The sequence below is a fragment of the Streptomyces sp. NPDC058697 genome (assembly GCF_042715345.1).
GTDB lineage: Bacteria > Actinomycetota > Actinomycetes > Streptomycetales > Streptomycetaceae > Streptomyces > Streptomyces liliifuscus.
The window spans coordinates 454,102-566,593 of the sequence record NZ_JBHXSU010000001.1 but is presented as its reverse complement, the minus strand read 5'-3'; the positions used below and the strand labels follow the sequence as shown (position 1 = coordinate 566,593).

The 112,492-nt window shown below is 71.1% G+C and carries 100 protein-coding genes and 2 pseudogenes (2 of these 102 running past the window's edge); 50 read left to right on the top strand and 52 right to left on the bottom strand.

All coding sequences use genetic code 11. The features are described 5' to 3' along the window. Both ACFWXQ_RS02495 and ACFWXQ_RS02490 read left to right on the top strand, forming a co-directional pair. Nucleotides 1-492: the 3' end of an ROK family protein gene (locus ACFWXQ_RS02495; protein WP_383951662.1), read on the top strand. 801 nt of this gene lie to the left of the window's left edge; only the last 492 of its 1,293 coding nucleotides appear in the window; its start codon lies beyond the left edge, outside the window; the stop codon is at nt 490-492. Nucleotides 493-655: 163 nt separating this feature from the next. Beyond that, entirely contained in the window at nt 656-922 is a 267-nt protein-coding gene (locus ACFWXQ_RS02490; protein WP_383951658.1) for a hypothetical protein, read from the top strand. 40 nt (nt 923-962) lie between these two features. On the opposite strand, the gene ACFWXQ_RS02485 is transcribed toward ACFWXQ_RS02490, so the two are convergent. Together ACFWXQ_RS02485 and ACFWXQ_RS02480 are read right to left on the bottom strand one after the other, a co-directional pair. Beyond that, nucleotides 963-1,925 carry an SDR family NAD(P)-dependent oxidoreductase gene (locus tag ACFWXQ_RS02485; RefSeq protein WP_383951655.1) on the bottom strand — a complete coding sequence of 321 codons (963 nt, stop codon included), beginning with the start codon at nt 1,923-1,925 and terminating at the stop codon, nt 963-965. A 306-nt stretch (nt 1,926-2,231) separates the two neighbouring features. Continuing rightward, a complete protein-coding gene (locus tag ACFWXQ_RS02480) occupies nt 2,232-3,260 on the bottom strand; it encodes a PHP domain-containing protein (protein ID WP_383951682.1) in 1,029 nt (342 codons plus the stop codon). Nucleotides 3,261-3,439: 179 nt separating this feature from the next. On the opposite strand from ACFWXQ_RS02480, the gene ACFWXQ_RS02475 reads away from it, so the two are divergent. The 5 genes from ACFWXQ_RS02475 (at nt 3,440) to ACFWXQ_RS02455 (ending at nt 6,232) form a co-directional block, all read left to right on the top strand. Continuing rightward, on the top strand, nt 3,440-3,676 hold the full coding sequence (locus tag ACFWXQ_RS02475; protein ID WP_383951653.1) for a hypothetical protein: 237 nt from the start codon (nt 3,440-3,442) through the stop codon (nt 3,674-3,676). Nucleotides 3,677-4,008: 332 nt separating this feature from the next. After that, the gene (locus ACFWXQ_RS02470; protein WP_055617311.1) at nt 4,009-4,374 is read left to right on the top strand and encodes a hypothetical protein; all 366 of its coding nucleotides are present in this window, start codon (nt 4,009-4,011) and stop codon (nt 4,372-4,374) included. A gap of 3 nt (nt 4,375-4,377) precedes the next feature. Further along, a complete protein-coding gene (locus ACFWXQ_RS02465) occupies nt 4,378-5,121 on the top strand; it encodes a hypothetical protein (protein WP_383951650.1) in 744 nt (247 codons plus the stop codon). A 2-nt stretch (nt 5,122-5,123) separates the two neighbouring features. Continuing rightward, nucleotides 5,124-5,495 (top strand): peptidase inhibitor family I36 protein, encoded by a 372-nt coding sequence (locus ACFWXQ_RS02460; RefSeq protein WP_383951679.1) that lies wholly within the window; start codon nt 5,124-5,126, stop codon nt 5,493-5,495. Nucleotides 5,496-5,761: 266 nt separating this feature from the next. After that, the gene (locus ACFWXQ_RS02455; protein ID WP_383951647.1) at nt 5,762-6,232 is read left to right on the top strand and encodes a hypothetical protein; all 471 of its coding nucleotides are present in this window, start codon (nt 5,762-5,764) and stop codon (nt 6,230-6,232) included. A 144-nt stretch (nt 6,233-6,376) separates the two neighbouring features. Here ACFWXQ_RS02455 and ACFWXQ_RS02450 read toward each other — a convergent pair whose 3' ends face one another. The 4 genes from ACFWXQ_RS02450 to ACFWXQ_RS02435 form a co-directional block, all read right to left on the bottom strand. Then, on the bottom strand, nt 6,377-7,648 hold the full coding sequence (locus ACFWXQ_RS02450; protein WP_383951644.1) for a ricin-type beta-trefoil lectin domain protein: 1,272 nt from the start codon (nt 7,646-7,648) through the stop codon (nt 6,377-6,379). Nucleotides 7,649-7,874: 226 nt separating this feature from the next. After that, entirely contained in the window at nt 7,875-8,498 is a 624-nt protein-coding gene (locus tag ACFWXQ_RS02445; RefSeq protein WP_383951641.1) for a VanZ family protein, read from the bottom strand. Between the two features lie 213 nt (nt 8,499-8,711). Further along, nucleotides 8,712-9,362 (bottom strand): DUF4230 domain-containing protein, encoded by a 651-nt coding sequence (locus ACFWXQ_RS02440; protein WP_383951639.1) that lies wholly within the window; start codon nt 9,360-9,362, stop codon nt 8,712-8,714. Then, nucleotides 9,247-9,675, bottom strand: a complete 429-nt coding sequence (locus tag ACFWXQ_RS02435; RefSeq protein ID WP_383951676.1) for a GMC oxidoreductase — start codon at nt 9,673-9,675, stop codon at nt 9,247-9,249. Before ACFWXQ_RS02435 ends, ACFWXQ_RS02440 begins: the two co-directional genes overlap by 116 nt. Between ACFWXQ_RS02435 and ACFWXQ_RS02430 the strand changes: the two genes are divergently transcribed. Next, the gene (locus ACFWXQ_RS02430; RefSeq protein ID WP_383951688.1) at nt 9,662-9,943 is read left to right on the top strand and encodes a hypothetical protein; all 282 of its coding nucleotides are present in this window, start codon (nt 9,662-9,664) and stop codon (nt 9,941-9,943) included. The two genes, ACFWXQ_RS02435 and ACFWXQ_RS02430, sit on opposite strands and share 14 nt — an antisense overlap. Before the next feature lie 11 nt (nt 9,944-9,954). Further along, a complete protein-coding gene (locus ACFWXQ_RS02425; RefSeq protein ID WP_383951637.1) occupies nt 9,955-10,593 on the top strand; it encodes a hypothetical protein in 639 nt (212 codons plus the stop codon). 44 nt (nt 10,594-10,637) lie between these two features. Here ACFWXQ_RS02425 and ACFWXQ_RS02420 read toward each other — a convergent pair whose 3' ends face one another. Next, nucleotides 10,638-11,246, bottom strand: coding sequence for a TetR/AcrR family transcriptional regulator (locus ACFWXQ_RS02420; RefSeq protein ID WP_383951634.1), 609 nt, complete (start codon nt 11,244-11,246; stop codon nt 10,638-10,640). A gap of 100 nt (nt 11,247-11,346) precedes the next feature. On the opposite strand from ACFWXQ_RS02420, the gene ACFWXQ_RS02415 reads away from it, so the two are divergent. Then, nucleotides 11,347-12,276 carry an oxidoreductase gene (locus tag ACFWXQ_RS02415; protein WP_386267347.1) on the top strand — a complete coding sequence of 310 codons (930 nt, stop codon included), beginning with the start codon at nt 11,347-11,349 and terminating at the stop codon, nt 12,274-12,276. 105 nt (nt 12,277-12,381) lie between these two features. After that, nucleotides 12,382-14,643, top strand: coding sequence for an MMPL family transporter (locus ACFWXQ_RS02410; RefSeq protein WP_383955460.1), 2,262 nt, complete (start codon nt 12,382-12,384; stop codon nt 14,641-14,643). Nucleotides 14,644-14,910: 267 nt separating this feature from the next. On the opposite strand, the gene ACFWXQ_RS02405 is transcribed toward ACFWXQ_RS02410, so the two are convergent. Both ACFWXQ_RS02405 and ACFWXQ_RS02400 read right to left on the bottom strand, forming a co-directional pair. Then, nucleotides 14,911-15,291, bottom strand: coding sequence for an anti-sigma factor antagonist (locus ACFWXQ_RS02405; RefSeq protein ID WP_383955463.1), 381 nt, complete (start codon nt 15,289-15,291; stop codon nt 14,911-14,913). A 186-nt stretch (nt 15,292-15,477) separates the two neighbouring features. After that, a complete protein-coding gene (locus ACFWXQ_RS02400) occupies nt 15,478-15,906 on the bottom strand; it encodes a MarR family transcriptional regulator (protein WP_362076027.1) in 429 nt (142 codons plus the stop codon). A 105-nt stretch (nt 15,907-16,011) separates the two neighbouring features. Here ACFWXQ_RS02400 and ACFWXQ_RS02395 point away from each other — a divergent pair, with 105 nt between their 5' ends. Beyond that, complete coding sequence (locus ACFWXQ_RS02395) at nt 16,012-17,469, top strand: aldehyde dehydrogenase family protein (RefSeq protein WP_383955466.1); 1,458 nt, start codon at nt 16,012-16,014, stop codon at nt 17,467-17,469. A gap of 57 nt (nt 17,470-17,526) precedes the next feature. Then, nucleotides 17,527-18,636, top strand: a complete 1,110-nt coding sequence (locus ACFWXQ_RS02390) for an NAD(P)-dependent alcohol dehydrogenase (protein ID WP_383955469.1) — start codon at nt 17,527-17,529, stop codon at nt 18,634-18,636. 93 nt (nt 18,637-18,729) lie between these two features. On the opposite strand, the gene ACFWXQ_RS02385 is transcribed toward ACFWXQ_RS02390, so the two are convergent. After that, complete coding sequence (locus ACFWXQ_RS02385; RefSeq protein ID WP_386267344.1) at nt 18,730-19,680, bottom strand: NADP-dependent oxidoreductase; 951 nt, start codon at nt 19,678-19,680, stop codon at nt 18,730-18,732. A gap of 70 nt (nt 19,681-19,750) precedes the next feature. Between ACFWXQ_RS02385 and ACFWXQ_RS02380 the strand changes: the two genes are divergently transcribed. Both ACFWXQ_RS02380 and ACFWXQ_RS02375 read left to right on the top strand, forming a co-directional pair. Next, nucleotides 19,751-20,767, top strand: a complete 1,017-nt coding sequence (locus tag ACFWXQ_RS02380; protein ID WP_383940859.1) for a GlxA family transcriptional regulator — start codon at nt 19,751-19,753, stop codon at nt 20,765-20,767. 80 nt (nt 20,768-20,847) lie between these two features. Continuing rightward, nucleotides 20,848-21,726 (top strand): hypothetical protein, encoded by an 879-nt coding sequence (locus ACFWXQ_RS02375; RefSeq protein ID WP_383940861.1) that lies wholly within the window; start codon nt 20,848-20,850, stop codon nt 21,724-21,726. A gap of 19 nt (nt 21,727-21,745) precedes the next feature. On the opposite strand, the gene ACFWXQ_RS02370 is transcribed toward ACFWXQ_RS02375, so the two are convergent. Together ACFWXQ_RS02370 and ACFWXQ_RS02365 are read right to left on the bottom strand one after the other, a co-directional pair. Then, nucleotides 21,746-22,333 carry a TetR/AcrR family transcriptional regulator gene (locus tag ACFWXQ_RS02370; protein ID WP_383940863.1) on the bottom strand — a complete coding sequence of 196 codons (588 nt, stop codon included), beginning with the start codon at nt 22,331-22,333 and terminating at the stop codon, nt 21,746-21,748. Further along, nucleotides 22,330-22,692, bottom strand: coding sequence for a DUF1304 domain-containing protein (locus tag ACFWXQ_RS02365; protein WP_307519149.1), 363 nt, complete (start codon nt 22,690-22,692; stop codon nt 22,330-22,332). Before ACFWXQ_RS02365 ends, ACFWXQ_RS02370 begins: the two co-directional genes overlap by 4 nt. A gap of 167 nt (nt 22,693-22,859) precedes the next feature. Here ACFWXQ_RS02365 and ACFWXQ_RS02360 point away from each other — a divergent pair, with 167 nt between their 5' ends. Further along, entirely contained in the window at nt 22,860-23,342 is a 483-nt protein-coding gene (locus ACFWXQ_RS02360) for a GNAT family N-acetyltransferase (RefSeq protein ID WP_383940866.1), read from the top strand. Between the two features lie 17 nt (nt 23,343-23,359). On the opposite strand, the gene ACFWXQ_RS02355 is transcribed toward ACFWXQ_RS02360, so the two are convergent. Further along, complete coding sequence (locus ACFWXQ_RS02355) at nt 23,360-24,613, bottom strand: PucR family transcriptional regulator (protein WP_383940869.1); 1,254 nt, start codon at nt 24,611-24,613, stop codon at nt 23,360-23,362. Nucleotides 24,614-24,715: 102 nt separating this feature from the next. After that, complete coding sequence (locus ACFWXQ_RS02350; RefSeq protein WP_383940872.1) at nt 24,716-26,170, bottom strand: MFS transporter; 1,455 nt, start codon at nt 26,168-26,170, stop codon at nt 24,716-24,718. 244 nt (nt 26,171-26,414) lie between these two features. Between ACFWXQ_RS02350 and ACFWXQ_RS02345 the strand changes: the two genes are divergently transcribed. The 4 genes from ACFWXQ_RS02345 (at nt 26,415) to ccrA (ending at nt 34,722) form a co-directional block, all read left to right on the top strand. Then, nucleotides 26,415-28,148 (top strand): fatty acyl-AMP ligase, encoded by a 1,734-nt coding sequence (locus ACFWXQ_RS02345; RefSeq protein WP_383940875.1) that lies wholly within the window; start codon nt 26,415-26,417, stop codon nt 28,146-28,148. Next, nucleotides 28,145-32,290 (top strand): beta-ketoacyl synthase N-terminal-like domain-containing protein, encoded by a 4,146-nt coding sequence (locus ACFWXQ_RS02340; RefSeq protein ID WP_383940878.1) that lies wholly within the window; start codon nt 28,145-28,147, stop codon nt 32,288-32,290. Before ACFWXQ_RS02345 ends, ACFWXQ_RS02340 begins: the two co-directional genes overlap by 4 nt. Nucleotides 32,291-32,303: 13 nt before the next feature. Next, nucleotides 32,304-33,332: an alpha/beta hydrolase gene (locus ACFWXQ_RS02335; protein ID WP_383940881.1), complete on the top strand. Its 1,029-nt coding sequence runs from the start codon at nt 32,304-32,306 to the stop codon at nt 33,330-33,332. A gap of 88 nt (nt 33,333-33,420) precedes the next feature. Then, on the top strand, nt 33,421-34,722 hold the full coding sequence (gene ccrA / locus ACFWXQ_RS02330; RefSeq protein ID WP_383940884.1) for a crotonyl-CoA carboxylase/reductase: 1,302 nt from the start codon (nt 33,421-33,423) through the stop codon (nt 34,720-34,722). A gap of 6 nt (nt 34,723-34,728) precedes the next feature. Here ccrA and ACFWXQ_RS02325 read toward each other — a convergent pair whose 3' ends face one another. Further along, nucleotides 34,729-36,192 (bottom strand): cytochrome P450, encoded by a 1,464-nt coding sequence (locus ACFWXQ_RS02325; RefSeq protein ID WP_383940887.1) that lies wholly within the window; start codon nt 36,190-36,192, stop codon nt 34,729-34,731. 359 nt (nt 36,193-36,551) lie between these two features. Here ACFWXQ_RS02325 and ACFWXQ_RS02320 point away from each other — a divergent pair, with 359 nt between their 5' ends. The 5 genes from ACFWXQ_RS02320 to ACFWXQ_RS02300 are packed head-to-tail and all read left to right on the top strand — an operon-like array spanning nt 36,552 to nt 40,821. Next, the gene (locus ACFWXQ_RS02320; RefSeq protein WP_383940890.1) at nt 36,552-38,186 is read left to right on the top strand and encodes a sensor histidine kinase; all 1,635 of its coding nucleotides are present in this window, start codon (nt 36,552-36,554) and stop codon (nt 38,184-38,186) included. Nucleotides 38,187-38,191: 5 nt separating this feature from the next. After that, nucleotides 38,192-38,602 (top strand): roadblock/LC7 domain-containing protein, encoded by a 411-nt coding sequence (locus ACFWXQ_RS02315; RefSeq protein ID WP_055611716.1) that lies wholly within the window; start codon nt 38,192-38,194, stop codon nt 38,600-38,602. After that, entirely contained in the window at nt 38,599-38,970 is a 372-nt protein-coding gene (locus tag ACFWXQ_RS02310; protein ID WP_189844169.1) for a DUF742 domain-containing protein, read from the top strand. The genes ACFWXQ_RS02315 and ACFWXQ_RS02310 overlap by 4 nt, the downstream gene beginning before the upstream one ends. Continuing rightward, nucleotides 38,951-39,571, top strand: coding sequence for an ATP/GTP-binding protein (locus ACFWXQ_RS02305; RefSeq protein WP_383940894.1), 621 nt, complete (start codon nt 38,951-38,953; stop codon nt 39,569-39,571). The genes ACFWXQ_RS02310 and ACFWXQ_RS02305 overlap by 20 nt, the downstream gene beginning before the upstream one ends. Beyond that, a complete protein-coding gene (locus tag ACFWXQ_RS02300; RefSeq protein WP_383940897.1) occupies nt 39,568-40,821 on the top strand; it encodes a cytochrome P450 in 1,254 nt (417 codons plus the stop codon). Before ACFWXQ_RS02305 ends, ACFWXQ_RS02300 begins: the two co-directional genes overlap by 4 nt. Before the next feature lie 112 nt (nt 40,822-40,933). Here ACFWXQ_RS02300 and ACFWXQ_RS02295 read toward each other — a convergent pair whose 3' ends face one another. Next, nucleotides 40,934-41,965 carry a 7-epi-alpha-eudesmol synthase gene (locus tag ACFWXQ_RS02295; RefSeq protein ID WP_383940899.1) on the bottom strand — a complete coding sequence of 344 codons (1,032 nt, stop codon included), beginning with the start codon at nt 41,963-41,965 and terminating at the stop codon, nt 40,934-40,936. A 357-nt stretch (nt 41,966-42,322) separates the two neighbouring features. On the opposite strand from ACFWXQ_RS02295, the gene ACFWXQ_RS02290 reads away from it, so the two are divergent. Then, on the top strand, nt 42,323-42,715 hold the full coding sequence (locus tag ACFWXQ_RS02290) for a VOC family protein (RefSeq protein ID WP_383940902.1): 393 nt from the start codon (nt 42,323-42,325) through the stop codon (nt 42,713-42,715). A gap of 19 nt (nt 42,716-42,734) precedes the next feature. On the opposite strand, the gene ACFWXQ_RS02285 is transcribed toward ACFWXQ_RS02290, so the two are convergent. From ACFWXQ_RS02285 to ACFWXQ_RS02275, 3 genes are all read right to left on the bottom strand, one after another. After that, nucleotides 42,735-43,202 (bottom strand): peroxiredoxin, encoded by a 468-nt coding sequence (locus ACFWXQ_RS02285; RefSeq protein ID WP_383940904.1) that lies wholly within the window; start codon nt 43,200-43,202, stop codon nt 42,735-42,737. 72 nt (nt 43,203-43,274) lie between these two features. After that, nucleotides 43,275-43,568 (bottom strand): DUF4235 domain-containing protein, encoded by a 294-nt coding sequence (locus tag ACFWXQ_RS02280; protein ID WP_383940907.1) that lies wholly within the window; start codon nt 43,566-43,568, stop codon nt 43,275-43,277. 82 nt (nt 43,569-43,650) lie between these two features. Further along, nucleotides 43,651-44,667, bottom strand: coding sequence for a glutathione S-transferase family protein (locus tag ACFWXQ_RS02275; RefSeq protein ID WP_383940909.1), 1,017 nt, complete (start codon nt 44,665-44,667; stop codon nt 43,651-43,653). A gap of 93 nt (nt 44,668-44,760) precedes the next feature. On the opposite strand from ACFWXQ_RS02275, the gene ACFWXQ_RS02270 reads away from it, so the two are divergent. Then, complete coding sequence (locus ACFWXQ_RS02270; protein WP_383940911.1) at nt 44,761-45,771, top strand: cation diffusion facilitator family transporter; 1,011 nt, start codon at nt 44,761-44,763, stop codon at nt 45,769-45,771. Between the two features lie 165 nt (nt 45,772-45,936). Here ACFWXQ_RS02270 and ACFWXQ_RS02265 read toward each other — a convergent pair whose 3' ends face one another. From ACFWXQ_RS02265 to ACFWXQ_RS02250, 4 genes are all read right to left on the bottom strand, one after another. Then, nucleotides 45,937-46,386, bottom strand: a complete 450-nt coding sequence (locus ACFWXQ_RS02265; protein ID WP_383940967.1) for a nitroreductase family deazaflavin-dependent oxidoreductase — start codon at nt 46,384-46,386, stop codon at nt 45,937-45,939. A 73-nt stretch (nt 46,387-46,459) separates the two neighbouring features. Continuing rightward, nucleotides 46,460-47,083: a LysE family transporter gene (locus ACFWXQ_RS02260; RefSeq protein ID WP_383940914.1), complete on the bottom strand. Its 624-nt coding sequence runs from the start codon at nt 47,081-47,083 to the stop codon at nt 46,460-46,462. A 157-nt stretch (nt 47,084-47,240) separates the two neighbouring features. Beyond that, nucleotides 47,241-48,701, bottom strand: coding sequence for an aldehyde dehydrogenase family protein (locus ACFWXQ_RS02255; RefSeq protein WP_383940916.1), 1,461 nt, complete (start codon nt 48,699-48,701; stop codon nt 47,241-47,243). Between the two features lie 124 nt (nt 48,702-48,825). Further along, complete coding sequence (locus ACFWXQ_RS02250; RefSeq protein WP_383940919.1) at nt 48,826-49,398, bottom strand: TetR/AcrR family transcriptional regulator; 573 nt, start codon at nt 49,396-49,398, stop codon at nt 48,826-48,828. Between the two features lie 116 nt (nt 49,399-49,514). Here ACFWXQ_RS02250 and ACFWXQ_RS02245 point away from each other — a divergent pair, with 116 nt between their 5' ends. Both ACFWXQ_RS02245 and ACFWXQ_RS02240 read left to right on the top strand, forming a co-directional pair. Continuing rightward, nucleotides 49,515-49,973: a DUF1348 family protein gene (locus tag ACFWXQ_RS02245; RefSeq protein ID WP_383940922.1), complete on the top strand. Its 459-nt coding sequence runs from the start codon at nt 49,515-49,517 to the stop codon at nt 49,971-49,973. Between the two features lie 9 nt (nt 49,974-49,982). Continuing rightward, nucleotides 49,983-50,498 (top strand): flavoprotein, encoded by a 516-nt coding sequence (locus ACFWXQ_RS02240; protein WP_383940925.1) that lies wholly within the window; start codon nt 49,983-49,985, stop codon nt 50,496-50,498. 19 nt (nt 50,499-50,517) lie between these two features. On the opposite strand, the gene ACFWXQ_RS02235 is transcribed toward ACFWXQ_RS02240, so the two are convergent. From ACFWXQ_RS02235 to ACFWXQ_RS02210, 6 genes are all read right to left on the bottom strand, one after another. Further along, entirely contained in the window at nt 50,518-51,828 is a 1,311-nt protein-coding gene (locus ACFWXQ_RS02235; protein WP_383940928.1) for an alpha-glucosidase/alpha-galactosidase, read from the bottom strand. After that, entirely contained in the window at nt 51,825-52,772 is a 948-nt protein-coding gene (locus ACFWXQ_RS02230; protein ID WP_383940931.1) for a carbohydrate kinase family protein, read from the bottom strand. The genes ACFWXQ_RS02235 and ACFWXQ_RS02230 overlap by 4 nt, the downstream gene beginning before the upstream one ends. A gap of 5 nt (nt 52,773-52,777) precedes the next feature. After that, nucleotides 52,778-53,641 (bottom strand): carbohydrate ABC transporter permease, encoded by an 864-nt coding sequence (locus tag ACFWXQ_RS02225; protein ID WP_383940970.1) that lies wholly within the window; start codon nt 53,639-53,641, stop codon nt 52,778-52,780. A gap of 29 nt (nt 53,642-53,670) precedes the next feature. Further along, nucleotides 53,671-54,639 (bottom strand): carbohydrate ABC transporter permease, encoded by a 969-nt coding sequence (locus tag ACFWXQ_RS02220; RefSeq protein ID WP_383940936.1) that lies wholly within the window; start codon nt 54,637-54,639, stop codon nt 53,671-53,673. 129 nt (nt 54,640-54,768) lie between these two features. After that, nucleotides 54,769-56,091, bottom strand: coding sequence for an ABC transporter substrate-binding protein (locus ACFWXQ_RS02215; protein WP_383940940.1), 1,323 nt, complete (start codon nt 56,089-56,091; stop codon nt 54,769-54,771). A 12-nt stretch (nt 56,092-56,103) separates the two neighbouring features. After that, nucleotides 56,104-56,949 carry an endo alpha-1,4 polygalactosaminidase gene (locus ACFWXQ_RS02210; protein WP_383940943.1) on the bottom strand — a complete coding sequence of 282 codons (846 nt, stop codon included), beginning with the start codon at nt 56,947-56,949 and terminating at the stop codon, nt 56,104-56,106. A 623-nt stretch (nt 56,950-57,572) separates the two neighbouring features. On the opposite strand from ACFWXQ_RS02210, the gene ACFWXQ_RS02205 reads away from it, so the two are divergent. The 3 genes from ACFWXQ_RS02205 to ACFWXQ_RS02195 all read left to right on the top strand — a co-directional run bounded on the left by ACFWXQ_RS02205 (nt 57,573) and on the right by ACFWXQ_RS02195 (nt 60,306). Next, the gene (locus ACFWXQ_RS02205; RefSeq protein WP_383940946.1) at nt 57,573-58,481 is read left to right on the top strand and encodes an alpha/beta fold hydrolase; all 909 of its coding nucleotides are present in this window, start codon (nt 57,573-57,575) and stop codon (nt 58,479-58,481) included. A 149-nt stretch (nt 58,482-58,630) separates the two neighbouring features. Then, nucleotides 58,631-59,662: an NAD(P)-dependent oxidoreductase gene (locus ACFWXQ_RS02200; protein ID WP_383940949.1), complete on the top strand. Its 1,032-nt coding sequence runs from the start codon at nt 58,631-58,633 to the stop codon at nt 59,660-59,662. Next, nucleotides 59,659-60,306, top strand: coding sequence for an HAD-IA family hydrolase (locus tag ACFWXQ_RS02195; RefSeq protein ID WP_383940952.1), 648 nt, complete (start codon nt 59,659-59,661; stop codon nt 60,304-60,306). The genes ACFWXQ_RS02200 and ACFWXQ_RS02195 overlap by 4 nt, the downstream gene beginning before the upstream one ends. Nucleotides 60,307-60,327: 21 nt before the next feature. Here the strand turns inward: ACFWXQ_RS02195 and ACFWXQ_RS02190 are convergent, their stop codons facing one another. Continuing rightward, a complete protein-coding gene (locus tag ACFWXQ_RS02190; protein WP_383940955.1) occupies nt 60,328-61,167 on the bottom strand; it encodes a phytanoyl-CoA dioxygenase family protein in 840 nt (279 codons plus the stop codon). A gap of 64 nt (nt 61,168-61,231) precedes the next feature. On the opposite strand from ACFWXQ_RS02190, the gene ACFWXQ_RS02185 reads away from it, so the two are divergent. Next, nucleotides 61,232-62,158, top strand: a complete 927-nt coding sequence (locus ACFWXQ_RS02185) for a helix-turn-helix domain-containing protein (protein WP_383940958.1) — start codon at nt 61,232-61,234, stop codon at nt 62,156-62,158. A 13-nt stretch (nt 62,159-62,171) separates the two neighbouring features. Here the strand turns inward: ACFWXQ_RS02185 and ACFWXQ_RS02180 are convergent, their stop codons facing one another. Together ACFWXQ_RS02180 and ACFWXQ_RS02175 are read right to left on the bottom strand one after the other, a co-directional pair. Beyond that, nucleotides 62,172-64,070 (bottom strand): glycoside hydrolase family 9 protein, encoded by a 1,899-nt coding sequence (locus ACFWXQ_RS02180; protein ID WP_383940961.1) that lies wholly within the window; start codon nt 64,068-64,070, stop codon nt 62,172-62,174. 178 nt (nt 64,071-64,248) lie between these two features. Beyond that, on the bottom strand, nt 64,249-65,526 hold the full coding sequence (locus tag ACFWXQ_RS02175; protein WP_383940973.1) for an SLC13 family permease: 1,278 nt from the start codon (nt 65,524-65,526) through the stop codon (nt 64,249-64,251). Nucleotides 65,527-65,903: 377 nt separating this feature from the next. On the opposite strand from ACFWXQ_RS02175, the gene ACFWXQ_RS02170 reads away from it, so the two are divergent. Next, the gene (locus ACFWXQ_RS02170) at nt 65,904-68,240 is read left to right on the top strand and encodes a ricin-type beta-trefoil lectin domain protein (protein WP_386267332.1); all 2,337 of its coding nucleotides are present in this window, start codon (nt 65,904-65,906) and stop codon (nt 68,238-68,240) included. A 38-nt stretch (nt 68,241-68,278) separates the two neighbouring features. Here ACFWXQ_RS02170 and ACFWXQ_RS02165 read toward each other — a convergent pair whose 3' ends face one another. Next, nucleotides 68,279-70,687, bottom strand: coding sequence for a SpoIIE family protein phosphatase (locus tag ACFWXQ_RS02165; RefSeq protein ID WP_386267330.1), 2,409 nt, complete (start codon nt 70,685-70,687; stop codon nt 68,279-68,281). Between the two features lie 424 nt (nt 70,688-71,111). Between ACFWXQ_RS02165 and ACFWXQ_RS02160 the strand changes: the two are divergent. After that, nucleotides 71,112-71,705, top strand: a pseudogene (locus ACFWXQ_RS02160) (discoidin domain-containing protein); the annotation flags it as partial. On the opposite strand, the gene ACFWXQ_RS02155 reads toward ACFWXQ_RS02160, so the two are convergent. Continuing rightward, nucleotides 71,677-73,458, bottom strand: coding sequence for a cytochrome bc complex cytochrome b subunit (locus ACFWXQ_RS02155; RefSeq protein ID WP_383949612.1), 1,782 nt, complete (start codon nt 73,456-73,458; stop codon nt 71,677-71,679). The pseudogene ACFWXQ_RS02160 and the gene ACFWXQ_RS02155 overlap by 29 nt on opposite strands. Beyond that, complete coding sequence (sigJ, locus tag ACFWXQ_RS02150; RefSeq protein ID WP_386267328.1) at nt 73,455-74,423, bottom strand: RNA polymerase sigma factor SigJ; 969 nt, start codon at nt 74,421-74,423, stop codon at nt 73,455-73,457. The genes ACFWXQ_RS02155 and sigJ overlap by 4 nt, the downstream gene beginning before the upstream one ends. A 198-nt stretch (nt 74,424-74,621) precedes the next feature. Between sigJ and ACFWXQ_RS02145 the strand changes: the two genes are divergently transcribed. The 3 genes from ACFWXQ_RS02145 (at nt 74,622) to ACFWXQ_RS02135 (ending at nt 77,702) form a co-directional block, all read left to right on the top strand. Next, nucleotides 74,622-74,867, top strand: a complete 246-nt coding sequence (locus ACFWXQ_RS02145; RefSeq protein WP_143634966.1) for a hypothetical protein — start codon at nt 74,622-74,624, stop codon at nt 74,865-74,867. A gap of 3 nt (nt 74,868-74,870) precedes the next feature. Continuing rightward, on the top strand, nt 74,871-75,248 hold the full coding sequence (locus tag ACFWXQ_RS02140) for a toxin Doc (RefSeq protein ID WP_200394322.1): 378 nt from the start codon (nt 74,871-74,873) through the stop codon (nt 75,246-75,248). 582 nt (nt 75,249-75,830) lie between these two features. Beyond that, nucleotides 75,831-77,702: an RICIN domain-containing protein gene (locus ACFWXQ_RS02135; RefSeq protein WP_383949605.1), complete on the top strand. Its 1,872-nt coding sequence runs from the start codon at nt 75,831-75,833 to the stop codon at nt 77,700-77,702. 71 nt (nt 77,703-77,773) lie between these two features. On the opposite strand, the gene ACFWXQ_RS02130 is transcribed toward ACFWXQ_RS02135, so the two are convergent. The 5 genes from ACFWXQ_RS02130 to ACFWXQ_RS02110 all read right to left on the bottom strand — a co-directional run bounded on the left by ACFWXQ_RS02130 (nt 77,774) and on the right by ACFWXQ_RS02110 (nt 83,855). Next, complete coding sequence (locus ACFWXQ_RS02130; protein ID WP_383949603.1) at nt 77,774-78,772, bottom strand: 2-hydroxyacid dehydrogenase; 999 nt, start codon at nt 78,770-78,772, stop codon at nt 77,774-77,776. Continuing rightward, nucleotides 78,769-79,938, bottom strand: coding sequence for a lactate 2-monooxygenase (locus ACFWXQ_RS02125; RefSeq protein ID WP_383949600.1), 1,170 nt, complete (start codon nt 79,936-79,938; stop codon nt 78,769-78,771). Before ACFWXQ_RS02125 ends, ACFWXQ_RS02130 begins: the two co-directional genes overlap by 4 nt. A 187-nt stretch (nt 79,939-80,125) precedes the next feature. Further along, entirely contained in the window at nt 80,126-81,124 is a 999-nt protein-coding gene (locus ACFWXQ_RS02120) for a hypothetical protein (RefSeq protein WP_383949597.1), read from the bottom strand. A 99-nt stretch (nt 81,125-81,223) separates the two neighbouring features. Then, on the bottom strand, nt 81,224-82,807 hold the full coding sequence (locus ACFWXQ_RS02115) for a purine-cytosine permease family protein (RefSeq protein ID WP_383949594.1): 1,584 nt from the start codon (nt 82,805-82,807) through the stop codon (nt 81,224-81,226). Between the two features lie 475 nt (nt 82,808-83,282). After that, complete coding sequence (locus tag ACFWXQ_RS02110; RefSeq protein ID WP_386267324.1) at nt 83,283-83,855, bottom strand: hypothetical protein; 573 nt, start codon at nt 83,853-83,855, stop codon at nt 83,283-83,285. A 307-nt stretch (nt 83,856-84,162) separates the two neighbouring features. Between ACFWXQ_RS02110 and ACFWXQ_RS02105 the strand changes: the two genes are divergently transcribed. Then, complete coding sequence (locus ACFWXQ_RS02105; protein ID WP_383949588.1) at nt 84,163-84,594, top strand: protease inhibitor; 432 nt, start codon at nt 84,163-84,165, stop codon at nt 84,592-84,594. 195 nt (nt 84,595-84,789) lie between these two features. Here ACFWXQ_RS02105 and ACFWXQ_RS02100 read toward each other — a convergent pair whose 3' ends face one another. Beyond that, nucleotides 84,790-85,038, bottom strand: coding sequence for a hypothetical protein (locus tag ACFWXQ_RS02100; RefSeq protein ID WP_383949585.1), 249 nt, complete (start codon nt 85,036-85,038; stop codon nt 84,790-84,792). 102 nt (nt 85,039-85,140) lie between these two features. Here ACFWXQ_RS02100 and ACFWXQ_RS02095 point away from each other — a divergent pair, with 102 nt between their 5' ends. After that, nucleotides 85,141-85,848, top strand: coding sequence for a MerR family transcriptional regulator (locus ACFWXQ_RS02095; RefSeq protein ID WP_383949582.1), 708 nt, complete (start codon nt 85,141-85,143; stop codon nt 85,846-85,848). Nucleotides 85,849-85,942: 94 nt separating this feature from the next. On the opposite strand, the gene ACFWXQ_RS02090 is transcribed toward ACFWXQ_RS02095, so the two are convergent. Further along, entirely contained in the window at nt 85,943-86,380 is a 438-nt protein-coding gene (locus tag ACFWXQ_RS02090) for an STAS domain-containing protein (protein WP_383949579.1), read from the bottom strand. 327 nt (nt 86,381-86,707) lie between these two features. Between ACFWXQ_RS02090 and ACFWXQ_RS02085 the strand changes: the two genes are divergently transcribed. The 5 genes from ACFWXQ_RS02085 (at nt 86,708) to ACFWXQ_RS02065 (ending at nt 92,657) form a co-directional block, all read left to right on the top strand. Next, entirely contained in the window at nt 86,708-87,205 is a 498-nt protein-coding gene (locus ACFWXQ_RS02085) for a hypothetical protein (protein ID WP_383949577.1), read from the top strand. Between the two features lie 16 nt (nt 87,206-87,221). Beyond that, nucleotides 87,222-87,755, top strand: coding sequence for a GNAT family N-acetyltransferase (locus ACFWXQ_RS02080; protein ID WP_383949574.1), 534 nt, complete (start codon nt 87,222-87,224; stop codon nt 87,753-87,755). Nucleotides 87,756-87,905: 150 nt separating this feature from the next. Then, nucleotides 87,906-89,405 carry an ABC transporter substrate-binding protein gene (locus tag ACFWXQ_RS02075; RefSeq protein WP_383949571.1) on the top strand — a complete coding sequence of 500 codons (1,500 nt, stop codon included), beginning with the start codon at nt 87,906-87,908 and terminating at the stop codon, nt 89,403-89,405. A 16-nt stretch (nt 89,406-89,421) separates the two neighbouring features. Next, nucleotides 89,422-91,362, top strand: coding sequence for an ABC transporter permease subunit (locus ACFWXQ_RS02070; RefSeq protein WP_383949568.1), 1,941 nt, complete (start codon nt 89,422-89,424; stop codon nt 91,360-91,362). Next, a complete protein-coding gene (locus ACFWXQ_RS02065; protein ID WP_386267319.1) occupies nt 91,362-92,657 on the top strand; it encodes an MDR family MFS transporter in 1,296 nt (431 codons plus the stop codon). The genes ACFWXQ_RS02070 and ACFWXQ_RS02065 overlap by 1 nt, the downstream gene beginning before the upstream one ends. 85 nt (nt 92,658-92,742) lie before the next feature. On the opposite strand, the gene ACFWXQ_RS02060 is transcribed toward ACFWXQ_RS02065, so the two are convergent. Continuing rightward, nucleotides 92,743-94,251, bottom strand: coding sequence for an MFS transporter (locus tag ACFWXQ_RS02060; protein WP_386267317.1), 1,509 nt, complete (start codon nt 94,249-94,251; stop codon nt 92,743-92,745). 125 nt (nt 94,252-94,376) lie between these two features. Between ACFWXQ_RS02060 and ACFWXQ_RS02055 the strand changes: the two genes are divergently transcribed. The 3 genes from ACFWXQ_RS02055 to ACFWXQ_RS02045 all read left to right on the top strand — a co-directional run bounded on the left by ACFWXQ_RS02055 (nt 94,377) and on the right by ACFWXQ_RS02045 (nt 96,193). Beyond that, complete coding sequence (locus ACFWXQ_RS02055) at nt 94,377-95,210, top strand: alpha/beta hydrolase (RefSeq protein ID WP_383954074.1); 834 nt, start codon at nt 94,377-94,379, stop codon at nt 95,208-95,210. 74 nt (nt 95,211-95,284) lie between these two features. Beyond that, entirely contained in the window at nt 95,285-95,656 is a 372-nt protein-coding gene (locus tag ACFWXQ_RS02050; protein WP_383954072.1) for an ArsR/SmtB family transcription factor, read from the top strand. Nucleotides 95,657-95,662: 6 nt separating this feature from the next. Continuing rightward, on the top strand, nt 95,663-96,193 hold the full coding sequence (locus ACFWXQ_RS02045) for an SRPBCC family protein (protein WP_383954070.1): 531 nt from the start codon (nt 95,663-95,665) through the stop codon (nt 96,191-96,193). A 21-nt stretch (nt 96,194-96,214) separates the two neighbouring features. Here ACFWXQ_RS02045 and ACFWXQ_RS02040 read toward each other — a convergent pair whose 3' ends face one another. The 6 genes from ACFWXQ_RS02040 to ACFWXQ_RS02015 form a co-directional block, all read right to left on the bottom strand. Next, nucleotides 96,215-98,983, bottom strand: a complete 2,769-nt coding sequence (locus ACFWXQ_RS02040) for an NHLP bacteriocin export ABC transporter permease/ATPase subunit (protein WP_383954078.1) — start codon at nt 98,981-98,983, stop codon at nt 96,215-96,217. Between the two features lie 115 nt (nt 98,984-99,098). Then, nucleotides 99,099-101,315: an NHLP family bacteriocin export ABC transporter peptidase/permease/ATPase subunit gene (locus ACFWXQ_RS02035; protein ID WP_383954076.1), complete on the bottom strand. Its 2,217-nt coding sequence runs from the start codon at nt 101,313-101,315 to the stop codon at nt 99,099-99,101. Nucleotides 101,316-101,359: 44 nt separating this feature from the next. Further along, a complete protein-coding gene (locus ACFWXQ_RS02030; protein ID WP_383954068.1) occupies nt 101,360-102,166 on the bottom strand; it encodes an HlyD family efflux transporter periplasmic adaptor subunit in 807 nt (268 codons plus the stop codon). A gap of 107 nt (nt 102,167-102,273) precedes the next feature. Beyond that, complete coding sequence (locus ACFWXQ_RS02025; protein WP_055617627.1) at nt 102,274-102,489, bottom strand: hypothetical protein; 216 nt, start codon at nt 102,487-102,489, stop codon at nt 102,274-102,276. Nucleotides 102,490-102,995: 506 nt separating this feature from the next. Further along, entirely contained in the window at nt 102,996-103,691 is a 696-nt protein-coding gene (locus tag ACFWXQ_RS02020; RefSeq protein WP_383954067.1) for a type 1 glutamine amidotransferase domain-containing protein, read from the bottom strand. A gap of 218 nt (nt 103,692-103,909) precedes the next feature. Continuing rightward, nucleotides 103,910-104,323, bottom strand: a complete 414-nt coding sequence (locus ACFWXQ_RS02015) for a PaaI family thioesterase (RefSeq protein WP_383954065.1) — start codon at nt 104,321-104,323, stop codon at nt 103,910-103,912. 185 nt (nt 104,324-104,508) lie between these two features. Here ACFWXQ_RS02015 and ACFWXQ_RS02010 point away from each other — a divergent pair, with 185 nt between their 5' ends. Next, nucleotides 104,509-105,867, top strand: coding sequence for a S1 family peptidase (locus ACFWXQ_RS02010; RefSeq protein ID WP_383954063.1), 1,359 nt, complete (start codon nt 104,509-104,511; stop codon nt 105,865-105,867). A gap of 168 nt (nt 105,868-106,035) precedes the next feature. Here ACFWXQ_RS02010 and ACFWXQ_RS02005 read toward each other — a convergent pair whose 3' ends face one another. Then, the gene (locus ACFWXQ_RS02005; RefSeq protein ID WP_383955872.1) at nt 106,036-108,207 is read right to left on the bottom strand and encodes a SpoIIE family protein phosphatase; all 2,172 of its coding nucleotides are present in this window, start codon (nt 108,205-108,207) and stop codon (nt 106,036-106,038) included. A gap of 102 nt (nt 108,208-108,309) precedes the next feature. Here ACFWXQ_RS02005 and ACFWXQ_RS02000 point away from each other — a divergent pair. Beyond that, nucleotides 108,310-108,996 (top strand): annotated as a pseudogene (locus tag ACFWXQ_RS02000) (LuxR C-terminal-related transcriptional regulator); the annotation flags it as partial. Here ACFWXQ_RS02000 and ACFWXQ_RS01995 read toward each other — a convergent pair. After that, nucleotides 108,922-110,934 (bottom strand): ATP-binding cassette domain-containing protein, encoded by a 2,013-nt coding sequence (locus ACFWXQ_RS01995; protein WP_383955877.1) that lies wholly within the window; start codon nt 110,932-110,934, stop codon nt 108,922-108,924. The pseudogene ACFWXQ_RS02000 and the gene ACFWXQ_RS01995 sit on opposite strands and share 75 nt — an antisense overlap. Nucleotides 110,935-110,987: 53 nt before the next feature. Further along, on the bottom strand, nt 110,988-112,492 hold the 3' portion of the coding sequence (locus ACFWXQ_RS01990; protein ID WP_386267312.1) for an ABC transporter ATP-binding protein. It continues 217 nt past the right edge of the window; 1,505 of the gene's 1,722 nt are visible here — the last part of the coding sequence; its start codon lies beyond the right edge, outside the window — the gene reads right to left on this strand; the stop codon is at nt 110,988-110,990.

Below are 112,492 nucleotides of genomic sequence, written 5' to 3'. Positions count from 1 at the left end.
GCCTACGCGGGCGCCGAAGCCCTTCTGGAGCGCTGGGAGGAGGCGGGCGGACAACCGCCGAAGCGGGTCGACGAGGAGACCGCCCTCACCGCGATGCTCGCCGCCGCCTATCCGGCCGACGGCTCGGCGGCCGACCCCATGGCACTCGCCGTGCTGGAGGAGACGGCCGAGTACCTGGGCGCGGGCCTCTCCGACCTGATCAACCTGTTCCAGCCCGAGCGCATCCTGATCGGCGGCTGGGCCGGACTCCAGCTCGGCTCCCGCTTCCTGCCCGCCGTCCGCGAACACGCCGTCTCGTACGCACTGCGGTATCCCGCCGAGCGGGTCACCATCGAGCTCGGCGCCCTCGGCCCCGACGCGGTCACGGTCGGCGCCGCGATCCTCCCGCTCGCCGACTTCTTCGCACGCGGCGGACGACGCCCGGGCCCCGACCCGGGCGACGACCAGCTCCCGGCATGGCGCGCGGCCATGGAGGAACGCGCTCCGCACTGACGCCTTCGGGGGGTTTCACCGGTCACGTCGGCAGGTACCCGTACCAGGGCCGACACGGAGGTCCGGCGGAGTTCCGTCCGACGACGAAATTCCGACGACGAATTCCGTACGCCAAGGAGTTCCGCCCGGCCAGGAGTCACACCGACGAGGAGGGGAGCGCGCCGTGAGCGACGACCGGACGAAGAGGCCCGGGGAGGACGCAGGCCCCGTCCCCCGGGACATGCCCGACCAGCAGGCCCAGGAGGGCGGGGACCGCTGGGACGTCACGCCCGCCGACCCCACGCGGAGCGAGGGCTCCGACGAGGACACGCCGGAGCCGCACACCGACATCCCCGACACCGACGAGGCGGGCACGCGCCGGCGGGGCGACGAGCACTCCAGCAGCACCGTGCACCCCGAACACCCAGGACCGGAGGAGTCCCCGGCCTGAGACCCTCAGTTCACGGGCCCGCGCAGCCGCGTTGAAGTGCTCAGGCGAAGGCGTTCACGCCGGTGAGCTCCGCGGAGAGCGTCCACAGGCGGGCCGCCGACGCCGGGTCGACGGCGTAGTCGCGTACGCCGATGCGTTCGCCGTCGGCCGGGGTGGGCTCGGAGATGTCGCAGTCCTCGCAGTAGACACCGCCCATGCCGGACAGCTGGGGCGAGGTCGCCGCCCACACCTGGGTGGCCGCACCCTGTTCGGGGGTCTTGAAGCCCGCCGGGTTCAGCGGGGTGCCGTTCTCGTCGATCCAGCCGCGCTCGACCATCTCCTCCTTGGCGAGGTGCCGCTGGAGCGGGGTGAGGATGCCGCCGGGGTGCAGCGAGAAGGCCCGTACGCCGGAGTCCTTGCCGAGGGCGTCGAGCTGCACGGCGAACAGGACGTTGGCGGTCTTCGCCTGCCCGTACGCCTGCCACTTGTCGTAGTCCTGCCGCTCCCAGTGCGGGTCGTCCCAGCGGATGCCGGAGTTGTGGTGGCCGGCCGAGGACACGGAGACGACGCGGGCGCCGCCCTGGGCGAGCGCCGGCCAGAGCCGGTTCGCGAGGGCGAAGTGGCCCAGGTGGTTGGTCGCGAACTGGGCCTCCCAGCCGGGGCCGACGCGGGTCTCCGGGCAGGCCATGACCCCGGCGTTGTCGATGAGGATGTCGATGGAGCGGTCCGAGGCGAGGAACCGCTCGGCGAAGGCGCGGACGCTGTCCAGGTCGCCGAGGTCGAGCTCGTCCACCTCGACACCGTCCAGGCCGGCGACCGCCTCCTCGGCGGCCGCCCTGCGCCGCGCCGGGACGACGACCCGGGCACCTGCCTTGGTGAGCGCGCGCGTCGTCTCCAGGCCGAGCCCCGAGTAACCGCCGGTGACGATCGCCAGCTTCCCCGTGAGGTCGATGCCGTCGAGCACGTCGTCCGCGGTGCTCCGGAGGTCGAATCCCGAACCGATCTTGTGCTGTGCAGTGGTCATACGGCCGACGCTACGAACTGGAGCGCTCTCGAAGTCAAGCTCGGCCCGGCGTGGCGCAAGGGAAGCGTGCGAAGACATGGGAAAGGCCCCGACCGGACGGGGGAATCACGGTCGGGGCCGTCTGTGGGTGGCCGCGGATGGCGGTCGCCTCTCGGCGGAGTGCTCCACAGGGCTTCAGCCGAACGATCTTCCCTGTGGGCGGAAGGTGAGGCCCGGGGACACTGTTCCATCCGCACCCACAGCTGATTTAACGGGAAACTACTGGCGAGTGTTCCCAGGTCCCCACGGCGTTTCGCGTGACGTGTGTCACGACGGGGTTTCACGGCGTCCTGTCCACGCCAGCAGCTCCTCCGCGGCCCAGGTGTTGACCACGCGCTCCGGAGGCACCCCGCACTCCTCGGCCCGCGCGCACCCGTACACCTGCCAGTCGAGCTGTCCGGGAGCGTGGGCGTCGGTGTCCACGGAGAACAGCACACCCGCCTCGACCGCCCGGCGCAGCAGCCTGCGCGGCGGGTCGAGCCGCTCCGGGCGGCTGTTGATCTCGACCGCCGTGCCCGTCTCGGCACAGGCGGCGAAGACCTCGTCCGCGTCGAACTCCGACTCGGGCCGACCGCGCCCGGTGACCAGCCGCCCCGTGCAGTGCCCCAGCACATCGGAGTGCGGATCGCGTACGGCGGCGACCATCCGGCGCGTCATCGCGGCCGCGTTCATCCGCAGCTTGGAGTGCACGGACACGACCACCAGATCGAGCTGGTCGAGCAGTTCGGACTCCTGGTCGAGGGACCCGTCGTCGAGGATGTCGCACTCGATACCGGTGAGCAGCCGGAAGGGAGCCCAGCGCTCGTTGAGCTCCGCGACGAGGGCGAGCTGTTCCCGCAGCCGCTCGGGGGACAGCCCGCGCGCCACCGTGAGCCGCGGGGAGTGGTCGGTGAGCACCGCCCACTCGTGCCCGAGCCGCGCCGCCGTACGGCCCATCTCCTCGATGGGGCTGCCGCCGTCCGACCAGTCCGAGTGCAGATGACAGTCGCCGCGCAGCAGCGCCCGCAGCTCCTCACCGCCCCGCACGAGAGGGCCCGCGGCCTCCTGTTCCTGCTCCAGCTTCGCCAGATAGCCCGGCGTCTGACCGTCCAGCGCCTCGCGCACCACCTGCGCGGTCTTCGGCCCGATGCCCTTCAGCGACTCCAGCGACCCCTCGGCGGACCGCCGGGCCACCTCGTCGGCGGGCAGCCCCCTGACCACGCCCTCCGCCGTGCGGAACGCCTGTACGCGATAGGTGGGGGCCAGGGACCGCTCCAGCAGGAACGCGATCCGGTCCAGGGCCTCGGCCGGGTCCATACCCCCAGCCTCGCGCAGCCCGCCGCCGCCCGCACGGCAGCCGTCATGGCCTCCTTGTGCCACCATGAACTGCGACCTCGTACGGACGCCGGCCACGCCGACGCCGCCGAGTGCCACGACGACCGACAGTGCCGCCCGGGCAGGCTTATCGGCGGCACGCGTGTGGAACCGGTGGGATCATGACTGAAATCTCAAGCCCCCACATCTCGTACCCGCGGATCACGGTCCTGGGCGTCCAGCCCGGCGATCCCCCTTTCCGCATCGTGGAGATCGACGGCGCTGTCATCGGCGAGGCCAGGAGCTTCACGGACGTCCTGATGGCCGCCGCGGCTTACGGCATTCCGGTGCATGACGCCGATGACCCTGCGGTGGTGCGGTGGGTCGGTGGAGACAAGCTCACCTGGCATCTTCGGTAGGGATTCGCGGTGGCGCTCCGCGGTAGCGCTCCGCTGAGGGGAGTGGGGATACCGCGGGCCGGTGGGGGTTGATCGCGCAGTTCCCCGCGCCCCTTCGGGGGCGCGCTGTGGTTGGCGTGCGCTGTTCGGGTGAATGCTCGGGGAGCGCGTGGACCTGGGGTTTTCGCGCCGTGGTGAGCCGTCGTGGACTGGACGGCTTCGTGCATCGGGAGGCGAGTGCGGCCGTGCATGGGCGCGGTTCCACGAGGGCACTTTGATCTTGGCGGTCACCGTGATCACGATCCGGCCCGGTTGCCCTGCGCGTATCCCTCCCTCGTACGACTGGAGTCGTCATGTTCCGTCGCCTCGCCCTGCCCGCGGCCCTGCTCGCCGCCGTCGCCGTCCTGGGCGCCGCTCCCGCGACGACGGCCGCGCCCACGGCACCCGCCGCGGGCTCCGTGTGCTTCTGGACCGGGGCAGGACAGCACGGCACGTCCTGGTGCTACACACCACCGGGCTATACGGACGTGCCGGAGTCCCTCCACGACAAGGCGGCCTCATTCCGCTCGGACGCGGACACCGCCGTGTACGCCATCGACTGGGCCCGCGGCACCTGCTACTACCGGCTGATCCGGGCGCACGACCTGGCCGACAACTGGCCCTGGGGCGCCCGGCTCGACGGGGTGTCCGACACCACGATGGGTTGCGAGGTCGGCTGAGACGTGCGACTGCTGCGTGCGCTCGGCGTTGCCGCCCTGGTCGTACTGGCGCCGGCAGCACTGGGCGGGTGCGCCGCGCCGACCGGTGCGGGGCGGGACGCGCCTGCGCTGCCCAGGACCGAGCGGGAGCGTGACGACCTCATCAAGGCCGCTCAGCAGGTTCTCGTCGAACGCTGCCTGGCCGGGCGGGGGCTGTCCTCGAAAGGAGCCGCCGGCGAACGGCGGGCGGACGGAACCGATGACACCGCGGACCGGCGGCTGCAGGGTGCCCTCTTCGGCCGCGGCCGTCCCGAGCTGTCCATCACCCTCGCCACCGGATACACCGTCAAGGCGCACACCGACGGCTGCCTCGCCGCCGCGCAGCGCGAGCTGTACGGGGACGAGCGGCGCTGGTTCCGCGCCCAGGTCGTCGTGAACAACCTCCGCGCGGAGGCCGGGCTGCGGTTGAAGGACGACCCCGACTACCGGGCGGCGCAGGGCCGTTGGACCCACTGCGCTACTCCGGACTCCGGACCCAGGCCCGAGCGGCCCGCCCCGGCCGTCGCCGCCCGCTGCGGACGCGAGAGCGGCCTCGACGAGGTGCGCGCCCGGCTGGAACCGGCCCTGCTGGACCAGGTCCGCGCCGAGCGGCGCGACCAGTTGACCACCTACCGGCAGCTGCGCACCCGCGCACTGCACCGCGCGGCGGATCTGTACGCCGAGCGGACCGTTCCGGAGAACCGAGAGAAAGGCAGTACCCCTTCGTGATCATCAAGCGCTTCGCCCTCTCCGCCGCCGCGGCCGTCCTCGCCCTGAGCGGCGGTCTGGCCCTGGCCTCGCCGGCCGGTGCCGCCAGCTGTCCGAGCGGCGAGTTCTGCGTCTGGGAGAACGCGAACTTCGCCGGTCAGCGGGCCAACTGGTCGGGCGACGACGGCTGGTGGGAGAGCTGGATCGCCGACACCGACTCCTCCTGGGCCAACCACGGCATCTCCGGACCCGGCATCAAGGACCACGTCCGGGTGTACGAGGACGCCTATCGGGGCGGCGACATGACGATCTGCCTCTCACCCGGACAGGAGGTCGGCTACAACGGCGTGGCCAACGACCGCGGCGACTCGCACACGTGGGCCATGAACTGCTGACAGCCACCGGCCGCGCGCCCGGCGGGTGACCTCAGGAGGGGAGTGGCACGCCCGGGAGATCGGGCGTGCCACGTCACGCACGGGTCGCACGACGAACGGGCCGCACGACGAACGGGCCGCGCGACGGAGTGCGTGACGAATGTGCGGCAGATGTCCGGGATCGGCAACAGCGACGGAGGAGAGCACAACGCCTGCCGGAGGTGGCGGGTCTGCTCCTGTGACCAGCCCAACCCATGGGCACAGCAAGGAAAAACGGGGTACCTCACATGTTCCGCACCGCCACGACCGTCACGCGCCCGACCAAGCGCGTAGCCCTCGCCCTCGGTTGCGCGGCCGTCCTCGGTCTCGGACTCGCCTCCACCGCACCGGCCTCCGCCGCACCCGCAGTGGACCCGAACGACCGCTACACCGCCGAGGAGATCCACACCTTCCTCGGGGACTTCTACGGCGAACACGGGCCCGGCGACTTCGCCCGGAAGTACGGCATCTCCGAGCACCTGAAGGAGAAGGTCGAGCAGAGCGAGGGCGTCGACATCCTGCTCTGCGCGCAGAACGAGCCGCGGTCCATCGACATCGGCCCGGTCACCACGGCCCAGTCCGCCGGCGTCGGCTACGCCACGGTGACCACGCACTGGGGCGACCAGGGCCAGGACACGGCGACCTTCACGGCGTACGTCGGCCTGGACGCCACGCGGCCGATCCAGCTGCAGGACACCGACTGCGAGGCGACCGACTGACATGCCGGTGCGGGCGTACGGCCGACCCCCCCCGCGTCGGTCGGCCGTACGCCCGCACCTGCTGCGGGTGGTGCTCCCGCACCGGCGGGTGGTGCTCGCGCACCGGCGGATAGCGGTTCCGCGTCCGTCAGTTGTTCCGTCCGGTCAGCCGACGGTCCACTTCTGGTTGGCTCCGCCCGAGCACGTCCAGATCTGGAGCCGTGTGCCGTTGGCGGAGTTGTTGCCCGTCACGTCCAGGCACTTGTTGGCCTGTGGATTCACGATGTCGCCTGCCGCGCTGACCACCCAGCGTTGATTGGCCCCGCCCCCGCAGTCCCAGAGCTGCACGGTCGAACCGTCGGCCGTGCCGTTGCCCGTGATGTCCAGGCACTTGCCCAGCGCCCGGATCGAGCCGTCGGAGGCCACGGTCCACTGCTGGGCGGCTGAGCTGTTGCAGTCGTAGAGCTGAACGGGCGTGCCGTTGGCGGAACTGGCGCCCGCCACATCGACGCACTTGCCCGCGAGCCCCCTGATGGGCGCACCGCCACCGGAGCCATCGCTGGTCGTCACCTTCACCTCGTCCACGACGAGTTGCTGCGGGAACGAGGTCGAGCCGTCCGGGTCGCCCGGCCAGTAGCCGCCCACCGCGAGGTTGAGGATCAGGAAGAACGGCTTGTTGAACACCCACTGCCTGCCGCCCAGATCGGCCGGGGTGCGCCGCTGGTAGACATTGCCGTCGACGGACCAGGTGACCGCGTCGGGGCTCCAGTCGATGGCGAAGGTGTGGAAGGCGTCCGCGAAGGCCTGGCCGCCGGGCAGCGAGTAGGCGGCGCCGATGCCGCCCGAGCCGGAGTAGCCGGGGCCGTGCAGGGTGCCGTGGACCGTCGAGGGCTCGAAGCCGACGTTCTCCATGATGTCGATCTCGCCCGAGTTGGGCCAGCCGACCTGTCCGATGTCGTTGCCGAGCATCCAGAAGGCGGGCCACATGCCCTGCCCGCGCGGGACCTTCAGCCGGGCCTCGACCCGGCCGTACGTCGTCGTGAACTTGCCCGCCGTGTTGAGGCGGGCCGAGGTGTACTCACAACGCCCGTACCAGCACTGGTAGTTGTTCGGGTTCTCGCGGCGGGCCGTGATCACCAGGTGGCCCTGGCCGTCCAGGGCCGCGTTGTTGGCGCCGGCTGTGTAGTACTGCCGCTCGTGATTGTTGACGTTGTCGCCGGTCTCGATCTGCCATTTCGAGGAGTTGACGGCCGAACCGGCGGCTCCGTCGAAGGTGTCCGAGAACGTCACGGCCGCGGCGGCCTTCGGCTCGGGGGCCGCCTGCCCGGAGGCAGCCTGCCCCGCATCCGCGTGCGCGGGCAGAACCGCGGCGGATGCGAGGAGTACGGCGGACAGGGCGGCGAGGAGGCATCTGCGGAGCAGGCGTGGGGAGTCCACGACTCTCCCTTCCGTACGGCGATCCCTGTGGGGGATGGGTGCCGACTGAGGTGGGGGGTGCGCGCTTCGACTCTTGATTTAAGAGGTGAGGTAAGGGGACGTCAAGACTTTGGTACGTACCATTCCTTCACAACTTGACGTTCACTCCCACGACTTCACGCCTTCAAGCTCCCGTGCCGCCTCGCACCGGGCTCCCGTGCGTTCACACCTTCAAGGCTGCGGGCCTTCACGCCTCCGAGTTCTTGCGGCGGCGCTTGCGCGGATGCACCGCGCGGTTCAGCCGGCGGCCGAGGAGCAGGTAACCGACGAGCGCCCCGCTGGTGTTGAGGATGACGTCGTCGACGTCGAAGGCGCGTCCGGTGATCACCGCCCCCTGTACCAGCTCGACCATCATCATCACGGCCGCCGTCAGGAGGAGTACTCGCAGGATCCCGCGCGCCTTGGGGACCAGGACGGGCAGCAGCACCCCGAAGGGGATGCCGAGGACGAGGTTGCCGCCGATCTGCTTGAAGGCGTCGCGCAGTTCGGGCTGGTCAAGATAGGCGCGAAGGGAACGGCCCGGATGCAGGTTGCTGTGTGTCAGCGCCTCGGAGGCCGGCGACGGCTGCAATGTGATCTGGGCCAGCGCGGCGGCGAAGGCCACCATGGCCGCGAAGGCGATGAGCATGACCAGGAACCGTACGACAAAGGGAAGTGGTCGTCGTTCGCCCGGAGCCGTCGACGAGCGGGGGTCGGACTTGGCGTCGGCAGGGCGCGACTTCTTGGTACGAGGGCTGGTCTTCTTGGCGCCGGAATGAGATGTGGAACGAAGGCGTAGTGCGATGCGCGGGCGTGACACTGCGCGGGCCATTCAACCCTCCAGTTTTCAACTGTCGTCCGATGACAGGCGAGTACCCCCGCAGGGGCCGAAGATGCCGACGACATGTGTGCCGGGCCTGAACCGCCGATCGCCCCGGCTGCACTGTGCTGCCGGGGCGATCGGTGTGCTCGGGCCGGAGGGGCGACGGTGGCGTCGACGAGCGTGCGCGGGCCGAGGTCACGGGCCCAGGTCATGGGCCGAGGCTCATGACCCGTACGTCACCTTCACCTCCTTGAAGCCCAGGGAGCCGAGCAGCCCCTTGAGCATTGCGGTGGTGTTCTCCTCGGCGCGGGCGGTCAGCTCGGTCTTCTTCGCGGCGTCACCGATGTGCCGGGCGGCGAGCCGCTGGACGGCCCGCTCGTCGTTCGGGTTGTCCGAGAAGACGTCGCCGAGCCGGTCGAGGAGACCGCGCTGCTTGGAGACGGCGTAGGACTGGTCGGGGTCGAGCGCGGGCTTGCCCAGGGCTGCGTGGGGGAGCCTGAGCGTGGCCGACGTGCGGTCCTTGTTGACCTTCACGTCTTGGTCGCGGATCTTTCCGAGGTCGACATAGGCGTCCACGGTGCCCGCGCCCACATACAGGGTGCGGGTGCCTCGGACCGCGTCCGGCAGGTACTTGGTGTCCTTCTCCAGATCCACCACCACCTGGAAGTTGCCCGAGGCGGCGTCGTAACGGCTCATGTCCTGAATGGACTTGAGGAGTGTGGGTCCTGTCCGGTCGTGGGTTTCCTCGCGGAAAACGTCACGCAGCCCGGGCAGCAGGCTCAGCTGCAGCCCGGCACCGAGTATCACCAGAACCAGCACGACCGCGCTCAGGATCTTGGCCCATCCGGGCATGCGCTTCAGGGACGTCGTCATGTGGCCGTCCTCCTTCCTCCTTCCTAGTGCCCCTCAAATCCCCGGCCAGACAGGCGTGTTGGCCGAATGGTTGACTGCGTAAGGACCTCGGTGAATTCCTGGTGCGAGGGCTGTTGCCCGGGACGCACCACGAGCTACGGACAGCCGCACAAGGAGTCTCCCGCCCGCCGGGACCGGGAGGCGGGTGCTGTCGACCGGCGCGACCCGCGGCCGGTGTCCGTTGCGGCCGGCCGGCGAGGACCTCGGGGACGATCGACGCGTCTGCGACCCGTAGCCCGCTGACTCCCTTGACCGCGCCGATGGAATCGACCACGGCCCACGGGTCCCCGGGCGAGCTGCGCAGTTCGGCCTTCCGCTCGTCCCACTCCACCCGGAGCGCGCGCAGGCCCCGCTGTGCGGCGTCGAAGGTGTCGCCGACCACCGCGATGCCCTCGTCGACCGGGACCACCGCCCTCGCACCCGATCAGCCTGTACCGGCCCGCATCCTTTGGACGTACGTCGTATCGACGACCGGCGAGCCGGTTTTCTACCAGCTGGTGGTGGGCCGTACCGGGGGCTTCCTGGTGTGTTGGCCCTGGTAGAACAGTGGTCGATGGGTGTCCGGGAGCGTGAGCGCAAGGTGTACAGGCCGCTGTGGCGGGCCGGCCTGGAGGTGATCCCGGACGCCGTGCCGGACGGCACGATGCCGTTCGTCCTCGGATACGGCGCCGAGGACGTGACCGGCGGCTTCTCCCACCGGTACGACACCCCGCGGCTCGTCGAGCGACTCAATGCGGACTGGTACGACCTCGCCGTCTCCTCCGGTCTTCTCGATCACCGGCGCGAGTTCCTCGTCCAGCTTCCGCAGGGCACCCGGACGCACCGGGCCGCCCTGCGGTACCTGCACGGCGGCGGCCACGCCGCGCCGGCGGTCTGGACCCGGGTCCGGCTCCTGGAGCGCTGGGACATCATGGGCCGGGGGGCGGCATCGGCGTTCCTCGGCGTGCACGCGGGCCACCCGGGCTTCGCCATGATGGCCCTCGACGCGAGCGTGTACGTTCGTGCCTCGACGGGCGAGACCGGTGTCGACGTGCTCGTGGTTCGCCACCCGGACCGCTCGGAGAACATCCTGCGGCACCTGGAGTGGATCACGCTTCACGACAGCCCCTACGCCCACCGCGAGTTCAAGGAACGGATCGCCGCTTGGCTCGCCGGGCGAGCAAGGAGCGCCGTCAGCCCTTCAGAGCGCTGACGACGCGGATCACGAACGTCGTACGGGGGAGTCCGGACGTCCGGTCAGGGTGGCCCGTCCGGTGCGCAGCCTCGCAGGATGAACGCGATCACCTCGTCCAGCCCGTCTTCCGCGAACCCCTGGGGGAGCATGCCGGTCGCGGCCAGGTCGGCGTAACCGTGCAAGGTCGCGAAGACCGGGACGCCGATGCGCTCGACGGGTCCCTCGCGCACCTCACCCCGGCGCTGCCCCTCCGCCACCAGCTGCTCGATGTGCTCCGACCAGCGCCCGGCGGCCTCCAGCAGGGCGTCGGACGCCTGCGGGTCGCACTCGATCGAGTACATCAGGCCGAGCAGCACGGGATTGTCCAACCCGAAGCACACATACGCGCGGACCACCGCCTCCAGCCGCTTGCGGCACGACTCCCCCGCGTCGGCCTGTGACGCCGTCATGGCCTCGGTCATCCGTTCGTAGCCGGTCAGTGCGAGCGCGTCCAGCAGTGCCTGCTTGTCCTTGAAGTGGCGGCTCGGCGCGGCATGGCTGACGCCGAGGTCGCGGGCGAGTTCGCGGAGCGACAGCGCGGCGGCCCCCTTCTCCCGGAGCGTCTCTTCGGCGCGGGCCAGCAGGGCGGCTCGCAGGTCGCCGTGGTGATAGGGGCGAGGGCGGGTCTCCATGGGGGGCAGTGTATCGGTCATGTTTGTCTCGCCTACATTGTTGACGGCGCCACCATTGTTGACATTGACAGCATTGTAGCCGCTGCCTACATTGACTGGCATGACTACTGCACTCAGCGCCGCACGCGGCACGTGGAACGCCACCGACCTCCCGGACCTGAGCGGTCGCACTGCCGTCGTTACCGGCGCCAACAGTGGTATCGGCATCGCCACCGTCGAGGCGCTGGCAGCCGCGGGCGCCCATGTGGTGCTCGCAGTGCGGGACCCCGAGCGCGGCGAGGCCGCCGCCGTGGGCGTGCCCGGCAGCGTGGAGGTGCGCCCGCTCGACCTGGCCGACCTCGCCTCCGTGCGCGAGTTCGCCGCCACCTGGAGGGGCGGTCTGGACCTGCTCGTCAACAACGCCGGCGTCATGAACACCCCGGAGTCCACCACCAAGGACGGCTTCGAGACGCAGTTGGGGACCAACCACCTGGGCCACTTCGCCCTGACCAACCTGCTGCTGCCGCACATCACCGACCGGGTGGTGACCGTGTCGTCCAGCGGGCACAAGATGCCGGGCACCCCGCGTATCCACTTCGACAACCTCAACCTCACCGGCGAGTACGACCCGGTGAAGGCATACAGCCAGTCCAAGCTGGCCAACCTGTTGTTCACGCTGGAACTCCAGCGCCGCCTCACCGCATCCCACTCGTCCGTACGCTCCCTGGCCGCGCACCCCGGCTGGGCCGCCACGAACCTGCAGAGCCAGGACGGCAGCGCGCTGCGCCGCGCCTTCATGTGGGTCCGCAACCGCACCCTGGCCCAGGACAACAGGGCCGGCGCTCTGCCGACCCTGTACGCCGCCGTCCAGGACCTCCCCGGCGCGAGCTATGTGGGCCCGGACGGCTTCGGCGAGATGCGCGGCGCCCCGACCCTGGTCGGCCGCTCCCCGGCGGCCGGCGACCCGGCGACGGCCAAGCGTCTGTGGACGGTCTCCGAGGACCTGACCGGCGTCACCTTCCCGCAGCCGGCTGCGGTCCCCGGACCGTAAGGGCACCGCGTCCCACGAACGTCGAATCCCGAACGTCGAATCCCGAACGTCGAACCCCGAACCTCGAACCCCGAACCCCGAACCCCGAAACGAAAGAGACCTGCCGTGGCGAAACACTTGTACGCGCTGGGACGTTGGGCGGCGCGCCGTCGGGGCCGGGTGCTCGCGGTGTGGGTGCTGCTTCTCGCGGTCGCCACCGGCCTGGGCACCGCCCTCAGCGGAAAGGTGACGACGCAGTTCTCGGTGCCGGGCATCGAGTCGCAGCAGGCCCAGGACCTGCTGAGGGAGAAGTTCCCGCAGGCTGCCGGCGGCACCGCCCGGGTCGTGTTCGCCGCACCCGAGGGCGCGAAGCTCACCGGCGGGACGGAGCAGCGCGCCATCACCGCCACCCTTGAGGAAGTCGCCGCGGTGCCGGGGGTGGTCAACGTCTCCGATCCGGCGAAGACCGGCGCCCTGTCGGAGGACCGTGCCATCGGCTACGCCGACGCGGTGTTCGACAAGCCGGCCGACAACGTGCCCCAGTCCGCCAAGGACCGGCTCGACGACGCCCTGGACCCGGCCAGGAAAGCCGGCCTCGACGTCGAGTTGGGCGGCACCGTGTCCACCCCGCCGTCCGAGGTCGGCGGCCCCGCCGAGGTCGTCGGCGTGGTCGTGGCCTTCGTGGTGCTCGCGCTGGCGCTCAGCTCACTCGTGGCGGCCGGGCTGCCCCTGCTGACGGCCCTCGTCGGCGTCGGGGTCGGTGTGATGACCGTCCAGTTCCTGTCCCGCTTCATCGAGATGACGAACACCGCGACCGTCCTCGCGCTGATGATCGGCCTGGCCGTCGGCATCGACTACGCCCTGTTCCTCGTCTCCCGCCACCGCGAACAGCTCGCCGATCCCGAGCAGGACGTGTCCGACTCGATCGCCCGCGCCACCGCGACGGCGGGCAGCGCCGTGACCTTCGCGGGCGTGACGGTCATCATCGCCCTCACCGCGCTCGCTACGACCGGCATCCCCTTCCTCACCGTGATGGGCCTGGCCGCCGCCGGGACCGTACTCCTCGCGGTCCTGGTGGCCCTGACCCTCGTACCGGCTCTGCTCGGCTTCCTCGGCGAGCGCCTGCGTCCCAAGAGCGGACTCAAGAGCGGCCCCAACAACGCACGGCCGGGGGCGAGTTCACCGCAGACCAGGACAGCCGGCCGCGAGCGCCGGCCCGGTGTCTGGGGTCTGGCCTGGGGCCGCCTCATGACGCGCTTCCCCGTCCCGGTCCTGGTCGTGAGCGTCCTCGGGCTGCTCGCCCTCGCCGTGCCCGCCGCCGGCCTGCGCCTGGGACTGCCGAGCAACGAGACCCAGCCCACCGCGAGCACCCAGCACCAGAGCTACGAACTGCTCACCAAGGGCTTCGGTCCGGGCTTCAACGCGACCCTCGTCGTTGTCGTGGACGGCACGCACGTACCGGCCGCGCAGCGCGAGACGGTCGTCAAGCAGGTCGCCGACACCGTCGGCGAGGACCCGGACATCGCGACCGTGGCCCCGCCCACGGCCACCGAGGACGGGGCGATCACCGTGCTCGGCCTTGTGCCGAAGACCGGCCCCGACGACCAGAGGACCACCGACCTGGTGCACCGGCTGCGCGACCACGCGGTGACTCCGGTGACCGACGCGGGCGGCAGGGCGTACGTCGCGGGCGCTACCGCCGCCGGGATCGACGTGTCGGCGAAGCTGGCCTCCGCGCTGCCGCTGTTCATTACGATCATCGTCGTGCTCGCGCTGCTCCTGCTGATGCTGGCCTTCCGCTCGATTCTGGTGCCCCTCAAGGCAGTTCTCGGCTTCCTGCTGTCCATCGCGGCCAGTCTGGGCGCCGTCGTGTGGGTCTTCCAGGACGGTCACCTCTCCGGACTGTTCCAGGTCGCGGCGGCGGCACCGGTCGCGAGCTTCGTTCCGGTCCTGCTGATCGGTGTCCTGTTCGGCCTCGCGATGGACTACGAGGTGTTCCTGGTCAGCCGGATGCGGGAGCACTTCCACCACCACCGGGACGCGCGGGCCGCGGTCGAGCACGGCGTGGAGCGCAGCGCCCGGGTCGTCACGGCGGCGGCCCTCATCATGGCGGCCGTCTTCGGCGGCTTCATCTTCAACCACGACCCGACGGTCAAGTCGATCGGCTTCGCGCTGACCATCGGCGTCCTCATCGACGCCTTCGTGGTCCGCCTCACGATCGTCCCCGCGGTGCTGAGCCTTCTCGGCCGCCACGCGTGGGCCCTGCCCAGGTGGCTGGACCGGGCCGTCCCGAACGTCGACATCGAGGGCGACTCCCTGCCACCGCGCCGCGCGGCCGGGCAAGCGGCTCCTGCCGCCCCCGAACCGGTGCCGGCCGAGAAGGGATGACCAGCCGCAGCGATACGTGAACGCCGGTGCGGGCCGTTCACGGAGAGCCGCCCGCACCGGCGTTCGTGACTCACGGGCCAGCTGTTGCCGGAAGCCTTGGGGCGGGGGCTCGACATCGCCGAGCGCTACTGGCAACTGCACACGCAGCCGCGTTACTTGTGGGACCGCGGGGCGCTGCACGTCGGCCGTTCCTGACGACCCGCTGCGACGTGGGCAGGACGGTCGGAGCCGGTCAGGTCACCAAGATTTTGAAGTGGCGGCGCGCTGTCATAAGGACTCCGAGGCGGCCTCGGGCTGCCCGAGGACCTCGTCCATGCTCGACAGCGGAGGCAGCACGTCGTCGAGCCCGGTCACGTGCAGGATGCGCAGGGTCAGCGGGTGGGTGCAGACCAGATGCAGCCGCCCGCCGCGGGCGAGGATCCGGCGCCGGGCCCGGTACAGCAGGCGCAGGCCCGAGCAGTCGAAGAACTCGATGTGCCGCAGGTCGAGCACGACCCGCGCGTCAGGGTGTCCCGTGGCCGCGTCCAGGGCCGGGACGATGTCCAGCGCCGCGATGATGTCGATCTCTCCGTGGAACTCCAGCACGGTGTGCCCGCGGTCCTGGTGGACACGCAGATGAGGAGTGAACGGCGCGGACTCGTTGCGCACGACGACATCACCTCCAACAGGGTCACCGGGGGCCAGGGTGACGTCGTTCCGTGAGCGTAGACGCGGCCATGTGCGGCTGGCGTCCGCCAAACCGTTCCCCACTCAGCAAGTTACCCTCGATGGGGTGAATTTCAGCATGTTCGATTGACATATGTCTTCGATTTAAAGGACGTGTCGCCGTCAGTTTCAGGACAGCGACTGCCACGCCTTCGACAGCGCCTGCCGGAACTGGTCCGTCTGGTGTGCCGTGAGATCCCGGACCATGCGCTCCTCCAGCTCCCGCACGGGCTCGGCATGCCGAGCGAGCACATCGCGGCCAGACTCGGTGAGGAGAATCAGCAGCTCGCGGCGGTTGCGGGGATTGCGCTCGCGCCGTACGAGACCGCGGGTCTCCAGCGACCGGATCACATCGGCCACGGACTGCGCGGTCACGAACGAGTCGCGTGCGAGCTGCGCCGCGGACAGGCCGTCGTGCCGCTCCAGGACGGTGAGCGAGGTGTACTGCAGTGCGGTGATCCCCGTGGGCTTCAGTAACTCGTCGAGGTGGGACCGCACGACGAGTTCCACCTGCTTGACCATGTACAGGAGCGATGGGGGTGCCTTGGTGACGACCATGCGTTCAGCCTAGGGCATTGACAGGAAACCTGTCTGTAAAGAGACTGCGAACCAACAGGAATCCTGTTGGTTGAAATCTTGGCGATCGAGGCTGAGGAGTGGGCAATGACGACCACCTTCGAGAGCGGGCCCGGGCAGCTGTTCATCGGTGGACAGTGGCGCGAGGCGGCCGACGGAGCGCGTACGGACGTGTTCGATCCGTCCACCGGCCAGGTGGTCACGACGGTGGCGGAGGCCTCGGCCACCGACGTCGACACGGCCGTACGCGCCGCGCGGAAGGCGTTCGACAGCGGACCGTGGGCCACGATGAGCGGTCGTGAGCGCGGCCGGGTGCTGCACCGCGTCGCCGAACTGATCCGGGAGAACGCGGACGAGATCGCGGCCCTGGAGAGCCTGGACGTCGGCAAGCCGATCACGCTGTGCCACGCGGTCGACGTGACGAACGCGGCCAACGACTACGAGTACTACGCCTCCCTCGCCTGGACCCTGGACGGCGCGACCCGGGACACCCCGCTCAACGGCCTCGCCTACACCAGGCCCGGCCCGATCGGTGTCGTCGCCGCGATCACACCCTTCAACTTCCCGCTGATCCTCGCGGGCTCGAAGATCGCCCCGGCGCTCGCGGCGGGCAACACGGTCGTGCACAAGCCCGCCGAGGAGACCCCGCTCAGCGCCCTCTACATGGCCGGTCTGCTCCAGAGGGCGGGCGTCCCGGACGGTGTCTACAACGTCGTCACCGGTACGGGACCGGTCGCGGGAGAGGCGCTCCTGCGCAACCCCGGCGTCGACAAGATCGCCTTCACCGGATCGACCGCGGTCGGCCGGCATGCCGCGAGCGTCGCGGGCGAGGGACTGAAGTCGGTCACCATGGAACTCGGCGGCAACGCGGCGCACATCGTCTTCGAGGACGCCGACGTCGAGAAGGCCATCGGCGCGGTCATCAAGGGCTTCGTCTTCAACACCGGCCAGTTCTGCATGGGCGGCCCGCGCCTGCTCGTCGCGCGCCCGCTCTACAACACCGTGGTCGGCATCCTCGCCGACGCCGTCCCCGGAGTACCGGTCGGCGACCCCCGGGAGCCCGAGACCGTCGTCGGGCCGATGGCGGGGGAGAAGCACCTGAAGAAGGTCGAGGAGTACGTCGAACTGGCCCGCAAGGAGGGCGGCCGCATCGTGTGCGGCGGTGAGCGCCTCGACCTGAACGGCGGCTTCTACTACAAGCCCACGGTCATCGCGGGCCTGTCCAACGACTCCCGGGTGGTCCAGGAGGAGATCTTCGGCCCGGTCCTCACGGTGCAGCCCTTCGACTCCGAGGACGAGGCCGTCGAGCTGGCCAACTCCACGCCGTACGGCCTGGCTTCGGGACTGCAGACCACCGACCTCGCCCGCGCGCACCGCGTCGCCGACCGGCTCCAGGCAGGCATCGTGTGGGTCAACGACTGGGCGATGCTCGACCCCGCGGTGCCCTTCGGAGGGGTCAAGGCCTCCGGCTTCGGCCGTGAGTACGGGCCCGAGGCGCTCGCCTCCTACACCAAGGTCAAGTCCGTCGTCATCTCGTTCGACTGAGCGCCCCGCAGCCGGGCTCACCCCTTCAACTCACCCTCATCCAAGGGAGTTCGCAGTATGTCCACCACCACCCGCGCAGCCGTGGTCGAGTCCGGGGGAGCGCCCTTCACCCTCGCCGACGTGGAGCTCGACGAGCCCCGCGCCCATGAGGTCCTGGTCCGCATCGTGGCCGCGGGCCTGTGCCACACGGACCTCGGGGTCGCGAGCGGCGGCCTGCCGTTCCCGCTGCCCGGCGTACTGGGCCACGAGGGCGCCGGGATCGTCGAGGCCGTCGGCCCGGACGTCGCGGGCGTCGAACCCGGCGACCACGTCGTGCTGTCCTTCACCTCCTGCGGCTCCTGCCGCAACTGCCGCGACGGCCACCCGGCGTACTGCGCCGCCTGGTTGCCGCTGAACCTCCTCGGCGGACGCCGCGCCGACGGCTCCGCCACCATCAGCCGTGACGGGGCCCCGCTCGGCGGCCACTTCTTCGGCCAGTCCTCCTTCGCCGAGCGGGCGTTGGTGGACGAGCGCAGCCTCGTCAAGGTCGACAGGGACATCCCGCTGGAGTCCCTGGCACCGCTGGGCTGCGGCGTACAGACAGGGGTGGGCGCGGTCTGGAACGTCCTTGAACCCCGTACGGGCGACACGGTCGTGATCCTGGGCGCCGGCGCGGTCGGTCTGTCGGCGGTGATGGCCGCGGCACTGACGCCCGCGACCACGGTGATCGCCATCGACAAGGTCGTCGAACGGCTCGAACTGGCAAGGGAGTTGGGCGCCACCCACACCGTGAACGCCAACGAGGCGGACATCGTCGAGGCGGTCCGGCTGATCACGGGCGGGGCGGGGGCCGACGGAGTCGTCGAGACCACCGGCAACGTCATCGTCCTGCGCAAGGGCGTGGAAGCGCTCGCCGCTCGCGGTACGGCGGTGATCGTCGGCGCCCCGCCCTTCGGTTCCGAGGTCGCCCTGGACGTCAACGGCATGCTCGGCGGCAAGCGACTGGTGGGCCTCACCCTCGGCGACCAGGAGACCCAGACCGCGATCCCTGCCCTGGTCAAACTGGTCCGCGAGGGCCGCCTGCCACTGGACCGGCTGATCAGCACCTACGCCTTCGAGGACATCGGCCAGGCGGTCCAGGACATGAGCGCGGGAAAGACGATCAAGCCGGTACTCACGTTCGCATAGGGGCGTGGCCCCGTCAGGGGCGCGGGGAACTGCGCGACCAGCCACAACCGGCCCGCAGGTCACATACGACCGTTCCCCGCCCCCTCCGGTGACCTACCGAACCTGAAGAACAAGCTTCCCCACGGTCCGCCCGGTGTCGCCCACAGCATGTGCCTTCGCGGCGTCGGCCAACGGAAACACCTCGGCAACCGCGGCACGCAGCCTCCCCGCAGCGACAAGCTCGGCAATCGCCCGCATCCCCGCCTGATCGGCCTCCACGAGCAGCTCGATCGCCCGCACACCGAGCCCCCGCGCCTCCTCGGCGAGCGCCGGCGACCCGGACGGCAGGATCGACACCAGCAGCCCGCCCGGCCGAAGGGTCCTGAGCGACCGCGACCGATAGTCGCCCCCGATCGTGTCCAGCACGACATCGACATCCCGCACGGCCTCGGCGAAGTCGGTCTCCCGATAGTCGACCGTCTCGTCGACGCCCAGCCCCCGCAGGAACTCGTGCTTGCCCGCACTGGCCGTACCGATGACGTACGCCCCGCGCTCCTTGGCGATCTGCACGGCCAGATGCCCCACTCCGCCGGCCGCCGCATGGATCAGCACCCGCTGCCCCGGCCGGACGTCCGCCGTGTCGACCAGTGCCTGCCAGGCGGTCAGCGCGGCCAGCGGAATCGCGCCCGCCTGGGTGTGGTCGACCTCGGCCGGCTTGTGCGCGAAGGCGCGCGCGGGACCGGTGACGTACTCGGCGTGCGCCCCGACGCCGTACGGGTACGGCAGCATGCCGAAGACCTCGTCGCCCGGCTTGTGGAGGGTGACGCCGAGGCCGACCGCCTCGACGACCCCGGAGACGTCCCAGCCGAGGACGAACGGCGGCTTCCCGAGGAAGTTGCCGTTCGCCCGGTGCTTCCAGTCGGTCGGGTTGAGACCCGCCGCGTGCACCCGGATCAGCACCTCGCTCGGCCCGGGCCTCGGGATCTCCAGCTCCACTTCCTTGAGGACCTCGGGACCGCCGAGGACGTCCTGACTGATCGCGCGCATCGTGTTCTCAGTGCTCATGCGCTCCAGCCTGCCGGGCCACGACGGCCGGGGAAATGGCATGATTGCCATTGTCCGATAAGATCGTGCCATGCTGCAGACGCATTGCGGGGAGCGCCCCGACCCCACCGAGAGCTCCCGGCACGGGGAGTACGACGGACCCGTGGAGCGGGTCGTCGTCCTGGCCCTGGACGGGGTCTACCCCTTCGAACTCGGCATCCCGAACCGGGTCTTCGGCTCGGCCGAGGGCAGGTACGAGATCCTGACCTGCACGGTCGACGGGCAGCCGGTGCGCAGCAGCTCGGACTTCTCGATCACCGTCGAACACGGTCCGGAGGCGCTGCGTACGGCCGGCACCGTCGTCATCCCGCCGTTCGCCCTGTCGCAGCTCAGTGAGGATCTCCCCGAGGCGGTGGCCGGCGCGCTGAGGGCCATCCGGCCGGATGCCCGGATCGTCTCCATCTGCACGGGGGCCTTCGTCCTGGCGGCGGCGGGGATGCTCGCCGGACGGCGGGCGACGACGCACTGGCAGCTGGCCCCGCTGTTCCGGAAGATGTTCCCGGACGTGGACCTGGACGCCGACGTGCTCTTCGTCGACGAGGACTCCCTCCTCACCTCGGCGGGGGCCGCGTCCGGTGTGGACGTCTGCCTGCACCTCGTGCGCAAGGACCACGGCAGCGAGCTGGCCAACCGGGTGGCACGGTCGTGTGTGGTCCCGCCGTGGCGGGACGGCGGTCAGGCCCAGTACATCGAGCAGCCCGTGCCCGAACCCTCGACCGCGGGCACCGCGGCCACCCGGCACTGGGCCCTGGAACGCCTCGGCGAACCGCTGACCCTGGCCGATCTCGCCGCCCACGCCCGGATGAGCCTGCGTACGTTCGCCCGCCGGTTCAACGACGAGGTCGGGATGAGCCCCGGCCGCTGGCTCATCCAGCAACGCGTCATCCGTGCACGGCAGTTGCTCGAAGCCAGCGATCTGCCGGTGGACCGGATCGCGGGCGAGGTCGGCTTCGCGACCGGCACCTCGCTCCGGCAGCATCTGCACGCGGCGATCGGCGTCTCACCTGGGGCCTACCGGCGTACGTTCCAGGCGGCCCGGCAGCGCTGAAGCGAACTCCGCCCGAACGTCCTGAGGGGCCCGTGCGTCGGAGGAGGGACACGGCGACACGGCAGGCAGGGGGCGGCGCCATGCGGGGAATCAAGGCGGGTGGACTGGCGGTGGCGGGAATCGCGACGGTCGCGACACTCGTGACAGTGGTCGTGGAGAGCAGGAAGGGGCACACGGACGGAGGCCTCATCGCGGGCGGGCCCGCTTCGACCACGCCCTACAGCGGACCGTTGCGCGTGCCGCACAAGGAGTACGACGAGGACAGCCGGCGGGCGACCGAGGCCGAGTCGGGCGCGGCGGGGCTGGCCCTGGAGTGCGAGGGGGACATCCACTCGGGCGGGTTCGGGGGCAACTGGAGCAAGGGGGACGGCGGTTCGACCCCGGCGGAGGGGCTTGAGGCCTACTTCGACATCGAGCAGCCGAACGTCCCGAGGTCCGGCTATCGCGTCGAGCGCGAGGACGGGGACCGGGTGCTGTTCTCGTATGACATCGGTGGCGAGACCAAGGTCGCCGTCATCGTTGCCAAGGACCAGCCGAACAGGCCCGGTTGGGGCCCGGAGACGACAGCCTCGTGCGACCCGGCGGAGTTCCCCGAGAGTTTCACCGAGGACCAGGGCCACGAGGTCTGGACCGACGCACGCGGCCGCCGCCTTCCGGTCACCACCATCAGTGGTTCCCAGGGCTCGGAGCACTGCGACTGGCAGTCGGCCCACTTCCTCGAACTCGGCCACGGCGCGAAGCGCGTGCTGTACGCCCGTGACCCCGAGGGCGTGCTGTCCGGGCTGCTCACCGCCCCGTACGACGGCGACGTCACCCTGCCCGACGGGGCCCGCGACACCGGCTACCGCCACGGCGAGCGGGAGTTGTGGCTGACGGCCGACAGGAAGAAGGCGTACGTCCGCACGCCGGACGGGGTGGAGGCGTGGCCGGCGGTGAAGAAGGGGACGGGCTGCGACTGACGTCCCGACCGGCGGTGTTCTATCGGCTCGCGTGCAGGGCCACGAGCAGGCGCCACACCTTGTGGGCGATCTCCTCCGCGGTGGCCTCGACGAGCCCGTGCAGCCAGTCGGCGAGAACGCCCGCGAAGGTCGCGGCGACGGCGGAGGCGATGAGAGGGGCCTCCGGCGCGCCGACGAGTTCACGCTCGGCGAGGCTGCGGGCCCGCAGGTCCTGGTGGAGTACGCGGCCGAGCGGTCCGCCGCCGCCCGGGCTCAACAGGGCGCGGTACAGCGGGGCATGAGGAGGCAGGCCCGCGAAGAACGTGAGCAGAGCGTCCGGCGCCGACCTGGGGTCGGGTCTGCCCCGCCAGGCGTGCAGGGCGTCCACGGCATCCCGTACGACATCGGCGCAGGCGTCGACGGCCAGCGCCTCCAGGTCGGCGTAGTGCAGATAGAACGTGGCCCTGCCGACCCCGGCCGCGCGCACCAGTGCGGCGACACTGACCTCCGCGAGCGGCCGTCGGGCGCACTCGTCGAGGAGGGCCCGGCGCAGCTTGGCCCGGGTGCGCTCGGCCCTGGGATCGGCCTTGGGATCGGCCCTGGGGTCGGCCCTGGCGTCGGAGGTCACCGGGCGACGAGGACGGCGGCCAGGGCGAGCGCGCCGGGCAGGGCCTGCGCGAAGAGGATGCGACGGTTCGCGGTGACCGTGCCGTACACACCCGCGACGATCACGCACGCCAGGAAGAAGACCTGTACGCGGAAGCCCGTGGGGTCGTCGGCGATCAGCCCCCAGACGAGCCCGGCCGCGAGAAAGCCGTTGTAGAGCCCCTGGTTGGCGGCGAGCGCGGCGGTGGCCTTCGCCATCTCGGGGTCGAACCCGTGCAGCCCGCGCCCCGGCTTCTTCTCCCACAGGAACATCTCCAGAACCAGGATGTACGCGTGCAGGGCGGCGACGAGACCGACCAGCACGTTGGCGAGTGTCTGCATGGGGGTGTGGGCTCCTTCAGAGGGTTCAGGGGTTCAGGGGTTCAGGGGTTCAGAGGGACTTTCCTGGACAGGTGTCCACTATATATGGACACCTGTCCAGGACATCCCGCGCATTGGCGAGCGCTGCCCGGTGGCACTGTCAGACCCGGCCGCTACCGTCCTGTCCCATGAGTGACCACCACGACCAGGCAGTCGTACGCCGGGCCCGCCCCGAGGACATCCCGGCGCTCGTCGCCTCCAGCGCTGCCCTGTTCGCCGAGGACGCGGGCACCCGGGACGCGACCGTCGACATCAACTGGCCCCTCGCGGAAGGTGCGGAGAGATTCGCCTCCGGCATCGACGATCCGGCCCGGCTGTCGCTCGTGGCCGAGCGCGACGGGGAGGTCATAGGACACCTCGTGGGCACGGTCGCGGACGGCTCGGCCATGCGCCCGGCGAAGATCGCCACCCTGCACAGCCTGTACGTGCGCCCGGCCCACCGCGGCACCCTGACGGGAGCGCGGCTCGTGACTGCCTTCCTGGACTGGGCGCGGGAACAGGGCGCCCAAGTGGCGGAGGTGACGGCCTACGCGGCCAACGCGGACGCGATCCGGTTCTACGAGCGCAACGGCTTCGGACCGCACACACTCACCCTCGGCCAATCACTGTGACGGTCACCTTCGGGCAGTCACCGCGCCCGGGCCGCTCTCCGGAGCTTGAGCGCCCGCAGCGCCAGCTGCATCTCGAACTGGGTGGTGGGGTCGTGGAGCCGGTCGCCGAACAACTCGTCGAGCTGGCGCATGCGGTAGCGGACCGTCTGCGGATGGACGGCGAGACGCGCGGCCACCTCGCTCGCGTTGTGGCCGCACTCCAGCCAGCTGAGAAGTGTCTCCGCCAGGCGCTCGCGCTGGGGCAGCCGGATGGTGTCCAGCGGGCGCAGATGCCGGTCGGCCATCGCCTCCACCAGCGCCTCGTCGCGGAACAGCATCAGCGTGGCCAGATGGTCCCGGCAGCGCACCATCTCCGTGTCCGGCAGCACGCCCCGCCGGGCCAGATCGAGTGCCTCGGCCGCCCACCGCAGCGACCGCGCCCCCTCCTGGAGTGCGACGCTCGGCCCCATGACGGCCCGTAGGCCATGGAGCGCTCCGGCGACGGCACGCGCCCTTCCCGGGCCCTCCGGATCGGGCACCACCAGCACGGCCGGGCGCACGTCGAACCGCGCCAGGAACTCCGGCGGCACGATGGGCGCTTGCGCCGCCCCGGCCTGTGCCCCCTGATCGATGACGACCACGGCCAGCGAACGCGGCACGGGCCACTGCGCGGTGTGCGCGAGATCCGTGATGGCCGCGACCGACGCGGGCGGGTCCACGATCAGCAGGTCGATCAGCCGCGTACGCCGCTGCTGCAGCTCACCGGCCGCGTGCAGCCGCGCCTCCGTGTACCCGGCCGTCGTCGCGGCCGCCATCTCGTCCAGGTGCAGGAACAGCGCCTCACCGAACGCGGCCAGCACATGACGAGGCAGCAGATCGGCGTCGACCAGCGCGTTGATCCGTCGCCATGTCACCCGCGCACCGAGCCGCAGCGCCGACTGGAACGCGTCGAGACTGCGCCCCTCGTCCGCCTCGCCCCGGCCGATGCGCTGGTACGTCGCCGTCACCGGTTCCCAGTCGGTGTCGGGCTTCGCCATCCGCTCCAGGAACCCCTGCAACGCGTGCTCGACACCCTGATGCACGACCTGCATGTACGTGTCGTCCGTCGGACGCGCGTACTCCGGGATCTCCGTTCTGATCGCCCGTACGACCTCTTCGGTGATGTCGTCGAAGAAGGGTCTGAGATGGTCGTGCAGACCCGAAGGGAACGCCTTGAACGGGCCCTGGGCCTCCTCGGCCCGCGCTGTGGCGTTCGTGGCCTCGATCTTCTCCAGAATGCGGAATCCGGTCACGCAGCGGCTCCTTCTGCGCACGGGAAGTGGGGCACACTGACGCTACCCGCACGGATTCTGCCGAGCCTCATCGGCGACTGACAGACATGCACCAGGTGCTTGTCACTTCATGACAAGGGGAATCCGGCTCCTGCTCCGGCTTCTGCCCCGGCTTATGCTCCGTGCCGCCACCCGCCGATGACGCCCACGACGGCGCAGCGTCACCAGCGTCACGAACGCACCCGCGAGTACGCAGCACGCCGCGAGCCGGAGACCGAGGTCGTAGCCCTCAAGGAACGCGCCGCGCGGATCGGCACCGGAACGCAGCTCGGCGCTTTCCCGACGGGTGAGGACCACGCCCACCAGGACCACTCCGAACACACCGGAGACCTCGCGTGCCGCGCTCACCAGACCGGTCGCCATGCCCATCCCGGCCTCCGGAACCCGGTCGAGACTGCGCACGGTCAGGGGAGTGGTGAACGCGGAACCCCAGCCGATCAGCAGCAGCCCCGGCTGCAGATCCCAGAAGCCGGCCCGCGCACCCGCTCCCGAGACGTACAGCAGACCGACCGCCACCATGCAGAGGCCGCCCGCGATCGAGACATGCGCGCCCAGCGCACGGGCCGCCCGCTCGGCCACCGGCGTTCCCAGCAGCAGCGCGCCCGCCAGCGGCAGAAACGCGAGCCCCGCCCCGGTCGGCGAGAAGCCGAGCACCCGCTGGAGATAGAGGGCCGTGAAGAAGAACACCCCGTTGACACCGATGCCCCACAGCACCTGCGCGACGATCCCGCCGGTGAGGAACCGGTCGCGCAGCAGGCGCAGTTCGACGAGCGGCCGTGCGGTCCGGGCCTCCACGACGACGAACAGACCGGCGGCGACCGCCGAAACGCCCAGGCACAGTGGTACGGGTGCGGTGCCGAACCCTTGCTCCTGACCGCGCACGAGACCGTAGGTGAGCAGATAGAGCGCGAGCACCGACAGCAGCACACCGGGCAGATCCAGGCCGCCGCGCCGGGGCGCGGACCGGCCGGGGACGGCCGGCATCAGCAGCAGCGCGATCAGCCCGAACGGGACGTTGAGCGCGAACACCCAGCCCCAGCCCCACCGTTGGGTGACGAAGCCGCCCACCACGGGTCCAAGTGCCAGCGCCAGGGCCAGCGCCGCCGTCCACAGGCCCACGGCCGTGGCGCGCAGCCGCGCGGGCAGGTCGACCGCGATGACGGCGAGCGAGGCGGGGATGACCAGCGCGGCCCCGACCCCCTGCACCGTACGGGCCGCGATGAGCGTGCCCCCGCTGTCCGCGAGGGCGGCCGCCGCCGACGCCGCCGTGAAGACCAGGATCCCGGCCGCCAGCACAGGTCTGCGCCCGAGCAGATCGGTCAGCCGTCCGCCGGGCAGCAGCAGCGCGCCGAAACTGAGCACGTAACTGGCCGCCACCCACTCCAAGTCGGGCACTGTCAGGCCCAGTTCGCGCTGCACGGTCGGCAGGGCCACATTGATGACCGTGTTGTCGAGCGTCGTGATGAACCCGGTCAGTGTGAGCAGGGAGAACAGCGCGAACAGCCGTGCACGTCCCACGAGACGCTCCTTCCGCCGTCGCACGGATTGTCGGCGGGAGAGCGCGGCCCGGGCTCTGGCCCACGGCATGGAATCGACGGCACGCCTTTGTCAGCGAACTGACAGATGGCGGAGGACGAACTGTCAGCACGTCGTCTAACCCACCCCTCGCCCGGAGGCGGAACCTGGGGCACCGCCCCAAGCGGACGCACTCTCCCCTCGCTCTCACTCAACTCGCGCTGCCGCCGACCCAGTTGGAGCCCCCATGACCTCCGTCCGGCCCGCCGCCGCATCCGCCTCACTCACGGACCACCTGAGGCACTGGGCCAGACACCGGCCGCAGCAACGAGCCTTCAGCCACGTCGACTTCCCCGAGAGCGCCCCCGCCGGAGTGCACCGGGCCCTCGGCTGGCGCGCCCTCGACGCCCGCGCCAGGGCCGTCGCCGACCGGCTCGTCCAGGTCGCCTCCCCCGGTGAACGCGCCGCCCTCGTGCTGCCCCAGGGGCTCGACTACGCGGCAGGCTTCCTCGGCTGCCTGTACGCCCGTGTCGTCGCCGTACCCCTCTTCGGTCCCCAACTCCCCGGCCACGAAGGGCGACTGGCGGCAGTCCTGGCCGACTGCGAACCGGCCTGTCTGCTCAGCGACTCCGAAACAGCTCGCGCGATGGGCGAGTTCATCCGCGAACGGGGCCTGCCGGAGGTCCCCGTCGTACCCGTGGACCAACTCCCCGTCCAGCGCGGCGGATTCATCGACTCGGGCGAACCGTCGGGCGCCCCCGAGCCGGACGACATCGCATACCTCCAGTACACCTCCGGCTCCACCCGCAGCCCGGCCGGCGTGATGATCAGCCACGCCAACGTCGTCGCCAACGCCCGCCAGGCCATCGACGCGTTCATCGCCGACCCGGACGCCGCCACCACGGTCGGCTGGCTGCCCCTCTTCCACGACATGGGCCTCGTCCTCAGCATCGCCGCACCCGTCGTGGGCGGCTTCCCCTCCGTCCTCATGGACCCCTCCGCGTTCCTCCAGGACCCCGCCCGCTGGCTGCGCCTCCTCGGCTCCTACGAGGGCACCGTCAGCGCCGCCCCGAACTTCGCGTACGACTACTGCGTGGCCCGCACCGACCCGGCGCTCGTCGACGAACTCCGCCTGGACCGCGTACGGGTGCTCATCAACGGCAGCGAACCGGTCCGCGCCGGGACGGTCGACCGCTTCCACACGACATTCGCGCCCGCCGGGCTCGACCCGGCCGCGCACTGTCCGGCGTACGGCCTCGCGGAGGCCACCGTGTTCGTCACCGCGAGCTCCCGGGACGAACCGTCCTCGGCCGTCGCCTGCGACGCCGACGCGCTCACGGAGGGGCGGATCGAGGAGACCTCGGACGAGACGGCGGCGGTGCTCGTCCCGTGCGGGGCACCAGTCGGGCAGGAGCTGCGGATCGTCGGCCGGGACGGTGCCGTGCTGCCGCAGGGGCGGGTCGGCGAGATCCAGTTGCGCGGCCCCAACATCGGGCGCGGCTACTGGAAGCGCGCCGGACTCACGGCCGAGACGTTCGGCTTCGGCGCGGCCGGGGACTGGCTGCGCACCGGCGACCTCGGCGCCCTGCACGACGGGCGGCTGCTTGTCACCGGCCGCCTCAAGGACGTACTCATCGTGGACGGGCGCAACCACTACCCCCAGGACATCGAGGAGACCGTACAGACGGCCGTGGCCCTGATCCGCCGGGACCACCTCGCCGCGTTCGGAGTGCCCCGGGCGGACGACGTGGGCGAGGATCTCATCGTGGTCGCGGAGCACCGGCGCGACACCGATCCGGCGCCGGAGGACACACAGAACGCCGAACGGGTCGTGCGCGCCGCGGTCTCCGGCCGTCACGGACTGCGCCTCGGCTCACTACTGCTCGTACCGCCGGGCTCCGTACCCCGCACGAGCAGCGGCAAGGTGTCCCGCGCGGCCACCCGGACGCGCTTCCTCAGCGGCGGGTTCGGGCCGCGATGAGCGTGTCGCGCAGGGCGATCCGTGAGCTGATCGCGGGGCGGCTCCAGGACTGGTACGGCGTCAGCTCGGTCCAACTCCCCGACGACAGGCCCCTGGCGGAAGCCGGACTCACCTCCCGGGACGCGGTGGCACTGACAGCCGACCTGAGCGAACTGGCCGGAAGACGCCTCCCGGACACACTGCTGTGGGAGGCCCCGACGATCGACACACTGGTGAGACGACTGAGGGAGACCGCGCCCCTTAAGGGGCGCGGGGAACTGCGCGATCAGCCACAGACGGCCGGCACCAACCGAACTACCGGACCGACCCCCATCGTTGCCGTCATCGGCGTCGGCTGCCGCTTCCCAGGCGGCATCACGTCCCCGGACGAATACTGGCAACTCCTCACCGAAGGCCGCGAAGCGGTAGGCACACTTCCGCCCGGCCGCTGGGACCCCTTCGTACGGGATCCGGAACGACTGCCGGACGACGTGACCCGGCACGGCGCCTTCCTCGGCGGCCTCGACGACATCGCCGGCTTCGACGCCGAGTTCTTCGGCATCCCGGCCCACGAGGCGACCGCCATGGACCCCCAGCACCGCATGCTCCTCGAAGTCGCCCAGGAGGCCCTCGACCACGCGGCCCTCCGCGCCCCCGCGCTCGCGGGCACCCGCACCGGCGTCTTCGTGGGCATCAGCGGCAACGAGTACGCGCACCTCACGACCGCCGACCTCCACGCCGTGGACGCCTGGACGGCCACCGGCGCGTCCATGAGCATCGCCGCGGGCCGCCTGTCGTACGCCCTCGACCTGCGCGGCCCCAGCCTGTCCGTCGACACGGCGTGCTCGTCGTCGCTGGTCGCGGTGCACCACGCCGTGCGCAGCCTGGTGACGGGCGAGAGCGACACGGCACTCGCCGCCGGGGTGAACCTGCTCCTGACCCCCGCCGTCACCCTCGGCTTCCAGCGCGCGGGCGCCCTGGCCCCGGACGGCCGCTGCAAGGCCTTCGACGCCGCGGCCGACGGGATCGTACGCGGCGAGGGCTGCGGAGTCGTCGTACTGAAACGCCTCCCGGACGCCGAACGCGACGGCGACCGCGTCCTGGCGTTGATCCGCGCGACGGCCGTCAACTCCGACGGCCGCTCCAACGGACTGACGGCCCCCAACTCCGAGGCCCAGTGCGCCCTCCTCGCCGAGGCGCACACCGCCCCGACGACCGTGGACTACGTGGAGGCGCACGGCACGGGCACCGCCCTCGGCGACCCCATCGAGGCGAGCGCCCTCGGCGCCGTACTCGGCCGCGACCGCTCCCTGGACCAGCCCCTACTGATCGGCTCGGCCAAGACGAACCTCGGCCACCTGGAGGCGGCCGCCGGTATCGCGGGCCTGATCAAGACCGTGCTCGCCCTGCACCACGGCGAGATCCCCGCCCACCTCCACTTCACCCGCCCGGGCCCGCACGCCGACCTCGACGCGCTCGGCCTGCGCGTGGTCGGCTCGCCCGAGCCCTGGCCCCGCTACTCGGGCACGGCCACCGCGGGCGTCTCGGCCTTCGGCTTCGGCGGTACGAACGCCCATGTCGTCCTCGCCGAACACCACTCGCCCGCCCGGGCGAAGGGTCCCGCAGGGCGTCCCGCGCTGCTCCTGCTCGACGGGCCGACCAAGGAGCGCGTACGCGCCTACGCCGGTGAGCTGGCCGCCTGGCTGGACACCCCCGACAGCCGGCGCGTACACGACGCCGACCTCGCCCGCACCCTCGCGGGGCGCTCCGGCCGCGGCCGCCATCGAGCCGCTCTCGTCACCCGCGACCGCAGCGAGACCCGCACCGCGCTCGGCCGCCTCGCGGCGGGCGACCCCTCCCCGCGGCTGGTCACCGGGGAAGGGCGGCCGGGCGGGCCCGGACCCATGGTGTGGGTCTTCTCCGGCTATGGCTCGCAGTGGCCCGGCATGGGCGGCCAACTCCTCGCCACGGAACCGGTGTTCGCGGCCGCCGTCGACCGACTGGAAGCCATCGTGCGCTACCACGCGGGGCTCTCCCTGCGCGCCGGACTCCAGCCCGACGCCGACCTCTCGACCCCCGCAACCGTCATGCCCGTGCTCTACGGCGTCCAGGTCGCCCTCGCCGAACTGTGGCGCTCCTACGGCCTCGAACCCGACGCCGTCATCGGCCACTCCCTGGGTGAGATCGCCGCGGCGGTCGTGTCGGGTGTGCTGGACGAGGCCACCGGCGCCCGGATCGTCGCCGTACGCTCCCGGCTGCTGGCCCGGCTGACCGGCGGAGCCATGGCGGTCGTCGAGCTGCCGGCAGCCGACATCCCGCTGCTGGCAAGGGAGTTCGGCACACTGGAAGTGGCCGTGCACTCCTCGCCCGCGCAGAGCGTGGTCACGGGCTCGGCCGAGGACGTGGCCGGGCTGGTCGCCCGGGTGACCGACAACGGCGGTTTCGCCCGCTCGCTGGGTGTGTCGGGAGCCGGCCACTCGCCCGAAGTCGATCCGCTGCTACCGGAGTTCGCGTGGGAACTGGGCGAGGTCCGGCACTCCGAGCCGCGTTGCCGTCGCTACTCCACCGCGCTCGGTGATCCCCGCGAGAGCGTGCCCTGCGACACGGAGTACTGGGCGGCCAACCTGCGCAACCCCGTCCGCTTCGCGCAGGCGGTACGGGCCGCCGCCGAGGACGGACACCGCGTCTTCGTCGAAGTCGCCCCGCACGCGACCCAGTTGCACCCGCTGACCGACACCTTGCGCGATGCCGGCGTCGACGACGCGCTGATCGTTCCCACGCTGCGGCGCGAGACCGACGACGCGCTCACCTTCCGCACCGCGCTGGCCACGCTGTTCGTCCACGGCGTACGGGTGGCCCAGCCGCGGGAGGGTCTGCATCCCGAGGGCCGCATCGTGGACGTCCCGCCGCCCCGCTGGCGGCACCGCCGCTTCTGGGCGGGGGAGGAGCCGTCCGGGGAACCGCCCAGCGCGGCGCCTGTCGACCCGGCCGCCGGTCCCCTCGAACGGCTTCGGCTGTGCGTGGCGGCAGTCATGGGTTACAGCCCCGAACGCCTCGACCCCGACACCCCGTTGACCGACCTCGGGCTGGACTCCCTCACGGCCGTGCGGATACGGGCCGCGCTGGAACGGGAGTTCGGCATCGAGGTGGAGCCGGGGGTGCTGCTCAGACGCGGGACGCTGAGGGCCGTGACCGAGCTGCTGGAGACCGGGGGAGAAGCGGAGACGGCCGGCTCCCAGGGACGGCAGGCGCCGCCCGGAGATCCGAAAGAGCGGGAGACGGCGGTGAGTTCGGCCGCCGACCTGCTCGTACGAGGAGGAGCCGACACGCCCCTACGAGGAGGAACCGCGACCCGGCCCGACGCCCCGACCCCTCTCCGCGCCTTCCCGGGAACCGGCCCCGGCACCCCCCTCTTCCTGGCCCACGCCGCAGGCGGATCCGCCGATGTGTACGCCCGGCTGGCCCGGCGCCTGGACGGCGACCGCCCGGTGTACGGCTTCGACCGGCAGCCAGACCCCGACGATGTGCCGGGCCGCGCCGAGGAGTTCGCCCGGAGGATACGGGAGGAGCAGGCCAAAGGCCCCTGGATCCTCGGCGGTTGGTCGTACGGCGGTCTGGTCGCGCAGGAGGCGGTCCGACTGCTGGCCCCGCACGGCAGAGTCCCCGCCCTCGTCCTGCTCGACTCGGTACTGCCCCTGCCCACCCGCCTCACCGCGACCGACCTGGCGCTGCGCCACTTCCGGGACTTCGCCGCGTACGTGGAACGCACCTACGGCACCGCGCTCGACCTGCCGTACGACGAACTCGCCGGGCTCGACGACGCGGGACGGATCGACCTCGTCATCAAGGTCCTGCAGGACAGCGTCGAACTGCCGGAAGCGGTCCTGGAACACCAGCGGACCTCCTACCTGGACCTGCGCAGCGGCGAGCGCCACCGGCCAGGCGGATACGCGGGCCGCACCCTGCTCTACCGGGCGAGTGAGCCCGCCCCGCACACCGTCCACGACCCCCGGTACGAACGCGACGATGCGACGCTCGGCTGGGACGCGCACTGCGCCGACCTGACCGTCGTCCCGTTGCCCGGCCACCATCTGTCGCTGCTCGACCCCCCGGTCGTCGACACGCTGGCCGCACTGCTGACACGCGATCTCCGGGACTCCTGAAGGGACTTGCCCCATGACTCGTACGACTCGTATGGCTCGCAGGCGGAGATGCGCCGCGCTCGCGGTGACGACGGCCCTGCTCGGCACGGGAGCGGTGCTCAACGCCCCACCCGTGACGGCCTCACCCGCGACGGCCTCACCCGCGGCTGTCGCTCCCGCCGCCGCGGTGGCCGCGGGTGCCACGGTCGTCGCCGAGAAGTGGCTCGACACCCGAACCGTCGACCTCACGGTCGCCTCCCCGGCGGTGGGCGCGTCGCTGCCGGTACGGGTGGTCCTGCCGACCAGGTACGCCGCACAGCCCGACCGCACCTGGCCCGTGCTCTACCTCCTCCAGGGAGCGCACGACGACTACACGTCCTGGACGAGGGAGACAGACGTCGTCGACTTCCTCGCCGGCCAGGACGTCATCACCGTGATGCCGTCGTCGGGCCCCACCGGCATCCCCACCGACTGGTGGAACTACGGCAGTGCCGGAGCGCCGGACTATGAGGCGTTTCAGGTAGACGAGTTGATGGGATTGCTGCAGCAGAAGTTCCGGGCGGGGACGAAACGTGTCGTCGCCGGTGTCTCCACCGGCGGCTACGGCGCCCTGGCCTTCGCCGCCCGGCACCCCGGGACCTTCACGGCGGCCGCCACGTACAGCGGGATCCTGGACACCACGGCCTTCGGCATGCCGACCGTGCTCAACGCGATCGTCGCCCGGGAACAGCTGCTGCCGTTGACGCTCTGGGGCAGCCCGCTGCTCAACCGGGACAACTGGAACCGGCACAACCCCTCCGCGCAGGCCGCCAACCTCAAGGGCACCAGCCTGTACATCTCCCAGGGCAGCGGTCTGGCGGGCGGCGACTTCGACAACCTCGAAGGCGCGGTGCTCGAAGGCGCGCTCTGGTCCCAGGCGCACCGGTTCACCGATCGGCTGGATGCCCTGGGCATCCCGGCCCAGGTGCACTTCTACAACGGTGGAGCACACGCGTGGCCGTACTGGCGACAGGAGTTCAAGGCGTCGTGGCCCATGCTCGCGGCGGGCCTCGGCCTGAGCTGACGCGGGCCCCGGCCCGAGCCGAGCCCTGATCGGGCCCCGGCCCGAGCCGACCCCTGACCCGAGTCGATCCCCTCAAGGAGGAACCACCATGGATGCCCTGGCCGAGGCAGTCGTCGCGGGAGCCGCCCGCACCGAACTGGAGCACCTGCCCCCACCCGACCGCTTCACCGCCGCCCACCTGCGCGCGGAGGACGTCGGCAGTTTCACCGGAGTCGCCGACAAGGACGTACGGAAGTCCATCCACATCGGCGCGGTGCCGATGCCCGAACTCGCCCCGAACGAGGTGCTGGTGGCCGTCATGGCCAGCGGCATCAACTACAACACCGTCTGGTCGGCGATGTTCGAACCCATCCCGACCTTCACCTTCCTGAAGCACTTCGGCCGCCAGGACCGCTGGGCGGCCCGGCACGACCAGCCCTTCCACGTCATCGGCTCGGACGCCTCCGGTGTCGTCGTGCGCACGGGTTCGGGTGTGCGCAGATGGCGGGTCGGCGACCATGTCGTGGTGAGCCCCGTGTACGTCGACGAGGAGGACCCGGCGACCCACGCCGACGGCATGCTGGGCACGGGCATGCTGGCGTGGGGCTTCGAGACGAACTACGGAGGACTGGCCCACTACGCCCTGGCCCGGACCAGTCAACTCCTGCCCAAACCGGCCCACTTGACATGGGAGGAGGCCGCCTCGAACCCGCTGTGCGCGGGCACGGCGTACCGCATGCTGGTCAGTGACCGGGGCGCCCGGATGACCCAGGGCGACGTGGTGCTGATCTGGGGAGCGGCGGGCGGCCTCGGCGCGTACGCGGTCCAACTCGTCCGCAACGGCGGGGGCATAGCCGTCGGCGTCGTCAGCAGCGAGCGGAAGGCGCAGTACGCCCGCCGGCTCGGCTGTCACCACGTGATCAACCGGGAGGAGATCGGCCTCAGCGGCAGCGAGCCGCCCGCCGATCCCGCCCTGGTCGGCAAACGGCTCGGCAAGCTGGTCCGGGCCGCGACCGGGGAGGACCCGCACATCGTCTTCGAGCATGTCGGCCGGGCCACCTTCGGCGTCTCGGTCTTCGTCGTGCGCCGGGGCGGTGCGGTGGTGACGTGCGGCTCCAGCACCGGCTACCAGCACGAGTTCGACAACCGGTACCTCTGGATGCGCCTCAAGCGCGTCATCGGCAGCCACGGCTCGAACCTCCACGAACAGGCCGCCGTCGGCCGCCTGCTCGACCTCGGCCACCTCACCCCCGCCCTCACCGAGACCTACCCCCTCACCGACACGGCCGAGGCGGCCCGCCTGGTCCAGAACAACGCCCACCTGGGCAAGGTGGGGGTGCTGGCGCTGGCTCCCGGGCCCGGGCTGGGGGTTGTGGACGCCGGGCGCCGGGAGCGCCTCACCGGGACGTGACAGTCATCAGGAGGGAGCGGTTTGTTCCTCGTGCTCCTGGGCTTTCGTAGGGACCCGCGGCCGCGGTGTCATCGAGAGCTTGTCGGGCTTGACCGTGACGATGGCCTGGGGGCGCGGGGGAGCGGACGTGAGGGTCAGCCGCCAGCGTTGGACGACGGTGGCCAGGACGATGAGGAGTTCGGTCCAGGCGAACTCCTCGCCGATGCACTTGCGCCGGCCGTCCCCGAAGGCGAGGAACGAGGAGCGGTTGATGCTCTTGGCACGCTCGGGCTCCCAACGGCCCGGGTCGAAGGCCGCCGGGTCCGCGTAGACCTCGGGGTCGTGCTGGTGGATGTACGGGCTGTATACGACATCCGCGCCCTCGGGGATCGGAACCCCGTCGAGGACGACCGGGCGCGTGGTGGTACGAGTGACGAGCCAGGCGGGTCCGTACATGCGCATGGCTTCCTTGAGGACGCTGCGCATGTACGGCAGGGAACTCAGGTCCTCCTGGCGCAGCGGGCGTTCGCCGCAGACGGCGTCGAGTTCGGCGTGCAGTCCGCGCTCGATCCGCGGGTTGCGGCTGATCTCGTACAGGGTCCACGCCAGGGTCGTGCCGGTGGTCTCGATCGCGCCCGTGAGGAGGGTGATCGCCTCGTCCTGGAGCTGTTGGCGGGAGAGAGGGCCCGTCTCGGGGTCGTCGGCCGTGAGGAGAGTGGAGAAGAGGCCGGTCTGCGACGCGGTGCCCTCGGCCTGCGCGCCGTCCTGATGGGCGGGGCAACCGGGTGGCGGCGCGGGCTGTTCCACGGACGCCAACTGGGCCCGGTGGTGGTCGATGGCCTGGTCGATCAGGGTCCGCAGCCGGGCGACCCGCCGCTCGTGCGCGCGGTTCGCGGGCAGGGGCAGTTTCGTCACCCAACCGGGCAGGATGGTCTGCCGGATCGTGCCGCGCATGATCTCCGGCATGAGTCCCTGGAACTCCTGCTCGACATGTCCCGGCAGGCCCGAACCGAAGAGCGCCACGAGGAACGTCGACAGAGTCAGGTCGTTCATGTCCTCGTACGTGTCACGCGCGACCCCCTCCGCCCATGCCTCGGTCGCCGTCCGTACGTGGCTGATCATGACGTCGCCACGGGTGGCGATGTGCGATTTGTTGAACATCGGCTGCATCAGCCGCCGGTGCTTCATGTGCAGGTCGCCGTCGGCGATCGTGGCGAGGCCGTCGCCGAAGAACACCCGCAGCGCGTCGATGATCTTGCCGCCCTTTGCGAACGCGTCGACCTCCGTCACCAGCACCCGGCGGGTGACGGCCGGGTCGGTGACCACATAGGCGGGGGTGGGGCCTATCAGGATCTTCACGACGCTGCCCTGTTCGCGCAGCGCGTTCATGAACTCCAGGGGACGTCGGGCCAGTTGGTGTCCGTGTCCGATCAAGGGCAGGCGGCCGGGCGCGGTCGGAGCCGCGGCGGGAGGACCTGATATGCCTCTCATCGGTGAGTCTCCTCAAGATCAACTCGGGTGCTGTGATCATGACATGCATGCCCACGCGTTCCGTGTCGTACCCGCCGTTTTCGTCACAGCGCCCTCTGGTCGTGCCGATGAGTAAAGGGATTTGTCGACTGATTCGAGCTGGTCGCGGGGTTGCCAAAGCTTCACAGAAGTGGGCCGGTGAGGTTGATCTGAGGTAGATCAAACCCGATAAGGTTCCCTGAGGCGCGGCGAGTTGACGCGACAGCAATCCGTTTGTCGCTCGCTGTCCACGCATGCCCGTCGCGGGGTGGATCACCGCGCGACGAGTGCTGCCCCGAGCTTCTCCCCCCTGTTCGATCGTGTTGCTTCGAAGGATGCAGATGGAACTTGCCACTCCGCCACCGGAGGCGCGGGCACCGGCCGCCTGGTACAGCTGGTGGCTGATGCCCCTGGCCTTAGGCGCTGGAACCGTCGCCGCCGCGGTCGCCGGACCCGACTCGACCCAGATACCCGCGATCGTCTCCGGGGTCGCGGCGACCGCCGCGAGCGCCATCTCCGTACGACTTCTCGTCCGCTCCCAGCTCCAGCTGCGCCGCAGCGCCGGCGAGTTCAGGAACGCGCAGGCCGAACACTCCCAGCAGTGGCAGCAGCACGTGGCGGGTCTGGAGCGCAAGTACGCCGCCGAACGATCCACGTACGACGCGCAGTTGGCCGAGCAGGCCCAGGCCTACGAGGCGCGGATCGCCGAGCAGACACAGGCCTGGCAGGAGCAGCTCGACCGGCAGCTCGCGGCCGTCGCCCAGCTCGCCGACCAGCAACTGCCCGAGGCGCTTGAGCGGCTGCGGGCCGGTGACTCCATCGACGACGTCCTGCCGTCCGTCAACCAGTGCGCCGAGGTCAGCGCCGACCTGCAGGCCCAGCTGCGCAAGGTGCTCAGGACTGCGCTCATCGGCGTGGAGCAGGAGTTCAACCGCTCCACCTCCGCCGAGCAGGCCGTCATCAGCATCGGCAGCCGTATCCACGTACTGACCAGCAAGCTGCGCGGCAGGCTCCACGAGATGCAGGGCGAGCACGGCAGGCTGCCCTCCGTCGCCCAGGGCCTGATGGAGCTCGACCAGCAGCTCGGCCCCGCCGACTCGCTGGCCGCGAGCATCGGCGTGCTCGGCGGCTCGGACCGGCCCGGCCGCCAGTGGCAGGAGCCTCAGCGCCTGCTCAGCGTGGTGCGCGGCGGCATCGGCCGGATCAAGGACTTCGACCGCGTCCAGGTCCAGCACCTGCCCGAACTCGGCGTCGACGGCGGCATGGTGGACCACCTCACGCTGATCTTCGCCCACCTCCTCGACAACGCGGCACGCTACTCGCCGCCCACCGAGCCGGTGATCGTCTCCGGCAAGGAGGTGCCCAACGGTGTCGGCATCGAGATCCAGGACTCCGGCAAGGGCCTGAACGAGGAGAAGAAGCAGGAGGCCCTCCAGTCGCTGGAGGGTGTGGCCCCCGGCCCCGGCCTCGGCGGGGTGTCCGAGGACGCCCACCTCGGTCTGCGCGTGGTGGGAGCCCTGGCCCGCCGGTACGGCATCAGGGTCACCTTCGCGGACTCGCCGTGGCTCGGCACCTCGGTGGTCATCGTGGTACCTCACAAGTACTTCAGCCAGTTGCCCGCCGCCGTCACGGCGCCGGCTCCTGCCGCTGAGGCTTCCGTCGCGCCGGACACCGGTTCGGCCCCGGCCGAGGAATCGGGCCTGGCCGAGGAGCCGGAGGAGACCGGGGACACCACCCCCGGCGGTCTGCCCCGGCGCCGCAGGCGAGCCGAGTCCGAGAGGCCCAAGCCGGTCGCACGGGAGGAAGAGTCCACCGCCACCGCCTCGCACGCGGTGCCGCCGGACGAGTCCTTCACCGGCCTGGCCGCCTTCGCCACGGCCGGACGTGAGCCGGCCGCCGGGCGCGAGCCGGCTGCCGGACACGAGCCGACCGCCGGACGTGAGTCCACAGAGCACCGCACTGAAGAGAGCGACTAGTCCACATGACGCAACAGGGAACCGACGTGAGCTGGGCGCTCCGCGATCTGGTGGAGAGCATCCAGGAGATCCGCTTCGCCCTCGTGGCCTCCAGCGACGGCAAGGCCATCACCTCCTACGGCGCCGACGACCCCGACGACGTGGACCGTTTCGCCGCTGTCGTGGCGGGCCTGCAGGCACTGGCCCAGCCCGTGGCAGAGCAGTTCCCCAAATACGCCGGGCAACTGCGCCTCGCGATGATCGAGGTCGACGGCGGTCACCTCTTCGTGGTGCGCGCCGGCGTGGAGACGTACCTCGGAGTACTCGCCAGGGAGGGGCTCGACCAGGGCCTGCTCGGCCACCAGATGAGGGACCTGGCCCGCAGGATGGGTGAGCTCCTCGGCACCACTCCGCGCCTGGAGGAGCACTCTGGATGAGTGGTCCCCGCCGACCCACGGACCCGTCCGGTCTGGAGCGCTACTACGTCCTCACGGGCGGTCGCAGCGGACCGGGCGGTTCGTCGTCGAGCCTTGACGTGGCGACCCTCATCACCTCCCGTGCCGCGGCCGTCCCCGGTCTGCAGCACGAGCACGAGGAGATCCTCCGGCGCTGCCGCGATCCGCTGTCGGTGGCCGAGCTCGGCGCCCATCTCGGATTGCCCTTCAACATTCTCGCGGTGCTCTTGGCCGATCTGCTGGACGCAGGACGCGTTGAAGCCCGTGACCCCATCCCGGCGTCGAACGCCGGTCGCGGGCCCGACCTCGCGCTCCTTGAGGAGGTACTCAGTGGACTTGAAAGGCTTTGACCATCCCGACCGGTACTCGGCCGACGGCACTCTGCCGGCCGGTGCCCGCTCGGTGAAGGTGATGATCGCCGGCGGATTCGGCACCGGCAAGACCACCATGGTCCGCTCGGTCAGCGACATCAAGCCGCTCACCACCGAGGAGACGCTGACCCAGGCCAGCGCGGACGTCGACAACCTGATCGGGGTGGCGGACAAGCAGGAGACCACCGTCAGCCTCGACTTCGGCAAGATCGGCATCAACGACGAGCTGGTGCTGTATCTGTTCGGCACGCCCGGCCAGGAGCGGTTCTGGTTCCTGTGGAACGGCCTGTTCAAGGGCGCGCTCGGGGCCGTGGTCCTGGTCGACACGCGTCGACTGGCCTCCAGCTTCCGGGCGATCGAGGAGATGGAGCGGCAGAACGTCCCGTTCGTGATCGCCCTCAACGTCTTCCCCGACTCCAAGGACCACCCGGTCGAGGAGATCCGCGACGCGCTGGACATCTCCCCGCACACCCCGATCGTGGCCTGCGACGCCCGCGACCGGGCCTCCAGCCGTGATGTGCTCATCGCGCTGATACGCCACCTCAAGGAACGCTCCGCAGTCGCTCTGGAGTCCCGATGACCGACCAGCCCTTAAACGGTCCCGACGCCCCGCGCGGCTGCCCGGTCGCACACGGCGGGGGAGACGGGCTCACCCGTCTCTACGGGCCCGACGCGGCGACCGACCCGATCGGTATCTACTCGCGCCTGCGAAAGCAGCACGGGCCGGTCGCGCCGGTGCTGCTGGAGGGCGACATCCCGGCGTGGCTGGTCCTCGGCTACCGGGAGAACCGGCGGGTGCTCGACAACCCCCGCCAGTTCAGCCGGGATTCGCGAATCTGGCGGGACTGGAAGGACGGGCGTGTCGAGAGCACCTCGCCACTGATTCCGATGCTCGGGTGGCGGCCCGACTGCGTCTCCCAGGACGGCGAACCGCACCGCCGGCTGCGGGGCGCGGTCACGGACAATCTGCAGGCCGTCTCCAGCCGCGGCATCCGCCGCCATGTCACGCACTTCGCGAACAAGCTGATCGACTCGTTCGCCGGGGCGGGCAGTGCGGACCTGGTGTCCGACTACTCCGAGTATCTGCCGATGCTCGTGCTGACCAGGGTGTTCGGGCTCGCGGAGAGCGAGGGGCGGCAGCTGGCCGAGTCCACGGCGCTGGTCATGAAGGGCGGTGCCGAAGCAGTCGTCCACAACGACCGCATCATGCAGATCCTCGGTGCACTCGCCGAGCGCAAGCGGGTGGAGCCGGGCTCCGACTTCACCACCGGGCTGCTGGAGCACCACGCCGACCTCGACGACGACGAGATACTCAACCATCTGCGTCTGGTGCTGATCACCGCCAACGCCACCACCAGCAATCTGCTGGCCCGGGTGCTCCAACTGGTGCTCACCGACACCAACCGGCTCTCCGGTCTGGTCAGCGGACAGCTCAACATCTCCGCCGTCGTCGAGGAGGTCATGTGGAACACCCCGCCACTGGCCGTCCTGCCGGGGCGGTTCGCCGCGGCCGACCTCGAACTGGGCGGGCACCGGATCCAGGAGGGCGACCTGCTCGTCCTCGGTCTGACCGCCGGCAACATCGACCCGGAGATCCGGCCCGACGTCGGCATCTCCGTGCACGGCAACCAGTCGCATCTCGCGTTCAGCGGGGGGCCGCACGAGTGCCCCGGGCAGAACATCGGGCAGGCCATCATCGAGACGGCCGTCGATGTGCTGCTGCACCGGCTGTCGGGGCTGCGGCTCGCGGTGACGCCGGACGAGCTCACGTCCACGGCTTCGACGTGGGAGGCGAAACTCGACCGGCTTCCGGTCGAGTTCTCGCCGTAGCGCTCCGCTGGGTGGTGGGGGGGCAACTGTTGTGTTTCGGCTGCCGGTTCGATGTGGCTGGGCGCGCAGTTCCCCGCGCCCCTGACGGGGCAGGGGCGCGGGGAACTGTCTTTCAGACCGCCAGTAGGTCGTCCAGGGAGCCCTGGCCCGCCAACTCGGCCCTGGCGGCCGGGGATTCCTTGTCCGCCGCGTAGCGGCCCGAGGTGAGGGCCCATTCGTAGTTGCCGTTTATCCAGTGCTGGATGGCCTCGACGCCCATCCGGACCTTCGCGCGGTCGTCCTCGTCAAGGCCGAGTTCGTCGCACATCTGCGGTACCTGCGCCTCGAGTTCGAGGTATTCGGCAAGGCTGTCCGTGGTCATCCTGACCGCCTCGTCGGCGGCCTCCTGCCAGCCGCAGCGGCGCTCGCGGTGCAGGACGGCTATCAGGTTGTGGCCGTCCCCTCGGCGTTTCTCGCGCTCGAAGGAGTGGATGTCGTTCATGAAGCCGATGGTGTCGGCGGCCAGGTCCCGCATTCTCTCCATCAGCGGATGTGCCTGCACCCCGGCGGGCACCTCGAAGCCGCGGCTGCGCTCACCGGCGTCGATGCTGTGGTGGATGCCGACCGTACGGCGGCGGAACTCGGCGTACTCCTGAAGGTCGAGCGTGCCGGCCAGGCCGCGGGCGGCCAGGTCGACCTCCTCGGTGTGTGCCACGAGGAAACGGCCCCAGGAGGCCGCGAATCGTGTACGCCATGTCAGAGACATGCCATCCGAAAGATGGGCCCAGACCTCCGCCCAGGCCACGGTGATCGGGCACGCCACACGAGGGGTGATGCCCGCCGGCCGCAAGGGGGTGGCGATGAGCTCCCGCGCGACCTCCGCTATACGGTCGGCGCGATCCGGCCTTCCTGAGTCGAACTGGTCGTCGAAAAGGAAGGCGAGCGAGAACCAGTTCATCAGGACGACCATGTCGTCAGCCGAAGCGTGGGGGTAGGTGCGGGCCGCCGCCTGGGGCAGATCCCAGGAGCGGTATTCCTCGAATCCGGCCTGGCTGCGCACCAGGCCCTTGTCCCATACCCAGCGCAGATGGCGGGCCCGGGCGTACTCGAGATGCTCGCTGACGGGGGTGGTGAAGGGGAGGTCGAACCTGACGTCCTGCGGCATTCGCGTCCTCTCTTGAGACGATGCACAGGGCCCCCCATCCCTGTGGGCGGACGTCGAAATTGACGCCCGCTGGCTCGAACTGCGTTTCCCGAGACGAAAGTTGACTCGATTTACGCTACGAGGCTGCCCTGATCGTAAATGATCTATGCCGCGAGCTCGGTGACTTGACCGTGACCTGCGTTACACCACTCCGTGACCTCGGGCATTCGTCGGACTCCGTGGCCGGATGAGCGCGTTCGCCTCCGGCGACGAAGGGCCGTGGGCGCGCGGCCGACTGATTTCCGCAGGCGGGGTACCCGGTCACCGTGGAGCCGTGGGCGGAGCGCCGCTCGTGGTCGGTCGGTGTACGGAGGAAGCATGGCACTGGTAGTGGCTGGCGTCGTGGTGTTGGACTGTGCCGAGCCCGAGAAACTCGCCGCGTTCTACAAGGAGTTCCTCGACGGGGAGGAGACGGAGGCGTCGGCGAACCGTGTGGAGATCAAGGGAGCCGACGGGTTCCGGATCGCGTTCCGGCGGGATGTGAACGCCATCCCGCCGAGCTGGCCGCGTCCCGAGAACTCCCTGCAGGCCCACCTGGACTTCCGCGTGGAGGACCTGGACGAGGCGGAGCGCATTGTCATCGGCCTCGGCGGCCGGCCGCTGGAGTCCAAGGACCCGTCCGGCCCGTTCGAGGAGCGGGGGTACGCCGATCCGGCCGGCCACTCGTTCACCGTACGCAGTAGCCGGGACACCGCTCCCAAGCAGGGCTGAGCGAACCGGGCCTCCGGGCTCAGCCGTTGTGCGTGCGCAGGGCCGCCAGGGCGCGGTCCGCGTGCGCGCTCATCTTGAGCTCGCTGCGCACCACCTCCAGTACCTTCCGGTCCTCGGAGATCACGAAGGTGACCCGCTTCGTGGGCGCCAGCGAGAAGCCCCGCTTCACCCCGAACTGCTCCCGGATAAGCCCCTCCGGGTCGGACAGCAGCGGAAACCCGAGGGTGTGCTTCCCGGCGAACTCCTGCTGGCGCTCGACCGTGTCACCGCTGATCCCCACCGGACGGGCCCCGGCGGCCGTGAACTCGGCGGCCAGATCGCGGAAGTGGCACGCCTCGGCGGTGCAGCCGGCACTCAGCGCCGCAGGATAGAAGAACAGCACGACCGGCCCCTCGCCCAGCAGCTCGGAGAGCTTGCGCGAGGTGCCGGTCTCGTCGAGAAGCTCGAAGTCCTCGACGGTGTCGCCGACCTCTGTCTGGTTCTTCACGATTGCTCCCCTGACTCCCGGCCGGCTCCGGGCCGACTGCGTGGAGGCCAACCGTACTGGACGGTAAGGGAGTTAGTCGCGGCCCCCCTTGTCGCCTGAGGGCCATACTCCGGTCGACCGCTCGATGGCCGTCGCCCCCGTACGGTCCACCGCGCTGCGGACGACCGCGAAGAGCGCGCCCTGGATCGCCGCGGCCAGCAGGATCTCGCCCCAGCCGCGGTCCTTGTCCAACGCGTCGGGCGCGTCCTCCTCGTGGCGTATCGCCTTCCAGGTCGCCTGGAACGCCATGCTCGCGAGGGCCCCGCTCGCCCAGCCGAGCACGAACCCGACCGGCTTGTAGACGAGAGGCAGCTTCTTCTTCTGCATCTGGATCTCCTTCGGCTCATACGTCCCGGCCTCATGGCGAGTGTCCGGTTCAGCGGCACATAAGCAAAGAGCCGGCGGATGTTCAGGGCCTGCCCGCCGCCGGTACCTCCTCGCCCTCGCGCACCGGCCCCGGCGGACTCCCGTCCCCGAAGGGGCGCCCGCCCAGCTCCTCGCGGCCGTGCGAGGTGAGCCAGCCGGACAGGTCCGGCCCGAGCGGCACGATGCCGGTCGGGTTGATGCCCGTGTGAACCTGGTAGTAGTGCCGCTTGATGTGGTCGAAGTCGACCGTGTCCCCGAATCCGGGCGTCTGGTAGAGGTCACGCGTGTACGCCCACAGCACCGCGTCCTCCGTCAGCTTCCGGCGGTTGCACTTGAAGTGGCCGTGATAGACGGCGTCGAAGCGGACCAGCGTGGTGAACAGCCGGATGTCCGCCTCCGTGATCGTGTCCCCGACCAGGTACCGCCGCCCCGCGAGCCGCTCCGACAGCAGCTCCAGCCGCCGGAACACGCCCTCGCAGGCCGCCGCGTACTCATTCTGACCGGTGGCGAACCCGGCCCGGTACACCCCGTTGTTGACGTCCTCGTACACCTCCGCCATGACCTCGTCGATCTCGTCGCGGAGGTCCGCCGGATAGAGATCGGGCGCGCCTTCCCGGTGCAGGGCCGTCCACTCGGTGGCGAGGTCCAGGGTGAGCCGCTGGTAGTCGTTGGTCACCAGACGGCCGGTCGGCACGTCCACGAGCGCGGGCACGCTGACGCCGCCCGGAGCGCCCGGCTCCCGGGCCTCGTACGCCTCGCCGAGATAGCGGATGCCGAGTACGGGGTCCCGGCCGCCGGGGTCCAGGGTGAACCGCCAGCTGCGGTCGTCCTGGATCGGGTCGGCGATCGCCATCGACAGGGCGTCCTCCAGCCCGAGCAGCCGCCGGGAGATCACCGCGCGGCTCGCCCAGGGGCACGCCCGGCTGACGACCAGACGGTAGCGCCCCGCCTCGACCGGCCAGCCGTCCCGGGCATCCGCCGTGACGCGGTCCGCGAAGTGGCTCCTGGACCGCTTGAAGGACTTCTTGCCGTACGCCCTGTTGCCCTCGGTGTCGCTCATGCCTCACTCCTTCCGTGCGTGCGCACTGGGGAGGGTTCCCCGAAAACCGCCGTCGCCCCGTGTGAGGGCCGGTGGGAGGGGCATTCGGCCGAGATGAGTCACAAGCCCTCCACACCGTCCGATCGCAGGACCCGGGTCACCGTGCTGGTGGCGCTGGCCGCGAACCTCGTGATCGCCGTGGCCAAGGCCGTGGGCGGGCTGATCGCGGGATCCCCCGCGCTGCTCTCGGAGGCCGCGCACTCGGTGGCCGACAGTCTGAACGAGGTCTTCCTCCTCGTCGCCCTGCGCCGCAGCCGGCGCCCCGCCGACAGCCGGCACCCGTTCGGCTACGGAAAGGAACGCTTCTTCTGGTCCCTGCTCGCCGCCGTCGGGATCTTCGTGATGGGCGGCTGCTTCTCCTTCCTCCAGGGCTTCGAGGCCCTCGGCAAGGGGAGCACGGAGAGCCACGACGGCTATGTGGTGGGACTGGTCGTCCTCGTCGTCGCCCTGTTCGTCGAGGGCGCGTCCCTGCTGCGGGCGCTCCACCAGGTGCGCAAACAGGGCGGCCTCGCCGCCGGAGTCAGCGACCCGGCCCTGCGAACCGTCATCGCCGAGGACGGCACCGCTGTGCTCGGTGTGACCCTCGCGATCGCCGGGATGGTCCTTCACATGATCACCGGCCGGATCGTCTGGGAGGCGTCGGCGTCGCTCGCCATCGGGGCGCTGCTCGTGTACGTGGCGTACCGGCTGGGCCGTGACGCACGCGACCAGCTGATCGGCCAGGCCACGGATCTGGAGTCGAGCAGCCGTATCCGCGCGCTGCTGGACGCCCAGCCCGAGATCGACTCGGTGGAGTCCCTGCTGACCATGCAGCTCGGCCCCGACTCGACGCTCGTCGCCGCCCGGATCGACCTGGTCCCCGGCCTGGACAGTGAGGAGGTCGAGCTGGTCGCCGAGCGCATCAAGCGGTCCGTCTCCCACACGGTTCCGGAGGCCGACCAGATCTTCCTCGACGTGACGGACGCCGCCATCGCGCGCCGCGCCGCACGGGCCGAGCACGTGGGCTCCGGCACCGGCGCACACGTCGGCGGCCCCGCCGCGACGGGGGAGCGCGGCGGGGCCTGAGCGTCGGGTGCCCGGCGGTCCGGGAATCATGCCAACTTTTTTCGCACGAGTTCCGGGAGCCGCCGCGGAGCCCCTGTCGGGACCAGGACGACGGGCCGTACCGGGACGGTGCCCTGTTACGGCCCACGGTCATGTGCCCGCGCCACGGTCATGTGCCGGCGCCGCTCACTCCCCGGCGGCCGGCTCCAGGACGAAGACCGGTATCTCGCGGTCGGTCTTCTTCTGGTAGTCGGCGTACGCCGGATAGGCCGCGACCGCCCGCTCCCACCACTGGGCCTTCTCCTCGCCGGTCACTTCGCGTGCCGTCATGTCCTGGCGCGTCCCGCCGTCCTGGAGTTCCACCCGGGGATCGGCGACGACGTTGTGGTACCAGACGGGGTGCTTGGGCGCGCCGCCCAGCGAGGCGACGGCGGCGTAGGTGCCGTCGTGCTCCACGCGCATGAGCGGCGTCTTGCGGATCTTCCCGCTCCTGGCGCCCAGGGTGGTCAGCACGATCACCGGCAACCCCGTGTCCAGCAACGTCGTTCCCTCGGTTCCGTTCGAGCTCTCGTACAACTCGACCTGATCACGTACCCACTTGGTGGGGCTGGGTTCGTACTCGCCCTTGAGAGGCATGGCGTCCATCCCATCGATCGTCGTTCGTGCGACTCGTTCCGACTCCCCGTTGAACACGGGGACCCCAGTGATTTCATCCCAGCATGCGTACGGCCAGGGCCAGGATCACGGTGCTGGACACCAGAGTTGTCACCAGCCGCCCCCGCCGGCCCGTCAGAATCCGGCCCAGCAGCGCACCGCCGCCCGCGAGCAGCAGTTGCCAGCCGGCCGACGCGGCGAAGGCGGCGAGGACGAACACCCCCTGTTCCAGGAGGCCGACGGCCTCACCGGCACTGCTGCCCAGCACCAGCGCCGCGAAGTACACGACGGTGGTGGGGTTCAGCATCGTGATGCCGAGCAGGGCCAGGTACGCGCGGCCGGGGCTCACCGGCGTCCGGTCGGAGTGGGTGGCGAGCCGCTCCTCGCGGTACTGGCGGAGCGCGGTGACTCCGCCTCGTACGGCCAGGGCGACGAGCACGAGTCCCGAGGCCCAGCGGAGCGGGACCAGTACGGGCTGGAGGGCGGCGGCGAGGGCGGAGCCGCCGAGCGCGGCCACCAGGGCGTAGAGCCCGTCGGCCGTCGCCACGCCGAGCGCGGCGCAGGCGCCGATCCGCAGTGACGTACGGGCGGTGAGGGAGACGAGGTAGGTCGCGACCGCTCCGACGGGGATGGCGATGCCAAAGCCCGCGAGAAGCCCCGCGACGAGCGCGGCGGTCACGACCGCGGAAGTGAGAGCCTCCGCGGTCGGCCGGACTGCTGCTGGACCCGCACCGGACGAGCGGTGGCGAAGGTCGGCGGCAGAAGGGCTTCGGTCGTGGTCATGGGCAGATGGTGGCGTCGGGACAGCCGCCCGGGCAACTCATTTGTCGGACTGCCTAGAACGGGAAGTGCGCCTGCTGTGTCGCCAGCGTCACCCAGCGCGTGTTGCTGAACGCCTCGATGCCCCAGCGCCCGCCGAAGCGGCCGTATCCGCTGGCCTTGAACCCTCCGAAGGGGGCGTTCGGTTCGTCGGCGACGGACTGGTCGTTGACGTGCACGATGCCGGTACGGATCCGGCGGGCGACCCTGAGCCCGTGGGTGCCGTTCTCGGTGATGATCCCGCAGGTCAGCCCGTGCTCCGTGGCGTTGGCGAAGGTGATCGCCTCGTCGTCGGTGCCGAAGGAGCTGATCACGGCGAGCGGGCCGAACGCCTCCCCGTGGTAGAGGTCGGCGTCCTCGGGCAGGTCGGTCAGCACGGTCGCCGGATGCACGGCGCCCTCGGGTGCGGCTCCGCCGGTCAGTACGGTGGCGCCCTTGGCGACGGCGTCCTCGACGAGCGCGGCGACCCGGCGGGCGGCGTCCGTCGTGACGAGCGGGCCGACGACTGTGTGCGGGTCGGCCGGGTCACCGGAAGCCAGCGACTCGGTCTTCGCGGTGAACTTGGCCGTGAACTCCTCGGCGAGGCTCTCGTGGACGAGGATCCGGTCGGCGGACATACAGATCTGCCCGGAGTTCATGAAGACGGAGAAGACGGCCGCGTCGACCGCGTAGTCGACATCGGCGTCGTCGAGCACGATCACCGAGTTCTTGCCGCCGAGCTCCAGGACCGCGGGCTTCAGATGCCGGGCCGCGTGCACGCCGATGATCCGGCCGACGTCCGTGGAACCGGTGAAGTTGACGGCCCGTACTCGCTCGTCGGCGATCAGGGCCTCGGCCACGGCGGCCGCGTCCTCCGGGGCGTTCGTGATCACGTTCAGGACGCCGTCGGGCAGGCCCGCGTCGCGCAGGACGTCCGCGACGAACAGCCCGCAGGCGATGGGCGCGTCCTCGCTCGGCTTCATCACCACGGTGTTGCCCGCGGCGAGCGGCGCGGCGACCGCCCGGACGCCCAGGATGACCGGGGCGTTCCACGGCGAGAAGGCGGCCACGACACCCACCGGTTCGCGGACCGCGAGCCCCAGCGCGCCCTCCTCCTGCGCGCTGAGCACCTCACCGCGCGGCGCGCTCACCGCGGCGGCGGCCTCGCGGAGGATGTTCGCGGCGAGACCGACGTTGAACATGGCCCAGGGCCGGGTCCCGCCGACCTCGCCCGCCATGATCCGTACGGCCTCGTCGGTGCGGGACTCCAGCAGGTCGGCCGCGGTGAGGAAGATCTTCCGCCGCTGGGCGGGCCCGAGCGCCGCCCAGTCGGCGAAGGCCGCCTCAGCGGCGTCCACGGCCCGGGTGACGTCCTCGACGCCGGCCGCGGCGACCGTGGCGTACACCTGTGAGCTGTAGGGATTCACGTCCTCGGCGGTGCGGCCGGAGGCCGCGGGCAGGTCCTTGCCGCCGATCAGCAGGTCACGATGGAGGGTCATGCGCGGCTCTTCCCGTCGTGCGAGGCGATCCGCCGGGCTCCGAACGGGAGCTGCGGCTTGTTCGCCTGGTGAACAATTCTCCGTTGAATCTTCAATTGGAGTCTGCAACTCGACGGGACGTGAGTCAATGGCCGACGGTCCCGCCGTGTCCCTCCACCAGCATCCGGGCCGCCCGCCCGGCCTGCTCGGCGGGCGTCGAGCCGCTCTGCTCGATACCGGCGGTGACCATGGCACCCTCCGCCAGCAGATACACCTGTTCGGCCAGGTCCGGGGGCAGTCCGGCGTCGCTCACGAGACCGGCCAGATAGTCCTTGAAGGCCCGCTTGTGGGTGCGGACCTGTTCGGTGACCCGATCCGACGTCGCACCGAGCTCCCCGTACGAGTTGATCCAGGCGCAGCCCCGGAAGTCGGGCTCCCGGAACCATTCGCCGAGCCACTCGAAGACCGCGAGGATGCGCCGCACGGGATCCTCGTGCCCGGCCACGTGGTCCGCCAGCCGCTGCCGCCAGCGGATGTCACGCCGCTCCAGATAGGCCACGACCAGCTGCTCCTTGGCGGGAAACAGCTGGTAGAGCCGCTTGAGCGAGACCCCCGACGCGCCACGGATGTCGTCCATGCCGACGGCCTGTATGCCCCGCCCGTAGAACAGGGTTTCCGCCGCGTCCAGGGCCTGACCCCTGGCGACCGCGCTGTCCATGTTTTCGGCCCACTCCTTGGCGTCTTGACGGGAGAACCACCGTTCTCTACGTTAGCAGCCACGCCGGAGAACGCACGTTCTCCCGCTCGTCGCACCGCCATCGAGAGGAAGCCGTCATGACCGACCGCCCGCCGCTGCCGCCCTTCACCCGTGAGACCGCGGCCCAGAAGGTCCAGGCGGCCGAGGACGCCTGGAACACCCGAGATCCCCACAAGGTCTCGCTCGCGTACTCGCAGGACTCGGTCTGGCGCAACCGCGACACCTTCGTCACCGGCCGCGCCCAGATCGTGGAACTGCTCACCGACAAGTGGGCGCGCGAGCAGGAGTACGCGCTGCGCAAGGACCTCTGGGCGTTCGACGGCAACCGCATCGCCGTCCGCTTCCAGTACGAGTGCCGCAACGCCGACGGCCAGTGGTGGCGCTCCTACGGCAACGAGCTGTGGGAGTTCGACGAGCACGGTCTGATGACGCGGCGCGAGGCCAGCATCAACGACGTACCGATCGAGGAGAAGGAACGCCGGATCCACGGCCCGCGTCCGGACGCGGAGCGAGGGGATTCCTTTCCCGTTCAGTAGGGTTCCCGGGTGACCGAACAGGCCCGGAAGCCCTTCCTCTACGTCGTCGTCTGCGCCGCCGGAGTCGCCGAGGGGGTCGAGGAGTTGATCACCCTGGCGCAGGAGCGGAACTGGGAGGTCGGGGTCATCGCGACCCCGACCGCGACGGGCTTCTTCGACATCGCGGCGGTCGAGTCGCGGACCGGCAGGCCGATCCGGTCTGCCTGGCGTGCTCCCGGCGACCCGCGCCCGTTCCCCGACCCGGACGCCGTCGCCGTGGCCCCCGCGACCTTCAACACCATCAACAAATGGGCCGCCGGGATCTCCGACACCCTCGCCCTCGGCACACTCTGCGAGGCGTACGGGATGGGGGTGCCGATCTCCGTACTCCCCTGTGTGAGCGAGGCGTTGACGGCCCACCCCGCGTACCAGGACAGCCTGAAGCGACTGCGCGGGATGGGCGTCCGGTTCGGCGAACACGCCTTCGGCGGCCCGGCGGACCGGGAGTTCCGCTGGGCACAGGCCCTGGACCTCCTGGAGCGCTGACCCGGTCTCGGTCCGGGCGTCAGTGCCCCAGCTCCTCCCGCAACTCCGGCTGCAGCAGCTCCCGATGGGCCCGTACGAGGTCGTCGCACAGGTCCCAGATCCGCTCCACCGGAAGGGCCGCCGCCGTCGCGGGGTCGGCCATCGCTGCGTGGCGGATGTGCCGCGGGTCGCCGTCCGTGGCCGCGCGGACGACCAGGTCGGTGACGGAGACGTACGCGCTGTTGAGCGCCGCGCACTGCGGGGGCAGTGACCCCACACGGGTCGGCTGGACGCCCAACGCGTCGGCCAGGCAAGGTACTTCGACCACGGAGTCGGCGGGCAGGTTGTCGATGAGGCCGCGGTTCGGGACGTTCCCGTAGATCGTGCGCGGAGTCCCCGTGACGACACTGTGGATGACCTGGGGCGCGTACTCCATCGTGCCCTCGACGGGCAGCGGAGCGTTCGCGAGCAGGGCCTGGCGAGTGCGCTCGTAGTCGGCGGTGTTCTCCTCGATGATCCCCAGGTACGCGCCCACCGGCAGCCGGAGACGGTCGATCTCGGTGTCGTGGTGCAGATACCAGGGGACGTACTCGGCGGAGTGCTCGCTCGTCTCGGTGGGGTAGTGGCCCAGCCTGCGGTACATGTCGACCCGTACGCGGCGCAGGAGCCCCGGATCCCTGGCGATCGCGGCGTCGAGGAGCGGGTGGAGGTCGCGGCCGTCGCGCTCGAAACGCAGCACCCAGGCCTGGTGGTTCACCCCGGCGGCCAGATAGGAGACCTCCTCGAAGGGGACGCCCACCAGCTGCGAGAGGTCGTGCATCGTCCAGTACACCGAGTGGCACAGGCCCGTCACCCGCAGGGCCGGTGCGATCCGCGACAGGTACAGGACGTTCATCGCCATCGGGTTGGTGTAGTTCAACAGCAGGGCGTCCGGGCAGAGTTGGGCCATGTCCTCGGCGAGTCCGCGCAGAACCGGGAAGGTGCGCAGGGCGCGGAAGATGCCGCCGATGCCGAGTGTGTCGCCGATGGTCTGGCGCACTCCGTGGCGGGCCGGGACGCCGAAGTCCGTGCGGGTGGCCTTGTTCATGCCGACCTGGACGGTGTTGACCACGAAGTCCGCGCCTTCGAGGGCCGCGCGCCGGTCGAGGTGCGCGGTGATCGCCGGTTTGGCGCCGCGCTCGTCCGCGATGTGGCGGGCGGCTCCCTCCGCGGTGGCCAGCCGTTCCTCGTCGATGTCGTGCAGGGCGATCCGGGCGTGCCCCAGCTCGGGGAAGGCGAACAGGTCGGCCAGGAGGCCCTGCGTGAACACCACGCTGCCGGCTCCCACGAAGGCGATCTTTACCTCGGTCATGTGCGGCTCTCCAGGTCGGTGTGGGCGAGGGCCTCGTGCCACGTCGGCTGCGCCGCCGTACCGCCGTGGCCGCGGGTCGAGAGCGAACCGCAGACGGCGGCCAGCGTGAGCGACGAGCGCAGATCCAGCCCGCGCAGGGTCGCCGTGACGAAACCGGCGTCGAAGCTGTCGCCCGCGCCCACGGTGTCGATCGGCTCGACCGGCACCGCCGCTACGCGCTGGACCCGTGCTCCGTCATGGGCGAGCGCGCCCTCGGAGCCGTCCTTGACGACGATCAGCGGGACGACTTCCGCCAACGCGGCTGCCGCCGACTCCAGTCGGGTCTCGCCGGTGAGCGCGCGGGCCTCGGCGGCGTTCGGCAGCAGGATGTCGGTGAACTCCAGTACGGGGTCGAGCAGTTCGCGGTCCCACCTGCCGTCGGGATCGTCGTTGGTGTCGAGCGAGGTACTCGCCCCGTGGGACCCGGCCCGCGCGAACACGGCTGCCAGGGACCGTGCCAGACGGGGCATCAGGAAGAAGGACCCCGCGTGCACGTGCCGGGTGTCGGCAAGCAGCGCCTCGGGCACGTCCTGCGCACTCGTCGCCGCCAGACAGCCGGGCGAGGTGAGGATGGCCCGGTCGCCGTCCTTGTCGTTGAGCACGACGGTGAGGGGCGTGGGCAGTTGGGGGTCGGTGGTCAGGTGAGTGACGTCGACACCGCGGTCGGTGAGCGCTCCGCGGACGAACGCGCCCGCCGGATCGTCCCCCACCCGCCCGGCGAAGGCCACCCGCAGCCCCAGCCGTGCGGCGCCGCACGCCATGATGGCCGCCGAGCCGCCGAGGACCAGCCCGCCGCGCTCGACGAGTTGTTCACGCTGGCCGAAGGCCATCGCGCGGGGCACCGGACCCACCACGACATCGGGATTGACGTCACCGATCACCAGGAGGTCGAAGGAACGGGACAAGGCGGCTACCCCTTCAGTCCGCTGGATGTGAGCGACTGGACGAACGTCTTCTGCGCCAGCAGGAAAGCCACCAGCACCGGCAGCACCGTGATGACGTTGCCCGCCATCACCGCGGACCACCGTGCGTGGTGCTGCCCCTGGAAGGTGGTCAGGCCCAGTTGGAGCGTGTACTGCGTGTCGTGGTTGATCGCGATGAGCGGCCAGGACAGGTCGTTCCACGTGGTGAGGAAGGTCAGCACCGCGACCGTCGCGAGGGCCGGCCGGGCCAGTGGCATGACGATCGAGAAGAGGACCCGCAATCGAGAACACCCGTCGATCCAGGCGGCCTCCTCGATCTCCCTCGGCAGGGTCAGGAAGAACTGCCGGAACAGGAACACGGCGAAGGGCGTCACCAGCGACGGCACGATCAGCGCACCCAGCGTGTCGATCAGACCGAGCCACTTCATCACCAGGAAGGTCGGGATCATCGTCAGCTGGAACGGGATGACCATGGTCGCCAGCATCAGCCCGAGCAGCACCCGTGACCCCGCGAACCGCATCCGTGCGAACGCGTAGCCGCCGAGCGACCCGAGCAGCAGATTCGACACCACGGCGACCGACGCGACGATCAGCGAGTTCGCGAACCAGCGCGGGAACATCGCGTTGCCCAGCACATACCGGTAGCCGCCCAGATCGATGCCGTCGGGCCACAGCGCCGGCGGAAACCGGTTGATCTCCGCGTTAGTCATCACCGAGCTCAGCAGCAGCCACACAAGCGGCAGCGCGAACGCCAGCGCCAGCGGGGCGAGCAGCAGATGCCAGGGGCTCACCCTGCGCCAACTCACCCTGAGCCAACTCGCCCCGCGCGCGCTCACCTTGAGCGCGTTCATCGGATTGAGCGCACTCGTCGGACGCGTACTCATCGGAGGGCCCCTTCCACGACGCGCCCCTGCCGGCGCCGGACGACACGCAGGGCCACCCCCGCGACCAGCAGGGCGAGCGCGAGGACGTACGCGGCGGCGGCCCCGTATCCGGCCGTGAACATCTGGAACGCCTGCTGCCAGACGAAGTACACGATCACGGTGGTCGAGCCGAGCGGGCCGCCCTTCGTGGTCACGTACACGAGGTCGAAGACCTGGAGTGCGATGATCAGCTGCCACAGCAGCAGGAAGACCGTCACGGGGGTGAGGGCCGGGAGGGTGATGTGCCGCAGTACGCGCCACCGGCCGGCCCCGTCGATGCGGGCGGCCTCGACGAGTTCGCGCGGTACGTCCTGCAGCGCGGCGAGATAGACGACCACGCAGAAGCCGATACCGCTCCACAGCGAGATCAGGACCAGCAGGTAGATGGCCTGGTCGGGGTCGGTCAGGAAGCCCTGCGGCGAGATGCCGAACTTGTGCAGCAGCGAGTTGGCGGCGCCGAACTCCGGATCGAGAATGAAGGAGAACAGCACGCCCTGCGCGGCCGCGGACACCACGAACGGGATGAAGAGCAGGGTCCGGTAGAGGCCGATGAACCGGATACGCCGGTTGAGGGCGAGCGCGAGCGCCAGACCGCCGAGCAGGCTCAGCGGCACGAACAGCGCCGCGTACAGCAGCGTATTGCCCACCGCCGTATGGAAGTTGGGGTCCTGGGCCAGCGCCCGGTAGTTGTCGATGCCCACCCAGCGGCCCGGCGTGACCAGGTCGTCGGCGCGGAACGACAGCAGCAGCGACCAGACGACCGGGACGATGCCCAGGCCCAGGATGACGAGGACCGATGGGGCGATGAACGCCCAGGCGGTGGCCTTCTCCCGCCGGGCGCGCCGCCGCGCACCGCGCCGTGAGACGGCCGGTGCCCGCGGCTGGGACTGCGGCGCGAGGGTGATGGCGCGGGGCAGTGATGTCATGCGGCCTTCCTCCCTTGGTACAGCGCGGGATCAGCACAGGTCGAGCGGTGGATCCGTGAGGTTGCTGGATCTGTGAGGGGTCCGGATCCGTGCGGGTCCGGATCCATGCGGGTCCGGATCCGTGCGGGGTCAGCGCGGAATGAGCAGTGCCGCGTCGGCCTTGTCGGCGCACCGGCGCAGCGCCTTGGCGGGGGAGTCCCTGCCGAGCAGGACGGAGACGATGGCCTCGCCGAGCGCCTGGGAGATCTGCGGGTACGCGGCATGGACGGGCCGGACCCGGGCGGAGTCCAGCGCGTCGGTGAACACCGCGAGTCCGGTGGTCTCCCGGGAGTGCTTGAGCCACTGCGGGCGCCGCTCCGTCGCGGAACCGAGGGGCAGGCTCCCGGCCCGGATGTCCCAGCGAGCGTCCTGCTCGGGCCGCATCATCCACTGGACGAACTCCACGGCTGCCCGCGAGCGCGCGGAGCCGTTGTCGAAGACGGTCCAGGTGTCGGGGCCCGAGATCGTCATCGGCCGCCCGCTGTAGGACGGCAGCGGTACGACGTCGTAGTCCACCTCGGCGTCCAGGATGTCCGGCAGCTGCCAGGGCCCGGTCGGGACCATCGCCATCCGGCCGCCCAGGAACACCTGGTACATCTGCTCGCCGCCGGGCTTCGGATCGACGTACACGCTCTTGTCCTCGACCAGTCGCCGCAGGGTGTCGAGCGCCCGGACACCCTGGCCGGCGAAGCCGATGCTCCTGCCGTCGTCGGCGACGACGTCACCGCCCAGGTCCCAGATCATCGGCCACAGCCGCCAGACCGTGTCCTCGTCACCCGTGCCGGGCCAGCCCGTTCCGAAGACGCCCCCGCCGGAGTCGGTCAACTTGCGTGCCGTGTCGGTGAATTCGTCCCAGGTCCAGCCCGCTTCGGGGAAAGGGATGCCCGCCTGCCGGAACAGCTTCCTGTTGTAGACGACGGCCAGCGAGTCGAGCACCGCGGGAGCGGCCCGCACCCTGCCGTTGACGGTGACCGCCGCGCGCACCGGCGCCCAGAAGCTCTTCCAGGCCGTGGGGCCGCCGCGCATCGCGTCGGTCAGGTCGACGACCCGGGGGCTGCGGGCGATGCTGGCGAGGTCGGAGCCGAAGACGTACGCGATGTCCGGATAGGAGCCGGCGGCCAGCGCTGCCGTCACCTTCTGCAGCATCGCGTCGGAGACGACCCCGCCGCCACCGGCGTCCACCCGGATCCGCGGGTGCGTCCGGTTGAACTCCGTGACCAGCGACTGTATGGCGTCCTTGGCCGTGTCGACCTGGCCGTGCCACAGTTCCACGGTCACTCTTCCATCGGCATCCACGCCGTCGGACGCGCCCTGCGAACAGGCGCCCAGCAGCGGCGCGGCGGCGACAGCGGCAGCTCCTTTGAGCAGGCCGCGGCGCTCAACAGGGCACAACACACCTCGGGTCCGAGTCATCGGGAGCCTCCGTCAGCGGGTCTTGCGGACGTAGTCGGCGCTGTCCGGCGTCGACACCAGCACATCCCGGCGCACGATGCTCAGCCGGTCGCCGAAGCCCGAACGGGCCTTCCTGAAACCGTTGTCGGTGTACTCGATCACGACGACCCGGTCGTCGAACGCCTCGGCGTACTCACCGCACTCGTCGTACTCGCCGCACTCCTCCGCCACCGCGAAGTCGAGCCCCGTACGGGCTCGTTGACCGGCCAGCTCCACGGTGTTCTTCTGCCCGATCGCCAGGCCCCGGGCGTGCGCGTGGTCCGAGAGCAGCTTGATGAAGGCGGTGGCGTCGGCCGCGCTGAGCAGCCCGCGGGAGCGGGTGAAGCTGTCGAAGTTGTCCGGCTCGACGGCGTCGTAGCCCTTGTCCGCGCAGCCGTCGATCCACTCGTTGATCCGGTCCGCGACGCGTTCGCGCTTGGCGGGCGTGCCGATGTCGAGCAGGGCCTCGTCCCAGTCGCCGTCGACGACGACCTTGCCCTTCTTGTCGCGCAGCAGCAGGTCGGCGGGCCAGTCGTCCTGCTCGTCCGGCTGGGCCTGGAACGCGTTGACGTAACAGATGTTGTAGAGACCGCGCGCGGGTTCGGCCTTGCGATCGCGGGCGACGATACGGACGCCGGCGGGCGGGGGATAGGCGCCGCCGATCTGGTAGTCGAAACCCGCGTGCACGGGGGGCAGCCGAACGGCCTTCGGGCTCGGCTTCGTGGATTCGTCCGGGCCCTTGCCGTCCGGATCCGACGAACAGGAAGCCAGTGCGGCGAGGACGATCAGGGCAGCGGTCACCCTGAACACTCCTGCGCGGGCGTCACGCTTGACGGGCATGTCCGCTCCATCAATCGCGAGTACGTCCCCGCCTCGGACCCCGTGACGGTCCTGGCGACTTTGGCCGGACTGAGAACCTTGTCCGATACCGGCTGGGCGCACCTCTGCGTGCCGGGCTGGGGGCCTGGGCACGCCTCGGATCAAACCGTGCGAGTTCTTTCGCGTCAAGTCCGCGCCTGGCTCCGCCTGGGCCGGTGTGTCGTCTGCGGGTGAGTGGGGGCTGATCGCGCAGTTCCCCGCGCCCCTGGGTGGATGGGGGTTGCGGCCGCCTCGTCGCGTACGGCACCCGCCCCGCCAGGGGCGCGAGGAACTGCGCGAGCAACCCCCGACGGCCGACAGTCGACAACGGCCCTGAGCCACCGTTTCTTGGGGGCGCGGGGAACTGCGCGAGCAACCCCCGACGGCCGGCAGCCGACAACGGCCCTGAGCCACCGGCTTTTAAGGGGCGCGGGGAACTGCGCGAGCAACCCACGGCGACCGGCAGCCGACAACGGCCCTGAGCCACCGGCTTTTAAGGGGCGCGGGGAACTGCGCGATCAGCCCCCACCCACCCGCACCCGGCGACGACAAGGCCTGTCACCCCACAGGAACGGCCGACCGGGCACACGTTCTAGTGTTTGATCATGATCCGAGAACACGTCACCCTCGCCGTCCAAGACCACGGCGGCAAGGGCACCCCCCTCCTGCTGCTGCACGGCGCCGGCCGTACTCTCGCGGACTGGGCCGCCGTCGCCCCGCTCCTCGCCCGCCACCACCGGGTGCTGGCCGTGGACCTGAGAGGACACGGGTACTCCCCGGACGGCACGTGGAGCATCCCCGAGGTGCTCGCCGACATCGAGGTGGTCCTGGACACGCACGGCATTCCCGGGGCGCTCCCGGTAGGCCACTCGCTCGGCGGGATGCTCGCCGTCCGGTACGCCCTGGACCACCCGGACGTCACTCCGGGCGCGGTGAACCTGGACGGATTCGGGTGGGGCCGGCCCGGCCAGTACGTCGGCCTCGATCAGGCGTATGTCGACGAACGGCTCACCCAGGTACGGGAGTTGGCCGCGACGGTCGCGGGCCAGGTCGTTCCCCCGGGCGGCCTCAAGGACCTGCTCGCCCAGCAGCGGGCGATGTCCGCGCAACTGGGCATCCCGTACGAGCTGCTGGAAGCGGGCGTCCGTCGCTCCGTCCACGAACGCGCCGACGGACAGCTGGAGTTGCGGCCCGGGCGGGAGCACGCCCTGGAGATGCTGGCCGAGATCGACTCGCTCGACCTCTTCGCGCTCTTCCGCCGCATGGACCGGCCCCTGCTGCTCGGCCGCGCGCTGCGGCCGGTCCCGTCGACCCCGGGCCTCGACTGGTTCGACGAACTGATGGCGGCCTACGCGAAGGGACTCGCCCGGGATCTCGCCGAACTGGCCGACAGCCGTGCCGAGGTGACCGTCGCCGACATCGACGGCACCCACGCGATGCTGCTGGAGAACCCGCGCCCGGTCGCCGACGCGATCCTGGGATTCGCAGCGGGGCTCTCTGTCGGCCGACCGTGAGGCCTGGCCCGGTGAGCGGTGGCTGCCCGTACCCCTGAACACGCCAGACGGGCGCTCGGCCATGGTGCCGTGCCGACAGCACCGGGCTACCGTTCGGTGAGGCCGACGCCAGTGCCTGTACGAGAACCGTGACGGATGCAAGGAGAGCCGTGAGCACCCCGCACAAGCCGCTCGTGATCCTGCAAACCGACCCGCACCCCAAGGAACGCATCTTCACCCCGGACGCACTGGCCCGGCTCCACGACCGATTCACCGTCGTCGAACCGGACACCGAGGAAGCCTTCGACAAGGCGCTGCCCGACACGTTCGCCGTCGTCGGCCAGCCCGATCTGCCCGCCGAACGACTTGCCCGGGCAGGCGAGTTGAGGGCCCTGCTCAACGTCGAGGGCAACTTCTTCCCGAACGTCGACTACGAGGTGTGCTTCCGGCGTGGCGTCCACGTCCTGGGCTGCGGACCGGCCTACGCCCAGGCCGTCGCCGAGTACGCCCTCGGGCTCGCGCTCGACCTCGCACGCGGCATCAGCCGAGAGGACCGCGCCTTCCGGGCAGGACGCGAACGGTACGTCTCCGACGGCAACGCCGACGCCGTACTGCTGCGCGGCGCGGACGTCGGCCTGATCGGATTCGGGAACCTCGGCCGCAGCCTCCACCCGCTCCTGGCTCCCTTCCGCCCCACCCTCCGCGTCTACGACCCCTGGCTGCCGGCCGCCGCGCTGCGCGAGCAGGGGCTCGTCCCGGCCGGCCTCGACGAGACCCTGTCCCACAGCCGGTTCGTCTTCGTCCTCGCGACCGTCACGGACGACAGCCGCCATCTGCTCGGCGAGCGTGAGCTGGGACTGCTGCCCGACGGCGCCCGGCTCGTGCTGGTCAGCAGAGCGCCCGTCGTGGACTTTCCCGCGCTGCTCGCGCGGGTCGCCGAGGGCAGGCTTCTCGCGGGCATCGACGTCTGGCCCGACGAACCCGTCGCCGCCGACGACCCGTCCCGCGAACTGGAGGGCCTGGTCCTCTCCGCCCATCGCGCGGGCGGCATCCCGGAGGCCTTCCTGACCATCGGCGACATGGTCGTCGACGACCTGACCCTGCTGGCCGACGGACTGCCGCCCGCCCGGATGCAGACCGCCGCGCGAGAACTCGTCGGCCGCTACCGCAACCGTCCCGTCATCCGGGAGGCGAGGCCGTGAACATCCCCTGCGAAGGCCTCCTGTTCGACAACGACGGCGTGCTGGTCGACTCCGACCTCGGCGTCGACCAGGCATGGAGCAAGTGGGCCCGCGCCCGCGGTCTCTCCGCCGACAAGGTCACCGCGATGGTGCACGGCCGCCGCTCCGCCGACACCGTCGCACTGCTCGTGCCCGACCCCGGGGAACGGCCCGCCGCCCTCGCCGAGATCGACCGCCTGGAGATCGAGGCGGCGGCCACCACGACCGCACTGCCCGGCGCCCTCGACCTGCTGACGAGCCTGCCGCAGGGCAGCTGGGCCGTGGTGACCTCCGGAGTGAACGCGCTCGCCCGGGCCCGTATCGCCGCCGCGGGCCTGCCCCTGCCGCCCGTGCTGATCACCGCGGACGACGTCACCCACGGCAAACCCGCCCCCGACGGCTATCTCGCGGCCGCCGGGAAGCTGGGCACGGACCCGGCACGCACGGTCGTCTTCGAGGACAGCGTGGCCGGTGCCACGGCGGGGGCGGCGGCCGGGGCGTACGTCATCGGCGTCGGGCCGCGCGGTCTGGACACCGACGCCCCCGTCGTCGTACGGGATCTGCGCGGGCTGACCTGGCACGACGGCGTACTCGACCTGGGCGCGGCGGAGTTGCTGCGTTCCTGACGCGGTGGGAGTCCAACGGGCTCAGTGCGGGCCCGCCGGTTCGAACTCCGTGCCGCACGGGCCCGCGCCTTCGCTCTCCCGCAGTGGGACCGGGTCCCCGCGCATCGTCAGGGTGGGGTAGAAGCGGCCGATGCGCTCGGCGGAGCGGCCGACGTAGTGGCCGATGTACGAGCGGCGGAAGCGGTCGGCGCTGTGGTTGGGCTGGGAGCCGTGCACCAGGCTGCCGTTGAAGAACAGGACGTCACCGGGCTCCATGTCGACCGGAACGGGGGCCAGCCCGGGCGGCGGCGGAACGTACTCGCGGGCGAACGACAGCCCCTCGTCGGCCTCCTCGGGGCAGAACACGTCCATGCGGTGGGTGCCCGGGACCACTTCGAGGCCGCCGTTCTCCCGGTCGATCACATCGCAGGCGACCCAGGCGGCCACACAGGTGCCCGGCTCCACCCGCAGATAGAAGTTGTCCTGGTGCAGGGCCTGGCCACGGGCGCCCGGCGGCTTGAAGTAGAACATGCTCTGCGCCGCCAACACCTCCTCGCCCAGCAGGAGTTCGAGGATGTCGCGGAGTCGCGGTTCGAGGAGGTGGCGCAGTGCCAGATCGTTGATGCGGTGCGGGTTCATGACCCGGGGGTAGACGTGCAGCGGGTCCGCCGGGCCCGTCGTTTCGGTCGCGCGGGGTTCGAAGTGCCCGGGGACCGGTCCGCCGGCGTGCAGTGCGTCGAACTCGGCGCACAGCGCGTCGATCTCGGCCGGGGCGAACAGCCCGCGCGCCACGGTGAAGCCGTCCTCCTCGAAGCGCCGCACGACGTTCCCGCTCGCGCCCCCGCCCGGGTCCGTTTTCGTGCCCCTGCCCGTGACTGTCATGCGACCGTCCCTTCGCGTCGGTGTCCTGCATGCCCCACGCTAGGCAGGAGCGCCTTCCGGGAGGATGCCTGTGCGTGCTGACCAGTTGCCCGAGCCTGCTGCCCCGTCCCCGCCGCCCGGCCTGGTGACGGTCGGCCGCTTCGACCAGCGCCCCGGCTACAGCATCAGCCGGCCGGGCGGCGCCGACAGCTGGCTCTTCGTCTGGACCACGGGTGGTGAGGGTCGGCTGGCCCAGGGCGTCGCGGAGACGGGGGCGGGCGCGGGAGACCTCGTCGTCCTCGGCCCGGACCTGCCCCACCACTACACCGTCGCACCGGGCGCGAGGCACTGGGCGTTCTGGTGGGTGCACTGCCAGGCACGGCCGACCTGGACCGACTGGCTGCGGCCGTACGCGCTCGGGGACCGGCTGTACGCCGTCACACCGGTCCCGGACGGTGTGCGGGGACGACTGGATTCGGCGTTCCGGCGGATGCTCGCGGACGCCCGCTGGACCGGGGCAGGATCCCCGCCCGAGGAAAGGCCCGAGGAAGAGATCGACGGGGAACCCGAGGACGACAGGGTCGCCGTGGCCCACGGAACCGCCGCTCGCGAGCTCACCCTCTGCTCCCTGGAGTCCGTCGTCCTGCTCGCCACCGCCACGGCTCGCGCGGAACCCGACCGGTCCGGCCTCGACGTACGGATCCGCCAGGCCGAGGCGCTCATCGCGGCCGACCCGGGCGCCCCGCACACCGTGGAGTCACTGGCCGCGGGGGTCTCGCTCTCGGCGTCCCGCTTCGCGCACCTCTTCACCCAGCAGCTCGGCCGGTCCCCGATGCGTGCGCTGCTTGCCGCCCGGCTGCTGCACGCCGCGCGACTGCTGGAAGCGACCGACCTGCCGGTGGAACGGGTCGCCGCGGCCTCCGGCTTCAGCAGCCCGTTCCACTTCAACCGCGTCTTCCGGCAGCGCTACGGAGCCCCGCCCGGCGCGTACCGGACCGGGCTCCGACGCTGACGCCCGTTGCGATCTAGTCGCGCGGAGGGCAGCGCTCGGCGGCGAAGGCCGCCAGCCAGGCCAGCGGGGCGTTCCAGTTGACCGTCACCTCGTTGGTGGAGTACGAGCCGATGTCGTCGATGTAGCAGGCCGCGGGGGAGCAGCCGGCCAGGTGCTCCTGTGCCACCGGGTCCTGCAGACCGCTGTTGGGACCGCCCGCGAGGGAGCCCGCCGGCGGGTTGGGCAGCGAGGCGTCGTACTGGTTCGCCCAGAACCGGTGGTGCTGGTTGCGGGCGTACGTGTCGCCATAGCCGGTGACGTAGGAGAGGTCGAGGGTGTTGCGGCCCAGCAGATAGTCCATCGACTCCAACACCCCGGCGCGGTACCGCTGTTGACCGGTGAGCGCGTAGGCGGTGGCCATGACGATCGCGTTGTTGGTGACCTGGCTGTTGGAGCCCCACACGTACCCATTCGCGGGGATGGGCACCGCGTAGCCCTGGCCCGCCATCATGGCGAGGTGCCCGTCGGCCGCGGCCGTCACGGACGCGCGCACCCGCCTGATGTCCGAGGCGGGCAGCCCGTTCGGCACGGTGGCCAGGGTCAGCCGGCCGAGCGCCGCGGTGTCGGCCCAGTTGAAGCCGGTCGGCGTGAGCGCGCCGGACGAGGTGTGCCAGGGCGAGGAGGTGACCGCGTCCCGGTAGGCGCGCTCCCCGGTCGCCGCGTACAGCTCGGTCGCCGCCCAGTAGAAGTCGTCGGTGACCTGGGTGTCGTTGTAGGGGCCGCCGCCCGTGCTGTCCGATTCCGGGGCGTAGATCGCCGGGTTGGCCTTCGCGGCGGTCCACGCCGTACGGGCCACGCTCAGACACCGCTTCGCGTACGTGGGGTCGTACGGCTTGAAGACCCGCGCGCACTGGGCCGCCGTGGCGGCGAGGTTGAGCGTGGCCGCGGTGGACGGGCGGTGCAACTCGCGTGGCTGGGCGTCGAGTTCGGGGCGGGTCGGGATGCCTGTCCAGGCCGCGTCGTGGATCTTGTGGAAGGCCATACCGGCGTACGGCTTGCCGGCCGGTACCTGCATCCGCATCAGGAAGTCGAGCTCCCAGCGGGCCTCGTCCAGCACGTCCGGGACGCCGTTGCCGCGCTCGGGTATCCGCAGGGTCGAGTCGCCGAGCGCGGACGCGTTGCCCGCCCGCTCGGCCCGCGCGAAGGAGTCGACGAGCGTCCAGGCGGAGATCCCGCCGTTGACGACGTACTTGCCGTGGTCGCCCGCGTCGTACCAGCCGCCGCGCACGTCCTGGGTGTAGTCGCACACCCCGGCCTGACAGGGCACGTTCGTGTCGCCCTGGTTCGGTGCGACTCCGATGTGCCCGGCGGGCCGCGCGTACGCGGGACCCACCAGCGAAGCCTCGATCGGTGTGCCGCTGCGCTGGTGGTAGAAGAACGCCATCGCGTCCGAGCGCAGACTGTCGTAGAGGTCCGCGCGGATGTCGAAGGGCGCGCTGTTCTGCCCGTCGACCACCAGGACGAACCCCGAGCCCGCCTTCCGGTACGCGGAGAAGTCCGCGGTGTGGGTGGCCTCGCCCGAGGCCGTGTCCGCGCCGTGTACGACGGTCCGGCCGGAGGCGCTCACGGAGCCCGCCGCGTTTCGCAACTGCCAGGTCAGCGGCTGGGTGGCCGAGGTGACCACCGTGGCGCGCTTGGGGCCGTCCGGCAGGTAGCCCGCCTGGTTGACCCGCACGGGCGTCGTCGCGGTGGCGGCCGGGTCCGCGGCGGCCGGCGGAGCGGCCGACGGTGACGCGGCGGACGAGAGCCCGGTCGCGCCGGGTGCGAGGGCCATACCGCCGGAGAGCAGGGCCGCCGTCAGCAGGGCGGCTGTCGCGCGTTTTCTCGTACGGCGTCTTGTGGGGCGGCGGTGCACGTGCGGGAACGTGAGCATGGAGCGCCTCCCGGTGCCTGGACTGGGTCCACGGATGCCGTCTCACGGGGACGACAGGACAATGGGAGCGCTCCCAAAACGGAGCATTGCATGACCATGTCACAGCGTCAATGCTCCGCGCACGACCTGGCGCGGGCGGGACGGCCGACATGGTCCCGGTGAGCAGGCGGCGTGCGCCTCAGGCTCCGAACACGCGCAGCGAGAGCCAGAGGGCCACCACGGCCGGGATCAGCGTCGCGGGCACGGTGATCAGACCGAGCCGCGTGAACTCGCCGAGATCGACCTCGTGTTCGTGCTGATGCACGATGCGCCGCCACAGCAGCGTGGCCAGCGATCCCGCGTAGGTGAGGTTGGGGCCGATGTTCACCCCGAGCAGTACGGCGAGGACCGGTCCCGGGCCCGCCACGGCAGCCAGGGGCAGCAGCACCAGGACGGCGGGCAGGTTGTTGATGAGGTTCGCCAGGACGGCGGCGAGGGCCGCGATGCCGAGCAGCGCCAACAGGCTGGACGAGTCGGGGACCAGATGGCCGAGCACGTCCGCGAGGCCGTTGTCGACCACGGCACGCACCACGATGCCGAGCGCCAGGACGAAGGCGAGGAAGGCCGGTGAGGTGGCGCGCAGGACGGCGAGCGGTGTGGTGCGGCCGCGGATCAGTGCCCGGCCGGCCAGGACGAGCGCTCCGGCCGTCGCCGCCCAGGCCGGTTCGATGCCGAGCGCGGACGCCACGGCGAAGCCCGCGAGCGTGCAGGCGACCGTGACCAGTGCGAACACGGGCAGCTCGACGGGCTCGACCGTGGTCGTCTCCGGGGCGTCGCCCTTGAGGTCGCCGGCGAAGAAGCGCCGGAAGACCAGGTACTCGGCGGCGATGGCGACGGCCCACGCGGGCCCCATCAGCACGGCGAACCGGGTGAAGCTCAGACCACTGGCCGTGAACGCCAGCAGGTTGGTGAGGTTGGAGACGGGCAGCAGCAGCGAGGCCGTGTTCGACAGATGGGCGGTGGCGTACACGTGGGGCTTGGGGCGGGCGCCGAGCCGGGCCACGGTCGCGAAGACCACCGGAGTGAGCAGGACGACGGTCGCGTCCAGGCTCAGCACGGCCGTGATCACCGAGGCGAGAAGGAAGTTGGCGGCCAGCAGTCGTTGCGGCCGCCCCTTGGACGTACGGGCCAGCCAGGCGCCGCACGCCTGGAAGAGCCCCTCGTCGTCGCAGAGTTTGGCGAGCACGAGCACCGCGGCCAAGAAGCCCACCACGGGCCCGAGCAGTTCGACCTCGGCGCGTGCGTGGTCGAGCGTGATCGCGCCGGCCGCGATCACCACGCCGGCGGCCGGGACCGCCACGGTGGCCTCCGGCAGGCCGAAGGGGCGGATCACGGCACAGGCCAGTACCGCCACGAGGAGAGCGGCGGAAAGGGCTGTGGCGAGTGTGGAACTCAGGGTTCGTCCTTCGAGAGTGATTGTCGGTTTCGTTGAATCGAATCAGAAGGCCTGTTGCGGAGGCGAACGGGGGTGAGCCGAAGACCCCGCCGTCAAGCTCCTTCCCTGCCTTCTTGGGTTGCATATTCCAACGAATTACAGGCAGCAGTCCTCTTCTTCACTGATGCCAAATCGGTACTTACTTCGGGTAACTTGAGAGTGTGCGATTCCGAATCGCATTGCTTCGGGCTTCTGTTGGCACTTTGTCTCCACCAAAGACGTTGCTGGGAATGGGGGATTGGGAGCGTTCTCTTGTTCCGGGGTGGTGCCTTGTGCAAAGGTGCACCCGTCAGCGTGCAGGAAAAATTCCGTACCCCTTGGTATGGACTATTTCTGCGGGGGCTTTGGAGGAAGTGCACGTGAGCGACGCGACCCCGTCGAATTCCCCTATAATCGGAAGCCTGTTCGATGCGACGGACGAACGGCTCACGGCGGACCTGAAGAGGGGCTCGGGCAAGACACCCGCCCAGTATCCCTCCGGGGAACTGCTCTCCCGGCACTGGGTGCCGGTCTTCTCGTACGCCCGACTGTGCACGAACGGTGCGCAGTACGCCGGAATGCTCACCACCGCCGCATTCACCCGGCTCTTCGGGGAGTCGGTTCGGCGCACCGGACCGAAGGCGGCATGGCGGCCGCAACTGCTGGTGACCGTGCGCCGAATAGCGGGCGAATGGGACGCGGACAAACGCCGGGAGCTGCTCCGCCCCGAGTTGCGGTCCGAACCGAACGACAAGGAACGGGCCGCGGACCGGCTTCTCCCGCCGGAGAACAGGCGGCTCGTGTCCCGCGCGTTCCATCGGCTGCCGGAGTCCGCCCGCTGCGTTCTGTGGCATGTGGAGGTGGAGGCCGAGGATCTCGCGGTACCGGCCCGCCTGCTCGGAATCTCCGTCGAGGACGTTTCCGTCGCGCTGGACCGGGCGCGGGAACTGCTGCGCCAGAACTGCCTGGAGAACCATCGCGAACTCGCCCCCGACGAGGAGTGCCGCCGGTACAGCCGGCTGCTCGACGTCTCGCTCCGGCCCGGCGGCAGGATCTGCCCCGATCTGCAGAAGCATCTGGCCGGCTGCACGCACTGCCAGTCCACGGCCGGCCAGCTGGACCAGTCGGGTGGCCGTCTCGCCGGCCTCCTGGCCGAGGGGGTGCTCGGGTGGGCGGCCCAGCAGTATCTCCACTCCAGGCCTGGGCGCCGGGTCCGGACGGAGGAGGCGGAGGCGGGTCCCGTGGTGTCGGTCGCTCCGGGCATGGACCCCCATCCGGGTGTGGGCTCCTACCCGGCGGCTGCGGGATCACAGCCGGGGACTGGCACCGGCGCTGGCACTGGCACTGGCACCGGGTCCGGGCCCGTGCCGGGTTCCGTCCCCCAGCCGGGTGCTGGACGTCCCTCCGAGGCCGACCTCTACGCGGACACCGATTCCGTCTGGGGGTCCAGTCCCCGGCAGGCTGCCGGTGCCTCGGGTCCCGGCCCCCGCCCGGATCTCGCCCCTCACCCGGGAGCGGGCGCCCACCCGGCTGCCGGTCCGGGCGCCGGTCCGGGTGCCGATCCCGATCAGGGAACCGGGTCCCACCCGACTGTGAGCGGTCACGGGAGCACGGCCGACACCCCGGGTGCCGGCTCCCACCGGGACACGAGTCGTCGGCCGGGCGCCGCCCTCCACAGCGCGGGTCCGCGCCACGCCGTACGGCTTCCCCCGCACGCGGAGACCCGCCCGGGCGAGCCCGGCAGGCGCTCGCCGCGCCGACGCAATGTGGCCCTGGCCATCCTCGCCTTGAGCGGCTGCGTACTCGTGCCACTGGTCCTGTGGTCCGGCGGGGACAACGCGGGGCAGCCCTCCTCGTCGGACGCCGGAACGGCGTCGCAGGAACCCGACGCCAGGCCGACCAGGGTCGGCACCGGCGGCACCGAGACCGGCATCCTGAGCGGGCGGCTCCGCAACGTCGGGAGCGGCGACTGCGTCGGGATCGCCGACGGCAAGGCAGTCGCGGGCGTGGAGGCCACCGTCGCCACCTGCAGTTCCTCGGAGCGGCAGCAGTGGACGTACGAGAACGACGGTCTGCTGCGCAGCCTGGCCGACAAGGACCTGTGCCTCGACTCCCGGCTCCCCTCCTCCGTCAGGCTGGGTCCCTGCGACGGCGACGAGGATCAGGTGGCCGTCCGCTACGACTTCACCCTTGAGGGAAACCTGGTGCCCCTGGGGCGCCCGAAGCTCGCGCTGGCACCCGTGTCGGGGGACGAGGAGACGGGCCTGGTCCTGAAGACCCGCAGCGAAGGCAAGGCCCAGCGCTGGGAACTCGACACCTCGGTCGACTCGCTCCAGATGGAGTGGATCACGTCGTACACGAACAGCGACACGGCCAAGCCGACGCCCGCCCCGCGCCCCGAGCCCACCCGCACACCGCCCCCGCCGCCGCCCCCGAAGCCCGCGCCTTCCCAGGCACCGCCTCCGCCCCCGACGCCCGCCCCTGCTCCGAGCTGGGTCTGCTACGGCTACTACTGCTGGTACGACGGCGGTTCCGGCGGCGGCTATGGAGGCGGCAGCGGTTACGGCGGCGGTTACGGCGGCGGTTACGGCGGCGGTTACGGAGGAGACGGTTACGGCGGCGGATATGGCGGGGGCGGTTACGGAGGCGGTGGCTACGGAGGCGGTGGCTACGGAGGCGGTGGCTACGGCGGGGGCGGTTACGGCGGCGGCAGGTGAGCCGACAGCCCGTCAGGCCCCTTGAGGCTTCCGGCGCATCACTCCTCGCCGAGTGCCAGCTCCGCCCAGATCGTCTTGCCCTCGGGGTTGTGGCGGCTGCCCCAGCGCTGGGTGAGCTGGGCGACCAGGAGCAGACCGCGGCCGCCCTCGTCGAAGACCTTGGCGCGACGCAGGTGCGGCGCGGTGCTGCTGGAGTCCGACACCTCCACGATCAGCGTGGTGGCGTCGTGGATCAGCCGTAGCCGGATCGGCCGCTCGCCGTACCGGATGGCGTTGGTGACGAGTTCGCTCACGACCAGTTCGGTCGTGAAGCCCGCCTCGCTCAGGTCCCAGTTCTCCAGCTGCTGGACGACCTGCTTGCGGATCGGGGCGACGAGGGCCGGATCGGCGGGGATGTCCCAGGTCGCGACCTGCGAGGTCGGCAGACCCTTCGTCCGGGCGAGCAGCAGGGCCACGTCGTCGGCGGCGCCGGTCGGCGGGAGCAGCGACTGGAGGATGTCGTGGCAGGTCTCGTCGAGGGAGCCCGCGGTCCGGGCCAGCGCCCGGCTCAGTACCTCGCGGCTCTGGTCCGGGTCACGGTCGCGGCTTTCGATCAGACCGTCGGTGTAGAGGGCGAGTACGGTGCCCTCGGGCAGCCGGAGCTCGACCGACTCGAACGGCAGCCCGCCCAGGCCCAGCGGAGGCCCCGGCGGTACGTCGATCTCCTCGGGCGGGCCGCCGGGCCGCAGCATCAGCGGTGGCGGGTGGCCCGCCCGGGCGAGTGTGCAGACGCGGGTGACCGGGTCGTACACGGCGTACAGACAGGTGGCCCCCACCTCGCCGGTGGTTTCCTCGACGCCGGCCTCCTCGGAGAGCCGAACGACCAGGTCGTCGAGGTGGGTCAGCAGTTCGTCCGGTGCCAGATCGATGTCGGCGAGCGTGCGCACGGCGGTCCGTAGCCGCCCCATCGTGGCGGAGGCCTGGACCCCGTGGCCGACGACGTCGCCGACGACCATGGCGACGCGCATCCCCGACAGCGGGATCACGTCGAACCAGTCGCCGCCGACCCCGGCCCGGGCAGCGGGCAGATAGCGCGAGGCCGCCTCGACGGCGGCCGTCCGCGGGAGCGTCAGGGGCAGCAGACTGCGCTGCAGGGCGATGGCGGTCTCGCGCTCCCGGGAGAAACGCCGGGCGTTGTCGATACAGACGGCCGCCCTGGCCGTGACCTCCTCGGCCAGCAGGACGTCGTCGTCGGTGAACGGGTCGGGGCGCCGGAACCGGGTGAAGACGGCGACGCCCAGCGTCGCACCGCGGGCCTGGATCGGAACGGACATCGTGGTGTGGATGCCGAGTTCCCTGACGCGCTCGCCGCGCGCCGGATCCCAGGCGAGCCAGTCCGCCAGGGTGCTCATGGGATCCGTGGCCACGATGGGCCGGCCGGCCACGAGGGAGTCGGCCTGGGGAGAGGGGGAGGGGTAGACGTCGATCTGGCCCAGCTTGACCACGGCCTCCGGATTGCCGGGGTTCACCGACCGGTGGGCGGCGCGGCGCAGGCTCACGGGGGCGGAGATCGGCCCGGTGTACGGCTCGCCGCCGTGTTCCGGCGGGTCCACGAGGTCGATGCTGACGAAGTCGGCGAGCGCGGGCACGCAGACATCGGCCAGCTCCTGGGCCGTACGGGTGACATCGAGGGTGGAGCCGATGCGGATGCTCGCCTCGTTCACGATCTGGAGGCGCTCCCGGGCGAGGTACTGGTCGGTGAAGTCGTGCGCGGACAGGCAGACGCCCACCACCCGGCCCTCGGTGTCGGTCAGCGGCGCCATCTGCGCCAGCCAGGCCAGCGCGCCGTCCGCGTTGCCGGTGCCCAGGGTCTGTACGTCCTGGCGCTGCCCGGTCAGGAGCACCTGCAGCATGGAGGCCTCGAGCTCGTCGTTCTGCGGTCTGCCGCCGATCTCGGGGATGCGCAGCCCGCGGATGCGTTCCTCCGGGAGGCCTATCGACTCGGCCATCACCGTGTTGACCCGCCGAAGCCGCAGCCGCTCGTCGAAGAGGGCGGTGGCGCAGGGTGACTGCTCCAGGAACATGGCGGAGAGGGAGTCGGTGTCCGCAGGCGGCTCGCCGCCCTCCAGCGGGGTGACGACGAGCCAGTCGCTTCGGTCGCCCAGGTCGGGTCTGCGCCGGTGCGCGAGCAGCCATACGTTCAGGGTCCTGCCGTCCCGGTGGCGCAGCGCGAGTGTCTCGTTCCAGCGGCGGTCGGCAGCCGGGGGGAGCTGGGCTCCGGCGTCCGGGGCCAGCAGGTTCGCGGCGGGCAGACCCACGACCTCGGCCGGGGCATGGCCGAGCAGGCGCCGGGCGCCCTCGTTCCACTCGACGAGGATGCCGTCGCGGTCGATGACGGCCCGCGCGGTGGCGGTCTCGTCGAACGGGTACCCCGGGCTGTCGCCCGAGGATTCGTTGTGGCTCCTCATCGCCGCCACTCCATTGCGCACACACAGTGAACAAGCGCGTCACTTGTGTTCCAGCCTAGTGCGTCAGGGTCTTCCGCACATGGCACACCGGCCCGTGCACCAGCCCCCTGCCGGGCCCCTCCGCCACGGTGGAATTCAGGCCGATGTGACACCAGCGACGGGAAGCGCTTACCGGCGTATTGACGGTTACATGTGTCGCACTGTCAGAATCTGTTTGTTCGCGAGCAGTTGTGAGCAAATGTGAGCCCTTACGAAAGGGAAAACACCGTGACGGTGACTCGCAGGTCCGTACTGATCGCCGGCACAGCGGCGCCCGTGGTCCTCGCGGGCACCGCCGACGCATGGGCCGCCGAGGACACCGCTGTCCGTGCCCGGCCCGCCACCGGAGGGCGGACTGTCCCGCTCCGCGACGGCTGGCGCTTCGCGCTCGTCGATCCGGCCGGCCTCACGGATCCCACCGGCGCGTACGCCCGGGCCGCGGAGCCCGACTACGACGACTCGGCGTGGCGGCGGATCGCCGTACCGCACTCCGGCGGCCGACTTCGCCCCCGACCCCGGGCCGGGCGCACCCGACTACCCGCTGGCGGACGCCAGTTACTCGGGCCGCCCGGACACCCTGCCCGCCGCGATGCTCGACGGAGACCCGGCCACCGGCTGGTCCAACGCGTTCCTCAAGGCGGCCACGGCCCTGCTGCCCGCCTTCGACGGCGCCCGCGAGGAGGACTGGGTGTCCGTCGAGTGGGGTCGTGCCCGCCTCGTCGACCGGATCGAGGTCTCCTTCACCGTCGACGCCACACACTCCCTGCCCGCTGCGGTGGAGGTCGCCGCCTGGGACGGGCTCCGCTACCGGCCCGTGCAGGAAGCCGACGTCGACTGGGCCACCTCGTCCGACGCGCCGACGGTGATCACCTTCGACGCGGTACGCGGCAGCCGGCTCCGGGTCGCCATGAAGAGCCGCCACCCGGGAGAGGTCCGGGGCGCCCTGCGGATCAGCCGTCTGGAGGTCCCGCCTCACTGACCTGACGTCCAGTCACCTGATGTTCCCTCATATCCCGTTCGCCCGGCCGCTGTTCGTCCCCCGGCTCCTGTGCGACTGCCGAATGCCCGTCGGCCGGATGCCCGTCGGCCAGGTGCTCGACAGCCGGGTGCTCGGCTGACCGGTGGGCCGCCCGGTATTCCTCTGCCGTCGGCTTCGCCACCTGGGTGCCCTCGCCGTACAGCGCGCGCGAGAGCCGGGCCCGCAGGCGCAGCATCGGCATCCGGCGCTTCGGGCTCGGCACGCCGTTCGCGTCCTCGGCCGGGCCGACTTCGAGCGGCCGGGGCTGCTCGTGCTGGGTGAGGGTGTGCAGTTCGGCGGGGGCGAGGGGCTGGTGCAGCTCGACGTACTCGCCGTGCGGGAGCCGTTTGATCACGCCGGTCTCGCGGCCGTGCAACACCAGTTCCCGGTCCCGGAGTTGGAGGGCCAGGCAGATGCGCCGGGTCGCGACGAAGACGACGACGGGGACGACGAAGAGCGCGATCCGGACGGCCCAGGTGACCGTGTTGATCGACAGATGGAAGCGGGTGGCCACGATGTCGTTGCCGCCGCCCGCGAGCAGGATCAGATAGACGCTGATCCACGCCGTGCCGATGGCGGTGCGGATGGGCCGGTTGCGCGGACGGTCCAGGAGGTGGTGTTCGCGTTTGTCACCGGTGATCCAGGACTCCAGGAACGGATAGGCGCCGATGAAGATGAGCAGGAGCGGGAAGACGACGATCGGGATCAGCACACCGAGGACCAGCGTGTGCCCGGCCACGTTGATCTCCCAGCCGGGCATGATGCGCACCAGGCCCTCCGCGAAGCCCAGATACCAGTCCGGCTGGGCCCCCGTGGACACCTGGTCGGCGCGGTAGGGACCGTACGACCAGACCGGGTTGATCGACGCGATCGCCGAGATGAACGCGATCACCCCGAACACCAGGAAGAAGAAACCGCCGGCCTTGGCCATGTAGACGGGCATGAACGGCGCGCCCACGACGTTGTGTTCGGTCTTCCCGGGCCCGGGGAACTGGGTGTGCTTGTGGTAGACGACCAGGATCAGATGCGCCACCACCAGAGCCGCCGTGATCCCGGGGATCACCAGGATGTGCAGCGAGTAGAAACGCCCGATGATGTCGTGCCCGGGGAACTCGCCGCCGAACAGGAAGAACGACAGATACGTTCCGACGATCGGCACGGACAGGATCGCGCCGTCCACGAACCGCATTCCGGTGCCGGACAGCAGGTCGTCCGGCAGCGAGTAGCCGAAGAGGCCCTCGAAGAGTCCGAGGAACAACAGGGTCCAGCCGAACAGCCAGTTGACCTCACGGGGCTTGCGGAACGAGCCCGTGAAGAAGTGCCGCATCATGTGCATGAGCATCCCGGCGATGAAGATCAGCGCCGCCCAGTGGTGGATCTGCCGGATCAGCAGACCGCCCCGCACGTCGAAGCTGATGTCCAGCGTGGACGCGTACGCCTCCGACATCCGCACGCCGTTCAGCGGGACGTAACTGCCGTGGTAGGTCACCTCGTTCATCGACGGATGGAAGAACAGCGTCAGATAGACGCCGGTCAGGATCAGGATGACGAAGCTGTAGAGGCAGATCTCCCCGAGCAGGAACGACCAGTGGTCCGGGAAGACCTTGCGCAGGTATTTCCTGCCGAGGCTGTGGGTGCCGAGGCGGCCGTCGAACCAGTCGGCGACGCGCTGACCGGAGGACTCCCGCGCCGCCCGTCGTTCGGTGGTGGTCATGCGGTCCCCTCCTCCTCGTCCTTCTCTCCCAGGTGCACGTGCGTGAGCTTGTCGGGGTTGGAGACGATGTAGAGGCCGGACACCCGGTCGCCCTCGGGGGTGAGGTCCATGACCAGGACCGCGTACGGAGACTCGCCCGCGAAGAGCACCGCCGAGTCGTCGCCGTTGACGCGCCGGTAGCGGATGTCCAGCCCTTGGGGTTCGCTCCGCCCGGCGTAGGAGGTGAGGAGACGGATGGCCTTGTCCCGCCCGTGTATCGGCCGCAGCCCCGCCGGACGGCGCTTGCCGCCGCCGTCGGACCACACCGTCACGTCCGGCGCGAGGATCTCCATCAGGGCGCCGATGTCCCCGCCGAGAGCGGCCTCGACGAACCGCTCGGTCGCCTCTCTTCTCACCCGCGGATGTGCCTCGTACAGCGGACGGCGGGCGTGCACGTGCCGTCGCGCGCGGTGCGCGAGCTGGCGGACCGCCGCCGGGCTGCGGTCGATGACCTCGGCGATCTCGGTGTGGGCGTAGCCGAACACCTCGTTCAGGACGAACACCGCCCGCTCCAGCGGGGACAGCGACTCCAGGACGACGAGCATCGCCATCGACACGGACTCCCCGCGCAGCACCCGGTCGGCGGCGTCCGCGGACGCCGGCCCGGTGGGCTCGGCCACGAGCGGCTCGGGCAGCCAGGGACCGACGTACGTCTCGCGCCGACGGCTGATCACGGCCCGTCGCTTGAGCGCGTGGTTCACCGCTATGCGTACGAGGTACGCGCGCGGGTTGTCGATCTCCCGGAGCGGTGACCGGTCGCGGCTGCCGGACCAGGACAGCCAGGTGTCCTGGAGTACGTCCTCGGTGTCCGCGACGCCGCCGAGCATGTTGTAGACGATCGCGAACAGCAGCTCGCGGTGGTCGAGGAACAGCCGGGTCGCCGTGTTCAGTGCCTCGTCGGTCTCCGGTGCCGGACTTTCGGACATGCGTGTGCCTCCCGTAAGCGCGCTCACCCATGCGAGGGCCGAGGGGGTCCGGAATGTGACAGACGGCGGGGGGAATGTGACGCAGGTCTCAGGCTGGTCGCTTCGCGCTCATGGCGGTCGTACTCGCTCGGTACCGTTGGCCATAGCACTTGACCTGTGTGTATTTACGAGTAAGTACCCGCGCGGTACCGTGAGGTCATGCCTGCTCTCAACGTGGAATTCAGCGAGCGCGAGCTCGAGGATCTGCGGCAGATCGCCAAGGAGCGCGGTACGTCGATGAAGGCCCTGGTTCGTGAGGCGGCCGCGGCCGACATCGTGCGGCACCGGGCGCTGCAGGAAGGCGCGGACGTCTTCCGCCGGTTCTTCGCGGCGCACGCGGACGAGTTCGCCGCGGCCTTCCCCGACGACGAACCACCCACCAGGGGCGAGGGGCGGGCCGCCTGACTCATGGCACCCGTCATCCACATCGACGTGCCCTGGCTGCTCCAGCGCCATGAAGAGGTGCTGCCCGACCAGCCGACCGTCAACGACTTCTCGGTGCTCGTGGCCGCCGTGGCCCGGCACAGAGTGGACCCGCCCCGGCTCGGGGTGGACTCGGACCCGGCCTGGCGCGCCGCCGCGCTGCTGCACACCCTGGCCCTGCTGAAGCCGCTGCCGACCGCCAACGCCCGTTTCGCCTGCGCGACGGCGGTCTCGTACATGTTCGTGAGCGGCGTCGGGATCGATCCGCCGTACGGCGCACTCGTGGACCTCGCCCGCGACCTGATCTCCGGCAAGGTGGACGTCTTCGCGGCGGCCGACCGGCTGCGGTCCTGGCAGATCTGACGTCCGCGTTCCTGGCGGCCTCGGGCCGCGGACCCCGGACGTGGCGACCCGCCCTCGGGGCCGCCGACCGAGGGCGGGAGGATCGGGGTCGGCGGCCCGTTTCGCGCGGGAGAGCCGCCGTCCCGTGCGGGGCCTCCGAGAAAGGCCGCTACCAGTGGACTACGCCCTGTCGCGCGCGGGGAGCGTGCGAGAGGTGCCGGCGTGGGCGCGCGGTTCACACGGGGCGCATGGCAACGATTGCCATTTCGAAATGCGGTACGGCCGAGGCGAGTTGCCCCAGGAGTGACTGACTTTCCTTCAATGCCGCGGATGTTGCTGAAGTAGCTCAAGTGCCTTGTTGGGTGTGAGAGTTTTGTGCAAGGGTGAACTTCCTCGTACATGTCCAATGGTCAGGTCTGATTCGCTGCTCGGGATTTCATCGTGCCGTAGGGCCCAAAAGGCTCGCGGCCGACGGACGTCGAGTGGTCGAGATCCCGGCCGCTTTCCGTTCGTCGAGCCAAAAAGGTATGCACCAACCAGGAGCTCCTTTTCGGCGGTCACAACTTCTGTGTGCCACCTTGTGCCTTGGAAGGAACCCGCTCAGTGCACACCCCCCACCCGCCTCGTCCTCCGTATCCGCCGGGCTCCGGCGCCGCTCCAGGGGAATCCGACGAGAGCCTCGCCGCCCTGCTCAGAGCACAGCCGGAGGGCGAGCTGACCCACTCCGTGGCGCTGCTGCTCGCGCGACACTGGCAGCCGACCCACGACTATGCCGTCATCTGCCTCGCTTCCTCGGCGAACGTCGCCTCCATGGTCACCGCCGCCGCCTTCCAGCAGGTGCTGGAACGCCTGCGGCGCGCCGGGTCCGCCGTCGCCCTGCGCCCCCAGCTCCTGGTGGCCGTGCGGGACATCATCAAGGCATGGTCCGCGGAGGACCGGATATCCGCCGTGCTGCCGGATCTCCGGAAACCCGCCGGGGGGCGCGGTATGCGCGCGACGAAGTCCATGACGCCGGAAAATCGCAAGCTCGCCGAGCGTTCTTTCCAGTCCCTCCCGGGACTCGCCCAGTGCGTGCTCTGGCACACCGAGGTCGAGGCCGAGCCCATATCCGTACCGGCCGGTCTGCTGGGTATGGATACCGACACCGCGTCGGCGGCTCTGGAGCAGGCCCGGGAGAAATTCCGGGAGGGCTGTGTTCGGGCCCACCGTGAACTCGCGCCGAACAAAGACTGCCGCTACTACAACCGTCTCCTGGACGTTCCGATTCGGCGTGGCGGCGCGCTGCTCCCCGATGTGCAGCAGCATCTCCTGGAGTGCCGCTTCTGCCGTTACGCGGCCGAGCAACTCAGCCATTTCGAGGGTGGGTTGGGGGGTCTGCTCGCCGAGTCGGTGCTCGGCTGGGGCGCCCGCCGCTATCTGGAGTCGCGGCCCAGCCGCGGTCACTCGGGTGCCCGTCCGGGCCGCACCGGCGGCAGACGCCCGGGTGGCGGCGACCGCCCCCGTCTGCTGGCCCAGCTCTCGCCCAGGCCGTCCCGGCAGGGGCGCCACTCCTCCCCGGGCTCCCGGCACTCGAAGGCGCTCCTCACCGGAGCGGGCCTGGTCTCGGTGGCCCTGCTCGCCTCCGTCCTCGTAGCCAGCCTGTGGTCGTCGGACGACGGTGACGCGGATCCCTCGGCCTCCGCCGGCGCGTCCAGCGGCATCGTCCCGGGCGCCGGCGGACAGACCCCGCCCGCCAGGTCGTCGTCCCCGCCCAACTCGGCGGGCCTGCCGACGCCCCCCGGACAGACCCGGCTGCGCAACCTCGCCGCCGACCTCTGCCTCGACATCAAGGACGGCAGGGCCAAGGCCGGTGTCGGCACCAGACTGGAGACGTGCTCCGCGGCCAGGACACAGCAGTGGTCGTACGAGGAGGACGGACTCCTGCGCAGCGTCGCCGACCCCGAGTTGTGCCTGGACTCCCATGTGGACGCGGGCGTGGTCGTCCTGGGCCGTTGCGTCCCCGCGTCCGCCAAGCGGGGTGACGACGTGCGCTACGACCTCACCGTCCAGGGCGAGTTGCTGCCCCGCTGGCAGGAGGGGCTCGCCGTCGCGCCCTCTTCCGGCGACCCGGACGCGGAGGTCGTGGTGAAGATCCGCGACAGGTCGGACGAACAGCGCTGGCTGACCGACGCCACGACGGCCAGCCCCGAGTCGCTGTCGATCGCCGGAACGGGTGCGCCGTCGTCCGGCAGGCCGGACGCCGACCCGACGTCCGCCACATCGGACTCCGGCTCCGGCTCCGATGCCGACTGCGCCGAGTCCCCCTGCGAGGTGGAGCCGTCGGCCGCGGAGAAGGACGCGGAGCCCGAGCCGACCACCACCGTGTCCGGGCCCTACGCGGAGCGCCGCGCCATCACCGTCGACGACTCCGCCCCGCGGCCCGTCGCACCGGTGCCCCTCCTGCTGGCGCAGACGGTCTCGAAACTCGGTCTCTGACGCGGTTCCGCCGCGTCCCGGCCCCGCTTCAACCAGGTCCTGCGTCAACCAGGTTCTGCTTCGACCGGGTGCTAGGAGACGACGTCCCGGGGTGGTTCGCCGGCCAGGAACCCGGTGACGTTCTGGACGGCGGCCAGCGCGATCCGTACGAGGGTCTCGCGGGTGACGCCGGCGACGTGCGGCGAGAGCACCACGTTCGGGGCCTTGAGCAGCCGCAGGGCCGGTGTGGGAGGTTCGGGGTCGAAGACGTCGATGCCCGCCCCGGCCAGGGCACCCGACTCCAGCGCGTCCGCGAGGGCGTCCTGGTCGATCAGCGCGCCCCGCGCGGTGTTGACGACGAATGCGGTCGGCCTGAGCAGCGCGAGCCTGTCGGCGTCCAGGAGATGCCGGGTCGTGACGTTGAGCGGCGTGTGCAGCGTGACGTAGTCCGACGCGCGCAGCAGCTCGTCGAGGGCGACATGGCGCGCCCCGCCGAGCCGGGCCTCGGTCTCCGGGCCGACGGATCGCGGCCCGGCGTACAGGACGGTCATGTCGAAGGCGGCCGCGCGGCGGGCGACCTCCTGGCCGATGTGGCCGAGTCCGATCACACCGAGGGTCTTGCCGGACAGTTCGGTGATCGACCGCTGGAGCCGCGGCAGCGCCCAGTCGGCGTCGACGAGCGCGGTGTGCGCCGGGATCAACTGCTCGGCGAGGGCGAGCATCAGGGCGAAGGTCTGCTCGGCGACGTTCTGCTTCTCGGCGCCGCTGGAGCCGATGGTGCACACGGGGATGTTCCGGGCGCGGGCCGCTTCGAGGTCCACGTAGTCGAAGCCGTGGCTGGCGCACTGGATCAGCTCCAACTCCGGTGCGCGGGCCAGGTGCTGGGCGGTGACGGGGGCGAGCCCGGTGAGGACGACGTGCGCCTCGCCCAGCGCGGCCGGGGCCTCGTCGGCCGACTCGACGACGGTCACGCGGGCCCCTTCCGGGAACAGCGTGGCGAGCCTGGCACCCCCTGAACGCCCGCCCACGTGGGGCGAGATGACGGCCAGGACGTTCCTGGAGGCGGCGGGGGCGGAGGAGTCGCGGGTCATGCGGTCTCCTCGGCGAGGTCGTCGGCGCTGACGGTCGCCGGGCCCGCGTGACCCGACAGCGCGAGGGTGAGGTCGAGTTCGGCGAGCAGACAGCGGATGACGTGCTCCACTCCCGCCTGGCCGTCGAGGCCGAGCCCATATGCGTACGGACGTCCGACGAGCACCGCCTCGGCGCCCAGCGCGAGTGCCTTGAAGATGTCGTCACCCGTGCGGATCCCGCCGTCGAAGAGGACGGTCAGCCGGTCACCGGCCGCCTCGACCACCCTGGGCAGTGCGTCGGCGGCGCCGACGGAGCCGGCCACCTGGCGGCCGCCGTGGTTGGAGACGACCACCCCGTCCATTCCGGCGGTGACGGCCCGGCGGGCGTCGTCCGGATGCAGGATGCCCTTCAGGACGATGGGCCCGTCCCAGTTCTCGCGCAGGAACTCCAGATCGGGCCAGGTCTTCGCGGGATCGGCGAACATCCCGACGAAGTGCATGACCGCCGCGTTCGGATCCTCGTCCACCGGCTTGGCCAGACCCGCCTGGAACGCAGGGTCGGAGAAGTAGTTGGCCGTGCCGATCCCGTGCAGGAACGGCAGATACGCCTGGTCCAGGTCGCGCGGCCGCCAGGCGAGCAACGGCGTGTCCAGCGTGACGAACAGCGTGCTGAATCCGGCCGCCTTCGCCCGATTCAGGAAACTCTTCGTGACCTCGCGGTCCTTCGCCCAGTACAGCTGGAACCAGCGCTCCGCGTCGCCCATCGCCTCCGCGACCTGCTCCATAGGCGTGCTGGACGCCGACGACAGGATGTACGGCACCCCCTGCGCCGCGGCGGCCCGGGCGGCGGCCGACTCGGCGTCCGGGTGCATGATCGACAGGACGCCGACCGGCGCGAGGGCGAGGGGAGCGGGCAGCGGGCGCCCCAGCACCTCGACGGACAGATCGCGTTCGTGCACATCGCGCAGCATGCGCGGCACGATCCGGCGCCGTTCCAGCGCGGCCCGGTTCGCCCGAGCCGTACTGCCGTTGCCCGCGCTGCCCGCCACATAGCCGAACGGGCCGGGTTCGAGCCGCTGCTCGGCCAGCTCCTCCAGCCGGGTCAGATCGGTGGGCAGCCGGGGCACCTCGCCCGTCATGCCGTTCAGATAGATCTCGTACTGGAAGTCCGCCCAGTGCTTCGTCATCCGTACGTCCCGCCTCTCGCCCTTGGTCTCGCCGTCGAGACCGTGCCGTTCGCGCTGGAGACCGTGCCCCGTGTCCGCCGGACACCTCGCTGTTCCTGCGACGATCCTGACGAGCGGGACAAGATCCGTCCACCGTCGACGCGAAGATCGCCGGGTGTGCCGGGCCCGGCCGGTGAACGAGCCGGGCTCAGCTCGTGAACGACACCCGTACGGCGACCAGTTCGCCGGCAGGGCCGAGCTCGGCCGACACGGGGAACCAGCCGTCGCCCTGACCGGTCATGGTGCACAGCACGCGCGCGCCGCCGACCTCGACGGTTCCGGACTCGACCGCGGAGGCACGGACCTCGCGCATGACCTGCCAGTGGTGGGAGTGCGGGCGGAAGTCCACCATCAGCCGCCGCCCCGGGTCGGCGTCCTTCCAGTCGAAGAGGGCACCGGCCCGGCGCATCGCCTCCGGCACGGTCAGCCCCGTCCAGCCCCTGACGCCGTCCTCGCCCACCTCACCGAGCGCGGGAGCCGCGAACTCGGCGGCGGCCTCCTCCTCGGCGGCGCCCCAGAACGCGACGTCGGCCAGCCCGTCCACGGGTTCGTCGTGCTGCCAGGCGTTGAGCGCGTCGGCGTCCCCGAAGAGCAGCCGGGCCCAGTCGACCCGGATGTCGCCGAGTTCCACGCTCTTGGCGGCGGGGGCCGGGTCCACCCGGATCGTGATGCCGGCGCCCGAAGCCAGCACCGGGAGGGCGCGGTCGCGGGGCAGACCGCCGAGCGCCACGACCGGCACCCCGTGCATCAGGAAGCAGCCGCCGCCCCGCGCCGCGCACCGCCGGACGCGCTCCCGGTGCGGCACCCGCTCGCAGGCGTCCAGCCGGGCGTCGAAACCGTGCTCGCGGCAGTGCGCGTCGAAGAGTTCACGCAGTCGCGCGACTCCGGACGCCGGGATGTCGTGGAGCACGCGGCCGGGCTGCCGGTCGAAGGAGTGGGCCGCGGTGTCGGCGTCGGGGCCGGTGATCGTGAAGTCGGTCGCTCCGCGCACATCGGCGGCGACCGCCGGATCCTGGACGCCGAACGCTCCCGGGTCCACCTCCGCCGGCGACCGCTCCCCGCTCCACATGCCCAGGTGACCACCGTCGAGGACCACCAACTCACCGGACGGACACGTGATCGCGCCCAGCTCGTAGATCTCTTCCATGGCGCGGCAGTCTACGAAGGCCCCGCACCCGGACGGCCCCGAGCCGAGCCGGCTGTCCGGTTTTCGCCCTCCGAAGTGCTCAGAAGCCGTCAGAAGTCGTCACGGGCCCTCGGTGGCCAGTACCGGTCGGTTCTCGGTGGCCTCGGTGCCCGGCCCGGTGATCGGTGGTACCGGTACATCGACGGTACGTACCAGGCGGGCGCCCTCCGGCCCGTACGCCGCCCGCGGTTCGGGGAAGAACCACAGCAGCGACAGGAACAGCACGGCCGAGACCGCCAGCGAGATGGGCAGGCCGATGTCGACCCCGCCGGCCAGGTCGCCGAGCGGGCCCACGAACTGGCCGGGGATGTTCGTGAAGAGGACGCCGATGACGGCGGAGACCCACCAGGCGGTCATCCCGCGCCAGTTCCAGCCGTGCGCGAACCAGTAACGGCCGCCCCGCTGGCGCCGGTTGAAGACCTGGAGCGCGTCGGGGTCGTACCAGCCTCGCCGGGTGAAGAAGCCCAGCATCATCACGACCATCCACGGCGTCGTACACGTGATGATCATCGTGGCGAACGTCGAGATGCTCTGTACGAGGTCGAAGCCGAAGCGCCCGACGAAGATGAACGCAATGGACAGCACGCCCACCAGCACCGTCGCCTGCACCCGGGACAGCCGGGGGAACACGGACGAGAAGTCGAGCCCGGTCCCGTACAGCGCGGTCGTGCCCGTCGCCATGCCGCCGATCAGCGCGAGCAGACACACCGGCAGGAAGAACCAGCTCGGCGAGATGGCCAGCAGCCCGCCCACGAAGTTCGGCGCCGCGGGGTCGACGTATTCCGGTGCCTTCGCCGCGATGATGCTCGCGGTTCCCAGGCCGAAGACGAACGGCAGCAGGGTCGCGATCTGCGACAGGAACGCGGCGCCGATCACCCTGCGGCGGGGAGTGCTCGCCGGGATGTAGCGCGACCAGTCGCCGAGGAACGCCCCGAAGGACACCGGGTTCGACAGCACGATCAGCGCGGAGCCGATGAACGACGGCCAGAACAGATCCTGGGTCGCCGCGTCGGCCGACGGCGTGAAGATCCCCGCGTACGAGGCGTCGAAGTCCCCGGCGAAGGCCACCGCGCCGAGCAGGAACAGCAGGGTCGCCGAGGTCACCGCGACCTTGTTGACGAACAGCATGAAGCGGAACCCGTACACGCAGACCGCGAGCACCAGAACGGCGAACAGCGCGTACGCGACGACGTACGACAGGTCGCTGCGGCTCAGGCCGAAGAGCCGGTGCGCACCGCCGACCAGGGCGTCGCCCGAGCTCCACACGGAGATGGAGAAGAACGCGACCGCGGTGAGCAGTGAAAGGAACGAACCGACGACGCGGCCGTGCACACCCAGGTGGGCGGAGGAGGAGACGGCGTTGTTCGTGCCGTTGACCGGTCCGAAGACCGCCATCGGACACAGGATCAGCGCGCCCGCGACGACTCCGAGGAGCGTGGCCGCGAGCCCCTGCCAGAAGGAGAGGCCGAAGAGGATCGGGAAGGCGCCGAGTACGCAGGTGGAGAAGGTGTTGGCCCCGCCGAAGGCGAGCCGGAAGAGGTCGAGCGGGCTCGCGGAGCGGTCCGCGTCGGGGATCCGCTCGACGCCGTAGGGCTCGACCTCGGTGAGCGACGGCGGCTGCGTGGCGGGGGAGTTCTGGGACAAGGAGGGGCTCCAGCGAAGGACCGACACCCCGAGGGGCGGCAGGGCGGGGGAGCGCGCGGTGACGCGGCTGGCCGGACGGCGTGTCGCTGTCGCTGGGGTGCGCGGAGCGCGGGGAAGCCGTCCCTTGGTGCGGTGATCTGCCGAAGCTAAGCGCTGGGCCGAGACCCGCACCAGTGGACGAACCATCCATGTTCACGGTTGCCGGTGGACGAATGTGCCATCGGCTCTTGTCGGTTGTCTGTTGTTGTCGGTTGTCGGTTGTCGGTTGTCGGGTGCCGGTGGACGAACCGCACGGTCTCGCGGGCGCGCCCTGTCCCTCAGGTGAGCATGGCCGTCACGGGCCGTTGCTCACGGGCGCCAGAGCCGCGAATCCGCAGGCGAGCAGCGCGAGCACGGTCAGCCGTGCCCGGAGGCTGTTGACCACTTTGCGCATGAAGTCCTCCCGTTGACGTCGTTTTCCGGATCGGCTCAGGTGTCAGCCGTCGGTCGGAGTGTCCTCGGGACCCGCGTCCTCAGCAATGGGTCCCGGGGCGTCGGGCCCCTGCGCGCGGACCCGCTGGACGTGCTCCAGGGAATCCCGCAACTCCGCGAGCCAGTCGTCCGCGTGGCGTTCGACGAGGCGGACGCACCAGGCGAGCGCGTCGCTGCGGCTGCGGGCGACCCCGGCGGCGATCAGGGTGTCGAGGACCTGCCGCTGGGGCTGCCGCAGCCGGGTCATCACGGGCGCCGCGACATGCGTGAACAGGGCTCGCTCGCCGCCGCACTCCACGCCCCACGAGACCTTCTTGCCGAAACGGTGCTCGGCCTCGCGGGCCACGGCGACCCGGGCGTCACGGGTGCGCTCGCGGAACTCCTGGATCCGGGAGCCGACGGCCGCCTCCCGCTCGGCGTCCGAGGCGCTCTCGGCGAGCCGGGGTTCGGGGATGCGGCCGACGACGGTGATCTCCTCACGGTCGACCGTGACCTCGCCGAGGCTCTCGAAGAGGTCGTCGGGCAGACGGCCGGCGAACCAGCCGCGCAATTTCTCGTGCTGTTCGGCTGTAATCATGTAATGACGATTACTCGCTTGCGGCGCGAGCGCAAGAGCCCGGCACTCAGCTGGAAGCGGAATGTTTCAGGCCTATTGCTGAGCAGTACAAATCCGGCCAGCGTGTCCATCCGGTGACGCACGGTCCGCTCAACTCAAGGGTCGACGTGTTCGAATTCCGTAACTTCACGCCACTGATTCAATACGCAAGGTTACTGAAACGCGTGGGGTCGACGTGTGTTTCCGTCGCGGACTCGGCAGACTCGCGCTCGCCGCACCGGCACTCGACCGAGCCGGCGGCAACCAACCGAGCGGAAGGATGCACACAATGCCGAACACCGCGCGCTGGGCAGCGACGATCACGCTGACGGCCACCGCCGTATGCGGGCCCCTCATCGGGTCCGCGCTCGCCGCCACCCCCTCGCCGAACTCTCTCTACGCCCCCTCCTCCCTGGTGCTCACCATGGGCCACGGCGAGATCAAGGCCGACGCCGCCCCCGAACGCGCGGTCACCCTGACCTGTACGCCGACGGCCTCGGGAACCCACCCGGCCGCGGCGTCGGCCTGCGCCGAACTGCGGGCGTCCGGAGGGGACTTCAACGCCCTTCCAGGAAGAACCGAAGCCATGTGCACCCGCGAATACGATCCCGTCGTCGTCACGGTCGACGGCGTCTGGCAGGGCAAGCGGGTGTCCTATGAACGCACCTTCTCCAATGAGTGCGTGAAGAACGCCCACGGGGCGGCCGTCTTCACGTTCTAAAGGGACCGGGGTCGCGCGGTTCGCCGATGTGCGTCGACGGAGGCCCGCGGATGCGGATGGGGAGTGCGGGTCCCCTCGCGGAGTGCCATGCGATCTCGCAACAGGGGCCGGCGGAGACGGAGTGGGGCCGTCTCCGCCGGCCCCGGCGTCATTCCCGGGGACGGCCACGGCGTCAGTCCGGAGCCGATCCCCTCGTCATGCCGAAGCGGTGATGCGCCAGGAACCCACCTCGCGGTAGTCGGAGTCGGAGACGGCCGCCCCGTCGCCCGGCTTCAGCTCGTAGTGCTGGAGGTTCCCACCCCAGTAGCGGAGGATCCGCCCCAGCTCCCGTGCGGCGTTCCCCTCCCAGGCGGTGTCACCCATGTCGACTTCGAGAACGAACTTCATGGCGAGGCTCTCCCCTTTCCGGTCTTCATCCGGCCTGCTCTCCTTCAATCGTTTCATTGAAGTGCTCCTTGAGACTTGAGCCGAGTTCGTGCCAGTTCAAGCTCGTGGCCTAGTCTGCAACTCTCAAATCGTGGTGAAGCGGCGGGCTGGGGAGACAGGGTGGGTGACCGACTGCGGGCCGTCGACCTCGCGCGCGAGGCCGGCATCTCGACACAGCAGGTCCGCAACTACGTGGAGACGGGCATCCTGCCGCCCGTCGAGCGCACGGACAGCGGCTACCGGTTGTTCACGACCGCACATGCCGAAGCGCTCAGGGCGGGCCGTGCGCTGGCCGTCGGGCACGGCTGGCCGACGACCGGCGCGATCATGCGGGCCGTGCACGGTGGCGACGTGGAGACCGCGCTCGCCGTACTCGACGAGAGTCATGCCGAGCTCCATCGGGAGCGCACCGAACTCGCCCAGGTCATCCGGGCGCTGGACACGCTGATCACCCACGAGACCGAGCCGCCGGACCGGGACCGCGGCGGGATGCGCATCGGTGAGGTGGCCGACGTCATCGGTGTGCAGACGCCCGTACTGCGCCTGTGGGAGACGCGCGGCCTGTTGCGGCCGACGCGGGAGAAGGTCACCGGATACCGCCGCTACTCCGCGTCGGAAGCGCGGCTGGCCCAGATCGTGGCGCTGCTGAGGCGCGGTCACCACCCGTTCTCCACCATCGAGTCGGTCCTGGCTGAACTGCGCACCACCGGCAGCCCCGAGCGCGTACGGGCGGAACTGGCGGGCCGGGAGCGCGAGTTGCACCTGCGGAGCCGGAACCGGCTGGAGGGCTCGGCGGCTCTCCACGGCTACCTCCAGGGGCTCACGTAAACGTCTTGAGCGAAGGTCACGCTCGTCGTACTGGGCGCCGACCCGGCGCGGCCCTGTGGCCCCGAGGCGCTGCGGGCACGGGCCGGTACACGTGTCACCTCGGCGGGAGCGGTGGTGGTGCGCTTCCCGGACGGGACGGAGGAGGAAGTGCCGGCAGGGGCGGGAAGCGGCTGAGGAGCCCCGAGGCGCGCAACAGCCGGTGGATGCGGGGCTGGTCGGAGACGAGGCGCAGGGAGCCGCCCCGCTCCTTCGCCCGGCGGTCGGCCCGGCACAGCACGCGCAGCCCCGAGCAGTCGAAGAAGGCGACCCGGCGGAGGTCGACCAGGACCTGGGGTGCCCGGCCCGCGGTCACCGCGTCCAGATGCTCGGCCAGGGCGTCCGCCGTCGCCATGTCGATCTCACCCAGCACCTCGACGACGGTGAACCCGCCGCTCGGATAGCTGTGGGCGTACGGACTCGCCGTGGGGCCTTCGAACTCCGCGGTGCCGCACTCTGGCAGCCCGGGGGCCTGGTCATGGGATTCCGGCGACATGTCGGCTCCGCCTCTGCAGGGGAGGGCGTATTCGATCTCGGTAGCTACCCCGCCCGCGGCGGAACCATCCATGCCGCGCCGTCCGCAAGATCTAGTTCACTCGACCCAGTGAATTTCAGCAGCAACAGTTGACTTTTGGTCTTTGTGTTTACTCAACATGCCCTGTGCAAGGGGGTGTTGCGGACGTAGGGTCGCCGTGCTGCCCCGGTACGGGGCGGCATCTCTGCTTCGTTGTCCGTTTCGCTGTCCGCCTCGCTGTCCGCACGATTGTTCACGAGCCGTGTTCGTATGACTGACCATGAACTGTCTGACCAAGGAGGGTTGGCGGTGGGAACGCCGGTGCGCACTCCGTCGGACGGGCCACCCCTGCTGACCGAGTGCGGGGTCATGGAACCGGTGCGGGAGATGGAGTTCACCGCCCATTTCTCCCGTGCGGACGGGGAGTTCGCCGCCGAGGCGGCCGCCGTGGCGGTGACGCGGGTGATCGACGCCCCGCTGTCCTTCGTCACCCCGGTCCTCGACGCGGGCCGCTCCGCGAGCAGGTGCCTGCTGGCGCGCAGCGCCGCCGACACCTGCCGGATCGTGCTCACCGCGGACCCCACGGGCATCACCGTGGCGGCCACCGACGACGTCAAGGTCTCGCTGGACTCCTGTGACCAGGCCGGCGCCAAGAACCTGCCGCTTCTCGCCGTCGTCGACGGACTGAAGGTGCACCACGGGCCGGACGGCCATGTCTGGGTCGTGTGGAGGGGTTCGTGGTGGCGGGTGGACTCCACCTCCGACGGGCGCAGCGACCACACCCCGGACGGGTCCGTCCACCCTTAATGCATATGATGTGCAGGTGCGCGACTACTGCATAAGAACGGCGACGCCCGACGACCTCGACGGCGCGCGGTCCGTGATGCTCGACACCGTCTACCGGGACTTCGGCACCGGGTACGTACCGCGCTGGCACCGCGACATCATCGACCTGGACTCCTTCTATCTCGCACCCGAGCGGCACACCCTGCTGGTCGCGGTCGACGAGCGGGACGGCACGGTGGCCGCGACCGCCGCGCTGGACTCCCGGGGCCCGGCACACCCGCCCAACCCGCGCGACCTCGCCGAGCGCTACCCCTCCGGGGACACCGCACAGCTGCGCCGCGTGTACACGCGCGCCGATCACCGGCGACGGGGCCTGGCCCGGCGGCTGGTCGGCGAACTCCTCGACTTCGCGGCGGCGGACGGCGGCTACCGCGCCGTCTATCTGCACACCGACCCGGCGGTACCCGGCGCCGAGGCGTTCTGGCGATCCCTCGGCAAAGTCGTCCACGACGAGCGCGAGGAACCGGGCGGCGGGCAACGGATCGTGCACTTCGAAGTCCCGCTGCCCTGACGGACACGCTGCCTTGACGGACACGTTGCCTTGACGGACACGTTGCCTTGACGGATCCGCTGCGCGTGCACCGTCCGTTCGGTTCGTTCCGCGCGAAGAAACCATTCGCCACGAATCTCCCCACGCGAATCCCCCACGAAGAAAGAGACCATGCGCTCCATGCCGCGCCGTCGCCGGTTCGTCGCCGGCCTGCTGCTCGCCCCTCTGCTCACCGGCTGCTTCGCCTCCGATGGCGGGGAGGAGTCCTCCGGCGGCGGGGACGGCTCCCGGCTGAGGGTCGCGCTCGCCTTCCCGCCCGCCGAGAACTTCAACCCGTACGGTGCCGACGCCACGCTCCTCAGCCGGCTCGGCGTGACCGAGGGCCTCACCCGCCTCGACGCCAACGGTGCCGCCACCCCCGCGCTCGCCGAGTCGTGGAGCCGCGAGAACGACGGCAGCTGGCTGTTCACCCTGCGGGACGCGGCCTTCCAGGACGGCACCGAGGTCACCCCGAAGGCTGTCGCCGCGGCCCTCACCCGCGCCGCGGCCGCCGAGCCCGTGACCGCCGCCCTGTCCGGCGTCGAACTCACCGCCGAGGCCGCGGGCGACCGACGCGTCCGGGTGACGACCGCCGAGCCCGACCCCGCACTGCCGTTGCGCCTGTCGAGCCCCGGCCTGGTGGTCCTCTCCTCCAAGGCGTACGCGGAGAAGGACGCCGTCAGTCCGGTCGGCACCGCCACCGGGCCCTTCGAACTCACCAAGGTCACCGGGACCACCGCGGCCACCCTGGACCGCTTCGACGACTACTGGGGCGGCCGCGCCCAGGTCTCCGGTGTCGACGCGAGGTTCATAGCCGACGGCACGGCCCGTACGAACGCGCTGCGCACCGACGGCGTCGACATCGCCGAGGCCGTGCCGGTCTCGCAGGCGACCTCCCTCGACGAGGTGACCCGCCGCGAGACGGCCACCACCCGCACCACGAGCCTGCTGCTCAACACCGAGAAGGGTGCCTTCAAGGATCCGAAGGCACGGGCCGCCGCCCGCGAGGCCATCGACACCTCGGCCCTCGCCAAGGGGGTCTACGAAGGGCACGCCGACCCCGGCGCAGGTATCTACGGACCGGCCCTGACCTGGGCGGCCGACAAGCGTGTCAAGCCGACCGGAAGGGCCGGAGCGGCAGCCGCCGACGGCACGTCGGTCACCGTGGCCACGTACGACAACCGGCCCGAACTGCCCGAGGTCGCCCAGGTGCTCAAGCAGCAGCTGGAGAAGGCCGGTTTCAAGGTGAAGCTGGAGGTGCGCGAGTACTCGCGGCTCGAAAGCGACGCGCTGGCCGGGAAGTTCGACGCGTTCGTGTCCGCCCGCAACACCATGCTCGACACCGGCGACCCCGTCTCGATCCTCGCCAGCGACTACACCTGCAAGGGCAGTTACAACCTCGCGCTGCTGTGCGACAAGAAGGTCGACAAGGCCGTCGCCGAGGCCGAGACGGTCACCGACACCGCGAAGCGGCAGGACGCGGCGATGGCCGCCGAAGCGGCGATCCTCGGCACGGACGCCGTCGTGCCGCTGGTCCACCAGCGGATCATCACCGGCGTCGGCGCCGCGGTCAGTGGCCTGCTGCTCGACCCGTACGAGCGCAGCCTCGTCGGCGTCGGCACGCGGCGCTGACGGGCGGCGGGCGTACGTGCTCAAGGCCGTGCTGCGCGGCGGGGCGCCGGTGCTGCTCTGGCGCGCCGCCCTTGTCGCCGCTCTCCTGTGCGGTGTGGGGCTGCTGCCCTGGCTGTCGCGCACGGACCCGGCGCTCACCGTGCTCAAAGCGCGGTCCGCCGAACGCGCCCCGACACCCGAGGTACTTGACGCGATCCGCGCCCAACTCGGCCTGGACGCCGGTCCGTTGAAACTGCTCGGTGAGTGGTTCGGCGGGCTGCTGCACGGTGACGCGGGCCGGTCGTGGATCTCCGGTGCGGAGGTCACGCCGTCGGTGCTCCAGGCGCTGGGGGTCTCGCTCCTGCTGATGGGCGCGTCGCTGGCCGTCGCGGTGGTCACGGCGGGGGCGGTGTGCGCCCGGACACTGCGGCTCGGTGCGGGGCGGCGGCTCGACGAAAGGCGCTCGGCGGGCACCGGATCGGCGCTCCTGTCCACGCTGCCCGACTTCCTGACCGCCTCGGTGCTCGCCGCCGTCGTCGGCGTGCAACTCGGCTGGCTGCCCGCGCTCGGCTGGTACGGGCCCCAGTGGATGGTGCTGCCCGCGCTCTCGCTCGGCCTGCCCGCCGGCGCGCTGCTCGGGCGGATGCTCGACGACCTGCTCCCGGGCGCGTTCGCCGAGCAGTGGGCGCTGGCGGCGGCCGCGCGCGGAGTTCCGGGCCGGAGCATCGCCCGGCAGGCACTGCGCCGCTGCGTGCCCGGACTGCTCCCGAACTTCGGCCTGTTCGTCGTCGGCCTGACCGGCGGCGCGGTCGCCGTGGAGCAGGTCTTCGACATCCCCGGGCTCGGCCGGCTGACCCTCCAAGCCGCGGTGGCGCAGGACCTGCCCGTCCTCCAGGCGGGCACGCTCGCCCTCGTCCTGCTGGCGGCGATCGCAGGAGGCGCGGCCCGGCTCACGGCGCGGCTCCTGATCGGCCCGGCTCTGCGCGACGGCGCGCTCTCCTCGCTGCACCGCCCCACACCGCCCCGGCCAACGACCCTGCCCCTGCTGTACGGCGGGCTGCTGCTCGCGGTCGTCGCGCTGGGCCTTGCCCGGGATCCGCTGCGTCTCGACACCACCGCACGTCTCCAATCCCCTTCCTGGGCGCACCCGTTCGGCACGGACGGGCTCGGGCGCGATGTGCTGGCCCGGGTCGGCCATGGCGCGCTGAGCACCCTGGCCCTGGCGCTCGCCGTGAGTGCGGCGGCGCTCGTACTGGGCGTTCTGCTGGGCCTGCTGCCACGCATTTCCGGGCCGCTGGTCGACACGGTCAACGCGGTACCGCCGGTCCTCGCGGCCCTCCTCGTCACGGGCGTCGCGGGCAGCGGCCCCTCGACCCCGGCCCTCGCGGTGACCGCCGTCGCCTGGGCGCCCCTCGCGGCCCACACCTCGGCACTGCTCCAACAGGAGCGCGCCACCACACACTTGACGGCCACCCGGGGCCTGGGCGCGGGCCCGCTCCAACTGCTCCGCCACGAACTCCTCCCGGCCGTCCTGCCCCCGGTAGTACGCCATGCCCTACTCCGCCTGCCGGGCATCGCCCTGGCCCTCGCCGCCCTGGGCTTCCTAGGCCTCGGTGCGCAACCACCATCCCCGGAGTGGGGCCTGCTCCTCTCCGAGAACCAGCCGTACGCGGAACGGGCCCCGTGGGCGGTACTGGCCCCCGCCACCGCACTCGCCCTCCTGGGAGCGGTGGCGGTCACGGCCGGGGGTGGGGTGCGGTGGCCGGGCCGCGTACGCCGCAGAGGCGCCGACGGGACCGAGCCGCTGGCGGGGCCGGGGGAGCAGGCGACGGCCCGGTCGGCGCCCGGCGAGCTGGTAGGCGCAAGACCGGGGGAGGCCGCACTGCTGCCCCCGCCCGACGAGACTCCACCCGCTGGCCCCGCTGGCCCCGCTGGCCCCGCTGGCCCCGCTGGTCCGGCCCAGAAGCGCGATGCCTGATGTCTGAGTCGTCGCCACCGCAGGCTGCCCCCGGTAGCAGCGCCCCCGCCGACCGCCCCCAACGAAGATTCCTTTCCTCGGTGCGGACCTTCGTCGCGCTTCCGCCGCTGCTTCGGCTTCTGATCCTCACCCAGCTCGCCTTCAACATCGGGTTCTACGCGGTGCTGCCGTTCCTCGCGGAGCATCTCGGTACGGCGATCGGCATGGCGGGCTGGATGGTCGGGCTGGTGCTGGGGCTGCGGACCTTCAGTCAGCAGGGGCTGTTCGTGGTGGGCGGGGCGCTGGCCGACCGGTACGGCGTACGGCCGGTGGTGCTCGCCGGCTGCACGCTGCGGATCGCCGGATTCGGCTGGCTCGGATTCGCGGAGGCGAGCTGGGCGGTGGTCGGAGCCGTCCTTCTGATCGGCTTCGCCGCCGCGCTGTTCTCGCCGGCCGTCGAGTCGGAGGTGGCCCGGCAGGCGGTGTGCCGGGAGGAGGCGGGGGAGGGCCCGCGCACCCACGTACTCGCCCTGTTCACTGTGGCGGGCCAGGCGGGCGCGTTCCTCGGCCCGTTCATCGGCGCGCTGCTGCTGGCCGTGGACTTCCGCGCGGTCTGTCTCGCCGGTGCCGGAGTCTTCGTACTCGTCCTGGCCGGGCATGCCTGGTTGCTGCCGCAGCACATTCCCGGCCGGGCCCGCGTACAGAGCCGTGGCGGTGTCCGACGGCTGCTGCGCAACCGTGGCTTCCTCGCGCTGTGCTGCGCGTACGGCGCTTATCTGCTGGCGTACAACCAGCTGTACCAGCTCCTCCCCGTCGAGGTGGAGCGTGCGGCGGGCTCGCAGGCGCCGCTGGCCTGGCTGTTCGCGCTCTCCTCCCTGCTCGTGGTGACGGCCCAGCTGCCTCTCACGCGCTGGGCGGGGGACCGGCTCGACCTGCGCCGGTCCATGGCGGCGGGGCTGCTGCTCATCGCGGCCGGGTTCGCGGTGGTCGCCGCGGCCAGGCCCGCCGCGTGGACGGGAACCGTGGGGCTCCTGCCCGCGGCCGGTTACGTCGTCCTGCTCACCCTCGGCCAGATGCTCGTCGCGCCCGCAGCCCGGGCCTGGGTGCCGGACCTCGCCGACGACGGCAGGCTCGGTCTCTACACCGGCGCGCTGTCCTCGGTCTCAGGCCTCATCGTGCTCGTCGGCAGCGCGGCCACCGGCTCTCTCCTGGACACGGGCCTGCCTCCGGCCGTGCCGTGGCTCGTCCTCGCCGCGCTCCCCGTGGCGGCGGTCGCCCTGCTGCCACGGCACCACCGCGCGGAGCCGACGACATGAACGGCCCGAGCCGGTGACCACGAAGACGCCATGAAAGAGGGGCCGCCGTCTCCCTGCAGACGGCGGCCCCTCGGCTTTCGGAGGGTCACATGTGGACGACCGGCGCGGCTTCCGCGTCCTGCTCGGGAACCCCACGGCGGTAGAGGAGGAAGGCGATCACCGTGCCCACCGCGAAGAAGCCCGCGGACCACCAGAAGGCGGTGGTGTAGCTCTCGATCGTCGACTGGGCCTGGACCAGCTTGTTCGTCGCGTCCTTGCCGGACAGATAGCTGGTCGCGGCGCTCGCGGCGAGCGTGTTGAGCAGGGCGGTGCCGATGGAACCGCCGACCTGCTGCATGGCGTTGACCGTCGCGGAGGCGACACCGGCGTCCTCCGGCGCGATCCCGCTCGTGGCCAGGGCCATCGCGGGCGGCATCACGATGCCGAGTCCCACACCGATCAGGATCAGCTGCGGCAGCACGTCGGTCGAGTAGCTGGAGTCGAGCCCGATACCGGTCAGCCAGGCCATGCCGACCGCGGCGATCGCGAAGCCCGCCGGGATGACGACCTTCGGGCCGATGCGCGGCACCAGCTTCGTGGTGGAGACCTGGGCCATGACCATCAGGGCCGCCATCATCGGCAGGAAGGCCACACCGGTCTTGGTCGGGCTGAAGCCGAGGTTCAGCTGCAGGTAGTAGGTGAGGAAGAGGAAGACTCCGAACATGCCCGCACCGGTCACGAGGACGGCGAGGAACGAGGCTCCGCGGCTGCGGTCGAGCAGGACACGCATCGGCAGCAGCGGGTGCGCGGCACGGGTCTGCCACCAGGCGAACACCGTCAGGAGCAGGCCGCCGGCGATCAGGAAGCCCCAGGTCTGGGGCGAACTCCAGTCGTGCGTCTCGGCGTTGGAGAAGCCGTAGACGAGGGCGAAGAGACCGGAGGAGACCAGCAGCGCGCCCGGCAGGTCCAGCTTGGAGCTCGCGGCGTCACGGTGGTTGCTCAGCAGCATCCAGCCGCCGACGAGGGCGATCACGGCGAAGATGATGTTGACGTACAGGGTCCAGCGCCAGTCCAGCGCGTCCGTCAACACACCACCGAGCAGCAGTCCGAGCGCACCGCCCGCACCGGCGATGGCGCCGTACACGCTGAACGCCTTGGCGCGCTCCTTGGCGTCGGTGAACGTCGTGTTCAGGAGCGAGAGCGCGGCGGGTGCGAGGAGCGCGGCGAAGACGCCCTGGAGGGCACGCGCGGTGACCAGCATGCCGAAGCTGTTCGCCGCGCCGCCGAGCACGGAGGCCCCGGCGAATCCCGCGACGCCGATGAGGAACACGGGCTTTCGCCCGAAGAGGTCGGCCAGCCGGCCGCCCAGCAGCAGCAGTGAGGCGAAGGCCAGCGCGTACGCGGTGACGATCCACTGGCGGTTGCCGTCGGAGAAGCCTAGGTCCGCCTGCGCCGACGGCAGGGCGATGTTCACGATGGTCGCGTCCAGCACCACCATCAGCTGGGCGATCGCGATGATCGAGAGGATCCACCACCGCTTCGCCGACGACGGCGCGCCCGCCTTGTCGGGTGTGCCCTTTCGGGCACCTTCGGAAAGAGTCTGAGTCTGGGACATCGGAGCACCACTCCAGGGAAGGTTCGCTCGGCGTGACGGCTACGTAAACGAAACCGTTTCGTACGCCTTGAGGCTAGACCACTTTTATCGAAACGGCAAAGTTTCGCTACTGAGAGAGGGCTCACATGCGCAGGGGTATGTTCGAGATCGTCGGGGCCGAGCTGTATTACGAGGTGCGCGGCGAAGGGCCCGCACTGCTGCTGATCAGCGGCGCAGGGGGTGATGCCGGGTATTTCACGGGCATCGCCGACCAGCTGGCGGACGCCTTCACCGTGATCACGTACGACCGGCGGGGCAACTCCCGCAGCACTGGCCGGAGCGACGCGCCCATGGAGCTGTCCCAGCAGGCCGCCGACGCCCGCGCGCTCATCGACGGCCTGGCGGGCGGCCGTGCCCTGGTGTTCGGCAACAGCGGCGGCGCGATCATCGGCCTGACGCTCGCCGCCCGTCACCCGGAGGCGGTCGCCGGGCTGATCGCGCATGAGCCGCCCGCCGTGAACGTCCTGCCCGACGGCGACCCGGCACGCGAGTTCTTCGCCGAGGTGGCCGAGGCGTACGCGCGGGGTGGCGCCCCGGCGGCGGGCCGCCTCTTCGCGCAGACCGTGCGCGGCGAGGGCACGTACCTGTGGCCCGAAGACCTCTGGAAGAGGTTCCTCGGCAACGGCGACCACCTCTTCGGCAGGGAGTGGCCGGGCTTCGCCGCCTTCCTGCCGGACGAGGCCGCCCTCTCCGCGGCCCCCTTCCCGATCGTCCTCGGGGCCGGCTCGGCGGACCGCGGTACGTACTACGCGCGGCCCTCGATCGAGATCGCCCGCAGGATCGGGGTGCCGTGGGCGGAGTTCCCCGGCATCCACATGGAGTTCCTGCCGCGCCCCGCTGGCTTCGCGGCGGCCGTACGGGTCCTGGCGACGCAGATGCGGACGCGGGACGGTGAGGTGCCCCAGGGCTGGCTCGGGTGAGGTCGTGGTCGCCTGTCGGTGTTCCCGCTGTCCATTCCTTGACCGGCATATAACCACAGAGGCATATTGGAACCATGTCCGACGACCCCCTCTGGGCCGCACTCGCCGACCCCCACCGACGGGTCATCGTGGCGCTTCTCCTGGAGCGGCCGCGGCCCGTCGGTGAGATCGTCGAGGCGTGCGGTCTGAGCCAGCCGAGCACCTCCAAGCACCTGAAAGTGCTGCGGGACGCCGGCCTGGTGCGCGTACGGCAGGACGCGCAGCGCCGCGTCTACGCCCTCGACCCGGCGCCGATCGCGGAGCTCGACGCGTGGCTGGCGCCGTACCGCAAGCTCTGGAGCGCGAGCCTGGACGCGCTGGGCCGACGCCTGGACGAGACGGCGACGGCGGCGGCACAGGGGGAGCCGTCGGACGAAGAGACCGAAGCCCCCTCCTCGAAGGACTGAGCCACCATGTCCACGGAACCCACCGGCACCTACCTCACCCTGGACGACGGCCGCCCCGCCGTCCGCTTCACCCGCACCTACGACCACCCCGTCGGCCGCGTCTGGGAGTTCGTCACCGAGCCCGGGGAACTGGCCCACTGGTTCCCGTCCAGCGTCGACATCGAGCTGCGTGAGGGCGGCACGATCAGGTTCGGCGATGACCCGAACATGGAGGACTCCACGGGGCGAGTCCTCGCGGTCGACGCGCCCCGTCACCTCTCCTTCAGCTGGGGCGGCGACGAACTGCACTTCGATCTGGAGGAGTTGGACGAGAAGCGCATCCGTTTCACCCTCACCAACGTCCTGGAGGCCGAGAACACGGCCGCCCGCAACGGCGCCGGCTGGGAGGGGTGCCTCGCCGCCCTCGACGCGTATTCCAGGGGAGCCTCGTCGGGCGGCCCGCACGCCGGTGCCGGTGCGCCCTGGCAGGAGGTCTACCGGGCGTACGTCGAGGCCGGCGTCCCCTCCGGAGCTCCGGTCCCGGGACAGGACACCTGACGCCGGCCCTGTCGCGCCCGGCTACTGCATCTGCCGCCGCACCAGCTCGTGCAGCCGCCCGCCCGTGTCCGCCAACAGCTGGGCGGGCGGGCCCTGTTGGGCGACCCGGCCGTCCTCCATCACGATGACGCGGTCCGCGTCCATGACGGTGGAGAGGCGGTGCGCGATCACCACGCGCGTGGCGTTGAGGGCGCGGGTGCTCTCGATGACCGTGCGCTGGGTCTCGTTGTCCAGGGCGCTGGTCGCCTCGTCGAAGAACAGGATGCGCGGGCGCCGGATCAGCGCCTGGGCGATCATCAGACGCTGGCGCTGGCCGCCGGACACGGCACCGCTGCCGGAGACGATGGTGTGCAGGCCCATCGGCATGCGCTTGATGTCCTCGGCGAGACCGGCCATCTCGGCGGCCGCCATCGCCTCCTCGGGCGTGTAGGGCTCGGTGCCGCAGATGACGTCCAGGATCGACCCGGTGAACGGCTGCGCGTGCTGGAGCACCACACCGCACTGACGGCGTACGGCGGACTGATCGAGGGCCGCCAGGTCCTGGCCGTCGTACAGGACGCTGCCCGAGACCGGCTTGTCGAAGCCGATGAGCAGCCGCAGCAGGGTGGACTTGCCGCAGCCGCTGGGGCCGACGACCGCCACGAACTCGCCCGGCCGGATCGCGAAGGACACGTCGTCCAGGACGAGCGGACCGTCGTCGGTGTACCGGAAGGAGAGCTTCTTCGCCTCCATGGCGCCCGACAGTTCGGCGGGGCGCGTGCTCGCCACCCGCACCTCGGGCGTCGCGTCGAGGACCGGCCTGATCTCCTCGAACATCGGCAGCGCGGAGACCATCGACACAAAGGCACCCGTCACCTGGGTGACCGAGGTCAGCAGCATGGTCATCGAGGTGTTGAACGTCAGGAAGGCCGCCGCCGACAGCGAACCGCGCGCGGGGCCCGCCAGCAACATGAACATGATGAGCGAGCAGAGCGGCAGATACACCGCGCCCAGCACGGTCGTGAGGTTCTTGATCCGGCCCACGCGCTGCTGGAGTTCACGGCTGCGGGCGAACTCGCCCGCCCAGGCCGCGTACGCGTAGTTCTCCGCCGCCGCGACCCGCAGCTTGGGCAGACCGCGCAGGGTCTGGAAGGCCTGGTTGTTGAGCTTGTTGCTGAGGACGACCAGCCGGCGCTGCCAGCGCACCTGCCACAGGCCGAGCCCGAGGAACACGGCCGCGATGACGACGAGCATGCCGATCGCGGCGAGCGCCATCGGGACGCTGAACCAGAAGAGCAGCGCGAGGTTCATCGCGCCGACCGTCACCGACTGGACCACCACCGGGCCGACGCCCGCCATCAGCCGGCGGATCGCGCTGATTCCCATGGCCGCACTGGCCAGTTCGCCGGTGGAGCGGGAGGTGAAGAACTTCGTCGGCAGCCGCAACAGCCTGTCCCACACGGCCGGTTGGAGCGTGGCCTCGATCCGGCCCTCCAGCCGCAGCATGGTGAGGTTCTGCATCAGCATGAAGGCCGCCGACACCACACTGGCGATCATGATGGCCAGACAGAACTGGACGATCAGGCTCTCCTGGGCCCTCGGCACGAACTCGCCGAGCACCTTGCCGGTCGCGATCGGCACCAGCGCACCGAGGGCCACCGTCACCAGACCGCTGATGGCGAGGTTGCGCATGTCCCCGCCCGTGCCCCGGAGACTGAACCGGAGCAGCCGCAGCGGGCTCAGCCGGCGCTCGGGCAGCGGCCGGTAGAACATGACGGCCCGCGGTTCGAACTCCGCCGCGTTGGCCTTCTCGACCGGTGTCTCACGACCGCTCGACGGATGCACCGCCACATAACCGCCGCGCCGCCACAGGAGCGCGGCCGGGGCGCCGGACGCGACCCGGTGCCCGACGAGCGGCCCGATGTTGTCCCGCCACCAGCGCCCGTCGAGACGCACGGCACGCACCCGGACCCGGGAGGCGAGTGCGATCTGTTCGACGGGGTCGAGCCGGTCGCTCTCCACGCCGCCCTGCGCCGGGTCCGCGAGCGTGATCCCGGCCGCGTGCGCGACGAGCTTGCAGGCGGCGTACGTGGCATCGGCGTCCGCCGCGCCCGGACCCGAGCCCGAGTGCTTGGACATGGAGGCGATGAGCGTCCGGTCGGCCTGCGCGCGGACCGCCTCGCCCGCCTTGATGCCCGCGGCCGTACGGGTCTCGTGCGTGCGCTCCAGCTGCTCGATCCAGCGGTCGAGGGTGGCCAGCAGCCGGTACTGCTGGTCGACCATCGCCTGCCACATCGCGGGGTCAACCAGCAGATCCGCCGCGGCCTCGGCCCCGTACATCGAGCCGTACTGCACACTGCCCGGCGGCACCTGCATCCACAGCACGTCGTCGTCCGTGAGTACCGCGTCCCGCTCGGTCGCGAGGGGCGCCTCGAAGAGGATGGCGAGGCCCCGGCCGACACCGAGCGAGAGGGCGTACTCCAGTGGGCTGGTGGCCGGGGGTACGTACTGGGGGTTGCCGTACGCGTCGTACGTCCAGGTCTCGGTCTGCGGCGGCTGGTACAGCTCGCGCAGCGCGATCCGGCGCAGTACGCACGCGCGCAGCGGCCTGCCGACCAGGGTGTGCTGGGGTCCCGCGACCGGGCCGAGCAGCAGTGAGCCCGCTTCGAGGCGGCCGAGGTGGTGCCAGTGGCCCTGCTGGGCGGCGTCGACCGCGAACAGGTCCATGGCGCCGGACACGACCAGCCACAGCACGTGCGGCCCTTCGAGGTCCAGACGGGTGAGGCCGGAGCCGTCGACCGGGGTGCCCATGCCGCCGAGCGCGCCGAGCACGTAGTCGCCCTCGGCGGCGGGCTGTTGGGGCTGCCCGTCCGGTTGATACTGCTGGTTCTGGTTCTGCTGGTTCTGCGGGTACGCGGACGTCATCTCATCGCTCCCTGACCAGCTCGGCGTACGCGCCGCCGGCCGCCACCAGGGCGTCGTGACGCCCGCGTTCCACGATCGTGCCGTGCTGGAGCACCACGATCTCGTCGCTGTCGCGCACAGTGCTGAGCCGGTGCGCGATCACCACACAGGCACAGCCGCGCTTGCGCAGGTTGTCCATGACGAGCTGCTCGGTCTCCGCGTCCAGGGCGCTCGTCACCTCGTCGAGCACGAGGATGCTGGGCCTGCGGACCAACGCCCGCGCGATCTCCAGGCGTTGCCGCTGCCCGCCGGAGAAGTTCCGCCCGTCCTGCTCGACCCGGCTCTGGATTCCGCCCGGGCGGCGCATCACCACGTCGTACAGGGCCGCGTCCTGAAGCGCGGCGACCACGGCCTCGTCCGGGACCGAGGGGTCCCACAGCGCGATGTTGTCGCGGACCGAGCCCTCGAAGAGGAAGACGTCCTGGTCGACGAAGGAGACGGAGGCCGCCAGCGCGCCGCGCGGGATGTCCTCCAGACGCTGGTCGTCGATACGGATCACGCCCTCCCAGGGCGCGTAGAGCCCCGAGATCAGCCTGGACACCGTCGACTTGCCGCTGCCCGAGCCACCGACCAGGGCGACCTGCTGGCCCGGGCCGACCGTCAGCGAGAAGCCGGACAGCAGCGGCTTGTCGAGCGGGCTGTAGCCGAACGTGATGTTCTCCAGCTCCACATGGCCGTGCAGCCTGCGGGTGCTGTCGCCGCCGCCGCGGCGCGAGTAGAGCGGGTCGGCCGCGAAGTTCTCGACGTCCTTGAGGCGGGCCACGTCGGCCGCGAAGTCCTGGATGCGGCCCGCGACGCCGTTGAGCCGGGTGATCGGCGCGGTGAAGCGGGTCACCAGCGCCTGGAACGCGACCAGCAGGCCGACGGATATGTGCCCCTCCACGGCCCGCATACCGCCGATCCACAGGATCAGCGCGCTGTTGAGCGTCGCGAGCGTCGGCGCGACCACCCCCAGCCAGGCACTCGGCACACCGAGCCGCTGCTGCTCCTCCAGCGTGGTGGCGTGCTGTCCGGCCCACTTGCGGAAGTAGCCCTCCTCGCCGCCGGTCGCCTTCATGGTCTCGATCAACTGCAGGCCCGTGTACGCCGTGTTGGTCAGCCGCGCGCTGTCGGCGCGCAGCTTGGCCGTACGTGTCGCACGCAGCCGGATCACCACCCGCATCGCCACGATGTTGAGCAGCGCAACCCCGATGCCCACCGCCGTGAGCTGCGGATCGTAGGTGTAGAGCAGCACGGCGTAGAGGACGACGACCACCGCGTCCACACCCGCCGCGGCCAGGTCCCGGGCCAGGGTCTCGGCCACCGCGTCGTTGGACTGGAGGCGCTGCACCAGGTCGGCCGGGCTGCGCTGGGAGAAGAAGGTGACCGGCAGCCGCATCAGATGCCGGAGGAACTTCGCGCTGCTGAGCGTGGACGAGATGATGCGGCCGCGCAGCAGGTTCGTCTGCTGCAGCCAGGTCAGCACGACTGTCAGCAGGACCGTCGCACCCATCGACGAGAACAGCACCCCGAGCAGCGAGGTCTGCCCGCCGATGAGGAACATGTCGATGTACGTACGGCTGAGCGCGGGCACCGCCGCCCCGACCGCGACCAGCAGCAGGCTCGCCAGGACGGCGGCGGGCATCGTGCCCGACGTGCCGCGCAGCCGGGCCGGCATGGCGCCCATGACGCCCGGCTTGCGGCCGCCCTTCTTGAAGTCAGGGCCCGGCTCCAGGACCAGCACGACACCGGTGAAGCTGGTGTCGAAGTCCTCCATCGGCACGAATCGGCGGCCCTTGCCGGGGTCGTTGATGTGCACACCGCGCCGACCGAAGCGGCGCCCCATGCCGTCGTAGACGACGTAGTGGTTGAACTCCCAGAACAGGATCGCCGGAGCGCGCACCTCGGCGAGCGCGGCCGTGTCCATCTGCATGCCCTTGGCGGTGAGGCCGTAACTGCGCGCCGCCTTGAGGAGGTTGCTGGCCCGGGAGCCGTCGCGCGAGACACCGCAGGCGATGCGCAGCTCCTCCAGCGGGATGTGCCGCCCGTAGTGCCCGAGCACCATCGCGAGCGAGGCGGCGCCGCACTCCACGGCCTCCATCTGGAGGACGGTGGGCGTACGGACGGTCCTGACCCGGCCCTTGGGGACGGTTCGCTTGGGCGGGGTGGCCTTGCGTCGGCCCCGTACGGGCGGCGGCAGCTGTGACTCCCGGGCGGCCGCGGTGGTGGACTCGTCGGTCGCGCTCACGGCAGCAGCCAATCGATCGGGCGCTGGTCCTCCAGGCGGATCGAGCCGGAGGCCACGGTCATGGAGCTCAGCCGGAACGGCGGACCGTCCGCGGACGACCACTTGTAGCCGGACTTCGTGCCCGACGAACGGTCCAGCCGGACGAGGACGGCCACCGGCCTGCCCTTCTTCGTGAACTGCTCGCCCAGCTGGCTGTCACCGAGGAAGGCGGCGATTTGCTGCTCCGACTGGGCGGCCCGGTCGACCGACTTCACATGGCCCCGCAGCACCCCGTACTGCTGGGTCGGCGCGGACTGGACGGTGAGGTCGACGGCCGCGTCCGAGGGAATCGTCGCGGCGTTCTCGGCGGGCACGTACACCGTCGCGTACAGCGGGTCGTCGGCGTCGGCGACCTTCTCCACGGCGGCCACGTTCGTGCCCGTGCTGATGATCGCGCCGATCGTGGCGGCGAGCCCGGTGACCCGGCCCGCGGCGACACTGCGTACGACCGTCTCGCCCTTCGCCGTACGGACCTTCAGTACGGGGGCGTTCGCGGCGATCCGTTGGCCCTGCTCGGCGACGACCGCGGTGACCTGGCCGGAGACGGGGCTCTGCAGGAGGTAACTGCCCTGCCCGTGCGTGAGGATGGCGGGCGCGCTCACCGTGGACGCCACGGAGCCCGTCACGGCCCAGACCGACGCGGCCGCCATGACGACCACCGTCACGAACAGCACGAGCCAGCCCTGGGGGCGGGCGAAGCGCACCGGGAGGTCGAGCTCCTCCGGCGACTGCAGCTTGGCGAGGGCCTGTTGGCGGAACTGCACGGTCTTCCCTCACCTGCGAGAAATGAGATCCGAACTACGACATCCGTAAGTCCCGGAACCGGTAAGCGGTTCCGGGACTCACGGCACGCTATGCGATCACAGAGTGATCAGATACCGGCGACCAGGCCGGTGACCGGGGCGGTGTTCAGGCCGGTCGCGCCCTCAACGGTGCCCACGACGGTGTCGACCAGGCCGGAAACCGGGGCGATGCCGTCGACGACGCCCGTGACGGTGCCGAGCGCGTTGACCGAGAGGCCACCGGAGACGTTGTCGAGCTCAGCGTCGGAGATCTCGACGGTCGCAACCTGGGGGGTGGAGTTCATGATGGAACTTCCCTTCCTATTGATATTCACAAGGGGGAGAGCGGCCCCCTCTGGGGACAGATGGACGGCCGCGACCGCAGGCGTCCGGAACCCGGAACCGGGAACCGTCGAACGACCCCCGCGGTGCAATGGATCAAAGCACGGCGCCGCGCCACTCATCCAATCAACGACCCATGTGATCAGGGCATTTGAGTGCCGGATCGACTCAACGGTGCAGGCGTGCGCACGCCTCGGTGGCGACTTCTTCACATGCCCCCGGGGTGATTCACATTTCGGCGACGAAGGGCGCGGGTCGGAATCGGGCACACCTCACCAAAGACGCGGCACGCGACGATCCACTGTGTGGATTCGTCGCGTGCCGTGACCCGGGTGCGTATTCGATGTGCAGATTTGCTGAAGCCGGGATTCCGCTCTCTCGCCCGAACGGGCTGTTACCGCGTGGTGGCGCAGTGCAAGCCGATGGCCCCTGTTGCGGGAGTGGCGTCACCCGGGTTGCGGGAGTGGCGTCAGCCGAGCTTCTTCAGGAGCTCGGCGGCGAGCGGCGCGGAGGAGGCGGGGTTCTGGCCCGTGACGAGGTTGCGGTCGACGACCACGTACGGCGCCCACGGCTCGCTCTCCTGGAAATCGGCGCCGGCCTCCACCAGCCGGTCCTGGAGCAGCCACTTGGCCTTGTCGGCGAAACCGGCCTGGGTCTCCTCGATGTTGGTGAAGCCGGTCAGCCGGTAGCCCGCGAAGGCGTTGCCGCCGTCCTCCTTCGTGGCGGCCAGCAGCGCGGCCGGGGCGTGGCAGACGACACCGAGCGGCTTGCCCGACTCCAGGGCGAGGGTGAGGAGGCGGCCCGAGTCGGCGTTGACCGCGAGGTCCTCCATGGGGCCGTGGCCGCCGGGATAGAAGACGGCCGCGTACTCGTCCAGGTCCACGTCCTCCACGCGGATGGGGTGCTGCAGCTCGGCGAACGAGCCGAGCGCGGCGGCGACCTCGGCGGCGCCCTCCTCGCCGCCGTTGAACTCGGGAGCCAGGCTGCCCCGGTCCACGGTCGGCACGACGCCGCCCGGGGTGGCCACGACGACCTCGTACCCCGCCGCCTTGAACGCGGCGTAGGGGGCGACGGCCTCCTCGGCCCAGAAGCCGGTCGGGTGCTTGGTGCCGTCGGCGAGGGTCCAGAAATCGGTACCGGTCACTACGAAAAGAATCTTTGCCATGCCTCGAAGGTAGGCCGACGGGACACGGAGATCCAATAGGGGATCCATTGGAGGGCATCGGATTTCCAATGGCATCACGGGAATAGACCCGAATGGCCGTCGGTGCGCCCGAATGTCGGCCTTTCGTCACCCGCAACTGAAATGGGCGACGGATCTCGGCCGGGGAACGGATCCGAGCCCGGAAATGGACCGCTCCGGGCCCGGCAACGGGCAGCGAATCAGGCGAGCAGCGCGTACACCGCGCTCGCGCGGGCCGCGATCTCCTCCGTGCCCTCCGCGGTCATCGTGATGTCGGCGAAGGCCGTGCGGCGGCCCAGTTTCGTCACGACCGCCTCGATCAGGACGTCCGCGTCCATGACCGCACGCTGGAACGTCGTGGACTGCTGGACCGTGGTCATCGGCCCGTACTCGCCGCGCGCCGCCGACACCGCGATCACCGTCGCAGTGTCCGCCGCGGCCATCAGGGCCTGCCCCGAAAGGGAACCGCCCTCCCGGGCGAGCCGATCGGACCAGGGCAGCCGCAGCACCGCCCGACGGTCGCCCAACTCCTCGATCTTCAGACCGAGTTCGAGAACCCAGGGAGCGAAGTTCGCCGAGAGGATCTTGTCCGCATCAGCGGTGGTCAGCGTCATGCGGGCATTGTTCCCCGGCATCGCCCACGGGTCACCCGGGACAACTGAATCGCGCTTTCGCAAAGGAAGTTGAGGAAAGACGTTGAACGCCACACGCACCGCTTGCGTACCTACAGCCATCCAGGCGCCCGCAGTCAGCTGCCAGACGGCGGCTCGGACCCCCCAGTCCCCAGGAGGTCAAGAAGTTGAGTCACAAGCGGATACCCAAGCGCAAGGCCGTCATAGCCGCAGGAAGCGTGGTGGCGCTCGGCGCGGCGGCACTCATCCTGCCCAACGCGATGGCGTCCCAGACCGATGCGACGGAAGGTGCCGCCCCCAGAACGGTGAAGGCCGCGGAGGCGTCCGACCTCGCCTCGCAGCTGGCCGAACTGCTCGGTGAAGCCTATGCCGGTGCGTACTACGACTCGGGCAAGCAGCAGCTCATCATCAACGTTGTGGGCGACGACAACAACATCATCGTCCAGGCCGAGGAGGCCGGTGCCGTCGTCCAGCAGGTCGACAACAGCACCAAGGAACTCACGGCGGCCTCGCAGACGCTGAAGGCCGACGCGACCATCCCCGGTACCTCGTGGGCCGTCGACCCCCGGACGAACAAGATCCAGGTCACCGCCGACAGCACCGTCACGGGCGCAAAGTGGGACCAGCTCGAGTCGACCGTCAACACGCTCGGTTCGGGCATGGCGACCATCAAGAAGTCGGCCGGCACGTTCAAGACGTTCGTCGAGGGCGGCGACGCCATCTTCGGCGGCGGCGCACGCTGCTCGCTCGGTTTCAACGTCGTCGCCGACGACGGCGCCCCGGCCTTCCTGACGGCGGGTCACTGCGGTGTCGCCGCGGCCCAGTGGTCGGACTCCGAGGCGGGCGCGCCGATCGGCACGGTCGATGCCGCCACGGCCACGTTCCCCGGTGAGGGCGACTTCGCCCTCGTCAAGTACGACGACCCGGCGACCGAGGCACCCAGCACGGTGAACACCGGCCAGCAGTCGGTGGAGATCACCCAGGCAGCGGAGGCCGCGGTCGGCCAGGCCGTCATCCGGATGGGCAGCACCACCGGGCTGAACGACGGTGAGGTCACCGGCCTCAACGCCACCGTGAACTACCCGGAGGGCACGGTCACCGGTCTCATCCAGACCAACGTCTGCGCCGAGCCCGGCGACAGCGGTGGCTCCCTGTTCACCGCGGACGGCAGCGCGATCGGCCTGACCTCGGGCGGCAGCGGCGACTGCACCGTCGGCGGCGAGACCTTCTTCCAGCCGGTGACCACCGCGCTGGCCGCCGTTGGCGCGACGCTCGGGGCGGGCGACGCGGGTGCCGGTGCCGGCGAGGAGGCCGGCGCTGGTGAAGAGGCTGGTGCCGGTGAGGAAGCCGGTGCTGGTGAAGAGGCCGGCGTCGGTGAGGAAGCCGGTGCCGGTGGTGACGCGGTCGGCGGCGAAGAGGTCGGCGGCGAGGAGCAGGTCGGCGGCGTCGAGGACCAGAACGGGCAGGTCGAGGACCAGAACGGTAACGGCGTGGACGACGAGTCGGGTCTCACGAACCGTCAGTGACCTGAACGTACGTCGGTAACGCTTCCCAGTTCGTTCGGAGCGGCCCGGCTCTCCTGTTGGAGAGCCGGGCCGCTCTGTATGTATGGGGCCTTGGGGGTGGTGCGTCGTCTGCGGGCCGGTGGGGGCTGGGCGCGCAGTTCCCCGCGCCCCTGACGGGGCCGCGGCCCCTTACGGCGTGGGGCGGGCGCGGAGCAGTAGTAGGGCCACGTCGTCCACGCGTTGTTCTGCCGTGCCGCTGTGTTCCACGAGGGAGTCGGCCACCTCGTCGAGGGGGCGGTCGCCGATCTCGCCGAGGCGTTGTGCGAGGCCGGCCAGGGCGTCCTCGATGTCGACGCCGGGGGACTCGATGAGCCCGTCGGTGTAGAGGGCGAGCAGCGACCCGGGCGGCAGCGCGACGTCGGTGGTCGGGTAGACGGCGGCCGGGTCGATGCCGAGCAGCGGCCCGCCGGCCAGGTCGAGGACCCGTACCTTGCCGTCCGGCTTTCTCAGCAAGGGCGGCGGATGCCCCGCCCGGGCCATCACGAGCTGCCCGTGCGCCGGGTCAAGACGCAGATAGACACAGCTCGCGAAGAGTTCCGTACCCAGGTCGATCAGCAGCCGGTTGGTGCTGCTCATGACCTCCCCGGGCGGCTGGCCGACGGTCGTGTACGCACGTACGGCGGTACGGATCTGCCCCATCAGACCGGCCGCGGTGACGTTGTGGCCCTGCACGTCCCCGATCACCGCCGCGGCCTGGCCGCCCGTCGCGCCGTCGCCACCGGTCGGCACCAGGTCGTAGAAGTCCCCGCCGATCTCCATGCCCTGCGTCGCGGGCAGATAACGGGCCGCCGCCTCGATGCCGGGCAGGGACGGCAGCGAGTGCGGCAGCAGCGCGGCCTGCAGACCGTGCGCCAGCCGGTGCTTGGCGTCGTAGAGACGGGCCCGCTCCAGCGCCTGCGCGATCAGTCCGCTGAGGCTGGTCAGCACGGCACGCTCGTCGGCCGGGAAGGGATGCGGTTCCGCGTACGCGAGGACACAGGTGCCCACCGGCCGCCCGGACGCGATGAGCGGCAGATACGCCCAGGCCGCCATGCCGTCGGGCGTGGAGTTCCGGGCCGGGTAGAGGCGCTCCAGCTGCTGACGGGAGTCGAAGAAGGCGGGCACACCGCTTCTCAGGGCGTGCGCCCCAGGAGTCTGCTCGTTCAGCGGCATCCCGTCGAAGCGCTCCACGACATGCGGATCCGGATAGCCGCGGTGCCCGAGGACGTGCAGCCGGCCAGCCTGGGTGCCGAGGAGCACCAGCGCCTGACTGCCGACGGCGGGCGCGATCTCGTCCGCGACCAGTTGCACCACGTCCTGCACACCCACCGCCTCGGTGAGCGCCCCGGCCAGACTCAGCACCTGCGAGATGGTCACGAGACGCGTGCCGGTGTCCGCGTGCCGGAACCCCGCAGGGCCCTCCCGCGCCACGGCCCGCGCCCGGGTGATGCGCAGACTCAGCCCGTTCGTACTGGGATACAGCCGGAACGACAGCCAGTCCGAGGGCGGCCGGAGCGCCACGAACGACGTCGCCTGCTGGCTGAGCAGCGCGGCCCGGTAGCGGTCCTCGTACACCGGATCGTTGAGCCACGGCACGGTCGCCCACAGCTGGGTGCCCAGCAGCCCGCTGACCGGCAGGCCGAGCAGATCGGCCGCCGATGCGTTGGCGAAACTGATCCGGCCGTGCAGATCGAGCGCGCACAGCCCGTACGGCAGCCGCGCCACCATCCGCACCGCCTCCACCGTGCCGAGTGTTCCGGCCACCGTCGCCACCGGCGCCGGGGCGATCAGATCGGGCTCCGGATGGATCGGCCGCCCCTCCTCCACGGCCCGCTCAAGGCGCAGGGCGAGCCGGTCGCAGGCGGCGGTGAGATGGTCCCGCTCCCGTTCGGACAGTTCCGCGGGGTGCGAGCCCGGCCAGGTCACGAAGACCGCCCCGTAGGTGGCCCGGTCGGTCGCCACGGGCAGTGCGGCCAGCGCGAACGGGTACGGCAGGACGACGGCGATCCGCGGATAGTGGCGGGCCATGTCCTCCTCGCCGCCCACCCACACCAGCCGCCGGTCGCGCGCCGCCTCCGCCACCGGGATCGGAGCGCTCAGGCCCACCCGCTCCCAGGGGGCCGCGAAGGCCCTGGGCAGCCCGGCCATCACCGCCATCTCAAGGACCGGCTCGCCGGGGGTCAGCAGATACACCGCGCCCGAGTGCGCGTGCACGTCGTCCATGAGGGCGGCGAGCGTCAGCGACAGCAGCGGCCGGCCGACCGGCGGCGGGGCGGCGTCCCGTTCCTGCCCGGACACGTGCCAGTCGGACACGCCGACCACCTCCTCCCACGGACACGCGAAGGAGCCCAGGGCACAAGGCTCCCCCGGGCGGACGGTTCCCGCACGGCGAGGGGACCGGGGGCGCCACGGCCACCGGTCTCGATGTCACGGCCACCGGCCCTGAGGCCATGGTCACCGGCCATTGCGCCTCGGTCACCGACCATGGCCGGTTCTTCACGCCCGGGACAGGAGAGAAGTGGGACGCGCCTGTCATGGGGCACACACGCAGAGCACGACGGAATCGGCAGGCGGAGGGCGGAAGGGACTGACGTGATCCGGGTGCTTCTGGTGCACGACGTGTGTCTGGTGCGGTCGGTCCTGGCGGAGTGGCTGCGCCATGTGTCCGATTTGACGGTGTTCGACGCCGAGTGGCGTGGTGCGTCCGGGAGCGCCCGATCGCTGCGGCCCGACGTCTGCGCGGCGGATCTCGATCGCGCGGACTCGTACGAGATGCCGCCGCTCGGCGACCTGCGGGGGCCGGGCACGGCGGAGCCCCGGCTGCTGGTGCTGGCCACGGCGCGAAGACCTGGTCTCCTGCGGCGCGCGTTCGACGCCGGGGCGCTCGGCTACGTGGACAAGGAGAGCTCGCCGGAGCGGCTGGTCTCCGCGATACGGCGGGTGGCCGTGGGCGAACGGTTCGTCGACGACTCGCTCGGCTTCGGCTTTCTCCGGGCCGCCCGGATGCCACTGACCACCCGGGAGCTGAGCGTGCTGTCACTCGCCGCCGAGGGTGCCTCCGTCGCGGAGATCGCCGGAAGCCTCCATCTGTCCAACGGGACCGTACGCAACTACATGGCGGCGATCACACGGAAGACCGGCGCCCGCAACCGCGTCGACGCCATCCGGATCTCGCAGGGGGAGGGCTGGCTGTGACGTCTCCGGCCGGTCGGCAGCCGGGGCGGCTGGGACGGCCGGGACAGCCGGGGCTTCGGCGGCCGGCGACCAGGCGCCGACCAGGTCGCGGTAGAGCGGGGACCGCTCCAGCAGGTCGTCGTGGCTGCCGTATGCGGTCCGCCGGCCGTCCATGACCAGCACCCGGTCTGCGCGGAGGGCGGAGCTGATGCGGTGCGCCACGACCACGAGCGTGCCGCCCCGCCGGACGAAGGCACGCTCCACGCGCTCCTCGGCCGCCGGGTCCAGGTGACAGGTGGCCTCGTCCAGCAGGGCGAGGGGGGCGTGCGCGAGGTAGGCGCGGGTCAGGGCGATGAGCTGGCGTTCGCCCGACGACAGGGCCCCGGGGTCGACCTCGGCCGTCGGCCCGCCCAGCCTGTCGAGCAGCGCGCCCAGCCCGAGGGCCTCGGCGGCGGCCAGCAGCTCCGGCTCGGGCACGGGGGCCGGACGCAGCTGGCCCAGGTTCTCGGCGAGCGTGCCGGTGAAGACGTACGCCTCCTGCGGGATCAGTACGCGGGTGGGGTGCCCGGGGTGTCCGAGGTGGCCGGGGACGGGGTGGCCGGGGACGGGGTGGCCTGAGGCTGGGCTGTCGGGCGCCGGGCGTACGTCGACGGAGCCCCCGGTCGGTGCGAGGAGCCCGGCCATGAGGGCGGTGAGGGTGGACTTGCCGATGCCGCTGGGGCCCACGATCGCCAGGTGGGTGCCGTGGGGGACGGACAGATCGAGGTCGTCGATCACCGGCTCGCTGGCGGGGCCGTAGGCGAAGGTGAGAGAGGAGAGGGTGACGGCGGCGGGGGGACCGGGCGGTGCGAAGCCCGGTGCGGGTGCCGTGTCCGGAGCAGGGGAGGGAGCGAGGACGGGGACGGGGGCGTTGGTGGGTGCCGGAGTGTCCGGCGCGAGTCGGCGGAGGACGACCGCCAGCCGGGAGCCGCTGGTGCCCAGTCCGTGGATCAGGTTCTGGAGGGCCGGGAGCAGGGACTGCGTGACATAGGCGAGGGCACCCACCAGCGCGCCGGGTGTGACCCCGTGGGCGAGGAGCCAGGGTGCGGTCGCGAGCAGGAGGACGATGGGGAGCTGTCCGCCGACCGCCAGGGCCACCACCCGCAGGACGCCCCAGCGGGCCAGGGACCGTGCGGCGCGCTGCTCGGCCGCGATGCGCGCCCCCGCGTCGGCGGCGACCTGGTCCTCGGCACCGGCGGCCGTGATGTCCCGCAACCCCGGGCAAACCGCGCCGAGTTGGGAAGCGAGTTCCTCGTCGGCGACGAGGAACGCCTCCTGACGGCGGGTCAGCGGCCGCAGTGTCAGCGCGAACAGGGCCATACCTGCGGCGAGCGGCGGCGCCACCACGAGCAGCAGCGGCGGCGCGAGCGAGAACAGGCCGATCAGGGCTCCGGCGGCGGTGAACACGAAGGAGCGCGACACCATCACGAGTCCGGCGAAGGTGTCCCGGGCGATCTCCACCTGCTGGGTGAGCCGGGCCAGCGCGCCCCGGTCCGCGTCTCGCACGCCCCTCTCGACCACGTGCCGCACGAGCCGGTCGCGCAACGGCTCGACCAGCGCGGCCACGGCTCCGTAGACCCGCCCGGTTCCGTACGCCCCGACGACCACGGCGACGGCGGCCGCCGCGAGCCAGCCGAGCCCGACGTCCACCCGACCCGCCAGGAACCCGGCGTCGAGGGCCCGCGCCAGCGCGTACCCGGTGAGGAAGGTCTGAGCCGTCTCCAGCACGGACCATGCGGCGAGCCGCCCGGCCACGCGCCGCCTGGCCCGTAGGAAGCGGAGCCCGCGCCGGTGGACGCTGTTGTGCCTGTTCGGCGCGGTGGTGTCGGAGCGCAGGGCATCACGGGGCGGCTCGCTTCCGGCTCGCAGGCCGACCGGCGGGTCCCCGCTCACCGACTGCCTCCCTTCCGCTCGCCGCTCGGAGGCACGACGCCCGGGCGGACGCCCGCGTCGCTCCCGAACACGGCCCGGTACTCGGATTGCGCCCACAATTCCGCGTGCCGGCCGACGGCCCGCACCCGGCCTCCCTCCAGCCATGCCACCGAGTCCGCCCGGGCCGCCGTCGACGCCCGGTGGGCTACGACCAGGCGGCCGCACCCCGGTGTGCGCCGGAAGAGCGCCTCCGTGACGTGGTGTTCCGTCACCGTGTCGAGGCTCGACAGTGCGTCGTCTAGGATCAGCAGCCGTCCGCCGCGTGCGAACGCCCTTGCCAGACCGAGGCGTTGGGCCTCACCGCCGGACAGCGGGGCCGCGTCGCAGGGTGTCGCGTAACCGTGGGGAAGGCGGCGTACGAAGTCGTCGGCGCGGGCGGTTCGGGCGGCCTCCCGTACCCGGTCCGGGGGCGGTTGCGGGTGGCCGAAGCCGATCGTGTCCTCGACGGTCTCGCCGAGCAGGGCGGGGCGTTCGAAGGCGTAGCCGATCGCGCGCCGCAGTGTGTGTCGGTCCAGTTCGCGCAGCGGCACCCCGTCGAGGAGCACCTCGCCGGAGTCCGGGTCGGCCAGCCGCCCGGCGAGTGCGGCCAGCAGGGACTTGCCCGCCCCCGAGCGTCCGACGACGGCCAGGGTGGTTCCGTCGGGGACGACGAGGTCGACCCCGTCCAGCACGGTTCGGCCGCCGCGGCTCCGGGCGGTCACCGCGCGCAGCTCCAACTGTCCCTGCCCCGGTGGGAGATGGCGCGTGCCGTATGTGGTCTCCGGTTCCTCCAGTACCTCGCCGAGTCGGCGTGCCGAAGCCCGGGCCTCGATCAGCCCGCCGATCCGGCCGACGAGCACGCCGACGCCGGTCGCCAGCACGGCGTATCGGGAGGCGGCCAGCAACTCGCCGACGGAGAGTCGGTGTTGGGTGAGCAGCAGGCCTGCCGTGGCCAGTACCGCGATCTGCAGCAGCGGTGCCACCCCGACGGCCTGTGCGGCCGCGCGCCCCTGGACACGCCACATCCGGTGGCCCTCGCGGGACAGTTCGGGCAGCGGGCGCAGGATCCGTGCGACCTCCTTGTCGGCGGTCCCGCCGGCCGCGATGGTGCGCGCACCGGCGATCGCCTCCGCGAGCGCGCCCGCGATCCGCCCCTGCGCCTCCTGGTAACGCGCCACACACCGCGAGGAGTTGCGCGCGAAGGCCCGGAGCAGCGCCACGACGACGGGCACCCCGCCCAGGAACACGAGCGCCAGCCGGGGATCGATCAGCCATAGCGCCACGACCGCCCCGAGCGGAGCGGCCAGCGCGGCGAAGAGGCCGGCCAGCGTGGCGGGGGCCGTTCCGGCCTGCGCGGCGTTGCCGACGAGACGTGCGACGAGTTCACCTGGCCCGAACCGGTGCCCGGCCCGTGGTCCCACGCCCAGCACATGTCCGGTGAGCCGCTCGCGCAGCCACGCGGTGGCCCGGGCGTTCGTGGTCG

Excerpts from the sequence above, each read along its gene's own strand:
- ACFWXQ_RS02485 (WP_383951655.1), bottom strand. The coding sequence starts at position 1,925 with ATGACCACTGCACAGCACAAGATCGGTTCGGGATTCGACCTCCGGAGC.
- ACFWXQ_RS02480 (WP_383951682.1), bottom strand. The coding sequence starts at position 3,260 with ATGGACCCGGCCGAGGCCCTGGACCGGATCGCGTTCCTGCTGGAGCGG.
- ACFWXQ_RS02475 (WP_383951653.1), top strand. The coding sequence starts at position 3,440 with ATGACTGAAATCTCAAGCCCCCACATCTCGTACCCGCGGATCACGGTC.
- ACFWXQ_RS02470 (WP_055617311.1), top strand. The coding sequence starts at position 4,009 with ATGTTCCGTCGCCTCGCCCTGCCCGCGGCCCTGCTCGCCGCCGTCGCC.
- ACFWXQ_RS02455 (WP_383951647.1), top strand. The coding sequence starts at position 5,762 with ATGTTCCGCACCGCCACGACCGTCACGCGCCCGACCAAGCGCGTAGCC.
- ACFWXQ_RS02445 (WP_383951641.1), bottom strand. The coding sequence starts at position 8,498 with ATGGCCCGCGCAGTGTCACGCCCGCGCATCGCACTACGCCTTCGTTCC.
- ACFWXQ_RS02440 (WP_383951639.1), bottom strand. The coding sequence starts at position 9,362 with ATGACGACGTCCCTGAAGCGCATGCCCGGATGGGCCAAGATCCTGAGC.
- ACFWXQ_RS02430 (WP_383951688.1), top strand. The coding sequence starts at position 9,662 with ATGGAATCGACCACGGCCCACGGGTCCCCGGGCGAGCTGCGCAGTTCG.
- ACFWXQ_RS02425 (WP_383951637.1), top strand. The coding sequence starts at position 9,955 with ATGGGTGTCCGGGAGCGTGAGCGCAAGGTGTACAGGCCGCTGTGGCGG.
- ACFWXQ_RS02420 (WP_383951634.1), bottom strand. The coding sequence starts at position 11,246 with ATGGAGACCCGCCCTCGCCCCTATCACCACGGCGACCTGCGAGCCGCC.
- ACFWXQ_RS02415 (WP_386267347.1), top strand. The coding sequence starts at position 11,347 with ATGACTACTGCACTCAGCGCCGCACGCGGCACGTGGAACGCCACCGAC.
- ACFWXQ_RS02400 (WP_362076027.1), bottom strand. The coding sequence starts at position 15,906 with ATGGTCGTCACCAAGGCACCCCCATCGCTCCTGTACATGGTCAAGCAG.
- ACFWXQ_RS02395 (WP_383955466.1), top strand. The coding sequence starts at position 16,012 with ATGACGACCACCTTCGAGAGCGGGCCCGGGCAGCTGTTCATCGGTGGA.
- ACFWXQ_RS02390 (WP_383955469.1), top strand. The coding sequence starts at position 17,527 with ATGTCCACCACCACCCGCGCAGCCGTGGTCGAGTCCGGGGGAGCGCCC.
- ACFWXQ_RS02385 (WP_386267344.1), bottom strand. The coding sequence starts at position 19,680 with ATGAGCACTGAGAACACGATGCGCGCGATCAGTCAGGACGTCCTCGGC.
- ACFWXQ_RS02380 (WP_383940859.1), top strand. The coding sequence starts at position 19,751 with ATGCTGCAGACGCATTGCGGGGAGCGCCCCGACCCCACCGAGAGCTCC.
- ACFWXQ_RS02375 (WP_383940861.1), top strand. The coding sequence starts at position 20,848 with ATGCGGGGAATCAAGGCGGGTGGACTGGCGGTGGCGGGAATCGCGACG.
- ACFWXQ_RS02365 (WP_307519149.1), bottom strand. The coding sequence starts at position 22,692 with ATGCAGACACTCGCCAACGTGCTGGTCGGTCTCGTCGCCGCCCTGCAC.
- ACFWXQ_RS02360 (WP_383940866.1), top strand. The coding sequence starts at position 22,860 with ATGAGTGACCACCACGACCAGGCAGTCGTACGCCGGGCCCGCCCCGAG.
- ACFWXQ_RS02345 (WP_383940875.1), top strand. The coding sequence starts at position 26,415 with ATGACCTCCGTCCGGCCCGCCGCCGCATCCGCCTCACTCACGGACCAC.
- ACFWXQ_RS02340 (WP_383940878.1), top strand. The coding sequence starts at position 28,145 with ATGAGCGTGTCGCGCAGGGCGATCCGTGAGCTGATCGCGGGGCGGCTC.
- ACFWXQ_RS02335 (WP_383940881.1), top strand. The coding sequence starts at position 32,304 with ATGACTCGTACGACTCGTATGGCTCGCAGGCGGAGATGCGCCGCGCTC.
- ccrA (WP_383940884.1), top strand. The coding sequence starts at position 33,421 with ATGGATGCCCTGGCCGAGGCAGTCGTCGCGGGAGCCGCCCGCACCGAA.
- ACFWXQ_RS02325 (WP_383940887.1), bottom strand. The coding sequence starts at position 36,192 with ATGAGAGGCATATCAGGTCCTCCCGCCGCGGCTCCGACCGCGCCCGGC.
- ACFWXQ_RS02320 (WP_383940890.1), top strand. The coding sequence starts at position 36,552 with ATGGAACTTGCCACTCCGCCACCGGAGGCGCGGGCACCGGCCGCCTGG.
- ACFWXQ_RS02315 (WP_055611716.1), top strand. The coding sequence starts at position 38,192 with ATGACGCAACAGGGAACCGACGTGAGCTGGGCGCTCCGCGATCTGGTG.
- ACFWXQ_RS02310 (WP_189844169.1), top strand. The coding sequence starts at position 38,599 with ATGAGTGGTCCCCGCCGACCCACGGACCCGTCCGGTCTGGAGCGCTAC.
- ACFWXQ_RS02300 (WP_383940897.1), top strand. The coding sequence starts at position 39,568 with ATGACCGACCAGCCCTTAAACGGTCCCGACGCCCCGCGCGGCTGCCCG.
- ACFWXQ_RS02295 (WP_383940899.1), bottom strand. The coding sequence starts at position 41,965 with ATGCCGCAGGACGTCAGGTTCGACCTCCCCTTCACCACCCCCGTCAGC.
- ACFWXQ_RS02290 (WP_383940902.1), top strand. The coding sequence starts at position 42,323 with ATGGCACTGGTAGTGGCTGGCGTCGTGGTGTTGGACTGTGCCGAGCCC.
- ACFWXQ_RS02280 (WP_383940907.1), bottom strand. The coding sequence starts at position 43,568 with ATGCAGAAGAAGAAGCTGCCTCTCGTCTACAAGCCGGTCGGGTTCGTG.
- ACFWXQ_RS02275 (WP_383940909.1), bottom strand. The coding sequence starts at position 44,667 with ATGAGCGACACCGAGGGCAACAGGGCGTACGGCAAGAAGTCCTTCAAG.
- ACFWXQ_RS02270 (WP_383940911.1), top strand. The coding sequence starts at position 44,761 with ATGAGTCACAAGCCCTCCACACCGTCCGATCGCAGGACCCGGGTCACC.
- ACFWXQ_RS02265 (WP_383940967.1), bottom strand. The coding sequence starts at position 46,386 with ATGCCTCTCAAGGGCGAGTACGAACCCAGCCCCACCAAGTGGGTACGT.
- ACFWXQ_RS02255 (WP_383940916.1), bottom strand. The coding sequence starts at position 48,701 with ATGACCCTCCATCGTGACCTGCTGATCGGCGGCAAGGACCTGCCCGCG.
- ACFWXQ_RS02250 (WP_383940919.1), bottom strand. The coding sequence starts at position 49,398 with ATGGACAGCGCGGTCGCCAGGGGTCAGGCCCTGGACGCGGCGGAAACC.
- ACFWXQ_RS02245 (WP_383940922.1), top strand. The coding sequence starts at position 49,515 with ATGACCGACCGCCCGCCGCTGCCGCCCTTCACCCGTGAGACCGCGGCC.
- ACFWXQ_RS02235 (WP_383940928.1), bottom strand. The coding sequence starts at position 51,828 with ATGACCGAGGTAAAGATCGCCTTCGTGGGAGCCGGCAGCGTGGTGTTC.
- ACFWXQ_RS02225 (WP_383940970.1), bottom strand. The coding sequence starts at position 53,641 with ATGAACGCGCTCAAGGTGAGCGCGCGCGGGGCGAGTTGGCTCAGGGTG.
- ACFWXQ_RS02220 (WP_383940936.1), bottom strand. The coding sequence starts at position 54,639 with ATGACATCACTGCCCCGCGCCATCACCCTCGCGCCGCAGTCCCAGCCG.
- ACFWXQ_RS02215 (WP_383940940.1), bottom strand. The coding sequence starts at position 56,091 with ATGACTCGGACCCGAGGTGTGTTGTGCCCTGTTGAGCGCCGCGGCCTG.
- ACFWXQ_RS02210 (WP_383940943.1), bottom strand. The coding sequence starts at position 56,949 with ATGCCCGTCAAGCGTGACGCCCGCGCAGGAGTGTTCAGGGTGACCGCT.
- ACFWXQ_RS02205 (WP_383940946.1), top strand. The coding sequence starts at position 57,573 with ATGATCCGAGAACACGTCACCCTCGCCGTCCAAGACCACGGCGGCAAG.
- ACFWXQ_RS02190 (WP_383940955.1), bottom strand. The coding sequence starts at position 61,167 with ATGACAGTCACGGGCAGGGGCACGAAAACGGACCCGGGCGGGGGCGCG.
- ACFWXQ_RS02185 (WP_383940958.1), top strand. The coding sequence starts at position 61,232 with ATGCCTGTGCGTGCTGACCAGTTGCCCGAGCCTGCTGCCCCGTCCCCG.
- ACFWXQ_RS02180 (WP_383940961.1), bottom strand. The coding sequence starts at position 64,070 with ATGCTCACGTTCCCGCACGTGCACCGCCGCCCCACAAGACGCCGTACG.
- ACFWXQ_RS02165 (WP_386267330.1), bottom strand. The coding sequence starts at position 70,687 with ATGAGGAGCCACAACGAATCCTCGGGCGACAGCCCGGGGTACCCGTTC.
- ACFWXQ_RS02155 (WP_383949612.1), bottom strand. The coding sequence starts at position 73,458 with ATGACCACCACCGAACGACGGGCGGCGCGGGAGTCCTCCGGTCAGCGC.
- sigJ (WP_386267328.1), bottom strand. The coding sequence starts at position 74,423 with ATGTCCGAAAGTCCGGCACCGGAGACCGACGAGGCACTGAACACGGCG.
- ACFWXQ_RS02145 (WP_143634966.1), top strand. The coding sequence starts at position 74,622 with ATGCCTGCTCTCAACGTGGAATTCAGCGAGCGCGAGCTCGAGGATCTG.
- ACFWXQ_RS02140 (WP_200394322.1), top strand. The coding sequence starts at position 74,871 with ATGGCACCCGTCATCCACATCGACGTGCCCTGGCTGCTCCAGCGCCAT.
- ACFWXQ_RS02130 (WP_383949603.1), bottom strand. The coding sequence starts at position 78,772 with ATGACCCGCGACTCCTCCGCCCCCGCCGCCTCCAGGAACGTCCTGGCC.
- ACFWXQ_RS02125 (WP_383949600.1), bottom strand. The coding sequence starts at position 79,938 with ATGACGAAGCACTGGGCGGACTTCCAGTACGAGATCTATCTGAACGGC.
- ACFWXQ_RS02120 (WP_383949597.1), bottom strand. The coding sequence starts at position 81,124 with ATGGAAGAGATCTACGAGCTGGGCGCGATCACGTGTCCGTCCGGTGAG.
- ACFWXQ_RS02110 (WP_386267324.1), bottom strand. The coding sequence starts at position 83,855 with ATGATTACAGCCGAACAGCACGAGAAATTGCGCGGCTGGTTCGCCGGC.
- ACFWXQ_RS02105 (WP_383949588.1), top strand. The coding sequence starts at position 84,163 with ATGCCGAACACCGCGCGCTGGGCAGCGACGATCACGCTGACGGCCACC.
- ACFWXQ_RS02100 (WP_383949585.1), bottom strand. The coding sequence starts at position 85,038 with ATGAAACGATTGAAGGAGAGCAGGCCGGATGAAGACCGGAAAGGGGAG.
- ACFWXQ_RS02090 (WP_383949579.1), bottom strand. The coding sequence starts at position 86,380 with ATGTCGCCGGAATCCCATGACCAGGCCCCCGGGCTGCCAGAGTGCGGC.
- ACFWXQ_RS02075 (WP_383949571.1), top strand. The coding sequence starts at position 87,906 with ATGCGCTCCATGCCGCGCCGTCGCCGGTTCGTCGCCGGCCTGCTGCTC.
- ACFWXQ_RS02065 (WP_386267319.1), top strand. The coding sequence starts at position 91,362 with ATGTCTGAGTCGTCGCCACCGCAGGCTGCCCCCGGTAGCAGCGCCCCC.
- ACFWXQ_RS02060 (WP_386267317.1), bottom strand. The coding sequence starts at position 94,251 with ATGTCCCAGACTCAGACTCTTTCCGAAGGTGCCCGAAAGGGCACACCC.
- ACFWXQ_RS02055 (WP_383954074.1), top strand. The coding sequence starts at position 94,377 with ATGCGCAGGGGTATGTTCGAGATCGTCGGGGCCGAGCTGTATTACGAG.
- ACFWXQ_RS02050 (WP_383954072.1), top strand. The coding sequence starts at position 95,285 with ATGTCCGACGACCCCCTCTGGGCCGCACTCGCCGACCCCCACCGACGG.
- ACFWXQ_RS02045 (WP_383954070.1), top strand. The coding sequence starts at position 95,663 with ATGTCCACGGAACCCACCGGCACCTACCTCACCCTGGACGACGGCCGC.
- ACFWXQ_RS02040 (WP_383954078.1), bottom strand. The coding sequence starts at position 98,983 with ATGGGCACCCCGGTCGACGGCTCCGGCCTCACCCGTCTGGACCTCGAA.
- ACFWXQ_RS02025 (WP_055617627.1), bottom strand. The coding sequence starts at position 102,489 with ATGAACTCCACCCCCCAGGTTGCGACCGTCGAGATCTCCGACGCTGAG.
- ACFWXQ_RS02020 (WP_383954067.1), bottom strand. The coding sequence starts at position 103,691 with ATGGCAAAGATTCTTTTCGTAGTGACCGGTACCGATTTCTGGACCCTC.
- ACFWXQ_RS02015 (WP_383954065.1), bottom strand. The coding sequence starts at position 104,323 with ATGACGCTGACCACCGCTGATGCGGACAAGATCCTCTCGGCGAACTTC.